Genomic DNA, 90,361 nt, shown 5'->3' with positions numbered 1-90,361 from the left:
TTGCTATCTGCTTCTTTCAGCCTGTACATCACTGCACACACCTTGCAGATTCGCTAGCTCTTCCCACTAGCGGGCGAGCTCGGGACTTTCACCCTTTAGATTGCACTCATGCCGAGCACACAAAAAAAGAGACGGATTTACTTGTCCGTCTCTCCCTAAAAGTAAAGATTGTGTTCTACCAAGAAATAAGTAGATTATTTCTCTTCAAGACGAGGTACCGTCAAGCTTCCTTCAGGCATGAGAATAACTTTACCGTTTCTGCCGATCTTTACTTCAGCAGCGGCGAGCGCCTCCTCGAAAGTATCAAAAGCGCCTTCAAATAACATTTCTCTAGCCATCTTGCGATCGAGACTAGATACGAGATAGAACTTGGCTTTTTTCATCAGACGCGTCACCGCAAAAGCTTTGTTCGCTCCGATTTGGAAGTTCTTCTCTAATTCTGCTCTGATAGCATCCGGAGAACCTAAACGCTTGCAGGTTTCTTCCAACACCTGAGAGCCGCTTCCTTCGACACATTCGGCAAACAGAATAACAGCCCCATCTTGCTTTACCGCGCAGACGGCATTATCCATTGTCTTCTGCATTTGATAGACGTTAATATCCTTCGGATAACCACCGCAGGAAGCAACCACGATATCAGCCAATTCTGGAATTTCGCAGCCGTAAACCTTATCAACAAATTTGCAAGCTTCCCGGTGGGCTTTAAATACATCTCCCGCAAATACTTTCAAGATTTGATGATGAGCATTGAGGACCGCGTTAAATAAGAAAAGAGAGCGTCCTTTAGCAAAAAGCTTTACACCTTCTACCTGATCCTCATAGCAGGGATTTCCATCCATCCGGCCGATAGCAGCTTCCGGCTGAAGCATAAAACTGTGATTGACTCTAACGGTTTCCATAGCTGCACAGCCCGGAAGAATAGCTTTTCTGCCGCCACCGTAACCGCTGAAGTAGTGGTGAACGATACTTCCTGTCAAAATAACGTGGTCAACATCGCAAATATGTTTGTTGATCCAGACAGGCGTACCACGGGAAGTGGTTCCAAAATATCTGAAGTCTTCTGTCTGGGTAGAGATGCTGTTATACATCCTTACTCTAGAAGCTACGTTTTCGCCTACGGCTCTAATCATTTCTTCATGAGTCATGGCTCGATGCGTACCAAGAGAGAAGAGAATATGCATATCCTCGTCTTTGACGCCAAGCTTGTTCATTTCATCAAGAAGAATAGGCATGAATTCAAATGAGTTTGCTACTCGGGTCAAATCATTGCAAATAAAAGCGACCTTTTGACCGGGCCGAACAATTTGATCGATAGAGGGAAGAGCAACCGGGTGATAAAGCACATCATGAATTGCAGCTTTCAGATCTTTGATAGGATCGAAAGGTTCAGTCCTTACCTCTTTAATAATTCTTTCTTCCTCTAAAGAGAAAGTTTTTTTGCCTTGTCCGTAGGCAAACTCAAACGTCTTCATTGATTTCTCCTGCATGCTTTCTGAAACGTTTCGTAAAATCTTGCAAAGCATGGCATAAAATCACAACTTTTACATTAATTGACAGGGTTAATACTTAATTAATTTTCCTTAAGCATTCAGTTTTCGAACAAAAGAGAACATGTTGGCAAAAAAGTTTTCTTAATTCCTACTCCCAGCTAGAGAAGTCACATTGTTTTTCAGGAGTTTTCTTTTTGTAAGACGAAGAATTTTCAAAGCAAAAACCTCTAAAATAATCATTTATCTAAATTTTAAGAAGGATTCTAAGAATGTCCGGACATTCCAAATGGGCCAATATTCAACATAGAAAAGGTCGTCAAGACGCAAAGCGTTCCAATATTTGGACAAAGTTAATTCGTGAAATTATTGTTGCCGCTCGTCTTGGCGGAGGAGATGCAGACAGCAATCCTCGCCTTAGACTCGCTCTTCTTAAAGCCAGAGGTGCCAACGTTCCGAAAGATACAGTTAACAACGCTATTCTTAAGGGAACCGGCAAATTAGAAGGTGTCAGCTACGAAGAAATTCGTTATGAGGGCTACGGTGTCGGCGGTGCAGCTCTAATTATTGACTGCACAACAGACAACAAAACCCGTACGGTTGCTGATGTCAGACACGTCCTCTCAAAGAACGGAGGAAATCTCGGTACAGATGGGAGCGTCTCCTTCATGTTCAAGCACTGCGGCTATTTCTTGTTTGCTCCCGGCTTGAGCGAAGACGAAGTTATGGAAGTTGCCTTGGAAGCCGGTGCTGACGATGTTATCACTGACGAAGAAGACGCCATTGAAGTCATCTGCTCTCCGCAGGCCTTTGAAGAAGTCAATGCTGCTTTTGAGGCTAAAGGTTGGAAACCCGAAGTTGCTGAAGTCACCTGGAAGAGCGACACAGAAACTGTTCTCTCCGGAGAACAGGGCGAAAAAATGCAGAAACTTTTGGATGCTCTCGAAGATCTCGATGACGTTCAGCAAGTTTTCACAACAGCTGTTATTGAATAATTTCTAAAATTACTTTATCTCAGGGTCAAAATGAATATTCTTGTTATTGGAAGCGGCGGCAGAGAGCATGCCCTTGCTTGGAGACTGGCTCAATCTAAAAACGTCTCTAAAGTTTATGTTGCACCCGGCAATGCCGGAACTGCCCTAGAGCCTAAACTCGAAAATCTTCCGATTCAAGATCTAGATGAGCTTGCCACCTTCACTGCTGACAACGGAATCGCGTTTACCGTTGTTGGACCAGAAGCTCCGCTCGCTAAGGGCGTGGTAGACCTCTTCAGAAGCAAAAGCTTGAAAATCTTCGGACCGACTCAAGCTGCAGCCCAGTTGGAATCCTCTAAAGACTTTGCCAAAGCTTTTATGAAAAGGCACAACATCCCGACAGCTGAATATCAAACCTTCTCTGATATTGAAAAAGCTCATCAGTATGTCAATAAAAAAGGTGCCCCTATTGTTATTAAGGCAGACGGTCTGGCCGCAGGCAAAGGAGTCATTGTTGCTTTAACTGACAAAGAAGCCCATGATGCTATTGACTTTATGCTCGGCGAAAACAAACTAGGCGATGCCGGTGCAAGAATAGTTATTGAGGAATTCTTAACTGGTGAAGAAGCAAGCTTCATCGTGATGGTTGACGGCGAACATGTCGTTCCAATGGCTTCCAGCCAAGACCACAAGAGACTTCTTGATGATGACAAAGGCCCGAATACCGGCGGTATGGGTGCTTATTCTCCTGCCCCTGTCGTCACTCAAGAAATCCATGACAAGACTATGGAAGAAATTATTCTCCCGACTGTCAGAGGAATGGCAAAAGACGGCATCCGCTACACAGGCTTCTTGTATGCCGGTCTGATGATTGACAAAGATAAAGAGGGAAAACCGACCGTAAAAACTTTGGAATTCAATTGCCGTTTCGGCGACCCTGAGACTCAGCCGATTATGTCCCGCCTCAAGAGCGATTTTGCAGAGCTCATCCAAGCCGGCATCGACGGCAAGCTTAATGAAGTTAAAGTTGAGTGGGATCCTAGATCTGCCCTAGGCGTGGTGTTGGCTGCAGAGGGCTATCCTACTTCTCCGCGTAAAGGGGATGTCATTGCAGGAATTCCTGAAGAAGACGACTCCACTAAGACCTTCCATGCCGGCACTAAATTAAATGGTAAGAAAGAAATCGTTACTTCCGGCGGACGTGTGCTTTGCTGTGTCGGCTTAGGCAGCACTTTGAAAGAAGCACGTGACAAAGCTTACTGTACGGCTGAAAAGATCCACTTTAACGGGTGTCAATTCCGAAAAGACATCGGCCACCGCGCTCTTTAAATGTATTGTAAAAACCGACTTTTTTCTCTTTTATGTGCAGCTGTCTTCTCTACCGGTGCAGCTGCGCAAACCGTTGTTCCGAAAGTTGTACCTCCGAACAACGATAAAACGCCTGCTCCTTTTTCTTATCCTGCCGATTTTGCCTCTCCGACTTTTGATCAAAAAGAGAATATCGGCAGTTATCTTCAGCTCGGGGTTTTTGACGTAATACTCGGTCAAACGCCTCTTTCTATTGCAATACATGTTTTGGGAGGAGAACTTCACTTTACGCAGGATAAGACGCCCTTCCTTTGCTATTCCGCCCCAGTTCCTGAGATTCAGCAGAAAGTAAAGACTAAGAAGAAGACAGAAGAGAAAGAGGAAGAGCCCGCCGAGCCATTTTTTCAAAATATTTGGCTGACTGTCGGCAGCAGAGGAGAAATCTCGGAGGCGAGACTGCAGAAGCTCAATGCCACAGCGCAAATGTGCCCACCTCTTCCTGAGGCCTACCGGGAAGTATCAATCAACGGCATATTCATCAATGAAACCGCTAGGCAATTAAAGAGCCTGGTACTTCCGGAAATGTCAGCTGAAAACGAAGAAAGCCAGTGGAAATATTGGTTCAGTCTTTTGCCCTCCGATCGCCCTGGGTACAATGAGGCAGGCTTATTCGGCATCAAACTCGACAATGATACGGTCGATCAGATCATCTCTGTCAGCATTCCTCTTAAGGCTCAATAGTTTCTATGAGAATCGGCATCTTCGGCGGAAGTTTCGACCCCGTTCACTCGGCCCACATTCAAATGGCCTTAGGAGCAAAATTGCAGCTGAATCTTGACGAACTTTTTTTAGTCCCTACCCGGCCCTGGCAAAAAACTGCCAGGGCTTCCGATGAAGATCGTCTCGAAATGCTAAAAATTGCGTGCGCTCCTTACAGCTCTCATCTAAAAATTGATACTCGGGAGCTCGTGCGCGCAGGGCAATCTTATTCCATTGATACAATTTTCTCTTTCAGAAAGCAATTCGGTCTGGATTGCAAATTATTTTTTGTAATGGGGGCCGATCAGTGGAGGAATTTGACTACCTGGGTACAGTGGCAAAGATTTCCAGAATTAACAAACTTAGCCGTTTTCAAGAGAAACGGGATAGCCTTTTCGGATCCGTATAAGGCTAAATACAAAGTCTTACCTGCAAGCGACTCTAAAAACTGCTCAGCGTTCGGGGGGATCTTCCTTCTGAATCTTCCGGAACAGGATGTCTCTTCTTCTGCGATTCGACAAATTCTGTTTCAAGAACCTTCTCGAAGCTCATCTATTGTTGGTCTCGATCCAAACGTCCATAACTATATTCTGGAACATAAACTTTACCTTCCCAGAGAAGGCTCTCATAAGGCATAACGTTTTTTGTTTGCAAAAATTAAAAAGGCCGCTCGAAAGCGGCCGATAGTTCTCAAAGCGACGGTCTTAGAAAATAATTGGATCGTAATAGCCCGCAAAGAGGATTGACGCTCTTAGCAAGAGTGCGCCGATAATACCAAGGACGGCACTGCAAGCTAAAATCTTGTGACTTCTGGTCAGCAAATTCAGCAAAAGAGGAATCACTGAACCAAAGATGATCACGCCAAACCAGAACATCGTAGACTGCGGTCCACTAATAAGACTTTCGGCACCGGCTCTTGCTCCGGTCAAAGCGGAACCTAAAGCAACATGGACGAAAGCAAAAATTGTAAACAGTTCGGCGATTTCAACCCAGAAGGCGGTTCTACGGCTCCAGCGGACAGTATCAGGATTAATCAGTTTGAAAATCATGAGCAATTCGATGCAACCAATGGAACTTGCCATTCCGGACATGATCCACAGCAACGGAATCAAAGCGGTATTCCAAAGAGAAATGCCTACAGCTTGAGTCAACAAGAAGCCTGAATAAATCGTGCAGCACACACCGAGCAATGCAAAGATGCCGTTAAACCAATCAGACTGTGCCATTGCCTGCCACTTCTCTCCTTTGAAGAAAATGCCAGCGCAAATAAAAGAATAAAAGACAGAAGCAATGCACAAGATTGACAGTAAGCAGATACCGATCAGCATCCACGACTGGAGATTGAGGGCCAAATCCATTAAGGAGCTAAATACTGCGATCGGTAAATTCAGCATGCGCCCCAGATGGCTGACGACCAAGAGAGTGCCGACGATGCCTGAAACAGTCAAAACATATACGAAGTTTTTTTGACGAATCCAGTAATTTAAGAAGAATCCCATGCCTGCTAAACCAACAAGCCAAAGGAATATTGCAATTGTCCAACCCCAGTGGGCGGCTTGAAGCTGAGGTGTAAGTGAGGTTAATTCAATCATTTTGACACCACTACGTAAAAGTTAGGCTTCGTGCCTTTGTTAGGCATAAGCAATTCTGTACGGCATGAAGCAATTTTTTGAGAAATTTCACTCTTTGGATCAAGAACATCTCCAAACAATCTAGCCTCAGCAGGACAGGCTTGAACACAGGCCGGCTGCTGACCGTCTTGAATCAGCTTCATGCAGCCTTCGCTAATGCATTTAACCGGCAGACCGCTGTCAGGATGAGACCACCTGGCATCGTACGGGCAGCTGGCAATGCAGTAATTACAGCCGACACATTTGCTTGGGTCGTTACGAACCAAGCCGTTTTCATCGTAATAATTGGCACCGAACGGACATGTTTTTACGCATGGAGCATTTTCACACTGCTGACACTGAACAAGAAGATTAACCGGACGGTTGGTTTCGGATCGATAAACTTTGATATTGGAAGCCGGCAGGTTTGTCCCCGGAATATTTCTATTCATCATTTCCGGAAAATTAGTCTGGGAGCAGGCCAAGATGCAGGCTCCGCAACTGATACATTGGGTTGCATCAAATAGATGTGCGAGTTGTTTTGTTTTTGCAGCCATTTCTAGCCTCTCACTTTATTGATTCGAACAGAGCAGTTATTAGCCACGTTTCCGAAGAAGGGCTGAGCGTATCCCGTGGCGAACCAATGGGAGTTAATTCCTTCTTTGACAAATTGATAGTTAGGATCGAGCAAGTTCTTTGTTCTCACGCCGCCGGAGAATCCGAATGCGAAGACGGCTCCCGGAATAACTTTTTTAGTCACAGTAACAGCAGCTCTTCCCTTTGCTTTGGTATCAATACCTTCGATCTCGACAATCTCATGATTCTTGATGCCTAACCTTGCAGCATCTTCCGGATTTATCCAGACAGTCCTGTCGCCTAAATATCGAGTGGGTTCCGTAAACATGTTCAAGCCGGAACAGGTTTGACAATTCTTACCAGACACCAAAACAAATTCGTTGCTGTTAGGTTTCGGGGCCGTGTAAGCCGGTGCCGGAACATATCCGGTAATAGGGGAAACGGCCTTTGAACAAGCTGGATTTGAAAGGCTCTTGAAAGAGTAGATTTCAGCTTTTCCGGAAGGTGTTCCGAAAGGCTTTTTATATGGATAGACGTCATAAACCTTAGGTTTGATAGTGGACCATCCTTTAGTAGCCATGTCTTCGCAAATTTGTTTACCCCAACCCGGGACAGCTTTCTCACAATCGGCAACAAGCTTGTCATATCCACGTTGTGCAAATGCATTGAAATACTGATTGAACTCTTCAGCTGTCTTGCATTCTTTATAGCCGACTCTTTCGGCTCTTTCCGGAAAAGCTCTGCGGAGGATTTCAAGAAGAATCCAAACGTCATGACGTGCATCGCAATCTTTAGGCGGTGTAAGCTGAGGATCTGACAAATAAATGGAGCCGTCTAATGCCCATTTAACACCGGATATATCTTTTCGTTCTAAAAAGTAAGTGGCAGGGAGAACATAGTCAGCATAGTCCACAATTTCTTGCGGAAGGACATCCTGAACAACACAAAGTTCAAGTTTCTTTAGATGATCAGCCAACTTCTGAGAGTTTGCTTCGCGGTGGAACATTGTTGTACCAACGAAGAATGCAGCTTTAACCGGATACGGCTTGCCTGTTGCAGCAGCCTCAAGTGCGACTTTAAAAGTCCCTGCAGCATCAGGATAAACAATTTTGTCTATACGCTTTTCCGGCGCCATCTTCCATGTTTCACCGTTCGGGCCTTTTCCTGCTGACACACTTGGAACCTTCAAGCCTGCACCTGCAGTCACAACCAAACCACCTTTAGCATCAATGTTTCCGTTGATAGCATTAGCAATAGAGATTAGCTGGTAAAGCTGTACGTCAGTCCCGTTTTTGGAACTGTACCAACCATCGTCAATTACACCTTTAAAATCGGCAAATTCTTTAGCGATTCTGCGGATTGTTCCGGCAGGAATTCCAGTGATTTCAGAAGTTTTTTCCGGTGTGTACTCGGCCATTTTCTCTTTTACAAGAACAAAGGCTGACTTCACGGGAATGCTAGTTCCGTCAGCTAATTTAACTGTTGAGCCAGCGTTGAGATCGGCTTTAAAAGCAGGGTCTTCATCGAATCCAACAACAATGCCTTTTTCATTTTTCTTGAGGCCACGGAACGAGATATTGCCTTTGGAATCCATTACGACATACATGGATTTGCTGCCATTAGAACAAATATCGCTCTGAGTTAAAGGCTGTCCGTCTTCTTTAATTAGATAAGCGCCGTTCGTATGCTTTTCAATGAAAGAAAGATCCGCAGTACCTTGTGTGATCATCTCGTTAATTAAGGAGGCCACGAAAGCCCCGTCCGTCCCCGGACGGATAGCGACCCAGTCGGCATCACCGTAAGCAATGTCGGGCATACGCGGATCAATTGAAACTACTTTAGCACCGTTTGCTCTTGCTTGATTTAAAGTATGAAGAGCCCCCATCGAAGCTCCCATAGAGCGTCCAATCAGGATTAAGTAACGCAAATTGGCATAATCCGGTTCCATCTTTCCAGCCCCGTCAAAACCTTTGCCGAAAACCAAATTGCGGCCTGCGATGCCTCCAGCGTTGCAGGAAGATTGATGTCCGATATTATTTGGAGAACCGAGAGGGAAAGTCAGCCACTTGCTGTAGCCGGAGAAGCTGTGGGAGGTAGAAACTACACTGCTTGCTCCGTTTTTCTGAACGATGTCTTTAAGTCTTGCAGCGATATCATTTAAAGCTTCATCCCAGGTAACTTCTTCAAATTGGCCAGCGCCTTTTTCTCCTACACGTTTTAATGGTTTACGTAAACGCAGAGGATGATTCCACACCCACATGGCCGCCGCGGAGCGACCGCAATATCCTTGCTGCGGGTGACCAGGATTGGGGAAGATACGAACAGAATGTTCAGAGAGCGGTTCACCATCTTTGCGCATAGCGAGCAAACCGCAGAAGGCGCCGCACATGGTGCAAGCTACAGGATGTTTTGTCCAACCTTCTTTTTCAAGTTTTTCAATTTTTTTGGCAAAAGCCCAATTATTGAGTGCAGGAGCCGCTGCCATAGAAGCGGCAACTGCGCCGCCTTTCATCAACGTCCTCCTTGAGACAGAGAGGTCGATAATTTGGTTACTCATAGTTAAAGTCCTACTTGGAATGGGGTATTACTACCGGGTAGGTAGTCCAAAAATACTAGGACTTTTACCATTTGAAATAAATTGGATATTTAGCTTACAACACTTATCTAATAAGGAAATCCCTTATAAATTAATTAAATTTAAACAAACCTCATATTATTTCTGAGCTCTTTATGAGATTTGCTTTTCCTTCGTAACCTAAGTCCTCAATTCGCACACTTTATGTTCCCGCAATTGAGTAGGGAGGTTTTTTCCCGTCCCTCTCACACCGCAATTTACTGGCGTGCCGTTCGGCACCAGGCGGTTCCTTAATCTAGTTGGAGTCACTGTCTCTACCATGAGCGACAGTTCTCCAGCCACACCCATCCTCCTTGATTTTCAAACCTCTTTCCCGTTAGGGAGGAATGTAGAACCCAAGAACCCGCTATTCTCCAATATACTTTGGAGCTGTATCCCCATTGATAAGCTTAGCCTTTAGCTATTCCAAACTTAACAAGGGCTCGTATTCTTGCTCTCGGAGTTTTCCAGATTTTCCAATACATTTGCCTAATCCGTCTTCTTATCTACTGCTCGAATTTCAATCTTTCATTCTTTGTCAGCCCGTATTTGAAGTAGTTAGCCCAGCCTGTGATAAATTTTCGGAGTTTACTTTTGCACTTCCCCAATCCTAGCGGACATCTCCTATCTAGTATTTCTCTGACTGTGTTCTTGAATTTCTTCCTGCTCTTCTTATAAACAGCAGTTTTCCATTCTTCTCCCCCACTATCCTTGTTTCGTCTTTTATAAAACGTGTACCCAAGGAATTTAACGTCTTGACTCAGATGACATATCTTGGTCTTGTCCTCGTTTACTTTCAAAAATAACTTCTGTTCGATAAACTTCTTATGACCTCAGCTGTCAAGTCAGAACAACTGATAGTTTGTAATAGCATCTTTCATTCATATTCTTATCCGACTTTTTTCAGCCGTACGAATGTTCGACAAACATGCTCATCAAAGTCTAAGCATTCAAAAATATATTGCTGCTCAAGTTTCCACTGAATTTATGTCTCTAATTAATGTAAGATGCCTTCAACCGACAAATTCTGACTTGACATTTTTAAAGGTTAATAACTCCCTTGCCGAAATTTATTTTCGGTAAAGAAACTTCTATTTTCTTGTACGAAGCTTACTTATACAGCAATTCTTTCCTTGTAGGACACGCAGATTGATTTGAATACACGTTACACACCGTTATAAATGAAGATAGTCTTCTTATTCGACATATTGGTTGAGCTCATATGCTCATGGTCATGATGAATACCATCTCTCATTCCTTTGTTTTTTCTAAGTCTTTGCTGACTTTCGTTCATATCAGGTTTTATGAAAGATTAAAGTTTGGTCCTTCACTCACACTCTTGAGCTACTATGGCCGTTGCTGACTTCTCTGCCTTCGCTGTTGCTACGACTTCTGTCGCGACAGAGACCTCCACGGGTAAGTACAACATCTTTTCTTCCATATATCTGCCATATTTACCACTCCGGTTTCCGTGTAGGTATTGGACTTTGCGTTCTTTTGCACGCTTATCTTCCGGATAGGCCTGTATGTGGTCTGTTCGTCAGACCAGAACTTTGCCGCCGGCTTCCTTCACCCGACAGGTCGCCCCTGCCGGCTTGTCTTAAGTTAGGTCTTAGCCCTACCAGCTCGACCACGGGACTTGCACCCGCTAGATATCGCACATGCCGTGCGCACAAGACAACGGCCGCCCAAAGGCGGCCGCGTCTTTAGTCTGAGCAAAGAATTAGAAAACGATTGGATCGTAGTAACCGGCGAAGAGAACCGAAGCTCTAAGGAAGAGTGCTCCCATAATGCCTAACACGGCACCGCAGGCTAAGACCTTGTGATTCTTAGTCACCAGATTCAAAAGCAATGGAGTTACACAACCACAGATAATCACACCGAACCAGAACATAGTTGACTGAGGTCCGCTGATAAGACTTTCTGCACCGACGCGTGCACCGGTCAAAACTGAACCTAGCGCAACGTGGAGGAAGGCAAAAATTGTGAAGAGTTCTGCAATTTCAACCCAGAGAGCGGTTCTGCGGCTCCAACCTACAGTGTTAGGATTGATAAGCTTGAAAACCATCAAAAGCTCAATACAACCGATAGCGCTGGCTAAGCCCGACATAATCCAAAGCAGTGGGATCAAAGCTGTATTCCAGAAAGGAATTCCGACAGCCTGAGTCAACAAAAATCCGGAATAGATTGTGCACAAGACACCAAGGGCTGCAAAAATAAAGTTAAACCAGCTTGACTTAGCCATCTTCTGCCACATTTCTCCTTTAAAGAGAATACCGGCGCAGATTAGTGAGTAAAAAACGGCCCCGATGCACAGCACTGACAGCAAAACAATACCGATGAGCATCCAGGACTGTGTATTAAACGAACCGGCTGACAGAGCACTGAAGAGGGCAATCGGCAAGTTCAGCATGCGTGCCAGATGGCTTGCCACCAACAGTGTGCCTAAGATTCCGGAAACTGTAAGAACGTAAACGAAGTTCTTCTGACGAATCCAGAAATTCAAGAAAAATCCCATGCCGGATAAGCCGACCAGCCAAAGGAACATGGCAATTGTCCAGCCCCAATTTGCGGTTTGAAGCTGAGGTGTAAGAGAAACTAATTCAGTCATTTGGACACCACTACGTAAAAGTTAGGCTTCGTACCTTTATTAGGCATAAGCATTTCTGTACGGCTAGAAGCAATTTTTTGAGAAATAGCGCTGTTCGGATCCATCGTGTCGCCGAAAAGTCTTGCTTCAGCAGGACAAGCCTGGACACATGCCGGCTGTTGTCCGTCTTTAATCAGCTTCAAACAACCTTCGCTGATGCATTTGACAGGCAGACCGGTATCCGGATGAGACCATCTGCAATCGTACGGGCAGCTGGCAATACAATAGTTACAGCCGACGCATTTGCTCGGGTCATTTCTTACCAAGCCGTTTTCATCGTAATAGTTAGCTCCAAACGGGCATGTGCTTACGCATGGAGCGTTTTCACATTGTTGGCACTGAACCAAAATATTGACCGGACGATTTTCTTCAGAACGATAAATCTTGATGTTTGAAGCAAGTAAATTTCTTCCCGGAATGCTTCTGCGAGCCATCTCGGGGAAGTTGGTCTGAGAACAGGCCACAATGCATGCACCGCAGCTGATGCATTGAGTGGCATCAAACAGGTGTGCTAGTTGTTTTGTCTTTGTCGCCATTTTTTAGCCTCTCACTTTATTAATTCGAACGGAACTGTTATTGGCTACGTTGCCAAACATCGGCTCCGCATAACCTGTTGCGTACCAGTGAGTGTTAATACCTTCTTTAACGAATTGATATTCCGGGTTAATCAAGTTCTTGGTACGGATACCGCCGGAGAACCCAAAGGCAAACACAGAACCAGGAATGACCTTGCGAGTCACTGTTACCGGCGCTGTCGCCTTAACCTTGGTATCCAAACCTTCAATTTCAACAATTTCTTGATCTTTGATGCCAAGTCGTGCTGCGTCGTCGATGTTCATCCAAACTGTTCTATCGCCCAAATAACGTGTAGGTTCAGTGAACATATTCAACCCGGAGCAGCTATTGCAGTTTTTACCTGAGACCAAAACAAACTCATTAGAGTTAGGCTTCGGTGCCGTATATGCCGGAGACGGTTTGTAGACAGGGAACGGAGTAAAAGATTTCAAAAATCCCGGATCAGAGAAAAGCTTAAAGGAATAGATCTCAAGTTTGCCGGACGGTGTTCCGAATGGCTTCTTGTACGGATAAATTCCATAAACCTTCTTCGTAATCGTAGACCAACCTTTTGTGGCGATATCTTCTTGGATTTGTGCTTTCCAACCCGGTTTTGCCTTATCGCAGTTATCAAGGAACTGGTCGAAACCACGCTGTGTAAAGGCATCAAAATACTTGTTAAACTCCTCGGCTGTCTTACACTCTTTATAACCTACACGCTCGGCTCTTTCCGGGAAGGCTCTGCGGAGGATTTCAAGAAGAATCCAGACATCGTGACGAGCTTCGCATCCCTTAGGAGGTTCGATCTGCGGATCAGACAGATAAATGGAACCGTTCAGAGCCCATTTAACGGTGCTCATTTCCTTTCTTTCCAAGAAATAAGTTGCCGGAAGAACATAATCGGCATAATCCACAATTTCTTGAGGAAGAACGTCCTGAACTACGCAAAGTTCAAGTTTTTTGAGGTTGTCTGCCAGCTCCTGGCTGTTAGCTTCTCTCTGGAACATTGTTGTTCCGACAAAGAAGGCAGCCTTGATAGGATACGGTTTTCCCGTTACAGCGGCCTCGAGAGCTACCTTGAAAGTCCCTTCTGCATCAGGGTAGATAATCTTATCGATTCTCTTTTCCGGAGCCATCTTCCAAGTTTCGCCGTTAGGCCCTTTACCTGCGGCAACGCTTGGGATCTTCAATGCGGCGCCGGCTGTAACTACCAAGCCGCCCTTGACATCGATGTTGCCGTTAAAAGCGTTGGCGATGCAGATTAATTGATAAAGCTGAACGTCCGTACCGTTTTTAGCGCTGTACCAACCGTCGTCAATAACGCCCTTGAAGTTAGCGAATTCTTTTGCGATAAGACGAATCTTAGCAGCAGGAATACCGGTAATTTCTTCTGTTTTTTCCGGAGTGAACTTTGCAAGTTCCTCTTTAATAAGAACAAATGCTGTTTTAACGGGGCACTCGGTACCGTCGGCCAACTTAACGGAAATGTTGGCGTTAAGGTCTGCTCTGAAAGAAGGATCTTCATCAAATCCAACAGCGACTCCTTTGTCGTCTTTCTTAACTCCGCGGAAAGCTAAATTACCTTTACCATCCGTCACTACATAAAGCGATTTGCTTCCGTTAGAAAGTAGATCTGCTTGGGTCAACGGGGCACCGTTTTCCTTGATGAGGTAAGCGCCGTTAGTGTGCTTTTCAATAAAGGCAAGATCGGCAGTACCTTGAGCAAGCATTTCGTTGATCAAGCCGGAAACAAGAGCAGTGTCCGTGGCCGGGCGGATCGGCACCCACTCGGCATCACCGTAAGCCATATCCGGCATTCTCGGATCAATAGAAACAACCTTGGCTCCTCTTGCACGAGCTTCGTTCAAGGTGTGAAGAGCGCCCATAGCGGCACCCATTGAACGGCCGATCAAGAGGATATAGCGCAGATTTGCATAATCCGGTTCTAACTTGCCTGCACCGTCATAACCTTTACCGAATACTAAATGACGGCCTGAAATGCCGGCGGCATTGCAGGAAGATTGATGGCCGATGTTATTTGGTGATCCAAGAGGAAAAGTAAGCCACTTAGCGAAACCTTGGAAGCTGTGAGAAGTCGAAACAACACTGCTCTCACCATTTTTTTGAACGATGTCTTTGAGTCGGGCAGCGATGTCGTTTAAAGCTTCTTCCCAGGTTACTTCTTTAAACTGACCCTCTCCTTTTTCACCAATGCGTTTTAAAGGCTTTCTTAAACGCAATGGATGGTTCCAAACCCACATAGCTGCTGCAGAACGTCCGCAGTAGCCACGCTGGGGATGTCCGGGGTTGGGGAAAATTCTGACCGTTTTTTCGGAAATAGGCTCGCCTTCTTTGCGCATAGCCAAGATTCCACAGTAGGCGCCGCACATAGTGCAGGCTACAGGATGTTTGGTCCAGCCTTCTTTTTCGAGTTTTTGGATCTGTTCGGCAAAAGCCCAATTATGGATCGCAGGTGCTGCTGCCACTGCAGCGGCCGCTGCACCGCCTTTCATCAACGTCCTCCTGGAAACAGAGAGGTCGACAATTTTGTTGCACATAATATTAGTCCTACTATCGTTTGGGGTATTGCTACAAGTGAGTAGTTTCCCTAATTTTACTCCTTTCACCATACCTAACAAATTGGATATTCAACCTAAACCGTTCATATATCGGATAATTGGATGAGAGATCTAATCCCCACAAATAGGTATATAAATTTGAATATGAGTGAGGTTTATTCCTATGGAATCTTCTTTCCAGGACAACGAATATCCCTTGCGCAGCAGGCTCTTACCCCAGATAGGTATATTTTCTTTAAATCTTTTCCTGCTCTTCCGACAATAAATTCAGCCCGTCGATATAAACTCAGCGACGGGCTTTTTGACTTATTCTTTCCAGTGAGAGAATCTTTAATTGTTTCAACAAACTGAGAAAAATTTTTAAATGTTACAACAACATAAGAGTTCGCAGATAGGTCACAACAATCGCAATCACCATAACGGGTATTGTTCTTCTAATGAGATCAAAAGGATTGAGTCCGCTTAAGCCGGCAACCGCGATAGTCACGCCTGCGATCGGGCTGGAAGAGCGAGCCATACCGCTGGTTAACTGCAAAGGCGACATCATGAACGCTGCATTGAGGCCTACCTTAGAGGCAATATCCGGAATCATCGGCGCAAAACTGAAGAAGGCAGCATTACCAGATCCCATCACGAAGGCGGATCCTACAACAATAAGGAACATCACGGTAAATACCGCATAACCTCCAGCCTGCATACCTGAGACGGAGTTAATAATTTCCGCAATACCGCCGGACTTTGTTAAACCAGCAGCAAAGACTTCGGCACACACAATCAGGAATACAGTCGAAGTGAACACCTTACCCATACCTTCAGCGAAGGTCTTCAAGGTACCGATAGATTCTTTCAAATTCTTCCTTCTTAATCCGTCACAGAACAAAGAGATGAACATTGAAACCAGCAAAGCTGTCACAACTTCCATTCTGATGCCTTTATAGACAAGCGGCGAAAAGACAAAGAGCAGAATAACCGGAATCAACGGGAAAAAGGCATACAACAAAGGTGCGTTAATCGCTTTGGAGTCTTCTTGGGTTAATTGCGGAACTTTAAAATCTTCTTTGGTCAAAATGCCTTTAGCTAAGTCACGCTTATCAAACCAACGTTGTATAAAGAAATGAGCGATCAGCATAGCAATCACAGCAGCCCAGCCCACAGACCATTGAACATTCAGGAAGAAATCCATGACGTGCATTTTGGTCAATTCAGCAGCCAAAAGGTTGTTACCGCCCGATGGACCGAAGCAGCAGCATCCGCCTGCAAGAATGGTCGCTGCGGCGGACTGACGCGAGATTCCGGCCATCACCATCACCGGATATAACGAGACCATCAAAAGCAGCGCCAAGCCAGCAGCTGAAGGAATGAAAACATTCAGAACTAAGCTGAGAGCAAAACCTAAAACCATAACGATGTACGGAGCTTTGATTATCTTCAGCGGCCTAACACTAAGTCTTACCAAAGCACCTGAAGCACCGATCTTATCCATGTAATAAGTAAAACCAGCAATAGCCATGATGTTCATGCCGAGACCGGCGGTTCTGGTCTGGAGCAGATTGGTAAAGATCTGATTAACGGCTCAGGACTAATAACGGCAACCACGGCCAAAGTAACAAGACCGACAAACAAAAGAGCACCGGGAGCGTAGTATTTTTTGAAAATCAGATACGCCACGGCAAGAATTGAAACGATAACAATGCCAATACTTAACATAAAGTTTTCCTTTCAGCTTGAGATTATCGAGGTTGTTTTTCTAATAAAGGTTCAGTTACACCGTTTACACCGACCAAGGTCAAGGCGGTTAAAAATGCAACCTGCGGACCTTGGAAGGCATCCTCCGCCTCCCACCATTCGCTCAATGAGTGGTTGTTAGCCTCTATGCCACCAGCTCCTAGAGTAGTTGCAGGAAGACCATAGAAAAGAGGCACGTTCTGGTCAGTTGCAGCTAAAGTATATTTTTCCAAAGGAATACTCAAGGATTGGAGAGTTCCGTAAGCGGCCTGAATGACGGAAGCGTCATCTTTATTTGCGCCGGCCGGTCTGTCTCCGATTTGTTTAATGATCAAGCGAACGGCGTTTTCGCCTTCAAGATTCCAACGATTATTTTCTTCGTCACAGGCTTCTTGAATGGCTTTGAGAACTCTTTTAACAAAAGCGTCCAAGGACGGCTGGTCTACGCTTCTGATATCAAGTTCGGCCTCTGCACGCGCTGCGATGGCATTGACGCTTGTACCGCCTTTAACAACACCGAAGTTGAAAGTGCATTTCGGTTCAGTCGGAACCTGGAGATCGTCTACTTTAGTAATGGCACGGGCCAAACCATGGATAGAGGAGCCGACAATACCGAACTTGTGAAGACTGTGAGCGCCTAAACTTTCAAAAATAATACGGTAACGTTTGCAACCCACGCTTCCTCTGAGAATTCTGTGAACGTTAGCTGAGTCAATGGCAAGCATTCCGTCATAATCGTTCTTGACTTTAAAGAGAGCTTTACATCCGCGTAAATCGCCGTTGCCTTCCTCTCCTAAAATTCCGACAAAAACAATATCGCCGACTGTCTTGATTCCTTGTTGAGTAATGGAACGAGCTACCTGAAGCAAAGAAACCAAGCCGGCAGCATCGTCAGAAATACCCGGTGCAAAATATTTGGTACCTTCTTAAGAGACTTTAATGGGCGTCCCTTCTTTGAATACGGTATCGATATGTGCCCCGATTACCAATGTCGGTCCGTTTCCGATTCCTTTAAGTCTGCCGATAACGTTGCCGATTTGATCTTGATGCACGTCAGGAATGCCTGCAGCAGCCAGAAGCTGAGCGAAAACCTTAGCTCTTTCTTCTTCGTGGAAAGGAGGAGCCGGAACTTCGGTCAGCTGAACCTGTTCGTTGATTCTTTGCTGATGTTGCTCTTCTGCCTGAGCAAGTCCTTTTTCTACCGCCGGACAAGCTCTAAGTTTTGCGATTAACTCTTGAGTTTCTTGAGTACAAATAGGTTGATGTTCTTGTGATATTTCATTTCCTCGGGCTGTATTTCTACGAATACATATTTGACGATTTGAGCAACCGAATTGATTATCTGAACTTAATTATTAATTAAATACCGTCTTTCTATTATGAGGTACAACCAGAAGTCACTTTAAAACAATTAAAAATCAACAAGATAGTGCGTAAGAATAAAGCTAATTTTCCAATTTAACTAGGGTAATTTCCGATGGAACACCTAGTCTCATGGAAAAACCGTTCCAGAGGCCGGTGCCTCTATTGACGTAGATTTGCCTGCCGTTTCTTTCATAAAGACCAAACACGAGACCATCATTGAAATAACCGACTAGCGGATACATAAAGAGAAGATGGCCGCCATGAGTATGACCTGACAATTGAAGCTCAAATCTTTCATTGCTTCGGTATGTAGTCTTAGGCTGATGAGCCATCAAAATTCGAACTGCCTCGGCCGGAGTGCCTTCAAATGTTCGCTGCAAATCAGGAGAAGGCATATTAAATCTCGAAGCTCCGAAGTCAGTCGTACCTCCGATGACTAAAGGAGCTCCATCTTTAACAAGCACGACAGAGTCATTTTCAAGCATATGGACTCCTAAACCTCGGAGAGCCTTCATCCAGTCTTGGTAACCGGAGTAGTACTCATGGTTGCCGGGGACGGCATAAGTTCCGTACGTCGATTTCAATTCTTTTAAAACTTCCAAGTCCGGCAATTCTCGACTGACTCTGCCGTCAACAAAATCCCCCGTAATTAAAACTAAATCCGGTTTTACAGCATTAACTTTTCGAACAATCTGGGCAAGCCAATCTCGGCTCTGGACAACTCCGATATGAAGATCGCTTAGTTGGACAACCTTCAAGCCTTTCCATTGAGCAGGAAGATTTTTAATAGTTATCGTCTGCTCTCGAACATCCGGGACTTTTATTGCCTGCCAACACCCGTAGAGTCCAGAGAACAAGGCGATGCCCATCAAAGTAAATAAAAAAGAATTTTTATTAAATGAGAATAGAATGGTTACGCCCCATTTCCTCAACAGGAACAATCCAATGGAAGCGATGTCTTTCAGAATAAGAAGAAAAACCAGCACCACCAAGGCGCCGTACGCTACTTCCATGACAAGCATCACTTCTTTCGAGACGGAAGGACTCAGCCAGGTACCGCCTCCGGATGTATAGATGGAATATTTTAAGCCGGCAAGTACGATGACTAAACCCAGAAGAATTTTCCATCCATAAGAAATCTTCAGAGGCAGCACTCCGCTGCAAACCGCATAAATAATTAGAAAGGCAGAAGGAACAATAAGGAACATGTAATTTCTATCCGCATGCTTTGTCAGAATCAAGAATATGAATATAACGATTTTCGTCTCAAAAAATCAAAATGTTTCAACTTAATAGTTTGAAACTGAATACAATAGAAATACTGATACTCAGGAAAAATTAATGGATATTAGAAAGCTTCAAAGAATTATTGTGAATGCTTTGGAAGACGTAAAAGCTAAGGACATCCAAGTATTCAACACCACAAAACAAACCGCATTATTTGACCGCGTCATCATTGCCAGTGCCAACTCCAACCGTCAGGCACGAGCATTGGGTCACCACGTTTTCTGTGAAGTCAAAGAGAACGGCGGGGAAGCCGTAGCTATTGAAGGTTTAGAAACCGGAGAATGGGTTTTAGTTGACTGCGGCAATGTCATCGTTCACATTCTTCAGCCGGCTCTCAGAGCTTATTACAACCTTGAAGAGCTTTGGGGTGCACATCCGGTTAAGCTGAAGATGCTCGAAAAGCAGTCTGAAGATTCAGAAGAAAAATGAAAGTCGTTGTCATCGCCATCGGACAGAAACTTCCTGACTGGGCCAACACCGCCTGCGAAGACTACCTTCGCCGATTTCCAAAAGATTGGAACGTAGAAGTCAAAGCCCTAAAAGCCGAAGACAGAAATACCAAAACAACGGAAAAAATCATGCAGGCCGAGGCAGAAAGAATTCGGTCCGCGATTCCCAAGAACTCCGTTTTGGTTATTCTCGACGAAAGGGGAGTCGATCTCACCAGCGTCAAACTGGCATCCAAACTCAATAGCTGGAACGACCAGGGGAGAACGGTAGTATTCGTGATCGGCGGAGCCGATGGTCTGGACAAACATTTAAAGGCCGAGGGAGAGCTGATGCTTCGTTTATCTTCGCTTACCCTTCCTCATGCGATGGTTCGCGTTTTGATATTGGAACAGATTTACCGTTCTTGGTCTCTGCTGCACAACCATCCTTATCACCGAGCTTAAAGTGCATAAACCTGCTCAACTCTATCTTGCGTCTAAATCACCGAGAAGAAGAGAACTTCTGACTCAGTGGGGATTGAATTTTGAGGTGCTACTGAATCCTTTTGACGACGTGAGCGAGGAACCTTTAGCCAATGAAGAGCCGATTGACTACGTTACCCGCGTCGCTGCAGAAAAAGCTCTCTCCGTCGACTCTTATATTCAAACCGCCGGAATGACTCGATTGCCCGTTCTCGCTTCCGACACAATCGTTGAACTGGACGGAGAAATCCTTCGAAAGCCGGCTGACAAAGTCGATGCTTTTAAAACTTTAAAGAAACTGAGCGGGAAAACTCACCGTGTCATTTCTTCTGTCGCCGTAATAGACAAAAACAGAAACTTCTTCAGGACACTTCTATCTCTCAAGTGCAATTCCGGGAGCTTTCTGCAGACGAAATCCAAGAATATATTGCCACGGAGGAACCGATGGACAAAGCCGGTGCCTACGCCATTCAAGGGGGAGCTGCTAAATTCGTCAAATCCTTCAACGGCAGTTATTCAGGAATTGTCGGCCTTCCGAAATTAGTCACTTTTTCTTTATTGCAAAATTGTGGCATTACACTTTTAGGTTAACTAGAATTCTTATTTAGCCTAAAAAGAATGCCTCAAGAACCCTCTTCCATAAAACAGCCAAATAACTGTTGGGACATCTTTTGGTCCTTCACGTGCATGGCCATGCAAGCCTTCGGAGGATCAACTGCAATTGCACAGCAATTTTTAGTCGACCAAAAGCAATGGCTGACGATGCCGCGATTTCTGGAAATGCTAACAGTGTCGCAAGTGCTTCCCGGTCCAAACATCATGATTCTTTCCGTCATGCTCGGAGACCGATATTTCGGATGGCGCGGTGCTTTAGCGGCATTCTTGGGCATGATTACCTTTCCTGCAACACTGATGCTGACCGTATTCGTCATTTACGAACAGTATGCCTCCAATCCGGTCGTCTCAGCTGCTCTGGCAGGAATGGCAGCCTCGGCTTCCGGTATGGTCATCGGTGCAGCCATTAAATTAGTACCGAACATCAAAAGCAACATCATCGGCAAACCCGTTTGGATTTTGCTTCTTGCCGTGACATTCATTTCAGTCGGACTGTTTAAGATGTCAATGATCAAGGTTTTGCCTCTCGTAGGGATTCCGGCCTTTTTCTGGGCCCTCTACCGCATCGTTCAAAAAGCCAACAAGGAGCTTAAAAAATGACTCCGGCTCTCTTCTTGTTGATGTTCGGCCACTTTTTTCTGATTTCTATTTTTGCTATCGGCGGCTTCATGGCAAGCTTGCCGGGCATGTATTCTTTCTTGGTAGAAAGCAGCGGGCTGCTCACACCGGAACAATTTGCTGCAACAGTGGCTTTCGGTCAATCTCTTCCCGGTCCGAACGTTCTAATTGCCGCTGTTTTAGGATGGGCCGCCGCAGGCCCCCTAGGATGTCTTGCGACCTTCGCAGGCACCTGCCTTCCCTTCACCTTGATTGCTCTTTATGCGGGCCGTTTTGTCCGCAATCATGCCGACAGCAAAAATATCAAAGCCTATAAAGCAGGTCTTGCTCCTGTGGCAATTGGTTTATTATTTGCTACGGGATATCTTCTACTTCAAGGCAATCTGGATAACTACAAACTTTTATTGTGGGCCGCGACCGTCACGATCATCGTGTGGAAGACCAAATTTCCGCTAATACTGCTAATTGCCGCCGGCGGTATCCTCGGTGTCTTAGGAATTTTTTAATTGAAAAAACAGGATTTAGATATGGCACGCTATGTTTTAACGATGCAGTCGCATGTAGCTTACGGTTTTGTGGGAAATACAGCTGCTGTTTTTCCGTTACAGCTCATGGGATTTACTCCGATCGTCGTTAATACGGTTCAATTCTCCAACCATACCGGCCATCCGACTTTCCGAGGAGCTGTTTTCAGCAAAGAACATCTGCTTGACGTCATTCAAGGACTCAGAGAAAGAGAACTGTTTCCTAAAATAGAAGGACTTCTAACCGGCTATTTAGGCGATGTGCAAACCGGAGAGATTATTTTAGATTTAGCCAAAGAAATTAAAACTGCTAATCCGAAAGCTCTTTGGTGCTGTGATCCGGTTCTCGGCGATACCGGCCCGGGCGTCTACGTAAGACCGGAAATTCAGGGGTTTATGAAAGATGAAATGCTTCAAGGCATTGCAGACATCACAACTCCGAATCAGTTCGAACTGGAATTGCTCAGCGGTAAAAAATTAACCAGCCGTGAAGATGCCGTGGCTACCGCAAGAAAGCTTTTCTGTTCTCACGGCTGCCGGACCGTTTTCGTGACCAGCCTTCGGACACCGGACGTTCCGGAAAATGAAATTGATACGCTGGCCGTCACTAAAGATGAAGCCTGGATTGTCAAGACACCATTTATCAAGATGGCCGGAGAACAAGAAGGAGCTGCCGGAACCATGACGGCTGTAGCAGGGCAAGGAGACGTTTTTACTTCGGTGGCTTTCGGTACTCTTTTGCTGACAAATAATTTAAAAGAAGCTCTGGAACATGCCGTATCCACGCTTTACATGCTGGTGAAACTTACCCCGAAAGGTTCTCTTGATTTGCCGCTTATTGAGGCACAAAAAGAAATAACAGCCCCAAGCATTCGGTTCGCGGCAGAAAAAATCAACGTCTAGTTCACCGGATCAAAACAGGCCTCAATTGAGGCCTGCTTTTCAGATAGATTTTGCTGATTATGGCTGTTGCTGGACCGGTTCAATCACATCTTTTTCAAGCTGCCATTTACCGTTGTCCTGTACGCCGAGTAATTCAACTTCAAAAATCAATGTTGCATTAGGAGGAATTACACCGCCGGCTCCTCTTTGGCCGTAAGCCCATTGTGCCGGAATAAAGAGGCGGCGAACTCCGCCGACTTTCATGCCTGCGACTCCGCGATCCCAACCTTGAATTACCATACCTGCGCCGAGCGGGAATTCGAATGGTTCGTTTCTGTCGAGGCTGGAGTCAAACTTAGTACCGTCTTCAAGCCATCCTGTGTAATGGACGCGAACTAAGTTGCCGGGTTTAGCTTCAGCACCGGTACCTACTTTCACATCAACAATCTTGAGGTCTTGGAGATCTTGTGTGTCAATACCAAACATCGGAAATTACTCCTCTAACTAGATGGTTACATTGTGAACTTTTACGATTACCCGTGGTGAGACGATCTCTCAGAATGAGAAACATTCGAAATTAGACTTTCAAAGGTAAAAAAGGAGAACATCATGTCCGTACGCTTTGATAATCTTGGACTTTCGGAAAACCTTCAGAAAACCGTCACTAAGAATGGATATTCCGACCCTACCCCGGTTCAGGCACAAGCCATTCCGATTATTCAACAAGGAAAAGATCTGCTCGCAGCAGCTCAAACAGGAACGGGGAAAACTGCAGCCTTCGTACTCCCTTTGCTCAATGAGATTGAAAAAGACCCGACGGATTATCAGCCGTGTTCTCCTCGAGTTTTGATTCTGACTCCGACCCGCGAATTAGCAGCTCAAGTTGCCGAAAACATTGAAATGCTCAAAGGCAACCTTCCGGTCAGAGTAGCCTTGGCCTACGGCGGCGTAGGCATCAATCCGCAAAAGAAGGCATTAGCCAAAGGAACGGATTTTCTGGTTGCCACTCCGGGACGTTTACTCGATCTCATTGGCCAAAGAATGGCCAAGCTTTCTTCAACCCATACTCTTGTCCTGGACGAAGCCGACAGAATGCTGGACATGGGTTTTCTTCCTGACCTGAAACGCATCATGAAGTTTTTACCGGAAGATCGCCAGACTCTGTTGTTTTCGGCAACCTTCTCTCCTGAAATTAAAAAACTCAGCCTTCAGTTCCTTAATAATCCGGAAAGTGTTGAAGTCTCCAGAAACAAAACTGCCGACCTTGTCCGTCAAACTTTCTATAAGGTGCCAAAGACGGCAAAAGCCGATGTCATCCGTGATTTGATTATCGATAATCAATGGAACCAAACGCTGATCTTTACCAGAACAAAATACGGCGCCGACAAACTGTGCAAGCAGCTCCTCAGAGACGGCTTTAAAGCAAAAGCCATTCACGGGGATAAAAGTCAGAACCATCGAAGCACTGCTTTAGAAGAATTCAAGAAAGGCGAACTACCGATCCTTGTGGCTACGGATGTCGCCGCAAGAGGGCTGGATATTGAAAAGCTACCTCAGGTCGTTAACTACGAACTTCCCGAACAGGCAGAGGATTACGTTCACCGCATCGGGAGAGTCGGAAGAGCCGGCCTTGAAGGAGAAGCCTATTCTTTAGTCGGCAGTGAAGAGCTCCCTCGTTTCAAAGCAATTGAAAAATTTTTAAAAACCTCACTAAAAGCTACTGAGTTTCCAGGCCTGAATTACGAGAACTACAAAGAGAGCTCAGGTTCTGGCTCTGAAGGAGCATCTCGGAAGAAAAGCAGTCCGCGGACCAGCAAATCAGCGCCAAGAAACGCCAAAAACCGAGACTCAGCCTCTAAAATGGACAAGAGCAAGAATAAAAGTCCTCGCGGTTCAAGAAGAAGAGCCTCGGGCAAAACCTCCGAAACGAGAAAACAGAATGAAACAACCAGAATTAAATGAAGTAAAACGCTCTGCAGGATTTTCGCTTGAAGACGTCAACATTGAGGGCTTCTCCCCGATGCCGACTCCGGCGGAAATCAAAACCACGGCGCCTTTAACTGAGGCTGCAGCAGCTAACGTGGCCAAAGGACGTACAGCTGTCAAGAATATTCTTGATGGTCAAGACGATCGCTTGATCGTTATCACAGGCCCATGTTCTATTCACGATCCTAAGGCTGCTTTAGATTACGCTGAAAGATTGCTTTCTATCTCGGACCATATTTCCGAGACCATTTTTCCCATCATGCGCGTTTATTTCGAAAAGCCAAGAACCGTTGCAGGTTGGAAAGGCTTTATCAACGATCCGCACATGGATAATTCCTTCAATATGGCTGAAGGAATGCTTGAGGCCCGCAAGCTTTTGCTTAAGATTAACGAGATGGGATTAGCAGTCGGAACCGAAGCGCTCGATCCTTTCAGTCCTCAGTATCTCGGTGAATTAATCAGCTGGTATGCGATCGGCGCCCGCACAACCGAAAGCCAGACTCATCGAGAAATGGCCAGCGGCTTGTCTGCTCCGGTCGGATTCAAGAACGGCACCGACGGGTTGCTCGCAACTTCTATCAACGCTATCAAAGCCAGCCTCCACAGCCACTACTTCCTCGGAATTTACGAAAACGGCCAAAGCTCCATTATCAAAACTAAAGGAAATGCTTACAGCCACTTAGTGCTGCGCGGAGGCGGCGGAAGACCGAACTTTGATACCGTCAGCATCATGCTTGCGGAAAAAGAGCTGGAAAAAGCCGGTTTGGAAAAACGCATAATTGTTGACTGCTCACACGGCAACAGCATGAAAAATCCGGCCCTTCAACCTTTTGTTCTGAAAGACTGCATCACCCAGATTGTGAACGGAAATACTTCAATTTGCGGTGTAATGCTTGAGAGCAACATTCATGAGGGCAATCAACCGATTCCGGAAGATCTTTCTCAACTTAAATACGGTGTTTCCGTTACAGATGCCTGCATCGACTGGGAAACAACGGAGCATGCTTTACGTCAAGCACACAGAAAATTATTGGACAAAAAATTAAATGATTAGAAGAATTCTGATACTGGCATCCTCTTTAGCCGTTCTGTTTTTAGCCGCATGTTCGACAACCGGCGACTCCTATCGTCAGGCGTTCATCCCGCATGTGGACCGAGCAGGCCTCGATCCTCTCATTGACTCTCCGGTAAGAACTCAAACGGAATGCAAGGGAGTGGAATTATTTTCAGCCGGAGAAAAGCTTGCGGGCTTTAAATTCGAATGTCCTGACCTTGACGTAGAAGCGACTCTCAATGAACTCAGAGATGCCGGATGGCGTATTGAAAAAATGAATATTGGAAAACAAGTAGTCGAATCCAATGAAAGCGGCACCCCGTTGAGCATTCAAATTAGAAAGGTATATTAATGGCGCTTCGAGCAGAAGATAAACTCACTCTTATTCGCACCTACATGGAAGAAAAAGGGCTTGATGCTCTGATTGTTCCTACAGCCGACCCGCATCTTTCCGAATATTTGGATAAGCATTATGCCTCTCGTGAATGGTTAACAGGATTCACAGGCTCAACCGGAGATGTAATCGTCGCTAAAAAAGAAGCAGCTCTTTTTACTGATTCAAGATATTGGATTCAGGCAGAAAGACAACTCGCAGATACGGGAATTTCTCTTATCAAAGCACAAGGGAGGTTGATATCAGAGGAAAATGCATGGCTGAGAGAAAACTTATCTTCCGGCTCTTCCGTCGGAGTACCTGCTGCCTTTATTAGTGCAGCAGATGCCGACATTTTAGAAAAAGAACTGCAGGAATCCGGCATCAAGTTAGTTCTTCTAGAAGAAGATCCGTTTGACGCTGTCTGGAAAGAAGACAGGCCGAAGGTCTCTTTCAGTCCGATTTTTGAACACAAAATTAGTCCCAGAAGTGTTAAAGACAAAATTGGGATATTAAAGCCTCTCGTTGAGAAAGAAGGTGCACAAAAGCTCTTGCTCACCAGTCTGGAAGACATTGCGTGGCTGACAAATCTGAGAGGCAATGATCTACCGGAAACTCCTGTTTTCTATTCATTCGGGATGTATGACGTAGAGAACGGTTTGACAATTTTTGTCAATGAAAAGAGCATCTCCGTCCCTCTGGCGCTCAACCTCGTTCTGAAGAACGTTAATTTTAGGCCGTATGAAGAGTTTTCTGATTATTTGAGCTCTTTGGATAAAGAAGAAAAAGTTCTTTATTCGCCATCCACAGCTAACGCTCTAATTGCAAAGAAACTTCAAAAATTTTCTTCTCCTATCAAGGGAGAAGATATTGTTGAACTTTTAAGAGCCAGAAAAACTCCCCAAGAGGTCAAGCTTATCGACGAGGCCATGCTGAAAGACGGCGTTGCACTAGCAAAATTTTTCTGCTGGCTTGATAAAAATAAAGACAGCGGAGAATTAACGGAAGAATCGTGCGCCGAAAAGCTTCTGGAATTCCGAAAAGAGCAGACAGGTTTTCTTTGTTCCAGCTTCAAAACTATTTGTGCCTTCGGACCAAATGCAGCTCTCCCGCATTACCAACCGAATCACGATAAGCCGGTAAAAATACAAGGAAGCGGATTTTTGTTGATTGATTCGGGGGCCCAGTATCCTGAGGGGACAACGGACATTACTCGAACAGTTCCGATAGGCGACCCTTCCGAACAGATGAAGGCTGATTACACGGCAGTCTTAAGAGGACATATCAACCTTGCCAAGTTAATCTTTCCGGAAAACATTTCATCACAAATCTTAGATACAGCTGCAAGGGCACCAATTTGGGAAGATTTAGCCGATTATGGGCATGGGACCGGCCACGGCGTTGGCTTCTTTTTGAATGTCCATGAAGGTCCTCAACGAATTAGCTATCCTCGCGTTTCAAACGGGGTTAATTCATTAGTAAGCTACAGAACCCAAATAAAAAAGGGCATGATTACCAGTAATGAGCCCGGTTTGTACCGTGAAGGAAAATGGGGAATTAGGATTGAAAACTTAACTGTCGCTATTCCTGCAGGAGATAGCGAGTTCGGAAGCTTCTTAGGTTTTCGGACTCTTAGTCTATGTCCGATTGATTTGACACTTGTTAACTCAAAATTGTTCCAAACCGATGAAATAAACTGGCTAAACGCTTACCATAGCGCCGTGTGGAAGAAACTTTCTCCACTACTTATTGATGATATTGAGACACAGGAGTGGTTAAAAGCCAAGACCTCCCCTGTGTGTTAGGAGGTTATATGGTTAGCAGAACGAAAGTCTGGCTTGAGTCCCGATGGAGGGGGACCCTTATTGCGGTCATTATTGGTGCAGCTGCACTTTATGTTTCCGAGAAGTATGGCGGCCCCGCCGTTTTGTTCGCTCTTCTGTTTGGAATGGCTTTTCATTTTCTTTCTGAAGAAAAGAGAACGTTAGGCGGCATCCATTTCTGCGCTACTACGGTTTTAAGAATCGGTGTGGCCCTGCTTGGTGCAAAAATTTCTGCAGAGCAACTTAGTCTTTTATCGCCCGCATTGCTTGTAGTTATTGTCGGAGGTGTTTTCTGTACCGTTATTTTCGGTGTAATAATCAACAAGTTCTTCAAGTGGCCTACTGCTGAGGCAGCATTGGCCGGTGCATCCACTGCAATTTGCGGTGCATCTGCCGCTATTGCTTTGGCTGCAACACTTAACAAGAGTCAGCTTCGCGAACAAGCATTGTTAGCAATCGTCGTTGTTGTTACCGCTTTGTCAACATTAGCGATGATTATTTATCCAAGCATTTGCTCCCTGCTTGGATACAATAATGTGGATGCCGGTATTTTCCTCGGCGGCACCATTCATGACGTCGCTCAGGTAGTCGGTGCCGGTGCCATGATTGGTCCGGATTGTTTGGAAATTGCCAGCATGACAAAGATGTTGAGAGTTGCGATGATTATCCCGATGCTCATCATCTTCATGTTTATTTTCGCCTCTAAGAAACACAGAGAAGCTGAAGAAGCAGCTAAGCCGTGGTACAAGAACATTCCTTCGTTCTTGATCTGGTTCATTGTTTTAGCCGGATTAAACGTCGGCGGCGCTATTCCAACCGAAGTTTCCAATGCAATGGGTGAAATCTCCAGATTGTTCATTTTGATTTCTATCGGCGCTCTTGGTCTTAAGACTTCTTTAGGTAAGTTAAAAGAAGTTGGTTGGACACCGATTATCCTTATGACACTAGACACATTCTTCTTATTGTTCTGGGTCATTATCGGTATCGCTATTATTAAATAATCCGGTTTTGCGCTGCGATGAATCCTCCTTCGGGAGGATTTTTTGTGCCTTGCAGTTATGTTCCGTCGGTCCTTTTCGTGGGTTCGAAAAATAGACAAAAGATTGAAGTTATAATAGCATTTTAGGATGATTAAACCTAACATATTAAATAAGTACTTTAAAGCTTATAAAACAAGGAACTTATTCGCAATTTTTTTCATCGGTTTTTCATCACAACAATTTAGGGCATCAGTATGAATCCTTCCTTACAGAATATGAATCTTGCTTTAGCTGTCATCGCTTTCAGAGCATTGGCCCGGCTAAATGAAATAGAATTTAAAAGCCTCAGCAGCAATCTCACGAACTTCTTCTCGGCCATTAAAGAAAAGCTTCCTGAGTACGAAGTTCAAATTTCTAAAGCTACTTTCTTGCTTGGCAAAATGCCTTTAAAGGAGCAAGAGAATATTTTGGAACTTGTTCATAGTGTGTCCGGCACTTCAGAATCATCATTTTCCCCAGCCAAAAGCGCCTGGAGTGTCTTGAAATACACATCTTTGTTCAACAAACTATTTTCCTATTTACAAAGACCTGTTGCCGACTCTATCTCGCTTTGTTTGTCACCGTTAAATCAGAAAGTTCCAGCGGAGCAAGAATTCCTTTGTTTCGGAGATATCGGACTGACTACCGCATTTGCCCTAGCTTTGAGAGGCAAACAAGTTGATTATGTGCCCTTCTCTGCTTCTTACCAACTATCCTCAGAATTTCTCGACTTAATCGTTAGTGCTGAAAACACAAAAGGAAAGATTAAGCGGAATATCGCCGCAAATCAAGAAGGTTCGGCATTTTCGACGAACGGGAAGGACTATGCCGGAGCATTTGTTTTTCCTAATCCAGATGCAGCCAGTTTCAATATTGAACCCTTTATGAAAGCTATTTCTGCCCCTCTGGTTTTTTTGATTCCTGCTCCGTTACTTTGGATGAGAACAACAGAGGACAGAAAACTTCGGAAAGACCTGATCGGAGGGAATAATCTAAAAGCGGTCATCATGCTTCCGCCGAATTCAGTGAGCGACTCGGGATGTGATTTCGCCCTCTTGGTCTTGAACACGCCGAGTACAGAAAACGAAGTTTGGTTCATTGATAAATCAAATCAGAAGACTTTTCTCACAAGAAAACGAACTTTGCACGATTCCTTAGAAAGTTTTGATCTGCTTGAGAGATCTCAAAATTCGGGTTCTGCAAGTCGAGAAGAACTAATTCAGAATGACTTTAATTTGAATCCTAAGCGTTATGCCTCAAAAAGCAACGATTTGTTTTCTAAGGTTAAGCCCGAAAATCTCATGCGTCTAAGCGAGATAGTTGAACTCATCAGAGCTCAAGAAATTCCCGCAGATGAAGATAATTGGACAATGACCGTAAAAGAAGTTCTGCCCAAAGATATCGATGAAATCGGTCTTATTGAAATGCCACAAAAAATCCTGCTTGTTGCCAAGAAAGGAGAAAAGAGAGCCCTGCAAGCCACCCTTGAAGAAGAAGACGTTATCCTTTGCATCAAGAGCGGAAACTGGAAATGCGGATTATGGACATATCCGGATAAGAGATGCACAGCTGGTTCCTGCTTTGTTATTTTCCGAGTAAAAAATGAATTTAAAAAGCTTTTACCTCCTTTCTACCTTATGCGACTTCTTCGGTCTTCAGCTCTTCAAGAAAGGTTCAATAGCTTGAGCATCGGCACTCGCGCCCCTCTTTTGAAAATGGAGGATCTTCGCCAGATAGCCTTCCCTTTACCAAGTGCAGATGAGATTACCCAGGAAAAGGAAAAATTTGAGCAGCAGGTAAAACTTCTTAAAGAGATTCGTCGGAAGACTAAAGAGATTCAAGAACTAAATATGGATATTTAATTTATTATCGGTGCGGCTGACTCCCGCACCTTTTTCTGCCCACAAATCTATCTCAGCTCATCGGCTTTCTTCAGTTAGCTTATAGAAAATATCAACTTCAGAAATCTACGATTTTCATTTTTCTGTTTGGGTAAATACCGAAAATTAATTATTTTTCCCGCTTGTTTTTCATAACCTGTCTGCACATCCTAAGTACCTGAGATATTATTGAATCTCGTTAATTTATTTTCAATTTGCAACCGCGGATCTCTAGAAGGAATGAGACTTTCAAATGCGTTATCCTTGGTAATCAAAACCTTCAATCCAAAAAAAAATCATGAATAAATTTTTCCGTTGTGGCATTTTTGGAGCAGTTCTCCTCTCTATGGTTTTGTGCGGGTGTCAAGAAGAGAAAAAAACAGCACCCAAAGCCAAACCTATTCCTGTTCATACTTTAGCTGCAGTACCATCAAATCAACCTTATTGGGTCGAGGTTTTTGGTCAAACCGAGGGCAATGAAGCCGTGTTGGTTTATCCTCAGGTAACCGGTCCTATCTTGGAAAGAGTCTATCGTGAAGGACAGGCCGTAAAAAAAGGAGAGCCCTTATTCATTATTGATCCGGCTCCCTTCGAAGCTGTTTATGAAAGTGCGGCAGCCGCTGCACAGCAAGCTCAGGCAAACTTAAAACAAGCCCAAAGAGAAGCAAAAAGATATACCGAACTTCACAAAGTCAAAGCCGTAAGCAGCAAAGAATACACAGACGCAGTTTCTTCTTATGAAGTAAGCAAGGCGAATTTACAAGCTGCTCTGGCAAAAGAAAAAGAAGCAAAAATCACGCTTGGATATACAACGGTCAAGGCTCCTGTTGACGGAGTTGCCGGTCGCTCTTTAGTTAATCCCGGAACTTTAGTGCAGGCTAATTCCACGCAGTTGACGGACATTACTCAAGAAGACGTTTTGAAGGCTAGATTCTCATTAAGCGACAGCCAACTTCATGGTTACGAAATCAATGAAAATTCGCCGGTTTTTGTTTTTAATGACAAATTGAAAGAACCCGTCGAAGGAAAAATCAACTTTACTTCAATTCAGGTTGATCCAAAAACCGGAACTCGTTCCTTAAGTGCAGAAATTCCTTCTGTCGGAGGATTGCTCCCCGGTCAATACGTCACAGTACGTCTTACTTTAGGCATGCAGAACGGCGTTTTCCTTATTCCACAGAAAGCTATTCGCCAGTTGTCTGACGGGACCTATTCCGTTTACCTGTTAAAAGACAATAAAGCCAGAGCAACTCCGATTACAGTCGGCAAATGGTCAGGAAAAGATTGGATTGTGACAGGCGGTCTTAAAGCCGGAGATGAAGTCATTATTGACAATATACAGAGACTCAAAGATAAATCTACCGTTGATAAGATTTCAGCCAACAACGCTCCCGGGAAGAAATAATTATGCTTTCACAATTTTGCATCCGTCGGCCAATTTTTGCCTCGGTAATGTCAATCATTATTGTGATTGCAGGGCTTTTGGCCGGCCGTTTCCTGCCTGTTGGACAATATCCGGAAATTACACCTCCGGTTGTATTTGTCTCGGCCACCTACGAAGGTGCGGACGCTGCTACATTAGCTAAAACCGTTGCTGCCCCGATTGAGGATCAACTTTCTGGCGTCGAAGGTCTTCTTTATTACGAAACTTCACTTCGCTCCAACGGCACTGTCCGCATTACCTGTACATTTGAAGTCGGAACAGATCCCAATGATGCGATGCTGGAGATTAATAACCGCGTCAGATCTGCGGAAAGACGGCTTCCCGAAACAGTCCGTCAAGGCGGCGTCAACGTTAGAAAGAGAAGTGAGGAAACCCTCATGATTGTGCCCTTCTACTCTCCCAACGGGGAGCTGAAGAACATTCAACTTGCTGACTTCGTCAATTTAAATGTTATTGATGATCTCAAGAGAGTGCCCGGAGTCGGAGACGTAGACGTTTTCGGCAACTCTCAAAGTGCGATGAGAATTTGGCTCGACCCGAAAAAAATGGGCCAGTTGGGCATTACTGCAATGGACGTCCATAATGCTATTGAGCAACAAAACATGCAGTATGCCGCGGGTAAAGTCGGCGCCGCACCTAACGAGGATGACCAACAGCTTGTTTACACCATTCGAACCAAAGGTCAGCTTCTAACACCGGAAGAGTTCGGCAACATCACTTTGGTTTCAAACGGTGCAGAAGGTATTCTGAGAATCAGAGACATTGCCAGAGTAGAAGTCGGCAACCGCAGTTATGAAGCCTACAACCGCCTGAATGACTATCCAAGCATCACCGTTGCCGTCTATCTTCAGCCCGGCGCTAACGCCCTGCAAACTGCTGAAGACGTTAAGGCAAAGCTTAAAGAACTTTCAGAAAGCTTTCCGGACAATATTGCTTATACCATTACCGATGACAACTCTCTCTTCGTGGAAGCGGCTCTGAGTGAAGTTCTTCAAACTTTATTTGAAGCAGCTTTACTCGTCCTTTTGGTCGTCTATATCTTCCTGCAGAGTTGGCGTGCCACAATCATTCCAATGCTTGCCGTGCCGGTTTCTTTAATCGGAACCTTAGCGGGTCTTTGGGCATTAGGTTTCAGTATCAATACGCTGACATTGTTTGCGATGACACTGGCTATCGGTATTGTTGTTGATGATGCCATTGTGGTGCTGGAAAACGTTGAACGTTTAATGGTCACGGAACATCTCAGCCCTCTGGAAGCCAGTAAGAAAGCGATGAAAGAAGTCGGCAGTGCTCTTGTCGCCATCGTTTTGGTCTTGAGTACGGTATTTACGCCGGTTGCTTTCTTAGGAGGCATTGCGGGTGAACTTTACAGACAATTCGCCGTAACAATCGGTGTCTCGGTTGTTTTATCCGGGTTCGTCGCTCTGACCCTTACTCCGGCCTTATGCGCCATTTTGCTCAAGCGTAAAGACAGGCCGTTGAAGATATTTGACTATTTCAACCAGGGATTTAATACCTTCAGAAATTTCTTTGTTTCGGAAGTTGCTTTTTTCCTTCGCAATAAATGGCTTGCTGCACTTTCTTTGCTTATTGCAATTTGGGGTTCTTGGGAGTTTCTACAGATTGTGCCGACTTCTTTTGTTCCAAAGGAAGACCAAGGAATGGCACGCCTTGCGATCCAGCTTCCTGAGGGAGCTTCCTTAAACCGTACCGGCGTCACGGTTGATGAAATTTCTAAAGATATCCGGAAAATTGAAGGAGTACATCAGGTCACGGTTCTGGTCGCCAATGACACTATTGCAAACGATACTAAATCGAATGCCGCTACATTTTTAGTCCAGCTGGAACCTTGGGAAGAAAGAAGCATTACTTCCAATGAAGTCATCAAGAAACTTCAAAATCTCATCAACAAGCGATCAGACTCAACCGGTCAAGCCGTTAATCCTGCCCCTATCCGAGGATTAGGACGAGCCGGTGGTTTGGATTTTTATATTCAGTCCAGAGAAAGCGACGATCCTTTGGCTCTTCAGCAAGTCTCTCAAGACTTCAGAGATGCTCTAGTTAAGGAAGATTCCGTCAGCAGTGCCCGCTCCATGGTATCGGCTGATGCCCCGCAGTTATTCCTGACAGTTGATGAAGCCAAGGCTCTGGCTATGAATATTCCGATTAAAGATGTCTATAACACTCTGGCTTACTTCATGGGCGGTAAATATGTTAATGACTTCACAAGAATCGGGAAGATCTACCGTGTCTATATCCAAGCTGATGCAAAGTTCAGAATGACTCCTGAAGCTCTCGGAGAACTCTACGTACGTTCTTCGACCGGACAAATGGTTCCTCTTTCGACACTAACAAAAGTAGAAAGAACCTCAGGACCGGAATCTCTGAAAAGAGTCAACGGGTTCTTAGCCGGCTCAATGAACGTGCAGTCCGAGCAAGGCTACAGTACCGGCGACCTCATTACCGCTGTGGAAGCGCACAGTGCCAACTTGCCAAGCGGCTATCATCTTGAGTGGGTCGGTCAAGCATTCCATGAAAAGCGCATCGGCAGCTCATCGGCCAGTGCTTTTGCCTTCGGCATGATCATAGTGTTCCTTATCTTGGCAGCACAGTTTGAACGGTGGTCGCTCCCGATTGCCGTCGTTATGGCTGTTCCCTATTCCATTCTCGGAGCTCTCATTGCCACTTACTTCAGAGGATTCAACAACGATATCTATTTCCAAATCGGATTGTTGGTATTGGTGGGTTTGACAGCAAAGAATGCAATTTTGATTGTTGAGTTTGCTTCACAACTGATGCATGAAGGCAAATCTGTCCGCGAGGCTGCTTTAGAAGCTGCCAAACTGCGTCTCAGACCAATCGTGATGACTTCCATGGCGTTTATTCTCGGCGTCATCCCTCTGGCAACCGCCACCGGAGCCGGGGCAGCTGCGAGACAATCCATGGGTACAGGCGTGCTTGGCGGAATGTTGGCAGCGACCTTCATCACCACGTTCTTTATTCCCGTGTTCTTTACTTGGTTTGTTTCCAAGAAACAAAAGAAAGTCCAAGAGAATTAGAGCAAAACACGCTGCAGAGGATAGATTCCAAAGCAGCGTTTTTTTCGGGACAGCGCTCTGTAACGAATTCTCTCCTTTTGTTGGAAACCGTAAAAACCTATGTCCCATAGCCCGAAAAAGGTCTTTGGTAACGTTATTTACACTCTCAAAATCTATCTTGAGCCTCAGGTTTTTACTTTTAAGGAGACCTGAATGCAATTACGTACATTTATTGCAACCGGTTTGCTCGGCCTTGGCTTTGTTCTCGGCAATGCGCAAGCTGAGGGAATCGAAACGGCAGCTTTCAACGGAAGCGGCCCAGTCGATAAGACAGTTCAAGATGTTGGCGTCCGAGGTGTTCCATTCGAACTCGTCGAGCTAGACGGCAACTTGATTGAAGCTGTCGGAGGCGAAGACTACATATTCCAAGATTCAACCGGTAAGATCATTGTTCACGTTCCGGAAGAATTGATGGTAGGACAAGTCATCTCCCAGAACACTCCGGTTAAAGTTCAAGGTGAAGTCCATCAAGATGTCGTCCAACCAAAGTCTGTGGACGTTTTTGATATTGAACCGCTTCAATAGAAAAATTGAAATGATCTAAATACTCCATGGGAGTTGGAAAGAGGAGCTTTCGGCTCCTCTTTTGGATCAATCAGATCTTATTTGATGTAATGGTTTTCCCACTTATCCATTGTTCCGTCAGCCTTGACCTTCTTCATCCAGTCATTGACTGCTTCTTCAAGTTTCGGATAGCCTTGTTTCATCAAAACGCCGAAATGATTTTCCGTAAACGGCTTATCAACTAAAGGAGCTGCCAGCTTAGGATTGTCTCTGACATAACGGCGAGCTTCCATCGTTTCGGTAATCATAACGTCAGCCTTGCCTTCACCGACTAAGCCCGGAATCTCAGCATTATGTTCATGCATTGTGAGCTGAGCTTTTGGAGTGGATTCTTTAGCAAACTTCTCGTTTGTTCCGCCCGGGTTGTACATCACTCTAACTTCCGGCTTGTTGACGTCTGCGAGAGATTTGAACTGGCCTTCTTTGCCTTTAGTAACAAGAATGGTTTTGCCAAATGTGAGATATCCGTCAGACATGGTCATCACTTTCTTGCGTGCATCGGTCACAGTAATCCCGCTGATGCCCACATCAAACTTATCGTCCATTGTGTCTTGCTGAAGAGTCTTCCACTTCGTCGGAACATACTCGAGCTTAACACCTAAATATTTGGCCAGAGATTCTGCCATTTCAGCATCGAACCCTTCATATTTACCGGTTTCTTTATTGAGGTAGCTCATTGGCTTGTAATCGCCGGTAGAACCAACTTTCAGAACTCCGCTTTCTTTAATCTGGGCTAAAGAACGAGCTGAAGCATCCATTGAAACGGTGGAGACAGCCATAGCCATTGCGGCCAAGGCCAACGGGAAGATAATTTTTTTCATGATGATTGAGGTAAAAAAGTTATATCTTTTAAATATATTGCGAAAAAATGCTCATTAGAAAAAAACGAAAAAAGGTTTTCCCTAACTCAACGCATCAATATCTGCTTTGTAATTCTCTAACCAGCCCATGCGATCCAGAACATTTTTAAATTCATCATCTAACGGTGCTTGGACAGCCAGCGAAGCTGCACCGGGAAGCTGGATTTTCAATAAGGCACAATGTAAAAGCATTCTGGATATTCCAAAATACTCATACAGTGCTCTATTGAGGTTTCCCTTGCCGTATGTCGCATCACCGATTACCGGATGAGCAAGCCATTTCAGATGACGACGAATCTGGTGCTGTCGTCCCGTTTCCAACCAGAGCCGGATAAGCGACAGTCTGGTTTTGTCATATTTTCCTAATGGAACCGGGACCTCTCCGAATGCAATCGTTTTAAAGTGACTGACAGTTGCCTGCGGTTCCGTTTTCTGTGTTCTTAAATACGGGTCAACCGGGGGACGGAGAGCATGATCAATAGTACCTTCTTGCGGTGCGAATCCTCTGGCTACCACGAAATAGAATTTTTCGATGCTGGCATTTGCATTAAAGAAGGCAACATCTTCCGGACTAAAGACAAAAATGATTGCTCCGGAGGTACCTCTGTCAAGCCTAGTTAAAGGCCAAACCTTTCGCCCGAGTTGATCTCGTACAGTCTGTAAAAGAAACTCTGTATCGCCGTTGGCAATTTCAGTTTTGTGCACGAGCATTTTCGGAGGCTTATTCACCACAGCAAATCTTTCGTTCTGATACAGAATCTCCACAGACATCTATCCGGCCTTTCCGTTATTTTTTAACGATATCGTTTAAGAAAATTGATCTTGTTATTTTCGCAAAACTTTCCTGATTAAAAGGCTTCTCACAAACTTTGCTCTTAACCTCTTCAATGATCGTCTTGTATTCTGCAAAAGAAGGAACCTTGTGACCTACCTCGATACCGTGTTCTTGCAAAAACCGCCGGCTCGGACCGTCCAGTGGGAAATACACATCTGGGCACACCCAATACATGCCAATCGTCAAATTGAACTTAATTCCATACTGAGTCGTAGTCAGACGATCAAACATTGAGCCGACATCTTGGCTGTTATCAAGCAACGCAAGAAAAAAATTCCAAAGATTTTGAATGTCCTCTGCAGTTTTTCCGTCCTTAAATGAAAAGAACATTGAGTTTTCATTGCTTAACGGAGGAATTCCATGAAAATTTTGAGGAATCGGTTCCTTTACCTCAAAGAACTCTTTGAAAGCCTCAGCTACTAAGGATTTCTTGGGATCAGAAATGTGTCGGTTCATAACGCCAAGGAAAGTGAACGGATCAATATCCCTAACCTTCACACCTTCCGGATTGTGCAAATAAGTTGTTTCTTCAGGAAGTTTTTCAAAAAGAAAAGCTAGCAAGGCTCTTCTGTCTGATGCATATTTCTTTAAACCATTGCAGAGCGCAGGATAAAAAGTAACCCAACTAAAATCTTCATTCATAACCAACTCCAAAAGTTCCAATCAGGCTACTACGCTGACTTCTCGATCCTTCGGATATCGGCAATTTTGGGAAAACTCAAACGTGAAAGTGTTTCGGGCCGTTAACCAACCGACAGAGGAACCTCGGCAAAAATAAAGCCTCCAAAGTCATTATCCAATGGAGGCTGAGATGAATTTCTGACAAACGAACTTATTTGAACAAGTCCCCTAATTTGTCGAAAAATCCTTTTTTCTCAGGTGCGTGATGGCTTCTCTTACTTTTATGGAGAGTTGCCTCAAAGTTCTTCAAAATTTCTTTTTGTTCATCAGTCAAGTTAACCGGAGTTTCAACGGCTGTATGAACGTAGAGGTCACCGAAATTGCTGGTACGCAAGCTCTTAATACCCTTTCCTCTCAGACGGAAAATCTTACCGGACTGAGTTCCTTCAGGAATCTTCAAGGTTAGCTTACCGTTCAATGTCGGAACTTCAAGTTCTCCGCCAAGAGCAGCCTGAGCAAAGCTCAACGGCATTTCAAGGTGCAAGTCGGCACCGTCTCTATCAAATATGTCGTGCTGTTTAACAGAAACTACAACATACAAGTCTCCGTTGGAGCCGCCGTTTTCACCGGGATACCCGCGGCCTGCAAGACGAATCTTCTGACCGTCGTCAATACCTGCAGGAATTTGAACCTGAATCTTCTTCCTTTCTTCCTTCCAACCTGTTCCATGACATTTCGGACACGGCTTATCGATGACGGTACCTTTTCCATGACAGGTAGGACAAGTTTGTTCAACTTGGAAGAAACCTGCGCCTACTCTTACGCTGCCTGCGCCATGACAAGTCGGACATTGTTTAGGTTTAGTACCCTTCTTAGCGCCGGTGCCGTCGCATTCTTCACATTTTGTCCAGGTAGGAACGAGAATTTCGGTTTCATAACCTTCGGCGGCTTGTTCCAGTGTGATTTCGATTTCATACTGTAAATCTTCACCGCGGCGCATGTTTCGGTTTCCGCCGCGAGATCTTGCCTGACCGCCGAAGAAGTCGGCAAAGATATCGTTAATGTTGTCAAAGCCCGCAGAAGAGAAGCCTCCGAATCCGCCTTCAAATCCGCCGAAGCCGCCTTGACCGCCTCCGAATGCGGAATGACCGTAGCGATCATATGCAGCACGTTTCTGGGGATCGCTCAAAACCTCGTAAGCTTCACCGACCTGTTTGAATTTTTCTTCAGCTGCTTTATCTCCGTGATTGCGATCCGGATGGTATTTCATCGCCAGACGGCGATAATTCTTTTTGATTTCTTCTTGGGTAGCGGTTCTTTCTACACCCAGAACTTCGTAATAATCGAGTTCAGCTTCTGCCATTGAATAATCTCTTTATACAAGCGAAATTTGAATAGTTTAGTGTAGTCAATAGGGCCGCTCCCTTGCAGGAGCGACCCTAATTTTTATTATCTAAATGATAACGCTATCGTGTTCAACTTTACTGATTAGACTTCTTTGAAATCAGCGTCAACTACGTCGTCATCTTTCTTCTGCTGCTGAGCACCGCTTTGTTGCTGCTGTGCACCAGGTTGAGCCTGCTGAGCGTTCAGTTTTTCACCAATCTTCTGAGCAGCAGTGTTCAAAGCCTCAGTACGTTTAACGATAAGGTCTTTGTCTTCACCTCTTGCGGCTTCTTCAAGTTCCTTGATAGCAGCTTCGCAAGCGGCTCTGTCAGTAGCTTCAACCTTTTCGCCAAGGTCAGCAAGAGTCTTCTGGACCTGGTGAATTGCAGCATCAGCGTTGTTACGTGCAGTTGCCAATTCAACACGACGGCGGTCTTCAGCCTTATTAGCTTCAGCATCGGCAACCATTCTTTCAACATCTTCTTCAGTCAAGCCGGAGCTTGCCTTAATAGTGATCTTGTTTTCCTTGCCGGTAGCTTTATCCTTAGCAGAGACGTGAAGAATACCGTTTGCGTCGATATCGAAGGTAACTTCAATCTGAGGCAAACCACGCGGAGCCGGAGCAATGCCTTCGAGGTTGAATTCACCAAGAAGCTTGTTATCTGCAGCCATTTCACGTTCGCCTTGGTAAACCTTAATAGTTACGGCAGGCTGGTTGTCTTCGGCTGTAGAGAATGTCTGGCTGTGCTTTGTAGGAATTGTTGTGTTGCGCTTGATCATCGGAGTCATAACACCGCCAAGTGTTTCGATACCGAGAGTAAGAGGTGTCACGTCTAACAACAATACGTCATTGCGGTCGCCGGAAAGAACAGCACCCTGAATTGCAGCACCGATAGCAACGGCTTCATCCGGGTTAACGTCTTTACGAGGATCCTTTTCGAAGAACTTCTTAACGGCTTCCTGAACAGCAGGCATACGTGTCTGACCACCAACCAAAATAACGTCGGAAATGTCTTGGACTGTTGCACCGGCATCCTTAAGAGCCTTCTTGCAAGGTTCAATAGTTCTTTGGATCAAATCTTCGACCAAGCTTTCGAGCTTAGAACGCGTAAGTTTGATGTTCAAATGTTTCGGACCTGTTGCATCAGCTGTGATGTAAGGAAGGTTGATTTCAGTTTCCTGACGGCTGGACAATTCAATCTTGGCCTTTTCAGCAGCGTCCTTCAAACGTTGGAGAGCCAAAATATCCTTGCTCAAGTCAATGCCTGTATCTTTCTTGAATTCGCCGATTACATAATCAACGATTCTCTGGTCAAAGTCTTCACCGCCGAGGAATGTATCGCCGTTGGTAGACAAAACTTCGAATTGTTTTTCACCGTCAACATCGGCCAAGTCAATAATGGAGATATCGAATGTACCGCCGCCGAGGTCATAAACAGCGATCTTGCGGTCGCCCTTGCCGCCTTTATCCATACCGAAAGCCAAAGCCGCAGCTGTCGGTTCGTTAATGATACGGCGAACATCCAAACCAGCGATCTTACCAGCGTCTTTTGTAGCTTGACGCTGAGAGTCATTGAAGTAAGCCGGAACTGTAATAACGGCTTCTGTAACCTTTTCACCGAGATAATCTTCGGCAGTTTGTTTCATCTTGCGAAGAATTTCAGCGGAAACCTGCTGCGGAGCCAAATCCTTATCGCCAAGAACCTGAACCCAAGCGTCACCGTTAGGAGCCTTAATAATCTTATAAGGCATCAAACTGATATCTTTTTGAACTTCTTTGTCGTCGTAGCGGCGGCCGATCAAACGTTTAATAGCAAACAATGTGTTTGCCGGATTTGTAACAGCTTGGCGTTTAGCAGGAGCGCCGACTAAAACTTCACCGTTTTCCAAATAAGCAACGATGGAAGGTGTTGTACGAGCGCCTTCGCTATTTTCGATAACACGGACCTTTTCACCTTCAACAACAGCAACAGCCGAGTTGGTTGTGCCAAGGTCAATACCAATAATTTTTGCCATTCTATTTTCCTCACATTGGGGCTTTCAACCCCGTTCTATTTTCAATATTGAGACGATTCTTAAAAAAACAAGTCCTTTATTGAGCGACCGCCACCATTGCGGGTCTTAGTACCCTATCGGCAATTTTCCAGCCTCTTTGGAACACCTGGGCAACGCAGCCCGGCTGGACTGCAGGATCTTTCACCATCGTTATTGCCTGCATGGTATTGGGATCAAATTTGAGACCAACAGGATTCTCTTCTTTCATCCCGTTATTTTCCAAGGCACTTTTCAGTTGCCGATAAGTCATTTCCAGACCTTCTTTCAAAGGTCCTTGTTCGTTAGCACAAGCTTCCAAGGCTTTTTCCATGCTATCGACAACCGGGAGCATAGCTTCTGCAAATTTTTCAATACTAAATTTGCGGGCTTTGGCTACGTCTTCTGCGGCACGGCGGCGGACGTTATCTGCCTCAGCAACGGCACGAACATATAAATCGTAATTCTCAGCTGCTTTGGCCTCAGCAGCTGCCAACTCTTTAGCGGGATCGAGTTCGGGGAGTTCCGGCACTTCGGGTACTTGGTCCTGCACTGCTTCTTCAGCGGCGCCTGGAGCTTCCTTTCCTTCCATGGTCTGTTTATTTTGATCGAATCTATTTTCTTGCATTCAACACTCCGTAAATTAAGGAGGCAAGACGAAAAATAAAGTATCTCGTCTCTATAAGGTTGCATATGGTGACAACGCCATATTTTTCAACCTTGCATGAATACACTTTAAACCACTTAGATGGAAACCCTTAAACGACCCACCCGAATTAAGCCATCCTTTGCTTTCGAGGATCTGCGTTTTGAAAACATTTGTTTCCAAACTAAAAAAACTCTTAGGAATCAAGAAGTAAAACTGCTATTTTGCTCTCTCTCCGAGAAGCATGAAAAAGACAGGGAAACCTGCGAAAAGTATCAATTCACAGATTTTTACTGTGTTTTGCTGAAGAAAAAATCTTTTTGCTCTGAACAGTCCGTCGGTGCGGTCCTTAAAAATATTCATCAGAAACCGGTTCATATTCAGCTTGGATTTGCCCACAGCGATACAGCCGGAGAAAGCCGTTAAGCCTCTTCTAATCTTCTTTCCTACACTGGCTCGTGAAGTCCAAAGACTTGTCGTAAGTTGTTGACTTGACATCCAACAGACCCAGCAAAGAAGAGTAAAGGTTATCGTGGCTTGCTTCTTTGTCTAAGACCTTTCTCCTGTCTTTAATACTTTTTATTTAGTCTGATCCGTTTTGAACCCCGATGGGTTCTTTATTTTTGCCTAAATTTATTTTCTAATAATATGTATTAACTGTAGTATAATTAGCTTAATGATAAATCTTGGGGGTCCTATGCGTTATAGGTTGGGGTTTAGTTCTAACAAAGACAGTTCTAGTGTTTATATCGAGTGTTCTATTCGAAAGCCAGGTGTCAAACATCCCGTTCGAGAAATCATTAAACGCTTTGGAAAGAAAAAAGACCTCTTAGCTAAAGACCCTGCGGCACTACAAAAGATCCAAGAAGAGGTTGACCGGATGAACCTCAACTGTGAGGGTAGGAAACTGCTTTCCACTCCCACTTCTCTTGAGTTACTTTCTAAAGATTTATCCGAGCTTCTTCAACGACAAACTTTGGATCCTAGTGCCGTTTTTTGTACTCGTAGTGCCGGCTATCTTATCTTGCGCCGCCTCTATGATGAACTTAAATTGGATGCTAAGTTCGATTACATTGCAACGAAAGGCTCTTTCAAGTATGACTTAGCAGAAATTGCCAAGGAACTAATTTTGCTCAGAATTCTTGCCCCGTCCTCCAAGAGACGTTCCTCAATCGAAGGACCCGAGCGTTATCTTGGCATGGAGTTTGATAATCTAAATCAAATCTACAAAGCTCTGGATGTACTCTGTGCGAATAAAAGCGACATCATCCGATACTGGAATCGTCAAATCAGCAAGCTGGTTCCCGACAGGGATACTTCGATTTGTCTTTATGACATAACTACATATGCCTTTGAGAGTACCGATCAAGATGCGCTAAGAGATTTTGGCTATTCCAAGGACAAGAAATTTAATGAAGTCCAAGTAGTTATGGGATTAGCTACGGACAAACAAGGCTTGCCCCTCGACTATGGTCTCTACAGAGGCAATCAGGCTGAGGGGGCTACTATGGTGCCCTTTGTTAGTGAACTAAAGAAGAAATTTAATGTTAAAAGCTTCACGGTAGTTGCCGATAGAGGTCTGAACAGCCAAGCTAATATCGACGCTCTGATAAAACTCGGAGATAACTACGTTCTAGCCTCCAAGATAAGAGGCGCAAGCAGCGATATACAAAGAGAAGTTCTCTCTGAGGAAGGCAGAGTTCCAATACAGAAAGTCTCCGAAGACGGGGAAATCTTAGACTTCGGCTGGTACAAAGAAATTCAATTGAACGGTCCTATCAGCTACGAGTCGCCGGAATACGTCTTTGAAGACGGTGACAAAGAGAAAGAAAAGCAACTTGAGAAAAACTTAAACCATACAAAAACGAAATCTGGGAAATACGTAAAAAGCCAATTAAAACGCAGACTCATCGTTACCTGGACCGAGGCCAGAGCCAGAAAAGACAGAAAAGACCGAGAAAGGTTAATCAAGAAAGCTCAGGAGCTAGTTGGAAAACCTTCTAAGATCAAGACCTCATTCAAAAGAGGAGGAAGAAGTTTTATTCTCTTAGATATGGATTTGGAGACTGCAAGAATAAATGAATCACTAATTGCAGCACAGGAGCAATTTGATGGAATTCATGTTATCGAAACATCATTGAGTTCACCTGCTTCAGAAGTGGTAAGAATCTATAAAAACTTATGGAGAATTGAAGATAGTTTCCGCCATTTAAAAAGTACTTTTGAGGCAAGACCAGTATATTTACGGCTGCCGGATCATGTGCGCGGACACTTCCTAATCTGCTTTTTAGCTTTATGCGTCCATCGTTATTTGGAATATAAACTTCGGGCAAATAATACTCCGGCCACGACCGATGGAATTATCAGAGGACTGAACCGAGCCACGATATCATTGATTAATCCAACCTCCGGGATTGAGTTTTACGGCACCGCTGGCTTTGACTCTACAGTACGAAACATTATGAATCTAGTTGGCTTGACGCCTCCAAATACTTACGAAGACCCAAGCGCTTTGAGGAAGAAAATGCGACTCTACACTTCTGTCAAAGATTTATTCTCTTCTACTACAATAAGTTTAGAAAATTAAGAAAAAGAGAAACTAGAGCTGACGGGGCCTCACAGGCCCTTTTTTAATTCGTAGGCATAAAAGACGGGTGGATTTGCCCACAGCGATACAGCCGGAGAAAGCCGTTAAGCCTCTTCTAATCTTCTTTCCTACACTGGCTCGTGAAGTCCAAAGACTTGTCGTAAGTTGTTGACTTGACATCCAACAGACCCAGCAAAGAAGAGTAAAGGTTATCGTGGCTTGCTTCTTTGTCTAAGACCTTTCTAAAGCAGGTTGTATCGAGTTTAAGTCTCTCTTCCAAGCTGTTCGAAAGCCAAAGGATCATTGGAACTTCCTTTTGGACGCTCGGTGCCATAAATTCAGGAGCACCATGCAGATAGAGATTATTTTCTCCCAGGTTTTCTCCATGGTCGCTCACATACAGAAGGCCGGTGTCCATTCCTTTCATTCCTTTAAGCCAATCAATTACGCCGGCCAAGAAGTGGTCCGTGTATAAAACCGAATTGTCATACGCATTAATAATGGACTGACGAGAACACTTTTGAAGCTGCTCATCCTCACAGACCGGCGTGTACTTTTCGAAAGTCTTAGGATAACGTTTGGAATAAGCGGGACCGTGATTTCCCAACTGATGCATAAAGATAACAGTATCCTCGCCCGGCTTTAATATTTTGCTGATATCTAATCCGGCAAGAAGAGCTTCATCAAAGCATCTTCCGCTTCGACAGAGTGAAGCTACGGATTTCTTATCAATCGGAAGTTCCGTGATCCCGTCACTGACGCCTTTGCTCCCAGATTGGTTATCTACCCAATAGACGTTCATTCCGGCTCTTTTGAGCACAGGAAGAAGACTTTCCTCCCGTAAAATCCTATCTCTGTCGTAATTTCGTCTTCCAACGCGGCTGAACATACACGGTAAAGAGATATCCGTACTGGTTCCGCAAGATATCGTCTTCTTAAAGGCATAAACATTTCTAGCCTTCAGTTCAGGTGTGGTTTGTCTCTCATATCCGGCCAAGCCCCAATTAGCCAACCGAACAGTTTCTCCTACAACAACTACAAAAAGCATCCCTTTTTTGCTATTATGAGTTTCGCCTAACGAAGGCTGAGGGTCAATAACTTCTCTTACACGGGGCGCTGAAGGTGAAGACTCTTTAACCAGAGCTTTGTAGGTAGAACTAAGCACGTTGGCAGGAGCTATGAGGTTACGCGTGACAGGTTCCGTACGAATAAGAGAGGATATTCCTTGAAAATTAGCATAGAGCATCATCAGTCCGACGATGAGAGCTAAGGATATCTGTCCAAGCCAATTTAACCACGACTGACGCTTAACCTTGATAAACAAGCAAGCAAACAATCCGGGCAAAGTCAGAAAGGTAATTTCTGCTACAGAAGAGAAAGAAATAAGTTCCGAAGCTTCTGCAGTATCGGTGGCAAAGGCATTATTCATCATCTCCGTATTGATGATGGTTCCAAACTCATAATTGAAGTAGAGAGCTCCGGAAGCGAGCAGAGAGAACAGAAGTATCCCAGCCTTCATGATCCATCGAAAATATAAAATTCTTACTCCGATAAACATAATGCACAGAAGAACAACAGCCAATGCAAAGATTAGCGTCAGATCTTGAAAGGAAAAATGCAAAGCTGAAAATACTTTAGAAAAAAACGGTAAGTTCAGAAAGAATGCCAAATAAACCGCAGCAGCTAACGCAAAAGATCCGGCACTTAAAACCACGGTGGGCTTTTTGATAAAAACTCGAGGCTGGAAAAATAAAAAATATAAAAATGCGCATATCGACCAGTCAAAAAACATGGTCGCTACGGTATGGGAAATAAAGTGAGCTCCCTGAGCTTGCCTGCCTATACCCAAAATCAAACCTAACACAACTACTCCTCCTAAGATCAAACCGCACGCAAGGCTTCTTCCGGCGGACCCAAGCGGAGACTTCGAGAATTTCAAACTGAGGAAGGCGAAAAATAGGGCAAACAATGCGAATCCGCTCGAAGCCTGTCCGGCTGGGAAACACCTGCCTGCCCCTTCGGGATTCCCTCCGAATATTTCTAACGACCACGGGCATGGAGAAGAAGATAGGGCCTTTGCTCCAACCACTGACAAGGCGCAAGTCACAATGGCGACAATGACGTAGGTGAACTGTTTGCGGTAAGGCTTCAGAGTTTTTCCAAGCGAGAGGTAGGAGCACAGGAGCAAGACCAATGAGCCGACACCGGCAATTACCGGAAAGATTTTTCCCCCTTTATGCAAAATAGTGCGGAACAACAAAACATTGGATTCCCCGTACCACTTTCCGGCGCCCTCGTAAAAAGGAAATGCAAAAAATTGGTCGATCGGACCAAATCTAAATAATGCGATAAAAATATAAATCCACGCCGGAACCAACAGCATCCAAACAATAGGATTACTCTCAGATGCTTCAGTTTTTTCAGAGATCCTTTGAGGATCTTTCACAAGCCTTGGTAAACTTTTCACGGATTATTCACTTTTGAAACTATCGTCATATCTAGTATGAACGGAGCCTCTGTTATGCTAAGTCATAGAAACGTGAAATAAGAGTGAAATCTATGCCCAGAATACTCATTGTGGAAGACAACGAAGACGTCAGAAAGAACATTGTCGAGTTTCTTGAACTTAAGAAATTTAAGACCGACAACACCGATGATGGCCTTAAGGCATTAGGTCTCACGTTAGTAAACTCTTATGATCTCATCCTCCTCGATGTCATGATTCCCGGTCTGGATGGAATTAGCGTATGTGAACAGCTGAAAAAACGAATGGATTCGACTCCCATCATTTTTTTAAGTGCCAAAGACACGGTAGAAGACAGAATTAACGGACTGACCGTGGGAGCCGATGACTACATCGTTAAGCCTTTTTCTCTTTCAGAACTTCTTCTCAGAATCAATGCCGTTCTCAGACGAACCAAAAAAGAACTTTCTCCATTCTTAACGATAGGCCCTTTGAAACTGAATGCCGAAACCAAACAGGTCTTCAGGGACGATAAAGAAATTCGCGTAAATCCAACAGGTTTTAAAATTCTTCAGTTTCTGATGTCTAAAAGTCCTAACATTGTCTCTAGAGAAGAACTCGAAAAAGAGATTTGGGGTTTCAACAGAGTCGCAAGCGATGCACTTCGTGCACAAATCCATCTGCTGCGGCAATTAGTGGACAAACCTTTTGAAAGAGAGCTGATACACACTCGTCAAGGATTTGGCTGGTCAATCAAAGCTGAAGAACAAGACGCCGGAGAAAATTAAATGAGGAAAGAATGGTCTTTAAAGAAGCTCATAGCTATAAGTATTAGCCTGACCATCATCTGCATTGCCTTGATTTACACGGGTTTAATCTACATGACGATTCACTCGGCCGAGAACCAACTCATGGGGTCGGCCATGAGCAGCACGCTCAACGGCATCATGACCTACGATATTTCTCAGGGCCAACATCCTCGTCTTGACCAGTTCTCCCGTCTCTATATCGAGGATGACCCGATCCGTCCGATTCCGGAAGCCTTCAAAGATCTCCCTTTAGGATATGTTGAAGTAGTTAAGGGCGAAGATCTGCACGTCTACTCCATGCTTTACAACGGTAAGCGAGTGGTTCTCACCCGCAATCAAGAACTCTTTGAATCGTGGGAAATTAAAGTATTCATCGGAATTCTGGTATTTTTTGCAGCGCTAGTCTGCTTCAGTTTCTTCTTTGCTCACTGGCTTTCCAAGAGACTGCTGAAGCCTTTGGATCGTTTAACTCTAAAAGCAGCGGAAGCAGATAAGGCACTTCAAAACGGTCAAATTTATTCAACTGATCTTTTTAAAGAAAAAAGTTGGTCTGACAACGAAATCAGCCGCCTGGCTAAGACGCTTAACGATTTGACCTCTAAGATCCGCAATCTTGCCGTCAAAGAAAAAATCTTTTCAGGCGAAGTCAGCCATGAAATCAGAACTCCTTTGACCGTCATCAATACAAGCTTAGAGTTGTTGGAAACAGACCCGGGCACCTCTCCTTCTCAAAGAAAATTCGTCAACAGAGCCCTCAAGGCTTCCCAAAGAATTAAAGAGCTGACGGAGGTCTTTCTGAATCTCTCACGCGGCACCCGCAACGAAGATACGCATCAGGTAACGGTCAGCGAGTTTTTCCAAGATCATCGTCAAGAATGGCAGACAAAGTTTGCCGCTAAAGGACTGGACTTTAATGTGAAGGTTCTTTCTAACTCGCAAGATACCTACAACGAAGTCTTAGTCGGTGCTACTTTTGACAATCTTCTCAACAACGCTTTGAAATTTACCGATAAAGGCGGAGTCACCATTTCCATTAATACCGACTCCGTCGTCATTGAAGATACAGGATGCGGCATCAAGGAAGAATATAGAGAAAAGATCTTCGACAGCGGATATCAAGCCAATCCGGATGACAAGTTAGGCGGATTCGGACTTGGCCTGGCAATTGCCAGGCGAGCCGCCGACTATTTAGGATGGACTATTAAGTTAAAAGACTCGGGAGAAGAAGGAAGTACGTTCGTTATATCCTTCAACAAGAAGTAGAACTTTCTCCGGCACACTCGGACTAGTAATAGGCCGGAATTAGGACTGCTCTTCCCAGCCGTTTAAATGTTTACCAAGAAAATCGCTGAATAAGTCAAGCCAGTAATCTTGGGCATTGAGGCACGGGATGTAATTAAATTCTTTACCGCCCGCGTCCAAGAAGGCTTTTCTTGCTTCTCCCTCGATTTCCTCATGAGTTTCCAAACAGTCGGTAATAAAGCTCGGACAAACAATATCAATACGTTCCGTTCCTTTTTTCGCAAGTTCTACCAGCGTTGGTTCAGTGTAAGGCTGCAGCCAAACATCTTTGCCGAATCGAGACTGATAAGTCCGAATCCACTGGTCAGACTTCAAATTCAATCTATTTGCGATTAAGTCGGATTCAACGACTGTCTGATCTTGGTAAGGATCGCCTTTATTCACATAGCTTTGAGGCATGCCGTGAAAGCTGAGGACAAGTTTGCCTTTTTCACCGAGAGGAGAATGTTTTTTCCAAAAATCTGAAATACTTTTAGCCAGAGCTTCAATGTAGGCATCTTCGTTGTGAAAGTCTCGAACCATACGGATTTCCGGCTGACTTCTCATGGTCTTAAGCACATCACACAGCGCATCCATCACGGAGCCGGTGGTCGTAGCCGAATATTGCGGATTCAGCGGAACCAACAGGATTTTTTGGAAGCCTTTCTCAAGATGAAGATTTCTAACCACATTAGCGATTGAGGGATCTCCGTATCTCATAGCATAAGTACAGAAGAGACCCGGGAATTTCTTACCGAGCCGCTGGCCCATTCCTCCGACGAGCTTTTCGGTTTCAACAACTAGAGGTGATCCCTCCGGCGTCCATATAGTCTCATATCGTTTGGCTGATTGCGGTGATCTAATCGGAAGAATGATGAGATTGAGGATGATTTTCCACAAAATCGGATTGACCTCAATAACACGCGGATCGCCCAGAAACTCTTTTAGGAATTGTTTGACCGCCTTCGGAGTAGATTCTTTGGGAGAGCCCAAGTTAACAAAAACTACAGCTGTACGGTCGTATGACATATTTTTCCTATTTAACTAGCTCGAAGCCTTTAATGAATCGGCATGCTTGCGGTGCATATAGCCAATCAAAACAGCGACAATCAAGGACATCCAAAACTTTCCGAGAACCTGGCCGGCAATAAACTGAACGGAACCAAAAGCCAAAGAAAGGAAAATTGCGCTGTCCACAATAGAACCGATTAACCCGCTCACCATGACTGCCCAAGCAGGCCAACGCTTACGCATTGGCGTGTAGACGATCAAGTCCGCTAACTCCGAGAAGAAAAACGCCATCACGGATGCAAACACAAGAGACGGCTCTGAAAAGAAAGCCGACAGTGCTGCTCCAATAAGAATTGCGTACAAAGACCACTTAACGCCGAGCTTGGATTGGAGACCGTCTCTTAAAACCAAGGCAATACCTGCCATCAAGACACCGCTCGGCGCCTCAATTCCAGGCCACACAGGAATCAAACAAGGACCGTCGGGAGTGCACACCGTGCCTACATTCATTACCACCCAATTCATGGCCGGAATGGTCAAAATAAAAAGGACGAAGTAAAGCAGTCCTACCTGATAATTTTTATCTGCTCGCAATGGCATCTACGATCTCCTAACCGGAATCACAAACCGGGGAAGTTAATTAGTGAAAAGAGGTACAAAATTCCCAGGTGCGTTTCGGCAGATAGCCGAGGCTTCCCGGGAACGGTCCTAATGGATAGCCGCAATGGCCGCCATCTTGCGTATATTCTAAAGTGACTTGCTTGGAAACTTCGCTTTCCATTGGTAAAGATTTTTTTCCGACGATAGGATCATTGAGTGCATTCATTGCTAAGACCGGAACACGAATACCTTTAAGCACACGGCTTGAGGAACATTTTGTCCAGTAATCATCGGCATTCTTATAACCAAACATCGGTGCCGTAACGAAGTCATCAAAATCATGAAGATTCTTTATTGACTTAATTTTCTCCGGGTCCAAAGTTCCCGGGAAAGCTAATGCTTTCTTCAGGGCTTTGTCTTTCATGGTATTGATAAAATTCATGTCGTAAACTCTGCTGAATCCTTTGGAAATGACTTTGCTGCTTTCCATTAAATCCATCGGACAACAAACGGCTACCGCCGCATCGACATATTTTGCCGCCTCTTCTCCGAGAGTCCCAAGCCAAAACAGCAGATTGTTTGCCCCTAATGAAACTCCCATCGAGTAGATTTTTGATAAGGGAAACATGGAGCGGACTTTCTTAAATATCCAAGAAAGTTCCGGGACATCAGCTGCACAGTAAGCTCTTAGCTTTTTGTTATCGATTCCGCCACACCCTCTGTAATGAATTACGAGGCCACGGATTCCATTTTCTGCACAAAAAGCCATCAATGCCTCTGCATAATGACTTTTAGAAGAGCCCTCCAAACCGTGGAAGTGAACCATCACAGGACTGTCAGAGCTGAGTTTATTCGTTTCACACCAATCCACCGCTATTATGTCGTCGTCAGGCGTCGCCCAGATTTCTCGGCGATATTGGACTTTAGGTCTAGGGAACAACTCAGCAGGCACAATTGTCTGTAGATTTCCACCGGGTAACCACGCCGGAGAAACGTAACCTGAGTCACTAACTGGCATTTTTAAACTGTTTAACTTAAGAAGAACGTGAAATTTTACCGCTCAAGCACCTGATTTCTTCGCCTTTGTTTGCAAAAACAGGTACAACCTCAAGAGCAGAGGCTAAAAATAGATATCTTGTACTTCCTCCTCGACCTAATTAAGGATGATTTTCCAGTCTGGCGAGCACCATGGACGCTCTATACTTTGCCGAATGTCTTTCTAACAACTCATGAATAGATTTTTGTCTTTTCGAAAAACATTACATCTTCTTAATTCTTTGTTTTGATTGACTTATTTTAAAAATAAACACTTTTCAATCCTTTTTTGGATCAAAAAATTACATTTTCAATCCAAAAAAAGAAAGTGCCGAAAGTTAACCAACGATCGGCACGTTTTTCAATTAAAGATTATTTAATGTCGGAAGGGAACACGTAGTTCCAAGTCTCTTTGACTAAAGCAATCTCTTGCTCGAACTCTTCTCTCTCAACTCGTACAGGAATCGAGTCGGGTGCATTTAATCTGAACTCATGTTGAAACTTCCTATATCTCCGATAGGCATCGCCAATTTCCAAACCTCTACCTTCTGGGAGAAGTCCGGCTTCTTCCATCATGCTGAGAAGTTTGATGTTCCCGAAGTTATTCATCAGTTCCGGATGTTCACTTGCATGGGCTAAAACAAGGTACTGGACCATGAATTCAATATCTACCATCCCACCTTGATCATGTTTAACGTCAAACAGAGAGGTCGTATTCGGGTGCCCATCCCGCATGCGCTGACGCATCTTCAACACTTCTTCGGCTGTTTCTTTCGGATCTCTTGGCTTGGCCAAAATTTCTTTTCTAAATTGTTCGAATTCTCGACCGATATCCACATCACCGGCAGAAAAACGTCCGCGCGTTAACGCTTGATGCTCCCAGAGCCAAGCACCGGTACCGTCCTCGTTTCTCTCATATTTTTTATAAGCATCCAGAGAGGAAACCAACATTCCTGATTCTCCATTAGGGCGCAAGCGCATATCGATATCAAACAGCACTCCGGAACTAGTTGTCACCGTCAACCAATTCATCAGACGGCGAGCGAAGCGGATATAAATTTTTTCTGCATCAGGGTGATCATCGTCGTATAGGAAAATCAAATCCAAATCGCTGGCATAACCGAGTTCTTTTCCGCCTAATTTTCCGTAGGCCACAATACCGAATTTCGGAATTTCTCGGAAAATTCCCGGGACCGTTTTCCAAGCTTCTTCGATGGCAATTTCTAAGGTTGAATCTGCAAGTGCCGAGAGATGATCTGCCAATCTTTCGACAGAGAAACGTCCTTCTAAGTCTGCAATAAGCAGTCTGAATAGACGGGCGTGATGGCACTCGCGCAGAAGGTTCATGCGGGTCTCCTGATCATTCTCGTCAACCTGCGCCAGTCGATCTCTCGTGCGATCCATGTAACCTGTTGTATCCACCGGCGTGTAGTCATCAACATAGGTGATGCGTTCGTCCAAAAGCTCATCTAACAAAATAGGATGTCGAATCAGATAGTCAGTCGCCCATTTACTGGCTCCAAGCACTTTGCCTACCTTCAACATGGCTTGTGGGTACTGAGACAACAAAGAAACATAGGTTGAGCGGCCGGCGATAGCACCGAACAAATTAAAAAAGCGCTCAATCAGCTCCTCTTTAGAAATCTTGTTTTTATTCGGAGCAATAAAATTATCAATATTGCTGATGACCTTCTTAGCGAGCTTTATTAAACGTTCCTTTGCACTCGGGTTAATCATCCGGAAGGTGCGTAGCCTTGTCAGCCCGAGCAAGGCAGAAGCGACCTCATCCGGTTTAAAGAAACCCTTCATCTGCAGAAGTTCAACCAATGCAGGGCGTGAAGCCTCATCGCCTCTTTCCCAGCCTATAGGCCAAGGATCGGCAGTTTCATCTGACTTTGTCTGGAAGATAGCATCAAAAGAATCGGCCACAAAGTTGTTCGCCTCTTTAAGCTGTTCTTCTAAAACTTCCGGAGTAAAACCCATCATCGCCGCTATTTTGGCTTTTTGTTCGGAATTGTCCGGCAGCAGCTGCGTCTGCTGGTCATCCACATATTGGATTGCATGTTCTAGGTTACGCAGAAAAACATAAGCCTGTTTCAACTGCTCCACTTTAGCAGGCTCCATCAGCCCCTCTTTTGCAATAACGTCTAGAGCTTTGAGGGTTGAACGTTCTCTGATCTTAGGATTTCTTCCTCCACGAATTACTTGGAAAGTCTGGACAATGAACTCGATTTCTCGAATTCCGCCTCGGCCTAATTTGACATTCGTGCCGTTCTTTAAACCCGTAAGCGCTTTCTGCTTAGTTGCCGCTCTGATTTTGGCGTGGAGATCGGTTAAAGCGCTAATCGCACCGAAATCTAAATATTTTCTGTATACAAAAGGACGAACAATGTCCTTAAGAGTCTTCGCTTGGTTCTCAAATTGTTCTTGAGACGTAAAAACCGGAGCGCTGACAATACGACCTTTCGACCAAGCAAAACGCTCCCAGTCACGTCCCTGAGTCATAAGATACTCTTCCAACATTTCGGAAGAACCGACGATCGGGCCGGAATCTCCGTTAGGACGAAGCCGCATATCTACTCTGAATACAAAACCGTCGTAAGTAATATCGGAAATAGCCAGAATAATTTTCTTCGATAAACGCTCGTAAAACTCTCGGTTGGTTAAAATCTTTCTCTGCTTTGGAAAGCGCTCAGTCGGCTTGCATTCCCCGTCTTCATCGTAAAAAAAGATAAGGTCAATATCGCTTGAAACGTTTAACTCTCGGCCTCCGAGCTTACCCATTCCCACAACCAGTAAATCTTGCGGCACCCCAAGAGAAGAGTGTGGAACTCCGAAGCGTTCGGCAAGTTCAACGGCATGAACAGATACTGTCTTTTGAATAACGGCCTCAGCAAAATCCGACATGACCTGCACAACTTCTGCAAATTCAATACTTCCCGTGATGTCTCTCAGAATCAGGCCCATCATGATTCTTCTGCGAAGCTTTCTCATCACGGTGCCCAAGCTTTCTGCATCTTGAGCTTTATCAAGTTCTTCTCGAATTCTATCTGCCGTCCATCTATCCTCCTGCAGCTGCTGCAGGAATCGGTTTCTTTCTTCTCCCTCCTCTCTAAACATAGCATTCAGAGAGTTTCTAAAGTAGGACGAGTATTCCCCAACATTACTTGCGGGGATATTCTTGGCGGGAACTGCGGGCTCCCAAAGAGCAGATTGAGGCATTCTGGTATTCGCTAAATGAGACAAACTAACTTCTAATGGTACATTTTTTACTTAGAATTTGTTTAATTTCCAGAACGTTCCACAGGCAAGGAGCCCGAGCAAATCATGGGCAAAAATGAAAATTCAGATCCGGTATCACAGGATCTAACTAATTCAGAAAGAAAAGGATTTTTCAGAACCCTTTTGTCTTTCTTCGGTTGGACGATAGTAATTCTTTACTTCTTAGCCCTCGGAGCCCTTCTTGCTTTTCGGCTTTATGCCATCCCTTATTTGGAAAAATCCAAACCTTTAATTGAAGAAAAAGTCACGGAACTTATAGGAATGCCGTTTTCTATCGGCAGCCTCAAAGGCGGCTGGGATTTCATTACACCAATTATCACTTTAGAGAATATCCAGCTGGGAGAAATCTCTCCTCTCAAAATTAAGCAAGCTGTTTTAGTACCTTCTTATCTTTCAATTGCCAAGCTGAGTCCGATTTTTAGAACGATTTCCATTACCGAACCGGAAATCTCAATTGAAAGGACCGGCAATCTGCAATTTAATATCCTTGGCAAAACCATCGAGTTAGACGGAATTAAATCCTCCGGAAATTCCTCCTCTTTTGACTTAGATGAGCTAGATCCTCTTTTTCAGCAAGGAGCTATTTCCATCAACTCCGGACACATCAATTACACGGATAAGACAAAAGAGCAAAGTCTGAAGATAGAGGACATCACATTTGTCATGGATAATTCGCTCCTGACTAAAAAGGCTGCTCTCAAGTTCATTCCTCCCAAAGAGATTGCATCTCCTGTAACACTTAAAGCGGAATTTGAACTTCCTTCTCTGGTAAGCCAAGGCGTTGCAGACTGGAATGAACAGCTTTTCCTTTCTGTTTCTGAAATCAACTTCGGAGAATTAGCCAAGTGGGCGCCTGATTTCAATATCTCCTACAAAGGCATAGGCAGCGGAGACCTTTGGCTCGCCTTAGACAAATGGAAGCCTTCTTCAGCTACCTTCATCGGTGCACTCTCCGATGTTAATCTCGTCTTTGACAAGAAACTTCCTCCTTTAACTTTGAACTTCTTCAAAGGCAAGCTCTCCGGAGAAATAAAAGACCATTACTACAAGGTTTCAACAGACCGTGTGGAATTCGAAATGGCTTCGGGAGTAAAGGCTCCGTCGTTCACAGCTTCTCTAGCTCTAACAACTAATGCAGAGAATACAATCACCGGCGGACAGATTACAGCTGACAGATTGGACATCCAAGGCTTTGCTGCAGCGTTTCCATCTTTGCCTATTCCGGAAGAATTTAAAAAATTTATTATTGACAGAAAGCTAGCTGGAAAGTTGAAAAACGTGGTTGTCGATTGGAGCGGTGATTCCGCAATGCCCTCCAAGTACAAGGCAAATGTTAACTTTGAGAATTTATCCAGCCTAAGCTATGTTGCCCCGAAGGATAAGGAGTCTCTTTGGATTCCGGGTATTAAAAATCTTTCCGGTTCGATACAAGCTGAAAACGGCACAGGTCACCTGACTCTGAACAGCACCAATACGGATATTGCGCTGCCCGGGCTCTTTGCCGTCGCCAGCTTCCACTTTGATGAGCTGGCCGCTAAAGGCAGTTGGGACATCAATGACAAAATCCAATTCAAGATTGACAACCTAGCTTTAGAAAATAAGGACTTAGCTTTCCAAGGGAGCGGAGATTACGATTCAACAAAAGGCGAGTACGGCTTTCTTAATGCTAACGGCACGTTAAGTCGAGGCTCCGTTGCCTCGGTTTGGCGTTATGTTCCTCTTATTGCCGGAAAAGAAACGGTTGAATGGCTGCGTTACGGTCTTCTCGGCGGAAATATTACCAATGCCGTCTTGGAGTTCACCGGCCCTCTCCACGAATTTCCATATAAAGATTCCACTCTCCATAAATTCGCGGTCACCGGCAACTTCAAAGACGGCGTCATCGACTTTTATCCTATTAAATTTGACAAGCCGTCTGCCAAGAATGTGCCCGGAGCCATTTGGCCTACCGTCACGGGTGTGGACGGAACGATATTCTTCCACGGTGACGGCTTGAGAGCGGATGTTACGGAAGGAACCTATCAAAAAGTTAAGTTAAATAAAGCTATCGTAGAGATTCCGTCTTACGAAGCCGAAACCGTTCTTTTAACTGTTGATGCATCGGCAAACGGCCCTCTGCCCTCTTATCTTAACTATGTCAACACCTCTCCGATCAAAGGTTATACGGCAGATATATTCGGAAAAGCCAAAGCAACGGGCGACGGTGCTTTAACGCTTGAACTTACCGTCCCCCTCAGCGGCCCCGGCGATGTTCGTGTCAACGGCTCATTCGGAGTAAACGGCGCGGCCATTAACTTTAATCAATACCAAATTCCCGATCTGACGGATGTCTCAGGTAAGGTTTTCTTCTCAGAAAAAGGTGCCAGTGCTCAAGACCTCATTGCAAAGACGTGGGGAGAAACGGTTACCGTTGGTCTGAACACCAATGACAAAGGTGTCTTCGAAGTAAATGCTTCCGGCATCATTCCGGCGCAAGCATTAAAGCAAGTTATTCCTGTTGAGTCCTTAGCTGCGTTATCAACAAAATATCTGAGCGGACTTGCTCCTTTTGCGCTGAAAGGAGAAATTACATCCAATAAGGTCAACATCCATGTTGACAGCTCTCTGAACGGTTTAGCCGTAAAACTGCCCGCGCCGTTCAATAAACCGGCCAATAAAAAAGAGCCGCTTGCTTTTGACCTAACTACTTCAAAGGACACCTCTAACATTGCCCTAACCCTAGGGACGCTTCTAGACACAAAGATTCTTTTGAAGAATGATGCTTTAGCAGCCGCCGTCATCTCAAACAGCAAGGCTCCGGCTCTGCCTAAAGAAGGTCTCACGATTGACTTTAGTGCGCCTGAGGTTTCCGTTGCGCAATGGTCCGAAGTTCTTTCTTCTTTATCCAAGCAAGATAAGAAAGACGAGAAGAAGGGAGAACAGGCTAATGTAGTCACCATTCCGACTCTTAACTCTATTCGCTTAAATGTAGGCAAGCTTCTTATCGACAACTTTAATCAAGAGAATTTCCATTTGGTAGGTAACCAAACCGCTACCGGATGGCAAGCTCATCTTGAATCGAAGGAACTGTCCGGCGATTTAGATTGGCATAAAGCCCGTAACGGAAAAGAAGCTGAACTTCAAGCTTATCTCTCTAAGCTTTATATTCCTGCTTCTGCCGGCGACTTTGCAGAGGAAACCAAACCGGTTGAAGTGGCCGGAGGCTGGCCTGCAATTAATGCCGTTGTCCAGCAATTCGCTTACGGAAATAAAAACCTAGGAAAAATTGAGATAAAAGCCAGAAACACTATCTCCCGCCAAGGACATTTGTGGCAAATTCAAAAACTCAACGTCATCAATAACGATGCCACTTTGTACTCATCCGGAAGCTGGCTGAAAGGATTTAACGGTCAGAACACAACAACGCTGCTGTTAGATACCAAGATCAGCAATTTAGGACAGCTTCTGGAACGCCTGGGAGTAGGCAGAGTAATCCGCCGCGGAAACGGTTCGATCAAAGGCGAGCTGTCTTGGGAAGGCTCTCCAATCGGCTACAACGCGAACACCTTCGACGGCAAGCTTAATATCGATTTAAAGAGAGGAGAAATCCTGAAGATTGAACCCGGCGCTGCTAAACTGCTTACTCTGCTGTCGCTGCAATCCTTAACTCGTTACTTAAGACTGGATTTTAGAGATTTCTACTCTAAGGGCTTTAACTTCGACTCGATTATTGGTTCCACCAATATGAATAACGGCCTGATGCGTTTAAACGACTTGACCATGGTCGGAAGCGGTGCGACGGTTGTAATGAAAGGCGACATTAATGTCCGCAATGAAACAGAAAATCTGCATATTCTGGTTTTGCCGGATATCAATGCAACCGGAGCTTCCATTGCCTTAGCAATTGCAAATCCAATTGCAGGCATCGGCAGTTTCTTGGCTCAGTTGATTTTCAAAGATCCTTTGAGTAAGCTTTTTTCTTTTGAGTATTCTGTGACCGGCACGTGGTCTGATCCGGTTGTTAAGAAATTGGAAAAACACGATCCATTCTAGTTGAGAGATTTTCTGAAGATGCTGAAAATTGCCACCTGCCAAATGACTTCCGGAATTGACTTAAGCAAGAATCTGGAAGAGGCTGAAAGTTTTATTCGAAAAGCAGCCATGGAAGGCTGCAACTTGGTCTGTCTGCCGGAAACTTTTGCATTGATGCCCAGAGGACGGCAGGACGTATTAGTTTTTGCTGAGAACTACGGCGAGGGGCCTATCCAAGCCCGCATTTCCTCTTTGGCAAAGAATCTCGGACTCTGGATTATTGCCGGCTCAATTGCTTTGTTCTCCGACAAAAAAGATCACGTCACCAACACTTGTTTGGTTTATGACCCGTATGGGGCCGTCGCTTGCCGCTACGACAAGATTCACTTATTTTCCTACCACACGGAAGAAGAACGATACGATGAAGGCTCCCTTTACACACCGGGTCACGAAGCCAAAAGCTTCATTCTTCCTTTAGACAACGGAACAGACATCAAAATCGGTCTGGCTATTTGCTATGACTTACGCTTTCCGGGTCTTTTCCGCCATTTAGGCAGTCCCGATCTCATCGTCATTCCTTCGGCCTTTACTGAAACTACGGGCCGAGCACACTGGGAGACTTTAGTCAGAGCCCGCGCCATCGAAAACCTCTGCTATGTCTGTGCACCGGCACAAGCCGGATCTAATCCGGACGGAAGAAGTTTCTGGGGCCACTCAATGGCAGTCGACTGCTGGGGTAAAATTTTAGGAGAGATGGGGCAAGACGATAACGGTGTTTTCATCACCGAGCTTGATCCGAGATTTATCGCACAAGTAAGAAACAACTTACCTGCATTAAATAACCGCGTCTTTTATGACTAACAAGAATACTGAAACTGCAATTTCTGTTTTACTTACTCCTCATGGAGTCACTATTGAAGATTTAGAGTCCGCTTTTGCCGAACTCTCGGGAAAACATATTGATTTCGCCGACTTTTATTTTCAACGAACCGTTTCCGAAGGTTATGTTTTAGAAGAAGGCATTATCAAAAACGGTTCATTTAATACAGACATGGGTGTCGGCGTTCGTGCCGTCAGCGGAGAAAAAAGCGCGCTCGCCTATTCCGATGAAATCTCTAAAGATGCGTTAATCGAAGCCGTCAGAACCGTTCGTGCTATCGGAAACTTTTCTGATGATAAAACCGTTGTCAAATTAGAAAAAAGGAGAATTCCTGAAGCTCTTTATCAGCCGGTTAATCCGATTGAGCTCAAAGAAACGAAAGACAAGATTGAAATCATTAAAAAGCTCGACAAGCTTGCTAGAAAGCTTAGCCCTCACATCATTCAAGTGATGTGCACTATTTCATCCGTTTATGAAGTGATTTTGATTGCGAAACGCGACGGCGCACTTGCCGGCGACATTCGTCCGCTTGTCAGAGCTAATCTGAGCGTTGTCGTCCAGAAAGACGGGAAGACTGAAAGAGGCAATGCAGGAGGCGGCGGGCGCTTCTCGCTTGATTACTTCACAGACGAAAAACTTGCCTCCTATGCAGAAGAAGCCGTTTCTTCCGCTCTTCGAAACTTGGAAGCCATTCCTGTTCCCGCAGGCGTGTTTCCCGTCGTTCTCGGCCCCGGTTGGCCGGGAGTCCTCCTCCACGAGGCCGTAGGTCACGGACTAGAGGGAGACTTCAACCGCAAAGGTACCAGCGTTTTTGCCGACAAGATTGGCCAGAAAGTAGCTGCCGAGGGCGTTACTATTGTCGACAACGGAACCGTTAAAGACAGAAGAGGTTCTTTAACAATTGACGATGAAGGTAATCCCACTCAATGCACCGTTTTGATTGAGAACGGCATTCTAAAAGGTTATATGCAAGACGAGCTCAATGCCTCGCTAATGGGGCAGAAAACGACAGGCAACTGCCGCCGTGAGAGCTTCGCAACTCTTCCCATTCCCCGCATGACCAACACCTACATGCTCAGCGGAGATAAAGAGCCAGAAGAAATTATTTCTTCCGTGGATTACGGCATTTATGCCAAGAATTTCGGCGGAGGCCAAGTAGATATCACCAGCGGAAAGTTTGCTTTTTCGATGAGTGAAGCTTGGCTGATTGAAAAGGGCAAAATAACACAGCCTGTGAAAGGCGCCACATTAATCGGCAACGGTCACGAAGCTCTGTTAAAGATCAAACTTATCGGAAACGACTCTTGTCTTGACGGCGGCGTAGGCATATGCGGCAAAGACGGCCAAAGCGTTCCGGTCGGTGTCGGCATGCCAACCCTTCGCATTGACGGGCTCACGGTCGGCGGTACCAATTAAATTCAAATCGAGCCGCTTAATGCGGCTTGATTTCTTTCTTCGCTTCAAAAATTCTAATCCTCGATTGCACGGCGCTTGGAAAAGTCAAACCTTGACAAGGCAATCAAGAAGAATGCTCCTCTAAAGCACAGTTCAGTGGCCATAGCAACCCAAACGCCAATCAAACCAAACTCAGAGGCCAATAAATAGGCCAGCGGAATACGAATAAACCACATGCTGCCTAAGTTTGCCAAACTTGGAAACAATGTGTACCCGGCACTGACAAAAATACTGCAGCAAACAATAGCGGCCGCAAACATCGGTTCGGCAAAAGCCTCTATTCGTAGAACAGTTGTTCCTAAACTGATAATCGATTCATCGGGTGTCATGAAGCCGATCATCCACGGTGCCGTGATGTACATCAGGATACCCATCGCTGACATCATTACCATCACCATGAGAACATTGATTTTGGCGAATCTTCTTGCTATTGCCGGTCGTTTTGCACCGATGCTTTGACCAACAATAGTTGAAGCAGCATCTGCGACACCAAAACCAGGCATATAGCACAGACTTTCAGAGATGATCGCGAAAGAGTGAGCCGCTAAGGCAATAGGACCTAACGGCGCCACAATCATGGTAGTGACAATCTGGGCACCGCTCATGGCTATTCTTTCAAGGGCGATTGGCGAACCGATTCTGAAGGTTCTTCTCATGCAAAAGATTTCAGGAATAAAAGAGCCTTTCCGTCCAATCAAAGAGAGTTTTTCGGACTTGACAAGCAAGAACCACAACATCAAGCCAGCACTTACCAATTCTGCCAAGATAGTTCCCAGCGCCGCTCCGGCAACTCCCAGATTTGCTCCGGGCACAGTTAGTTTGAAACCAAGAATGTTGTAATCCGATGTGGGGAAAATAAGAAGCAAGTTGAAGAAGGCATCCAAAAAGCACATTCCGATATTAATAATGCTCGGAAGTTTGACATTGCCCGTACTGCGCAACATGCTGGAGGCCATAAAGCCCAAAAGAGCGGCAGGTGTTCCAAGACAAAAAATCAGAAAATATACTCTCGCATCTTCGTAAAGCTCCGGGGGGCCTCCAAGCCAATTGGGCAAATATGGAGATACCACTAAACCAATAAGAGCAATAAGGATACTGACGAGAAAACCGACGACCAGGCCTTGCCTCAGAACAGAACGCGCTTCTTCATCTTGTTTGGCTCCGATGCGCTGAGCAACTTGAACGGAAAAGCCTACTGTGACCGATGTAATTAAGCCCCATATGAGCCACAGAGAGGAAGATACCAGACCGATGGATGCGGCAGGATTTGCACCCAGATGACCAACCATTGCAGCATCAATGTATTGGACCATCACGAAAAAGATCTGCGCAAAAATAGCAGGCAAACTTAACCGCCAAACCAGATCAATCTGATTCCATATTGTTAATTCCGAACCATCTCTTATTAAAGAAAACAGATACTCGGTCTTTTTACTTTTAGCGGCCATAAGGGCATTGTAGAAACTTTAATTTTTTATTCAAAGTTTCGGCTTGTTAAAGCACATTTCATCATGCTCAGTTTGCCATTCTTTCTGCATAGCGACGGCAACCTCTAGGCAATGATGAGAAAATCAAAGAGGGGCCGCTACCTCCCCTAAAACGTCTATTTCAAACTCCAAATACCTTTTTCAGTTCCGTCACAACCTCTACGTCTGCGGGCAACCAATCGACTGTGTCCAACTCTCTTTTGTCCAGCCATTTTGCCGCTTCGTGTTCAGTGAGAACGATTTCTCCTGAAACAATCCTAGAAAGGAAGCAGTGCATTGTTAAATGAAAATTCGGATAGTCGTACTCAACTGTTGTAATAAGTTTTTCTGGCTCAATCTCAACTTCCAGCTCCTCACGAATTTCTCTAACGATAGCGGCTTCCGGAGACTCACCCTTTTCCATTTTTCCGCCGGGGAACTCCCAGCCGTCTTTAAAGTCTCCATACCCACGTTGTGTCGCCAAAATTTTATGATCTTTGTGGATAATGGCTGCCACTACTTCTATTGTTTTCACTCTATTCCCCGCATAAATAATCGTATATATCGTTACGAACTGGTGTATCTAAAACATACTGAATTTCAAAGGCGTTTTCCATCTTAGAAGGATCTGCTCCACTTGGGACCTTTACTGGTTCAGGCACTCCCTCCGCCTTCATCTCCCCCAAGAAATAAAAACTTTTTGCTTCGCTGTCATTTTTGTTTTTTCTAACAAACAAATAGATCTTATTCTCTTCATTTTCAGGAGATTGTTTATAAATCCGTTTTGCGTCATCTGAATCAACTGAGCGTTTTGTCTTTGAAAGGGCAATAAGGTTCTTCTCCGACTCGAATCTGTCTTCATAAGCAATGGCGTCCTCAGCCTTGTGATAGTTGACAAAAACAGGCAAGGTCTTGGTTGTCTCATCGTACTTATACCCTCCAATATTTTGAGCCGGAGGATTCTTAGGCCAGTTCAGTAGACGGCACACATCTTCATAAGAATATTTCTCGTACAAACATAAGGAGGTGTCCTTGTATCTTTTACTAAACCTGTCCTCGTAACGTTGAGTCATGAAGTCTAATAAATCCTCCAAACAGTCTCTAAACCCAAGTCCGTTATTTTCTAGTTCTTCCTTTAGTTGATTCGATGCTCGGAAATCACCCGACTCTGTGCGCGTTACAAAAACAACGTCTCCGGCTCCTTTCTTTTCTATTTCATTTCTGAAAAAATTAGCAGATAGGTTATTGAAAACACTGTTTAAAAGAAGAGGAGAAGGCTTGATCTTTAATTCGTTTTGAAGAATACATTCGAAATCTTCTTTGAGTGCTCCGCTTGGATTTTGCAACGCCAGTCTTAATAGAATGCATTCCTCAATACGTTTGGCTGCGCCTAGTTTTGATGAGAGATATCGGATCATACTTTCAGCTCGCGGGGTTAGCTGAACTTGATAGGACTCCTCATTTTCCTTCAAAAACCCATAGTAAGACCGATATTTAGGATTCATAAAAAACTTTACGGGATCAATTCCATTGTGATCTCTGTACTCGGTCAGTCGTGGAATTCGTCCCAATTTATTTTTCAGAATTCGATACGACTCTTTCAGCAAAGCAGCATCGTTGGTTCTTGCAGTGTCAATTGAATCTAATATGCGTTGCTTTACTACTGCCTGAAATTCTATCGTTGAGGCTCCGGGTATGGTTCGAGTTCCTAGCCCTACTACTTTTCGCATGACATCTTTATCATAAGAATTGTCTCCGGAGAGGGCTACAGGGATTAAGTAATTGTTTTGATAGTTAGCAATAAAATCGAGAACCACTAAAAACTCCTTATCCTCGGCTTTTCTAAGGCCCCTGCCCAACTGTTGAACGAAAATAATAGGACTTTCTGTTGGTCTCAAAAAAATAACTTGATTGATTTCTGGGACATCAATACCTTCATTAAAGATATCTACAGAAAAAATATAATCTAGTCTCCCCTCTCCTTCTCCATGGGATAGTTTTTCGACGCTTTCCAGTCTTTTCTCCATTAAATCTTTTCCAGAGAGAGCTACCGTCTTGAACCCTTTCTTATTAAATTTCTCAGAAAAAGCAGCACATTCCTCAATAGTCCTGCAAAAAACAAGTCCTTTAACCCGATCTCCTGCATGTCCATAAACTTCGGCTTGTTTAATAACGTGATCCACTCTCTGGTCAAATTCAACACAACTAAAATCTTTCAATTTATCGAGCTTCAGCGAGTCAATTTCTAAATCTGCAATGCCGTAATATCGGAAAGGAACCAACAGATCTTCCTCCAAGGCACCTTGCAGTCGGATTTCATAAGCAATGTTATTATCGAAAATCTTATAGATATCCTTTCCGTCCGGCCTGTCAGGGCTTGCAGTCATTCCAAGCCAGAAATCTGGCTGTAAATGAGCCATTATTTTGGAATAACTATCAGCGCCTGCTCGATGAACCTCATCGATAACAACTAAATCGAAATTCTTCGGATTAATTTCCTTCAACACTTCGGCTTTGGATAGGGTCTGCATAGTTCCGAAAACTAAATCTTTGTCTATTTCAAAGGAATGACCTGAGACCAACCCATACGATAGATTCTTTGTTCCAATTACTCGCTCGAAACTTTTCTTTGCTTGAATTGCAATCTGCTCTCGGTGAACTATGAACAGTATTTTTTTAGGAGCTTTCCGTACTTTCGGGCTGGCCTTCTCATTTTTAGTGTTCAAGTTCATTAAGTGCCTAACAGCTAAAGCTGCAGCATAAGTTTTTCCAGTCCCGGTAGCTGAAATCAACAATGCCTTAGTTTGGCCCGACAAATAAAGGTCAGTAACATTCTTAATAAAAACTTTTTGCATGGAGTTTGGTTCAATTCGAACCCCGTCCACAGGAGTTTCGGGGAGTTCCGTCCTCTTCTTTTGTTTTCTAGCCCTCTCTGCCGCTCCCCACTCTATTTCATAAGCATCTATCACTTGGTCTAGAGGAAAACTATTCGGATGCTCCCATAGATACTCGAATTCCGTTTTAATTTTTCTGGGAAGCTGACCAGTTTTATGAGATACGAGCCTGACATTCCACTCAAAATTTGTGGTTAATGCGTTCTGGGTAAGATTTGAGCTCCCAATAATGAAACGACATTCATCTCCGCGAGTGAACATAAAGCCTTTGGTATGAAAGCCTGCAGAATTTTCGCAACGATAAAGTTTTATTTGAAGCTCTGGAAAGTTTTTTTCAATGTCTCGAAGTGCACGCGGATCCGTAAAAAGATTGTAGTCGGTAGTCAATAACCTTCCTTTTACTTTCTTCCCGGGACTCTCCCCGTATACATCTTCCGTTAACGTTTTTTTTAACAGGCTCAAACCACCTTGAGTTATAAAGGCTACACTCATATCAAAAGAATCACAGTCTTTTAGCTCGTCCAATAGCTCTGGCAATACTTTTATGTATTCACCTTTCTCTCCAACTGAGTTACAAAGCAAATCTGCACGCAAATGAGGATCTGAGTCGGATACATTAGCGTCAATAAACGAGGTTAGTAAACTTCTTTCTAAAGATTTCTGAATGTCTGTTATGGACCGCATATTGAAAAGAGACCTGTTAGATCTTTTTAGGTTTGTTCTTGATTTCTCTTATAACTGAGAGAGGGCGCAGCTTGGATCTTATCAACCTCTCCCGCCACAAAACAACTCTTGGATATATAACGCAAAATGACTTAGAGGACTTAGTTGAGATTGAAGTTTCTGAAAGGCAAGCATCCTTGTAGAAAAGCCCTTAATTTAAATTCTCAAAATCGTACCTATTCATTTCTAACTGAACTTGTAGAAGCTAGAAGTCTTTCTCTCAAGAAAGTCTGCACTGTCGGTTTTACTAGGCCTACAGCTGTTCCAACACCAAGTGCACTGATTAAGGTTCCTTCGCGCACGCCTTGTAATTCCGCAAAGAAATAGAAAGATAGTCCGACACTAACGGCAACAAACAGCCAGTCAGCTGAAACCTTTACCTTTGCATAAGTAGACCTAAAACGTTGAGCCAGAGCAAGCATAAAGCCATCGGGCGCTGTCACCGAAACATTTGCCGTAAATTGAAAACACAACCCAATGGCCAAAATACAAATCCCTAGGCAAAGCGCCAAAATACGTTCGTAATATGCCGTCAAAGAAAAAGATGAATAGCAGAAGAGCGCCGCATCACAAAGCACGCCAAAGAATACGGCCGTCGGGAATTGCCATAAAGCTTTCAACTTAAAATCCGACTTCAAAATTACTTTCTGTAAAGCCAACAAAATAATTTGCTCTGCGGCAACACAGGTCCCAAAAGTAAACGGTAAATAAAGAGAAACTACGTAAGGTACCGACATGACCGGGCTGACGCCCAATTCACTTTTGACAATGAGTCCCACGCCAAAAGCTGCAATAGAAAGTCCTAATAAAAACACGACAAGTCTTTTTTGTGTATGCGCGTCCAGCACGGAGCTCCCCCTTGTATTGCCATGTGAAATTTGTTTGCCGACTAGAAAGATTTTTGGTGAGGCTTCCAAATTCACTGTTATTAAGGAGCTATGCGATTACATTGCTCCGCATATCAAGCAAAATCTTTCCTTGCTGCCCCAATTTCCCTATCAAAACAAGAACAGTTATCACGAAAGGAACAAGACAATGTGTTTGGGACGGCGATCCGGGACCTTCTATCTTTTCTATTTGGCTGAAAATATGCTAGGTACTCAGGACGCCTAAGTCAATGAGAGAGAATCCTGAGTATCTTTCTCATTCACTTAATTCTTGTCGTAAAAGACCAAGCTTTCTTAATGCCGATAGCCTTGAGAATTAACCAATTTCTGTACCCTTTTCGTATCCGCCTGCCCCCATTCCGCAAAAATCTTCCGCAGCCAAATACAGCCTTCGTCCTGATGCGCCCTCTCACCCCAAATTAAAGAATTCCAAATATTGGGTTCCGCAATTTCCGACGGCAATGGTAAGAACTCCAGATCATTGGCCTTGACCGCAATTTCTGCTGCTCTATATCCGCAGATGGAAATTAAATCGGTCTTCTCAAGAGCCTCCCAAACGACATTAAATCGAGTCGTGGTTAGTCGCGTTCTTTCTCTAAATTTTTCGAAGGGAAATATACTTTGATCCGGACCGGCCCAATGATTATGGCGCCCCGTAGAAATACTGGCGCGGTCATACATCTGAAGGTCGTATGTCTTTAATGGACGGCCGAGTTTTGATAAAGGGTGCCCTTTCCGAAAAAGGACGACTCGCTCAATTGGGTACAAATCCAAATAATGAATATCCGGCGGAAGGCCAACCCGGGTCAAAATAGCAAAATCCACATTTCCTGACAGAACTTGTTCGAACTCATTGTCATGGTGAGCTAGATGAATACTTGCGAATGGTGCCTGTTGCAGAAAAGTCGGAACAATTCCTCCGATAATTCTTGAAACCTCGGCCATCATGGAGCTAATTCGAAAACATCTTCGACATTTCTCCGGCGAGAACCCTTCCGGATTAAGACCTTGCATCCTTTCTAATATATCTTGAATAACGGGCTTGATTTTGAAAAAGTATTCCGTTGCCACTAATCCGTCTTTGACATTGAGGAAACATGAATCTCCTAAAATTTCTCGGATCCTCTTAAGCGTACGCGATGCCGTTGAAGGAGAAAGATTCATTGTCTCTCCGGCCTTTGTTATGCCGCCTGCCCGCTCAAGGGCCATTAAAAATTGAAGATCGCCAAGCGTCAGTTGTTCTAAGTTTTTCACGCCCATAAAAATCGCCTTTTGAGGTTAAAAAGGACTTGATTGCATTATTTACATAGATATCTTTGCAATATTTACATACTCATTTTACCACCTGTTATTTTTACAATGTCACTCAGAGGTTAGGAAAAAACCCAATCATTCCAAGGAGTTAACTATGTTAAGAAGACATTTCGTTTCTGTTGCTATTGCTTCCGCTTTTGCAACTACATTTTCACTTCCTGCTTTCGCTACACAATATTTAGAAACTGACCTGGTTATCGTCGGTGGCGGTCTCGCTGGTTTAGCAGCTGCTCAGCATGCCGTTGACGTAGGCGTCAAACCAATCGTTCTTGAAAAAGAACCGGCTCTTGGCGGCGCAGGTAACTTCCCTGAAGGTTCTTTAGGTGTCGGCACTCGCTATCAAAAAGAACACGGCATCAAGACAACTGTTGACCAAGTTTTAACAGCCGCTTTGCAATTCCACCACTACAGAGCTGACCCGCATGTCCTCCGCGTTTTGATCGAAGAATCCGGTAAAACAATTGACTGGGTCATGGACAAAGGCGCTGAAATGCGCGGTATCCGTACCATGTACTCTCCTGAAGAATCTTTGATGACATGGCACTTATTCAAAGGCGGCGCAGCAGGAATCGTTCAGCGCTTCGCTAAGGAAGTCAGAGCAAAAGGCGGCACAATCCTGACAGAAACTCCTGTTAAGAAACTTCTTGTTGAAAACGGCAAAGTAGTGGGCGTTGAAGCTGTTGACGCCGAAGGCGATAAAGTTATCGTCAAGGCTAAGAAAGTTATCCTCGCAACAGGCGGCTTCGAATCCAACAAAGAAATGTTGGCTAAGTACGTTAACGATTCTTCCGCTCTCGGTATGTTTGAACCGGTATGGTACAGAGGCCCGGTTACCGACGGTAAGAATGGCGACGGCCGTACAGGCGACGGTATCCAGATGGCTCAGATGGTTGGTGCAGGTGTAAAAGGCATGCACGCCATTGCCGGTAACGCTCCGTACCTTCCTGACCTTCCTCCGATTAACCAGTTCATGGGTGCTGACGAACTCAAACAAGGTCGCTGCGCACTTGCTCAGCCATGGCTTTGGGTCGACCAGCACGGTAACCGCTTCTTCAATGAATCCCGCGGCTCTGTATTCGTAGACGTATATAACGCCATGACAACGGCTGGCGGCGTGATGTACAACATTATCGACCAAGAAAAATACGACCAATTAGTCAACAAGGGAGCCCTCCTTCCGTTCAACGCTATCGTTTTGGCTGGCGTTCCTCTGAAAGCTCTTCCAAAGACTTATGAAATCGGTCAGCAAAGAGGCTGGGCCTTCAAGGGCGACACCATTGAAGATTTGGCAACAAAGATCGGCGTTCCTCCGCAGAATCTCCGCGCCACAATGGAAAAAGTTAACCAATACGCTAAGGCAGGTAAAGACCCGGAATTCGGACGTCTGCCTGAACATTTAGCAACCTTCAACATGGAAAAAGGTCCTTACTACGCTCTGAAAGGTATCCGTGCTTTCTTCTTGACCCTCGGCGGCGTCACCGTTACTCCGAAGTTCGAAGCTACTAACCCGCAAGGCGACGTGATTGCTAACCTTTACGTAGTCGGCCAGGATTTCGGCGGTCTGTATGACTCTTCTTATGACTTGAAGTGCGAAGGTTCTGCTTCTTCCTTCGCAATGACCAGCGGTCGCGTAGGTGCAGCCAACGCCATCCAAGCCATCAAAGAAGGTAAGTAACCTTAATCAATAATAGGAACCGGCTCGGAAAGGGCCGGTAATGAGAATCCCCATGAAATATCTGCCTTTTCTCATAGCTGGCCTTTTTTGCATGAGCTCCGCTGTATTGGCTGCTCCTTCACAATTCAAGCATCAAGCAAGAAATGTTAATTGCGAAGCTTGCCACAACACAGCCGCTCCGGTTTCAGCCGCTAAATCTAAAAGCTGCATGAAGTGCCACGATTACGAAGCTGTCGCAGCTAAGACAGCAAAGATGAATCCGAATCCTCATGATTCACATGCCGGACAGCTCAGATGCACTTTGTGTCACAAAGAACATTCTGATAGCGTCGTCTACTGCAGAGAATGCCATAAGAACAAAGACGATCAAAGATTCAATTTCAAGACTCCTTGAGACTCTTGCATAGTTGACCAGAGGTTGGGCCGAGCGATTTGCTCGGCTTTTTTTATAATGCCTGACTTAGGATTGGTTCAAAATAATCTCTGAAAGACTGTTCTGCACTCCCTTCTCGGTCCTAACTCCCTTTTGTCATAATTCGGTTGATTAAATGAAACAATAATGTATGCATCTTGTCCAATTTAGAATGATTAATTCCAATCTATCTTGGACAAAGTATCAACCAAGATCTGACGGCAATCTTTAAAAAAACGATTCCTAAGAAGGTCTTTCCGGTAAGAGAGCTCAACCGGATCTAAAACATTCTTGAATGGCATTTCACAATAAGTTAGCTCGGGAAACTTTTGTGTGAGGATACGAGCGAAAAAGAGAGGAACTAAAGCCACGTATTTTGTGCCCAGAATATAACGTTCTAAGCCAGAATAATGAGAAGTCATGGCCACCAGCCGTCGATTCTTTTCTTTTCTACGAATAATTTCATCAGAAACTCCCTCCCCGCCTCCATAGTGCACACTTATGTGAGGCCTTAAAAGATATTCTTGTAAAGAGAGCTTCGACTCTTTCCTTCCTTCTTCTTTGCAGTACAAACAAACATCAGCATGAAATCCAAACCCCTCTCTTGCGACCAGATTACTATGTGTTCCACCCCCTGTGAGACAAAAATCAGCTTCTCTTTGTAATAATTTTCTTTCCGCTCCAAGCGTATTTGTTTGATGAAAAATCACTTGAACCTCTGGCATTTTTTCTGAGAAAGATCCCACGATTGCAGGTCCAACAAAGTATTCAAAGTCATCGGAGCAAGCAATTATCACTTTTTTAAAGGCTGGTTCATTTGACCTGGAAAAGAGTAAGTAGCATCCTTCGACCGCTTGTTTAACCTCAGGAAAAATGCCGAGTGCCTTTGCCGTTGGTTCTAGCTGATGTTCTTTTGACACGAATAAAGGATCCTTGAAAAGCTCTCGCAAACCTTGAAGCTTTCGGCTAATTGTCGGTTGTGACATCCCGAGAATTTTTCCCGCCTTAGTCAAACTCTTAGTGTTGTATATCTCGCAGAAGACTTTGAGAAGATTCAGATCCATGTCCATAGATTCCTTTTCCATCAAGCTTTTCTTCATTATGCCTCCGCGGAATCAAATCAGAACTGAGCATTTTCACCAACATCTTATACCAAGCCTATTTCATAAAAACTGGATAATTCTGGCTAGCCTTCGTTTGTTTCTCGCAGTTCTCCTTCCCCAGAGGAATATGCTGCCATCCATCGAGTTAAATATTTGTGTACCCATGGTCTGGCAATCCCTACTGCTGTTCCAACGCTCAAGGCACTAATTAGAGTTCCTTCACGAACTCCATGAAGCTCTTTAAAAAACATAAAAGAAATGCCCACACTCACAGCAACAAATAGCCAATCAACTGATACTTTTACCCTGGAATATGAAGATTTAAAACGGTGTGCTAATGCCAACATAAAGCCGTCAGGTGCTGCGACAGATATATTGGCAATAAATTGGAAACTTAATCCCACCGCCAAAATGCAAATCCCCAGACAAAGAGAAAAAAAACGTTGGTAATACTCTGAGAAAGAAATCGAAGAGTAGAGAGACAAAGCAACATCGCAAAACACACCAAAAAGGATTGCCGTTGGTAATTGCAGCAATGCCCTCATTTCAAAATCAGATTTCAAAATTATCTTTTGAAGTACCAACAAGATTATTTGCTCAGCGGCCACACAGCTGCCAAAGGTAAAAGGAATATAAAGAGAAATTACATAAGGAACAGACATGACAGGACTAATTCCTAGTTCACTGAGTATGTAAGCAATTTTGTGTCTTGTCCGATTTAACAATTTTCCTTTGTTTGGAGAGTAGTTAAACTTCTAAGCAAGGGATTGGAGAATCAAAGATGGCAAGAAGGGTAAAGCAACCTCTCAGTGAGGCCGACGCTTTTTTAACGAAGTACATTGATCAAACCTTAGCTAACACTGGCAAAATCGGCTGGAGCTCAGAAGAAGTAACCGGCATGGTTCAAGAGGTAATGAAACGGTTTCTTGAAAGATGCCTGGAAAGCGAAATGGATTTTCATCTCAAAAACGGAGAAATTGTTCCTGTCTCAAAAGAAGCAAAGGATGAACCTGAGCCGGTCAATAAGAGAAATGGGACAAGCAGTAAGACGGTCATCACCGACAATGCCCAAGTTCGTATAGAAGTTCCTCGAGACAGACTAAGCAGTTTTGAACCGATCTCCGTTCCCAAATACGAAAGACACTTAAAAGGGTTGGATGACAAAATCATCAGCATGTACGCAAGGGGTATGAGCAATCGTGAGATCTCTGCCCATATGAAGGAAATTTACGGAGTTGGAGTAAGTGCAGAATTCATAAGCAGAGTGACCGACGAGGTGTTAGAGGACGTGCGTGCATGGAGGAGTCGGCCTCTGCAAGACTTTTATCCGGTGGTCTTTTTTGATGCTCTGAGAGTAAAAGTAAAAAACGGCAATACCATTACGCCCAAAGCCCTGTATCTTGCCTTGGCCGTTAGAGCCGACGGCTCCCGTGAAGTTCTCGGGATGTGGCTGTCAGACAATGAAGGGGCCGCATACTGGACAAGCGTATTCAATGAAATCAAAGCTCGCGGCTGCAATGACATTTTGATAGCAGTAACAGATGGTCTTAAAGGAATGACAAAGGCCATAGAAACCGTATACCCAAAGACGATACATCAGACTTGTATTGTGCATTTGCTGAGAAATTCAACGGCTTTTGTCTCCTATAAGGACTTGAAAGGAGTGCTGAGTCAACTCAAGGGAATATATGGGGCAGCTGATGCGGAGGAGGCAAGAAACAGACTTGAAGATTTTGCCGAATCTACGCTTGGTAAACGCTACAGTGTCATCAAGGGGATGTGGCTGAATCAATGGGAACAAGTTATTCCCTTGTTTAACTTTCCTCCGGAAATTAGAAAGCTGATCTATACAACCAACAGTATTGAAGCGTTGAATCGTTCGATTAGGAAGGTAATCAAAACCAGAACAATGTTCCCGAGGGATGATTCAGTTTACAAACTGGTATTTTTAGCAATAAAGAATGCCACCAAAGACTGGAACAAATCAGTATTTAGATGGCGTCAGGCAATGCTCCAGTTCGTTGTGATGTTTGGAGATCGCTTCAAACAAGGATAAAATGGATGGGATGGGCGAAGCCCTCGGGAAGGCAGTTCGCTTGTTCCACTACGTTCCACAAGCGAACTGCCTTCCCGGGAAAACAAACTACATTATGAAATTGGGACAGACACAAAATTTCGGACACTCCCAGTTCACTTTTAACAATAAAGCCTACTCCTAATGCCGCAATCATCAGGCCTAAAAAAAATACAACCACTCTTCTTTGAACTTCTCGGCTAAACATCTATTTCTCCTTTGCTTTCTTTAGAGCTTCTAGACTTCAAACTGTCAACTTTGTAACTCATACGGTTTGGGGCCCGGTACAGGGCTTTCTGTTGATTCGGCGCCCCCAAGCATTACCCATCACAAGAAACGAACATGTTCCTTCTGTATTTCAGGGGTCTAAAGCAAACGAAGGGTAAGGAGTTTAAGTAGTCTCCTCGGGAGCTATTAACACCTGGGTAATAAGAACGTCGGTATATATGAATCACACTCTGATTGAAAAACCTTCTTCTAATAGGTTTATTTTTTTCCTTTCATGTCGCTAATAATGGATCGAAGAAATAAAAAGTTTTGAATATCTGTTATTCAAAAGCGTTACCTTCGATAATTAAAAATGACTCCTAGCAATCGAGAACAAACCTCATACTCAAACTAAAAGGAGTTAAAAATGCACGAACTCAAACTGTCCTTAGTCGCAGCTTCCTTCTCATTATTATTCTCTGCAAACACATTTGCTACTCAAATTATCAATACCGACCTAGTTATTGTCGGAGGTGGTTTAAGTGGAATTTCAGCTGCAGCCCGTGCAGTTGAACTTGGGAAACAACCAGTAGTCTTAGAAAAAACAGCAATTTTAGGGGGCGCGGGCAACTTCCCTGAGGGATCCCTCGGTTTAGGAACAAAATATCAAAAAGAACATGGTATTACTTGGGACATCCAAAAGAATATTGATCGTTTTCTAGACTTCAATCACTACCGCACAAATCCAGCAGTTATTCGGCAGCTCATAAGCCGCTCTGGAGAGACCATCGATTGGGTCGTAGATAAAGGTGTAGAAATCCGAGGAATCAGAACTCTTTGGCCTCAAGGAGAGTCCTATAACTGCTGGCATCTCTTCAAAGGAGGAGCCTCAGCTGTGGTAGCTAAGTTAAGTACTCAGGTTAAGAACAAAGGAGGCCAAATTTTGATGAATACTCCAGCTCAAAAATTGATCACCAAAGATGGTCAAGTTGTTGGAGTTGAAGCTACCAATAGCAAAACAGGTGAAAAAGTCATTGTTAACGCAAAGAAAGTTATTCTTGCTACGGGTGGCTTCGCTGCAAATAAAGGCATGATTGAAAAGTATGTCACAGACTCTTCCGATCTCTCTGTCTCTGAGCCGATCCGTTTGAGAAGTGCAATTGGGGACGGACGCACTGGAGATGGAATTAACATGGCGATAAGAGTAGGAGCATCTACTGCGGATATGGAAAACGTTGTTGGCAATGCCCCTTATCTTCCGCATGAACCTCTGATTAACCAATTCAATGGTGACACCTATCTAAAACATGGCCGTTGCGCCTTAGCTCAGCCTTGGCTCTGGGTCAATAGAGACGGAGAGAGATTCTATAACGAATCCCGGGGTTCTTTGTTCACGGATGTATATGCCGCCATGACCCAAGCAGGAGGCTTGATGTACTCCATTCTCGACCAAAAGAAATTTGATCGTTTGGTTAATGATGGTGCTGTCATTCCTTTTAATGCAATCGTTCCTGTTGGCACAAAACTCACTGAATTGCCGAAAACTTTTGAAGAAGGTATGAAACATGGCTGGGCATTCAAAGCCAATACCCTTGAGGATTTAGCTTTACAAATTGGCGTTCCGGCAGAAAACCTGAAAAAGACGATGGTTCAACTTAATGAGTATGCAGCTCAGAAAAAAGACCCTGAGTTTGGAAGGAATCCGGCTCACTTGGAAGCTTTTGATTTGAACAAGGGACCGTATTATGCACTTAAAGGCATCAGAACTTACTTCTTAACTTTAGGCGGTGTCCAAATCAATAAAAATTTCCAAGCAAAAAATGCACAGGGAGACACCATTCCGAATCTTTATGTAGTCGGTGCCGACATGGGCGGCCTATTTGATAGTACTGATGACCTTAAGGTCGAAGGAGCAACTTCTTCGTTCGCACTTACATCTGGGAGAATTGCAGCTGAAAATGCTATCAATTCCTTGAAATAAAATAATGCTGCAACATTTTTTTAGATAACAAACAAATTTCAAAAAGTTACGCCTCGGGAAGATGAGATTCCCGAGGTCCCATTTTATTCAGACGTATTAACTTCACTGCCTCTTCCGATCTTTTTTCCCTACTTCCTCGGTGAGTTGATTATCTAAAACATTTCTCCTCTTTTGATTTCTTATTCTTCGTAGGAAGGATCCTGCTAACTAAATATTCTCAAGTCTTACCTGAATAGTCGGCCCAAAAGACCAGTCCCCAGTTCACAAGAAATTTTTGCCGAGCGATTTGCTCGGCCGTTTTTCACATATATAACTTAAGCCTTCTTTGTCTGAGTGCTCGGATCGATATCCGGAACAAAAAGCTGGTAAAGTGCTGCGACAATCGTGACAGCGGACACAATCCAGAAGCCGGTTTGGAACTCTCCTAAATGATGCCCTAAAAAACCGAAAGCCATCGGAACGAAAATAGCACCTACAAAGGAGAAGAAATCCACGCCGCCTGTAGCCTCAGCAACTTTTCCTTCCGGAGCTGCTTTGGCAACTTGTGCAAAAAATACGCCGCTCCATCCTAAGGAATTAATTCCCAGTATGAAGGAAATGGCTAATACAAGCCACTCAGCCCAGCCGGAAGTAACAAAGCTCAAAAGAATAGTGAGTGCTCCCATCAAAATGCCGCAATAGGCCAGAGCTTTCCGGGAGGAATGAAGCTTGTTGGCGGCTTGCCCCCAGAACAGTCTTCCCACAATAGCACCGAAGTTGCTCACGGCTAAAGCAATACCTCCGAAAACCAATGAGAACTTCATATCTGACAGAAACACCACCATGTAGGCTAAAACCGACATCTGCAAGCCTTTGTAGATGATGCTGAGTACGGATAAACGCAGAAGCAAAGGAGTCTTGAGAACTAACTTCATACTATCGGCTAAATGAGATAGAGTTATCGGCTCATCTTTGAACTGATAGTTGGCATCCTGACTCTTGCGAATCGCTATGCTCCAAATAACGGTTACGGCGCACAATGCAGCGACAAAAGACAGCCCAACTCTCCAACCGTACCGAACGGTTAAAAATGGAATTACTAAGCCCGATAAAGCCATCCCTACCGGACCTGCGCATTGCTTGATGGAAAAGACGGTGTTGTACTGACCTTTTTCCAACTGACGGCTCAGCATGGTGTTGATGGCCGGCATTAAAGGACCTTTAGCCAGACCTAAAACAAAAGCGGAAAAGATGACGCAGACTTCCCATGGAACCATACACAGAAGCAGGGAAATAATGGCAACTGCCAATGCAATCATACAAATATGGGCGGGGCCGTAGCGCCGGATGAAGTTTCCTCCGGTTAACGACGAAATGCACGCACCTACATACAAAAAGCCGATATATAAGCCGGCAAAGGTGCTGTTTGCATTAAGAGACTTTGCAATCTCCGGTGCAATACTTGCCACTGCGGTACCCATCAAAGACGAAACCAGTTGGATCCCCATAGCAGCTAAAAAAGCCTGAATTCCAAGTCTTGTTAGCCCAAGCATGTTTCCTCCGTATCATGAAAACCACTATAAATGTGCTAACGGTCGTGCCCCTCGATCTTTTAATCAATTCAGGCAGAAAAAAACTCTTCGAGATTTCTCGGGCGAAGAGTTTTTTCTAAAAATACAACTAATTAATTGAAGAATAGTAAAAGTGCATGGTAATAAACAGGGGCTGCAAAGAACAGCATTTCAAGTCTGTCCAAAGTTCCTCTGGTAAGGAGCATTGTGTTATCCAAACGCTTTGCGCCAAGTGAACGCTTAACGGAGGACATCACCAAGCCTCCCAAGGTACCCGACACGATAATCAGTAAAGACATCAGAGGGGCTTGCCAAGCTCTGAAAGGAGTCATCCAGAAAAGAGCAGACCCAATCGCTAATGCACCGATACTGCCGAGAATAATGCCTTTGTAAGTCTTATTTGGATTACTAAAACTCGGTCTTCCTCCGAAAATTGCTGAAGCCAGAATCTGGAACAGATCAGCAAAATATAAAACCATTAAAAAGTAAAGAAGAACAAACAATCCGCTCGAGTGATAGCGCTGTAAGTCAATTGAAGCGATAGCAGGAGCATGGCTGACGCAGAAAATACAGAGCATGATGCCCCATTGAACTTTGGCTACGCGCTCTAAGAATCGATCTGTATCTTTACTCAATACCATCACTACCGGCAGAGCTAAGAATAGATAAACCGGAATAAAGAGCGTAAAGAGGTTGTAGTAGTTCAGCCAGACCAAGATATACTGAACCGGAATGGCAACATAGAACGCTAGGATAAGAATCGAATGATCGTGCCGCCGTGTTGGTGTCAGGGCGATAAACTCGCGCAAGGAAAAGAAAGAGGCAATGGCAAAAATAAAGACCAGAGCGCCTTGGCCGAGATAGACGGCAACGGCAAAAACAAAAATCAATCCCCAAGCGGCACGAATGCGAGAGTTGATAATTCGGTTTCTGTTAATGGCTAAATCCGTCGTGGACTTGGAAGAGAGCCACTGACCGATAAAAGTACCAATCGCTGTCAAAACCACTAAAACAGCTAAAATCGTGAAATAGGCTTCACTCGTTGAAAAACCCCATCTCATTTCATTCATCTTTTATAGCTCCCTTGCGAGTTTGATGATGGAGGCTCTGGCCTTTTCTAAAAATTCTTCTTTTCCTTCGTCAGGCGAATGCGGAAGCGGTGCCCCGAAACGCACGGAACACATTGTCGGAACCGGAAGAAGTGCACCTTTCGGCATCGAACGATGGAGGTTCTCGAGATAAATCGGAATCAACTCAACTTCCGGAAATTCTGTCATGAGTCTCCATAAGCCGCTCTTAAAAGGTCCGGGGAGAGCTTGAGGCGTACGGGTTCCTTCGGGGAAAATAATCAGAGAACTACCCTCGCGCAGCGCTTGCCTCATTGGATCCATCGGATCGGAATTTTCCGTCCTTTTTCTATCGACCAAAACCACATTCAGTTCGTCGACCGCAATTCTTTTGCGGATGCCGGACTGCCAGTAATCTTTTGCGGCTACCGGTCTTGTCTTGGTTCTAAGTTCTTTAGGAAGAGCGGACCAAATAACAATAGTATCCAAATGACTGGTGTGATTAGCAAAGTAAATCCTCTGCTTTCTTTCAGGTGCGCATCCTACCCACTGAGGATAGGCGCCAACCAATAGTTTGGTCATCCAAACCATTGGAGTCATGAATTGAAATAGATGCTTCAAGATTAAACTTCCTAAAACTCAGTTGTAAGTCGAATTATGCCTTTTTCTGCACGGAAATTGACTAAAAATGATTCAATACCATTATGAATCTTCAATTTTTTGGTGAACATTTGAACTATAGGTAGTTATTCGGATGTACTCAGTCCTATTAGGACTTTCCTTAAAGTCCTGACTCAACTTCAAATAGTTCTGTGTTTTTTGAAATTCGTAGTTATTTTGAGATAAATTACTCTTACACGTTATGGTGAGATAAATAATGTTTGCAGCTTCTTTCAATTTTTATTTCTTTTATTTTCCGGCCTCGGCGGGAGAATAGACTGCAACCTCCATAAGCACAAAATTCACAACCGCCGGCAAAAAACCGGCGGTTTAATTTTTTTGGATTTCAATTTTATAAAACATGAGGCAATCAATGAGCTACGCAACCGATGACCTTCGAATCAAAGAAATTAGAGAATTAACTCCGCCTTCCCATTTAATCCGCGAGTTCCCTTGTGAACAACTTGCATCTGAAACCGTTCATCACGTACGTCTGAATGCCCACAAGATTATTTATGGAGAAGATGATCGTCTTCTTTTAATCGTCGGCCCCTGCTCCATTCACGATCCTAAGGCTGCTCTTGAATATGCAGAAAGGCTGATAGAACTCAAAAAGAAATACGCCAATGATCTCGAAATCATCATGCGTGTGTACTTCGAAAAACCTCGCACCAGCCTCGGTTGGAAAGGCTTAATCAATGATCCCGGTTTGGATCACAGTTTTAGAATTAACCAGGGACTGAGAATCGCCCGCGAACTTCTCCTCAATATCAATGAACTTGGAATTCCTGCCGGTACCGAGTATCTCGATATGATCACGCCGCAATACATCGCTGACCTCATCTCCTGGGGAGCTATCGGCGCCAGAACTACTGAAAGCCAAGTCCACCGTGAATTAGCCAGCGGCCTGTCTTGTCCTGTAGGATTCAAGAACGGGACGGACGGCAACGTAAAAATTGCCATTGATGCCGTCAAAGCCGCCGAACATGAACACGTGTTCTTATCGGTTACCAAAGGCGGTCACTCTGCTATCGTCGTCACCGGCGGAAACGAAGATGCACACGTGATTTTGCGCGGCGGCAAAGCCCCGAATTACGGTGAAGCGAGCGTGGATGAGTGCTGCAAAAAACTTGAAGAAGCCGGTATGCCGGCAGCCGTCATGATCGACGCCAGCCATTCAAACAGCGAGAAAAAATACAAAAAGCAATTGGATGTTATTGAAAACATCTGCGGACAGTTAGAAAAAGGAAGCCGTAAAATCATGGGAGTCATGATTGAATCCAATCTCGTAGAAGGTAATCAGCCCTTAGAAGGCAATCCTAACCTTACCTATGGGCAATCGATTACTGACGGATGTATTGGTTGGGAAGATACTGTCAAGGCAATTGACAAACTTGCTAAGGCAGTAAGAGCACGACGCGATTGGCTTAGATAACACCAAGGATAAGAGGCGGTAAAACCGCCTCCTCCTTATTGAAAAATCCTGTCCTATTTTTTCATAGGAGCTTCAATATCCTTCATGTAATCGACCGGGTACTTGCGTGCAAGAAAGCTGTCCGCCTTACCCAAGAGTTCCTTAAGAAGCTCTTTGTTCTCGTATGGAGAAAACAGAGAGCGGACTGCCAAACCGGCATACAGAGCGTTCAGTAGTTCTAAGCGGACTTTATGCTCTTCGTCATTCGGATCGACGTGATAGTACTCATAAAGAAGCTCTCTGAACTTCTTCTGATGCTTCCGGAAATGTTCCATGAGCTTAGTATCTCGGGTCGCTTCCGTAATTAAAGTCAGCATCAGAGCAGCTCTCTCCGGTTTTAAGAGATTGTCCAAACACTTATCTTTATCAACCGATCGTTCTTCGAACATGCTGTTTTTAAGCGTATCGAAGATCTCTTGATTCATTCTCTCCTGCACGGCCATAGCCAAATCAGCTTTGTTTTTATAAAAGTTATAAATGTGCGGAGGACTGACCTCAGCTTTCTTCGCAATATCGCTCATACTGGCCGCATGAAAGCAAATCTCTTGAGCGGCTTCCAGCAGTCGGTGCCGCTTGATTTCCATTCGGCGCGGATAACGGTGAGTTGTCATTCGACCTTCTCCGTGACGACAGTCCCATGAGTGGAAGCTAAAGTCTGAGAAACCGCGGGTTCGACAGAGGCTAACTTTATGCTTCCGCCTCCGAGTACTTTGTACAAAGTCACATTAGAAGAGAGACGGTTCTGCTCGGCCACAATGTAGTTAGTTTGAGCTGCTACCATCTGTCTTTGACTCTCTAAGACTGTCAGGAAGCCGTCCAGGCCGTTCTTATAACGGTTGTAAGACAAGTTATAGGCCCTCTGAGTGGCATCGACTAAGGCACGCAGAGCGGAACATTGACGAGTCATTGTTCCTTCAGCAGCCAAAGTATTAGCGACTTCGGCAAAGGCGCTCTGAATAGTTTTTTCATACTGAGCCACCTTAGCTTTCTGCTCGGCTTCGGCTTGTCTTAATTGAGAAATATTGGCTCCGCCGGTAAAGATTGGAAGAGTAATACCCGGAGCAAAACTCCATAAGCCTGATCCTCCGCTGAACAAATCATTCAGATGCTGAGAACCTGTGCCGACTCCGGCTGTCAAAGTAATGCGCGGGAAGAAATTAGCTCTGGCAGCGCCAATGTTGGCATTCGCGGCTTTTAAGCTGTTTTCTGCAGCACGGATATCCGGTCTGTTAAGCAGAACCTCACTGGATAAGCCTTTCGGAGCAATGGCACCGTAAGTGCTCGGGTCCTCCAACTTTTCCGGTTCAAGAGATTCGGGAACTTTGGTTCCTACAAGCAATTCAAGATTATTTCTAGCCTGAGCCAAAGATCTTTGATACTGAACAACTGCAGCGCGAGCTGTTTCGACCGTGGTTCTTGCCTGTTCTACATCAAGCAGAGAACGGGCTCCGAGGCGATAGCTGTCGGAAATGAGCTTGAAGCTGTTCTGTTGGCTCTTAAGCGTAATTTCCTGGAGGCGAAGCAGTTCTTTTTGTGCTCCGACATTAATCCAAGCATTAGCCACTTCTGCAATCAAGGAATTTTGAGTGCCGTATTGTGCTTCTTCCGTTGCCAAATAGTTCTGCAAAGCCGCTTCCGTCAGGCTTCTGACACGGCCGAACAAATCAATTTCCCAAGAAGTTGAAGCAAGGGTTGCTTGGTACGTGTGAGAAGTATAACCATGGCCTGTCGGCGCCATGGTGTCCGGAGTGTGAGAACCGGTTGGACTGAAGTCAGCGCCTGCATTCGGCATCAGACTCGCACGCTGAATGCCGTACGCAGCCCTGGCTTTCTCAACGTTGAGAATAGCAATACGCAGATCTCTATTGTTTGTCAGCGCCGTGTTAATAACCTCTCTAAGCTTTGCATTCGTAAAGAAGGTATCCCATGTAGGCAGCGGAGCAGTGCTGAAGGCTAAATCTTCATAGGCTGCCCCTTGTGGAAAAGTAGGAGCTACCGGAGATTCCGGTCTTTCGTAGACCGGTGCCATCGTGCATCCGGTCGCGATCAACACGGAAATTACTAATGGGGTTAACTTTAAAAAATTCATCTTCTATTCTCCTCTGAATGGGAGGCCTGAGTTGAGAGTTTCTGAGCAGGAGCGCTATGTTTCTTTTTCTTGTCACCAAAGATCTTAACAATAAGAACGTAGAACATCGGAACAAAGAAGATACACAGGAAAGTACCTGTAATCATACCGCCTAGCACGCCCACACCAATAGCATTCTGTGCACCGGAACCAGCGCCGGTAGCTTTAGCCAAAGGAAGAACACCCAACCCGAAGGCAAGAGAGGTCATCAAAATCGGACGAATTCTTAAACGGACGGCTTCACTAGCAGCATGCAGAATATCTTCGCCCTGCTCGTGCAATGCTTTAGCAAATTCCACAATAAGAATGGCATTTTTACTGACAAGACCGATCGTTGTTAAAAGACCGACCTTGAAGTAAATGTCATTATGCATGCCAAACGCACCGGTAAGCCCCAAAGCACCGATAACGCCGAGAGGGACAACCATAATCACGGCAACCGGAATTGACCAGCTTTCATAAAGAGCGGCCAAGCACAAGAACACGATCAGAACGGACAAAGCATAAAGAGCTCCTGTCTGAGTATCAGCCGCCTTCTCTTGATAAGAAATACCGTTCCATGCAATACCGTAACCGTATGGGAGAGTCTGGACAATTCTTTCAATTTCCTCCATAGCCTGACCGGTTGTATAACCCGGAGCCGGAGAACCTTGTATATTGACGGCACCTAAACCATTAAAACGTTCCAAGCGCGGAGAACCATATTTCCAGCTAGTACTGACAAAAGAAGCGAACGGCACCATTTCGCCCTTGTTATTTTTAACGTACCAGCGGTTAATGTCTTCAGGAAGTTGACGGAAAGGCGCATCACCTTGCACATAAACTTTCTTAATTCTGCCCTTATCGTAGAAATCATTAACATAGGAAGAACCCCATGCAGTGGACAAAGCATCATTAATAGCCTCAACGGAAACGCCGAGGGCCGCGGCTTTCTTAAAGTCAATGTCAACTTTGAGCTGAGGCATATCTTCTTGGCCGTTTGGCCGGACGTTATAGAGGACCGGACTTTGACGAGCAGCCGCCAAGAGCTGGTTCCTTGCTTCAGTCAGCTTTTCATGTCCGGCGCCGGCCAAATCCTGCAGGAATACGTCAAAACCATCAGCCATACCAAGTTCGGGTACCGCTGGGAGAGCAAAGCCGAATACCATGGCGTCTTTCCAGCTCATGAGTACTCTGTTGGCTCTCATCGCAATGTTTTGCGCCTTTTGATCAAGATTCGGTCTTTCTTTCCAATCTTTGAGCTTCACAAAGGCCATAGCGGTGTTTTGACCCGTACCGGACAAACTGAAACCTGTAACGGCCATTACGCTCTCTACGTTGTCCTTTTCAGTTTTCATGAAATATTCCTGCATTCTTTGAATCACAGGAAGCGTAGTCTCTTGGGTCGCTCCGGCTGGCAGTGTTACCTGAACCATCAGGGAGCCTTGGTCTTCATCCGGCATGAAAGCGGTCGGAACCTTGGTAAAGCCGAATACCATCACCGCAATCAAAAGACCGTAGATAACCATGAATCTAGCCCATCTCGGAGTCATGTAATCAACAGCTTTGGTTGCGCCGTCGGCACCTTTGTTGAACATTCTGTTAAACCAGCCGAAAAAGCCTCGTTTGGCTTTTTCTTTATGAACCGGTTTAAGAATGGTTGCGCACAATGCCGGAGTCAAAGTTAAAGCAACTAAGACGGATAAGCCCATAGCTGCCACAATAGTGACGGAGAACTGACGATAAATCACGCCTGTTGAACCCCCGAAGAACGCCATCGGAATAAAAACGGCGGAAAGTACCATAGCGATACCGACCAAAGCGCCGGTAATCTGTCCCATAGACTTCTCGGTTGCATCATGCGGCGAAAGTTTTTCTTCGTGCATCACGCGTTCTACGTTTTCAACCACCACAATCGCATCGTCAACGAGCAAGCCGATAGCTAAAACCATGGCGAACATGGTCAGCATGTTGATGGAATAACCGAGAACACCGAGAACGCCGAATGTACCCAAAACCACAACCGGCACTGCAATTGTCGGAATCAAAGTGGCGCGTAAGTTCTGGAGGAAGAGATACATCACCAGTACCACCAAAACAATAGCTTCCATCAATGTCTGAACTACGCCCTGAATGGAAATCTTAACGAATGGCGTTGTATCGAAAGGAATGACGTACTCATAGTCTTCCGGGAAGTACTGTGAGAGTTCATCCATCTTCTTGTTGACTAAATCTGAAGTCAGCAAGGCGTTGGAACCGGAAGCAAGTTTAATAGCCATGGCCGCGGCGGGTTTGCCGTTATAGAAACCCGTAGCCATATAGTTTTCCGGTCCCTTCTCTATTCTTGCTACGTCCTTTAGGTATACCTGAGCACCGGAATCAGTGGTCTTTAGGAAAATTCCTTCGAAATCCTGAATAGTTTCAAGCAAAGAGCTGGAAGTAATCGTCGCATTGAGCTCGGTACCTTTAACAGCAGGCAAACCGCCGACTTGACCGGAAGAAACCTGAACGTTCTGTGCCTGAATAGCAGCCTTAACTTCGGCTGGAGTCAATCCATACTGGTGAAGTTTTTCAGGATTCAGCCAAATACGCATCGCAAAAGCAGAACCGAAGATCTGAACTTCTCCGACGCCCTCAACACGGCTAAGAGGTTCCTGAACATTAGAAACCAGGTAGTCACCGAGTTCTGCCTCATTGATTTTGCCGGATTTAGAAGTCAGAGCAACCACTTTCAAAAAGCTGGCAGTTGTCTTCATAACCGTCACGCCGAGTCTTTGAACAACCTCAGGGAGAGAAGATTGAGCTTGGGATAAACGGTTTTGAACCTGAACTTGAGCCATATCCGGATCTGTGCCGGCTTCAAATGTCAGAGTAATGGAGATGCGTCCGCTGGATTCACTGGTCGAACTCATGTAAAGATAACCGTCTAAGCCGGTCATCTTCTGTTCAATAATCTGAACAACGGTATCTTCAATTGTCTTAGCAGACGCACCCGGATAAGTGGCAGAGATATTAACCTGCGGAGGAGCAATCTGCGGATACTGAGAAATTGGAAGATTAAGAATGGACAAGGCGCCTGCAAGCATGATCACAATAGCGATCACCCAAGCAAAAATAGGCCTATTAATAAAAAACTTTGCCATCAGAACCCTCTGCTTTTACTTTGAAGAAGCGGTTTTTTGAGAGAGCGGAGGAACAACATCAACCGGTACCCCCGGACGGATTCTTTGGAATCCTTCGATAATGACTTTGTCGCCCGGTTTTAATCCGCTCTCGACAACCCAATTAGAACCTGCAGTCTCAGTTGTATCAATAACCTTTTGTGCAACGACGCCGTTCTCAACAACTAAAACGTAAGGCGCACCATCTGTTCTGCGCAGGACAGCTCTCTGAGGAACCAGAATTGCATTTTCGCGTACACCCTGTGGCAGCTCTGCTCTTACAAACATTCCGGGAAGAAGCAATCCGTCCGGGTTCGGAAATTCTGCTCTTAATGTCAATGTTCCCGTTCCTTGATCCACGGAAACTTCAGACAATGTCAAAGAGCCCGGGAGACTGTACTTAGTACCGTCTTCGAGAATGAGCTGAATAGGAATTTCGCCCTTAGTAGCCTTAATTTTTCCTTCGGCCAGTTCCTTCTTAAGTTTTAATAAGTCTCCGCTGGCCTGATTAACGTCAACATAGATTGGGTCCAATGTCTGAACAACTACCATGTTATTGGCCTGATAGCCGGAAAGCAAAGCTCCCGGAGTCACTAAAGAACGGCCGGCCTTTCCGTCAATCGGAGAACGAATTGTTGTGTGATCTAGGTTAATTTGAGCTGTTTTCAGCTGAGCTTTAGCTGCCTGAACGGCGGCTTGAGCTTGTCTTACTGCAGCTTGCGCATCATCGTTTTGCTGTTTACTAACAGCTTCTGTCTTAACGAGCTGAGCATAACGCTTAGCAGTCAGCTGACTTTGATATAAGACAGATTCTGCTCTGGCAAGCTCAGCCTTAGCACTTGCAACTTGTGCCTCATAAACCGTCGGATCGATTTGGTAAAGCGGTTGTCCTTCTTTGACCTCTGCACCTTCATCAAAGAGGCGTTTCTGAAGAATTCCGCCGACCTGGGGTCTTACCTCTGCCACCATATAAGGTGCGGTACGGCCCTGCAAGGTTGTGATCATAACCTGTGAGGTCGGTTCAATATCAATCACAGAAACTTGCGGCTTGCGTGTCTGTCCTTCGGAAGCCGGTCCTGGAGCTTTGTCAGAACATGCACTCAAAGAAATCAGTGCCAAAATTGCAATAAGAGCCTTTGTTTTTGTTAACTGCTTAAGAAAAAGCATTTCGCCCTCAGTCTAACTATCAAGAATAGGTGTGAGTTTACAATTTTCTGAATGAACATTCATTCAGAAACAGAACGCTTATTTTAAGTATTTCTACCTAGCTAATTACATATCTTGCGTTGACATGCGACTAAACGGGAACTTTCCCGATAATAGTACTAACTAGATGATAATTAACGAATAAAAGACATGTTACCCCACCGTAAAAGTGGAGAATTTGTTTTTAAACTAAATAATTTTTGAAACACTTTTTACACCTTTCCTCTCTTCACCTCTTACGCTCTGAGCTTTGAGAATCCGAGAAGAAAGAGTGAAACGGATAAAAAGGAAAGAGCCTCTACTAAAGGCATAAAGAAAGTAGGTTTTGTGATTTTTATACGAGGACACTAACCTGTTAAATGCTTGGAACAAGCTCAGAAAAAGAAAAAGCGAGAATAACCGCCCAAAGCAAAAGGGAGCCAATGCTCCCTTTTGCTTTGGTTCGCAACAAGTGCAGACCATATTTGAATCGTAACTGTAAGTTCCGATGCGTTGAAATTAACGCTTGGAGAACTGTTTACGACGACGTGCTTTACGCAAACCGACTTTCTTACGTTCGACTTCGCGGGCGTCACGTGTGACGAGACCTGCCTGAGACAAGACAGACTTCAATGCTTCATCATAATCGATGAGAGCGCGTGTGATGCCGTGGCGGATAGCGCCGGCCTGGCCGGATTCACCGCCGCCGTGAACGTTGACTTTAATGTCGAATGTTTCAACATTGTTGGTCAAAACTAACGGCTGACGAATGACCATACGGCCTGTTTCGCGAGGAATATATTCATCAAGCGGACGGCCGTTGATCATGATAAGGCCAGTACCACGCTTCATAAAAACGCGGGCTACGGAGCTTTTACGGCGTCCTGTACCATAGTTGTAAATACCAATCATCTTTAGATCTCGAGCTGTTTAGGTTGCTGGGCGGAATGTGGATGTTCGTTGCCTTCATAAACGAAGAGCTTCTTGAACATTGCATATCCGAGTGGTCCTTTTGGAAGCATGCCTTTAACAGCGATTTCCAAAGCACGGCCTGGATGCTTTTCTTGCATCTTACGGAAAGTTGTTTCGTAGATGCCGCCTGGGTATCCAGAGTGACGGAAATATTTCTTATCTTCAGGTTTGTTGCCTGTCATTACCAACTTGTCAGCATTGATAACGACGATGTAGTCGCCTGTATCAACGTGCGGGGTATAAATGGGCTTGTTTTTGCCACGGAGTCTGAGAGCGATTTCGGCGGCAAGGCGACCTACAACCATATTAGTTGCATCCACAACATACCATTCACGCTTCACTTCAAGCGGCTTAGCCGAGAAGGTTTTCATTACGTTTCACCTATAAGCAGGATGACTATTCATCCATATTAATTCATTACAATCAACGAGTTAATCTCATTGATCACTTTAAGTACAACGGAACGAGCGATGACGAAAGGACAACGCTCCAACAGAGAGACCGCAGATTATATCTTAAAAATCAAGAGGTTTTCAACTTCTTGATTTGCAAAAATTAATTTCTCTCAACGGATCCTTTGCTGTTTCTGCAAAGCCCGCTTTCGCATACCGCCTGGAGAAAACCGGAAAAAAGCGCCACAATCCTTAACTTGAATGATCAGCTTGGAGAATGTGATGAGAAAAATTATATGGACTGTAGCTTCAGCCTTTATCTTATCTGGAGCAGCAAATGCCCTTGAAACCGACGTAGCTCCGAAAGTAACGGATATTCAAAACCACCAACCCTCTACTGCCTTATACGTTGGAAACTCCTACAGCTTCTACAATTGCGGCGTGCATGGTTACGTCCGAGGTTTTGCAAAAGAAAGCAAGACTCCTTGGAAAGCCCGTCTGCAAACAATTTCTTCTGGGAAACTCTCTTTCCATAACCTTCAGGAGTACCTGACACCTCATGAAGGAGATCCCTACGTAAAAGAAAGTAAAGACGGCAAAACACCTCCGATGTTTGATGTTGTCCTGCTTCAGGCCCTTTCTACCGAACCAATCAATCCGAAACTTGCACCGAACTTTAAGAAATACTTGAAGCAGCACATCGAAACCATCCGCGAACACGGATCCACACCGATTGTAGTAATGACGTGGGCACGTCAGGATAAACCGGAACAAACGCGTCATTTAGCTAATGCCACTATTGAAGCAGCCAATGCGAGCGACGCCATCGTATTGCCGGTCGGTCTTGCCTTCGCGGAAAGTTTGAAGAAAAGACCTGACTTAATTCTTCATCAAAAAGATAAAAGCCACCCGACCGCTGCTGGTTCATACCTCTACGGCGCCATGATTTACGGATTGCTCTTTAAGAAGTCTCCGGAAGGTTT

Annotated in this window: 73 protein-coding genes and 2 pseudogenes (1 of these 75 running past the window's edge); 31 read left to right on the top strand and 44 right to left on the bottom strand. The window is 44.7% G+C overall.

Annotated features, from left to right (window positions below):
- Nucleotides 1-194: 194 nt before the first annotated feature.
- Nucleotides 195-1,472, bottom strand: a complete 1,278-nt coding sequence (locus ADH67_RS10055) for a nickel-dependent lactate racemase family protein (protein ID WP_066593876.1) — start codon at nucleotides 1,470-1,472, stop codon at nucleotides 195-197.
- A gap of 287 nt (nucleotides 1,473-1,759) precedes the next feature.
- On the opposite strand from ADH67_RS10055, the gene ADH67_RS10050 reads away from it, so the two are divergent.
- Genes ADH67_RS10050 through nadD form a run of 4 tightly spaced genes read left to right on the top strand, consistent with a single transcriptional unit; the run spans nucleotide 1,760 to nucleotide 5,166 of the window.
- Nucleotides 1,760-2,482: a YebC/PmpR family DNA-binding transcriptional regulator gene (locus tag ADH67_RS10050; protein WP_066593878.1), complete on the top strand. Its 723-nt coding sequence runs from the start codon at nucleotides 1,760-1,762 to the stop codon at nucleotides 2,480-2,482.
- Between the two features lie 30 nt (nucleotides 2,483-2,512).
- Entirely contained in the window at nucleotides 2,513-3,790 is a 1,278-nt protein-coding gene (gene purD / locus ADH67_RS10045; RefSeq protein ID WP_066593881.1) for a phosphoribosylamine--glycine ligase, read from the top strand.
- A complete protein-coding gene (locus ADH67_RS10040) occupies nucleotides 3,791-4,510 on the top strand; it encodes a hypothetical protein (protein ID WP_066593882.1) in 720 nt (239 codons plus the stop codon).
- Between the two features lie 5 nt (nucleotides 4,511-4,515).
- On the top strand, nucleotides 4,516-5,166 hold the full coding sequence (gene nadD, locus ADH67_RS10035; protein WP_066593883.1) for a nicotinate (nicotinamide) nucleotide adenylyltransferase: 651 nt from the start codon (nucleotides 4,516-4,518) through the stop codon (nucleotides 5,164-5,166).
- Between the two features lie 66 nt (nucleotides 5,167-5,232).
- On the opposite strand, the gene nrfD (ADH67_RS10030) is transcribed toward nadD, so the two are convergent.
- From nrfD (ADH67_RS10030) to ADH67_RS09985, 13 genes and pseudogenes are all read right to left on the bottom strand, one after another.
- A complete protein-coding gene (gene nrfD, locus ADH67_RS10030) occupies nucleotides 5,233-6,120 on the bottom strand; it encodes an NrfD/PsrC family molybdoenzyme membrane anchor subunit (protein ID WP_066593884.1) in 888 nt (295 codons plus the stop codon).
- Entirely contained in the window at nucleotides 6,117-6,695 is a 579-nt protein-coding gene (locus tag ADH67_RS10025) for a 4Fe-4S dicluster domain-containing protein (RefSeq protein WP_066593885.1), read from the bottom strand. The genes nrfD (ADH67_RS10030) and ADH67_RS10025 overlap by 4 nt, the downstream gene beginning before the upstream one ends.
- Before the next feature lie 2 nt (nucleotides 6,696-6,697).
- Nucleotides 6,698-9,271 (bottom strand): molybdopterin-containing oxidoreductase family protein, encoded by a 2,574-nt coding sequence (locus ADH67_RS10020; RefSeq protein ID WP_066593887.1) that lies wholly within the window; start codon nucleotides 9,269-9,271, stop codon nucleotides 6,698-6,700.
- Between the two features lie 563 nt (nucleotides 9,272-9,834).
- Nucleotides 9,835-10,128 (bottom strand): group II intron maturase-specific domain-containing protein, encoded by a 294-nt coding sequence (locus ADH67_RS13815; RefSeq protein WP_066593888.1) that lies wholly within the window; start codon nucleotides 10,126-10,128, stop codon nucleotides 9,835-9,837.
- A 365-nt stretch (nucleotides 10,129-10,493) separates the two neighbouring features.
- Entirely contained in the window at nucleotides 10,494-10,622 is a 129-nt protein-coding gene (locus ADH67_RS13675) for a hypothetical protein (protein ID WP_255202382.1), read from the bottom strand.
- A 429-nt stretch (nucleotides 10,623-11,051) separates the two neighbouring features.
- Nucleotides 11,052-11,939: an NrfD/PsrC family molybdoenzyme membrane anchor subunit gene (nrfD, locus tag ADH67_RS10010; RefSeq protein ID WP_066593890.1), complete on the bottom strand. Its 888-nt coding sequence runs from the start codon at nucleotides 11,937-11,939 to the stop codon at nucleotides 11,052-11,054.
- Nucleotides 11,936-12,514, bottom strand: coding sequence for a 4Fe-4S dicluster domain-containing protein (locus tag ADH67_RS10005; protein ID WP_066593891.1), 579 nt, complete (start codon nucleotides 12,512-12,514; stop codon nucleotides 11,936-11,938). The genes nrfD (ADH67_RS10010) and ADH67_RS10005 overlap by 4 nt, the downstream gene beginning before the upstream one ends.
- Nucleotides 12,515-12,517: 3 nt before the next feature.
- Nucleotides 12,518-15,091, bottom strand: a complete 2,574-nt coding sequence (locus tag ADH67_RS10000; RefSeq protein ID WP_066593892.1) for a molybdopterin-containing oxidoreductase family protein — start codon at nucleotides 15,089-15,091, stop codon at nucleotides 12,518-12,520.
- A 388-nt stretch (nucleotides 15,092-15,479) separates the two neighbouring features.
- Entirely contained in the window at nucleotides 15,480-16,631 is a 1,152-nt protein-coding gene (gene dcuC, locus ADH67_RS09995; RefSeq protein WP_236578547.1) for a C4-dicarboxylate transporter DcuC, read from the bottom strand.
- On the bottom strand, nucleotides 16,628-16,819 hold the full coding sequence (locus ADH67_RS13530; RefSeq protein WP_236578549.1) for a hypothetical protein: 192 nt from the start codon (nucleotides 16,817-16,819) through the stop codon (nucleotides 16,628-16,630). The genes dcuC and ADH67_RS13530 overlap by 4 nt, the downstream gene beginning before the upstream one ends.
- Nucleotides 16,820-16,842: 23 nt before the next feature.
- Nucleotides 16,843-17,742: pseudogene (locus ADH67_RS09990) on the bottom strand (M20/M25/M40 family metallo-hydrolase); the annotation flags it as partial.
- A 21-nt stretch (nucleotides 17,743-17,763) separates the two neighbouring features.
- Nucleotides 17,764-17,889 (bottom strand): hypothetical protein, encoded by a 126-nt coding sequence (locus ADH67_RS13670; RefSeq protein ID WP_255202381.1) that lies wholly within the window; start codon nucleotides 17,887-17,889, stop codon nucleotides 17,764-17,766.
- A 393-nt stretch (nucleotides 17,890-18,282) separates the two neighbouring features.
- Entirely contained in the window at nucleotides 18,283-19,410 is a 1,128-nt protein-coding gene (locus ADH67_RS09985; RefSeq protein WP_066593893.1) for a metallophosphoesterase, read from the bottom strand.
- A 133-nt stretch (nucleotides 19,411-19,543) separates the two neighbouring features.
- On the opposite strand from ADH67_RS09985, the gene rsfS reads away from it, so the two are divergent.
- The 6 genes and pseudogenes from rsfS (at nucleotide 19,544) to pdxY (ending at nucleotide 23,060) form a co-directional block, all read left to right on the top strand.
- A complete protein-coding gene (rsfS, locus tag ADH67_RS09980; RefSeq protein WP_066593895.1) occupies nucleotides 19,544-19,918 on the top strand; it encodes a ribosome silencing factor in 375 nt (124 codons plus the stop codon).
- Nucleotides 19,915-20,382 carry a 23S rRNA (pseudouridine(1915)-N(3))-methyltransferase RlmH gene (gene rlmH / locus ADH67_RS09975; RefSeq protein ID WP_066593897.1) on the top strand — a complete coding sequence of 156 codons (468 nt, stop codon included), beginning with the start codon at nucleotides 19,915-19,917 and terminating at the stop codon, nucleotides 20,380-20,382. The genes rsfS and rlmH overlap by 4 nt, the downstream gene beginning before the upstream one ends.
- Nucleotide 20,383: 1 nt before the next feature.
- Nucleotides 20,384-20,991, top strand: a pseudogene (locus ADH67_RS13810) (Maf family protein).
- Between the two features lie 27 nt (nucleotides 20,992-21,018).
- Entirely contained in the window at nucleotides 21,019-21,615 is a 597-nt protein-coding gene (locus ADH67_RS09965) for a chromate transporter (RefSeq protein ID WP_066593898.1), read from the top strand.
- Entirely contained in the window at nucleotides 21,612-22,139 is a 528-nt protein-coding gene (locus ADH67_RS09960) for a chromate transporter (protein ID WP_066593900.1), read from the top strand. Before ADH67_RS09965 ends, ADH67_RS09960 begins: the two co-directional genes overlap by 4 nt.
- 21 nt (nucleotides 22,140-22,160) lie before the next feature.
- Entirely contained in the window at nucleotides 22,161-23,060 is a 900-nt protein-coding gene (gene pdxY, locus ADH67_RS09955) for a pyridoxal kinase (protein WP_066595863.1), read from the top strand.
- A gap of 57 nt (nucleotides 23,061-23,117) precedes the next feature.
- On the opposite strand, the gene ADH67_RS09950 is transcribed toward pdxY, so the two are convergent.
- Nucleotides 23,118-23,525, bottom strand: a complete 408-nt coding sequence (locus tag ADH67_RS09950) for an FKBP-type peptidyl-prolyl cis-trans isomerase (protein ID WP_066593902.1) — start codon at nucleotides 23,523-23,525, stop codon at nucleotides 23,118-23,120.
- 123 nt (nucleotides 23,526-23,648) lie between these two features.
- Between ADH67_RS09950 and ADH67_RS09945 the strand changes: the two genes are divergently transcribed.
- The 9 genes from ADH67_RS09945 to ADH67_RS09905 all read left to right on the top strand — a co-directional run bounded on the left by ADH67_RS09945 (nucleotide 23,649) and on the right by ADH67_RS09905 (nucleotide 36,241).
- A complete protein-coding gene (locus ADH67_RS09945; protein ID WP_066593904.1) occupies nucleotides 23,649-25,001 on the top strand; it encodes a DEAD/DEAH box helicase in 1,353 nt (450 codons plus the stop codon).
- Nucleotides 24,979-26,079: a 3-deoxy-7-phosphoheptulonate synthase gene (locus ADH67_RS09940; protein WP_066593906.1), complete on the top strand. Its 1,101-nt coding sequence runs from the start codon at nucleotides 24,979-24,981 to the stop codon at nucleotides 26,077-26,079. The genes ADH67_RS09945 and ADH67_RS09940 overlap by 23 nt, the downstream gene beginning before the upstream one ends.
- Entirely contained in the window at nucleotides 26,072-26,431 is a 360-nt protein-coding gene (locus ADH67_RS09935) for a hypothetical protein (RefSeq protein WP_066593912.1), read from the top strand. The genes ADH67_RS09940 and ADH67_RS09935 overlap by 8 nt, the downstream gene beginning before the upstream one ends.
- A complete protein-coding gene (locus ADH67_RS09930; RefSeq protein WP_066593914.1) occupies nucleotides 26,431-28,257 on the top strand; it encodes an aminopeptidase P family protein in 1,827 nt (608 codons plus the stop codon). Before ADH67_RS09935 ends, ADH67_RS09930 begins: the two co-directional genes overlap by 1 nt.
- An 8-nt stretch (nucleotides 28,258-28,265) precedes the next feature.
- Complete coding sequence (locus tag ADH67_RS09925) at nucleotides 28,266-29,276, top strand: YeiH family protein (protein WP_066593915.1); 1,011 nt, start codon at nucleotides 28,266-28,268, stop codon at nucleotides 29,274-29,276.
- 233 nt (nucleotides 29,277-29,509) lie between these two features.
- Complete coding sequence (locus ADH67_RS09920; protein WP_066593917.1) at nucleotides 29,510-31,156, top strand: type I restriction-modification system subunit M/S; 1,647 nt, start codon at nucleotides 29,510-29,512, stop codon at nucleotides 31,154-31,156.
- Between the two features lie 316 nt (nucleotides 31,157-31,472).
- Complete coding sequence (locus tag ADH67_RS09915; RefSeq protein WP_066593918.1) at nucleotides 31,473-32,579, top strand: efflux RND transporter periplasmic adaptor subunit; 1,107 nt, start codon at nucleotides 31,473-31,475, stop codon at nucleotides 32,577-32,579.
- 2 nt (nucleotides 32,580-32,581) lie between these two features.
- Nucleotides 32,582-35,677: an efflux RND transporter permease subunit gene (locus ADH67_RS09910; protein WP_066593919.1), complete on the top strand. Its 3,096-nt coding sequence runs from the start codon at nucleotides 32,582-32,584 to the stop codon at nucleotides 35,675-35,677.
- A gap of 192 nt (nucleotides 35,678-35,869) precedes the next feature.
- Nucleotides 35,870-36,241, top strand: a complete 372-nt coding sequence (locus ADH67_RS09905) for a NirD/YgiW/YdeI family stress tolerance protein (protein ID WP_066593924.1) — start codon at nucleotides 35,870-35,872, stop codon at nucleotides 36,239-36,241.
- 77 nt (nucleotides 36,242-36,318) lie between these two features.
- On the opposite strand, the gene ADH67_RS09900 is transcribed toward ADH67_RS09905, so the two are convergent.
- The 7 genes from ADH67_RS09900 to ADH67_RS13200 all read right to left on the bottom strand — a co-directional run bounded on the left by ADH67_RS09900 (nucleotide 36,319) and on the right by ADH67_RS13200 (nucleotide 43,157).
- Nucleotides 36,319-37,101: a transporter substrate-binding domain-containing protein gene (locus ADH67_RS09900; RefSeq protein WP_066593925.1), complete on the bottom strand. Its 783-nt coding sequence runs from the start codon at nucleotides 37,099-37,101 to the stop codon at nucleotides 36,319-36,321.
- 81 nt (nucleotides 37,102-37,182) lie between these two features.
- On the bottom strand, nucleotides 37,183-37,911 hold the full coding sequence (locus tag ADH67_RS09895) for a pseudouridine synthase (protein ID WP_066593927.1): 729 nt from the start codon (nucleotides 37,909-37,911) through the stop codon (nucleotides 37,183-37,185).
- A gap of 16 nt (nucleotides 37,912-37,927) precedes the next feature.
- The gene (locus ADH67_RS09890; RefSeq protein WP_066593929.1) at nucleotides 37,928-38,617 is read right to left on the bottom strand and encodes an AAA family ATPase; all 690 of its coding nucleotides are present in this window, start codon (nucleotides 38,615-38,617) and stop codon (nucleotides 37,928-37,930) included.
- A gap of 190 nt (nucleotides 38,618-38,807) precedes the next feature.
- A complete protein-coding gene (gene dnaJ / locus ADH67_RS09885; protein WP_066593931.1) occupies nucleotides 38,808-39,959 on the bottom strand; it encodes a molecular chaperone DnaJ in 1,152 nt (383 codons plus the stop codon).
- A 125-nt stretch (nucleotides 39,960-40,084) separates the two neighbouring features.
- Nucleotides 40,085-41,998 (bottom strand): molecular chaperone DnaK, encoded by a 1,914-nt coding sequence (dnaK, locus tag ADH67_RS09880; RefSeq protein WP_066593933.1) that lies wholly within the window; start codon nucleotides 41,996-41,998, stop codon nucleotides 40,085-40,087.
- 76 nt (nucleotides 41,999-42,074) lie between these two features.
- On the bottom strand, nucleotides 42,075-42,641 hold the full coding sequence (gene grpE, locus ADH67_RS09875; RefSeq protein WP_066593935.1) for a nucleotide exchange factor GrpE: 567 nt from the start codon (nucleotides 42,639-42,641) through the stop codon (nucleotides 42,075-42,077).
- A gap of 237 nt (nucleotides 42,642-42,878) precedes the next feature.
- Nucleotides 42,879-43,157 carry a hypothetical protein gene (locus tag ADH67_RS13200; protein WP_143597742.1) on the bottom strand — a complete coding sequence of 93 codons (279 nt, stop codon included), beginning with the start codon at nucleotides 43,155-43,157 and terminating at the stop codon, nucleotides 42,879-42,881.
- Nucleotides 43,158-43,356: 199 nt separating this feature from the next.
- Between ADH67_RS13200 and ADH67_RS09865 the strand changes: the two genes are divergently transcribed.
- Entirely contained in the window at nucleotides 43,357-45,246 is a 1,890-nt protein-coding gene (locus ADH67_RS09865; RefSeq protein WP_066591418.1) for an IS1634 family transposase, read from the top strand.
- A 115-nt stretch (nucleotides 45,247-45,361) separates the two neighbouring features.
- Here the strand turns inward: ADH67_RS09865 and ADH67_RS09860 are convergent, their stop codons facing one another.
- Nucleotides 45,362-47,713, bottom strand: a complete 2,352-nt coding sequence (locus tag ADH67_RS09860) for a phosphoethanolamine--lipid A transferase (RefSeq protein ID WP_143597741.1) — start codon at nucleotides 47,711-47,713, stop codon at nucleotides 45,362-45,364.
- A 92-nt stretch (nucleotides 47,714-47,805) separates the two neighbouring features.
- Between ADH67_RS09860 and ADH67_RS09855 the strand changes: the two genes are divergently transcribed.
- Nucleotides 47,806-48,498, top strand: coding sequence for a response regulator transcription factor (locus ADH67_RS09855; protein ID WP_066593939.1), 693 nt, complete (start codon nucleotides 47,806-47,808; stop codon nucleotides 48,496-48,498).
- The gene (locus ADH67_RS09850) at nucleotides 48,499-49,782 is read left to right on the top strand and encodes a HAMP domain-containing sensor histidine kinase (protein WP_066593941.1); all 1,284 of its coding nucleotides are present in this window, start codon (nucleotides 48,499-48,501) and stop codon (nucleotides 49,780-49,782) included.
- A 39-nt stretch (nucleotides 49,783-49,821) separates the two neighbouring features.
- Here ADH67_RS09850 and hemH read toward each other — a convergent pair whose 3' ends face one another.
- The 4 genes from hemH to glnE all read right to left on the bottom strand — a co-directional run bounded on the left by hemH (nucleotide 49,822) and on the right by glnE (nucleotide 55,668).
- A complete protein-coding gene (hemH, locus tag ADH67_RS09845) occupies nucleotides 49,822-50,829 on the bottom strand; it encodes a ferrochelatase (protein ID WP_066593942.1) in 1,008 nt (335 codons plus the stop codon).
- 15 nt (nucleotides 50,830-50,844) lie between these two features.
- Complete coding sequence (locus tag ADH67_RS09840; protein WP_066593943.1) at nucleotides 50,845-51,411, bottom strand: VUT family protein; 567 nt, start codon at nucleotides 51,409-51,411, stop codon at nucleotides 50,845-50,847.
- Nucleotides 51,412-51,451: 40 nt separating this feature from the next.
- Nucleotides 51,452-52,429: a YheT family hydrolase gene (locus ADH67_RS09835; RefSeq protein WP_066593944.1), complete on the bottom strand. Its 978-nt coding sequence runs from the start codon at nucleotides 52,427-52,429 to the stop codon at nucleotides 51,452-51,454.
- A gap of 389 nt (nucleotides 52,430-52,818) precedes the next feature.
- Nucleotides 52,819-55,668: a bifunctional [glutamate--ammonia ligase]-adenylyl-L-tyrosine phosphorylase/[glutamate--ammonia-ligase] adenylyltransferase gene (gene glnE / locus ADH67_RS09830; protein ID WP_066593945.1), complete on the bottom strand. Its 2,850-nt coding sequence runs from the start codon at nucleotides 55,666-55,668 to the stop codon at nucleotides 52,819-52,821.
- 105 nt (nucleotides 55,669-55,773) lie between these two features.
- On the opposite strand from glnE, the gene ADH67_RS09825 reads away from it, so the two are divergent.
- Genes ADH67_RS09825 through tldD form a run of 3 tightly spaced genes read left to right on the top strand, consistent with a single transcriptional unit; the run spans nucleotide 55,774 to nucleotide 62,035 of the window.
- The gene (locus tag ADH67_RS09825; protein WP_066593947.1) at nucleotides 55,774-59,760 is read left to right on the top strand and encodes a YhdP family protein; all 3,987 of its coding nucleotides are present in this window, start codon (nucleotides 55,774-55,776) and stop codon (nucleotides 59,758-59,760) included.
- Between the two features lie 18 nt (nucleotides 59,761-59,778).
- Nucleotides 59,779-60,600 carry a carbon-nitrogen hydrolase family protein gene (locus ADH67_RS09820; RefSeq protein ID WP_066595876.1) on the top strand — a complete coding sequence of 274 codons (822 nt, stop codon included), beginning with the start codon at nucleotides 59,779-59,781 and terminating at the stop codon, nucleotides 60,598-60,600.
- Nucleotides 60,593-62,035 carry a metalloprotease TldD gene (gene tldD / locus ADH67_RS09815; RefSeq protein WP_066593949.1) on the top strand — a complete coding sequence of 481 codons (1,443 nt, stop codon included), beginning with the start codon at nucleotides 60,593-60,595 and terminating at the stop codon, nucleotides 62,033-62,035. Before ADH67_RS09820 ends, tldD begins: the two co-directional genes overlap by 8 nt.
- Nucleotides 62,036-62,088: 53 nt before the next feature.
- On the opposite strand, the gene ADH67_RS09810 is transcribed toward tldD, so the two are convergent.
- The 5 genes from ADH67_RS09810 to ADH67_RS09785 form a co-directional block, all read right to left on the bottom strand.
- Complete coding sequence (locus ADH67_RS09810; protein ID WP_236578552.1) at nucleotides 62,089-63,420, bottom strand: MATE family efflux transporter; 1,332 nt, start codon at nucleotides 63,418-63,420, stop codon at nucleotides 62,089-62,091.
- A 262-nt stretch (nucleotides 63,421-63,682) separates the two neighbouring features.
- Nucleotides 63,683-64,075 carry a (deoxy)nucleoside triphosphate pyrophosphohydrolase gene (locus ADH67_RS09805; RefSeq protein ID WP_066593952.1) on the bottom strand — a complete coding sequence of 131 codons (393 nt, stop codon included), beginning with the start codon at nucleotides 64,073-64,075 and terminating at the stop codon, nucleotides 63,683-63,685.
- Nucleotide 64,076: 1 nt separating this feature from the next.
- Nucleotides 64,077-67,028, bottom strand: coding sequence for a DEAD/DEAH box helicase (locus ADH67_RS09800; protein ID WP_158212639.1), 2,952 nt, complete (start codon nucleotides 67,026-67,028; stop codon nucleotides 64,077-64,079).
- A gap of 305 nt (nucleotides 67,029-67,333) precedes the next feature.
- Complete coding sequence (locus tag ADH67_RS09795) at nucleotides 67,334-68,074, bottom strand: YczE/YyaS/YitT family protein (RefSeq protein ID WP_143597740.1); 741 nt, start codon at nucleotides 68,072-68,074, stop codon at nucleotides 67,334-67,336.
- A gap of 264 nt (nucleotides 68,075-68,338) precedes the next feature.
- Nucleotides 68,339-69,304 (bottom strand): LysR family transcriptional regulator, encoded by a 966-nt coding sequence (locus tag ADH67_RS09785; protein WP_084081513.1) that lies wholly within the window; start codon nucleotides 69,302-69,304, stop codon nucleotides 68,339-68,341.
- Nucleotides 69,305-69,452: 148 nt separating this feature from the next.
- On the opposite strand from ADH67_RS09785, the gene ADH67_RS09780 reads away from it, so the two are divergent.
- Nucleotides 69,453-71,033, top strand: a complete 1,581-nt coding sequence (locus tag ADH67_RS09780) for an FAD-dependent oxidoreductase (protein WP_066593955.1) — start codon at nucleotides 69,453-69,455, stop codon at nucleotides 71,031-71,033.
- Between the two features lie 91 nt (nucleotides 71,034-71,124).
- Nucleotides 71,125-71,427, top strand: coding sequence for a cytochrome c3 family protein (locus ADH67_RS09775; RefSeq protein WP_236578553.1), 303 nt, complete (start codon nucleotides 71,125-71,127; stop codon nucleotides 71,425-71,427).
- Nucleotides 71,428-71,621: 194 nt separating this feature from the next.
- Here ADH67_RS09775 and ADH67_RS09770 read toward each other — a convergent pair whose 3' ends face one another.
- Nucleotides 71,622-72,545, bottom strand: coding sequence for a LysR family transcriptional regulator (locus tag ADH67_RS09770; RefSeq protein WP_066593961.1), 924 nt, complete (start codon nucleotides 72,543-72,545; stop codon nucleotides 71,622-71,624).
- 86 nt (nucleotides 72,546-72,631) lie between these two features.
- Nucleotides 72,632-73,273 carry a YczE/YyaS/YitT family protein gene (locus ADH67_RS09765; protein WP_255202364.1) on the bottom strand — a complete coding sequence of 214 codons (642 nt, stop codon included), beginning with the start codon at nucleotides 73,271-73,273 and terminating at the stop codon, nucleotides 72,632-72,634.
- A 56-nt stretch (nucleotides 73,274-73,329) separates the two neighbouring features.
- On the opposite strand from ADH67_RS09765, the gene ADH67_RS09760 reads away from it, so the two are divergent.
- Nucleotides 73,330-74,604 carry an IS256 family transposase gene (locus tag ADH67_RS09760; protein WP_066593963.1) on the top strand — a complete coding sequence of 425 codons (1,275 nt, stop codon included), beginning with the start codon at nucleotides 73,330-73,332 and terminating at the stop codon, nucleotides 74,602-74,604.
- Here the strand turns inward: ADH67_RS09760 and ADH67_RS13840 are convergent.
- Entirely contained in the window at nucleotides 74,591-74,830 is a 240-nt protein-coding gene (locus ADH67_RS13840; protein ID WP_066593969.1) for a DUF6198 family protein, read from the bottom strand. The genes ADH67_RS09760 and ADH67_RS13840 overlap by 14 nt on opposite strands.
- Nucleotides 74,831-75,256: 426 nt before the next feature.
- Here ADH67_RS13840 and ADH67_RS09750 point away from each other — a divergent pair, with 426 nt between their 5' ends.
- On the top strand, nucleotides 75,257-76,810 hold the full coding sequence (locus ADH67_RS09750; RefSeq protein WP_066593970.1) for an FAD-dependent oxidoreductase: 1,554 nt from the start codon (nucleotides 75,257-75,259) through the stop codon (nucleotides 76,808-76,810).
- A gap of 314 nt (nucleotides 76,811-77,124) precedes the next feature.
- Here the strand turns inward: ADH67_RS09750 and ADH67_RS09745 are convergent, their stop codons facing one another.
- From ADH67_RS09745 to ADH67_RS09735, 3 genes are all read right to left on the bottom strand, one after another.
- On the bottom strand, nucleotides 77,125-78,342 hold the full coding sequence (locus ADH67_RS09745; protein ID WP_066593971.1) for an MFS transporter: 1,218 nt from the start codon (nucleotides 78,340-78,342) through the stop codon (nucleotides 77,125-77,127).
- 131 nt (nucleotides 78,343-78,473) lie between these two features.
- Complete coding sequence (locus ADH67_RS09740; protein WP_236578555.1) at nucleotides 78,474-79,430, bottom strand: phosphatidate cytidylyltransferase; 957 nt, start codon at nucleotides 79,428-79,430, stop codon at nucleotides 78,474-78,476.
- Nucleotides 79,431-79,433: 3 nt separating this feature from the next.
- Nucleotides 79,434-80,048 (bottom strand): lysophospholipid acyltransferase family protein, encoded by a 615-nt coding sequence (locus ADH67_RS09735; RefSeq protein WP_201415726.1) that lies wholly within the window; start codon nucleotides 80,046-80,048, stop codon nucleotides 79,434-79,436.
- A 412-nt stretch (nucleotides 80,049-80,460) separates the two neighbouring features.
- Between ADH67_RS09735 and aroG the strand changes: the two genes are divergently transcribed.
- A complete protein-coding gene (gene aroG / locus ADH67_RS09730; RefSeq protein WP_066593975.1) occupies nucleotides 80,461-81,522 on the top strand; it encodes a 3-deoxy-7-phosphoheptulonate synthase AroG in 1,062 nt (353 codons plus the stop codon).
- A 53-nt stretch (nucleotides 81,523-81,575) separates the two neighbouring features.
- On the opposite strand, the gene ADH67_RS09725 is transcribed toward aroG, so the two are convergent.
- The 6 genes from ADH67_RS09725 to rplM all read right to left on the bottom strand — a co-directional run bounded on the left by ADH67_RS09725 (nucleotide 81,576) and on the right by rplM (nucleotide 89,357).
- Nucleotides 81,576-82,172, bottom strand: coding sequence for a TetR/AcrR family transcriptional regulator (locus tag ADH67_RS09725; RefSeq protein ID WP_066593977.1), 597 nt, complete (start codon nucleotides 82,170-82,172; stop codon nucleotides 81,576-81,578).
- On the bottom strand, nucleotides 82,169-83,650 hold the full coding sequence (locus ADH67_RS09720; protein ID WP_066593978.1) for an efflux transporter outer membrane subunit: 1,482 nt from the start codon (nucleotides 83,648-83,650) through the stop codon (nucleotides 82,169-82,171). The genes ADH67_RS09725 and ADH67_RS09720 overlap by 4 nt, the downstream gene beginning before the upstream one ends.
- A complete protein-coding gene (locus ADH67_RS09715) occupies nucleotides 83,647-86,811 on the bottom strand; it encodes an efflux RND transporter permease subunit (RefSeq protein ID WP_066593979.1) in 3,165 nt (1,054 codons plus the stop codon). Before ADH67_RS09715 ends, ADH67_RS09720 begins: the two co-directional genes overlap by 4 nt.
- Nucleotides 86,812-86,826: 15 nt before the next feature.
- Nucleotides 86,827-87,996: an efflux RND transporter periplasmic adaptor subunit gene (locus ADH67_RS09710; protein WP_066593980.1), complete on the bottom strand. Its 1,170-nt coding sequence runs from the start codon at nucleotides 87,994-87,996 to the stop codon at nucleotides 86,827-86,829.
- Between the two features lie 537 nt (nucleotides 87,997-88,533).
- Nucleotides 88,534-88,926: a 30S ribosomal protein S9 gene (rpsI, locus tag ADH67_RS09700; protein ID WP_066593982.1), complete on the bottom strand. Its 393-nt coding sequence runs from the start codon at nucleotides 88,924-88,926 to the stop codon at nucleotides 88,534-88,536.
- Between the two features lie 2 nt (nucleotides 88,927-88,928).
- Complete coding sequence (rplM, locus tag ADH67_RS09695) at nucleotides 88,929-89,357, bottom strand: 50S ribosomal protein L13 (protein ID WP_066593984.1); 429 nt, start codon at nucleotides 89,355-89,357, stop codon at nucleotides 88,929-88,931.
- Between the two features lie 303 nt (nucleotides 89,358-89,660).
- Here rplM and ADH67_RS09690 point away from each other — a divergent pair, with 303 nt between their 5' ends.
- On the top strand, nucleotides 89,661-90,361 hold the 5' portion of the coding sequence (locus tag ADH67_RS09690) for an SGNH/GDSL hydrolase family protein (protein WP_066593985.1). Its footprint extends 106 nt past the window's final position; the window shows 701 of its 807 coding nt (coding positions 1-701); its start codon is at nucleotides 89,661-89,663; its stop codon lies off the right edge, out of view.

It is taken from the genome of Turicimonas muris, from assembly GCF_002221595.1.
Lineage (GTDB): Bacteria > Pseudomonadota > Gammaproteobacteria > Burkholderiales > Burkholderiaceae_F > Turicimonas > Turicimonas muris.
Note: the sequence above shows the minus strand (reverse complement) of the source record. Positions and strands in the feature narration are given on the sequence as shown.

Excerpts from the sequence above, each read along its gene's own strand:
- ADH67_RS10020 (WP_066593887.1), bottom strand. The coding sequence starts at position 9,271 with ATGAGTAACCAAATTATCGACCTCTCTGTCTCAAGGAGGACGTTGATG.
- hemH (WP_066593942.1), bottom strand. The coding sequence starts at position 50,829 with ATGTCATACGACCGTACAGCTGTAGTTTTTGTTAACTTGGGCTCTCCC.
- ADH67_RS09940 (WP_066593906.1), top strand. The coding sequence starts at position 24,979 with ATGAAACAACCAGAATTAAATGAAGTAAAACGCTCTGCAGGATTTTCG.
- ADH67_RS09945 (WP_066593904.1), top strand. The coding sequence starts at position 23,649 with ATGTCCGTACGCTTTGATAATCTTGGACTTTCGGAAAACCTTCAGAAA.
- ADH67_RS09770 (WP_066593961.1), bottom strand. The coding sequence starts at position 72,545 with ATGAAGAAAAGCTTGATGGAAAAGGAATCTATGGACATGGATCTGAAT.
- ADH67_RS09740 (WP_236578555.1), bottom strand. The coding sequence starts at position 79,430 with ATGAATGAAATGAGATGGGGTTTTTCAACGAGTGAAGCCTATTTCACG.
- nadD (WP_066593883.1), top strand. The coding sequence starts at position 4,516 with ATGAGAATCGGCATCTTCGGCGGAAGTTTCGACCCCGTTCACTCGGCC.
- ADH67_RS09760 (WP_066593963.1), top strand. The coding sequence starts at position 73,330 with ATGGCAAGAAGGGTAAAGCAACCTCTCAGTGAGGCCGACGCTTTTTTA.
- ADH67_RS13675 (WP_255202382.1), bottom strand. The coding sequence starts at position 10,622 with ATGAACGAAAGTCAGCAAAGACTTAGAAAAAACAAAGGAATGAGAGAT.
- ADH67_RS10000 (WP_066593892.1), bottom strand. The coding sequence starts at position 15,091 with ATGTGCAACAAAATTGTCGACCTCTCTGTTTCCAGGAGGACGTTGATG.
- ADH67_RS13530 (WP_236578549.1), bottom strand. The coding sequence starts at position 16,819 with ATGTTAAGTATTGGCATTGTTATCGTTTCAATTCTTGCCGTGGCGTAT.
- ADH67_RS09960 (WP_066593900.1), top strand. The coding sequence starts at position 21,612 with ATGACTCCGGCTCTCTTCTTGTTGATGTTCGGCCACTTTTTTCTGATT.
- purD (WP_066593881.1), top strand. The coding sequence starts at position 2,513 with ATGAATATTCTTGTTATTGGAAGCGGCGGCAGAGAGCATGCCCTTGCT.
- ADH67_RS09780 (WP_066593955.1), top strand. The coding sequence starts at position 69,453 with ATGTTAAGAAGACATTTCGTTTCTGTTGCTATTGCTTCCGCTTTTGCA.
- ADH67_RS09825 (WP_066593947.1), top strand. The coding sequence starts at position 55,774 with ATGGGCAAAAATGAAAATTCAGATCCGGTATCACAGGATCTAACTAAT.
- ADH67_RS09775 (WP_236578553.1), top strand. The coding sequence starts at position 71,125 with ATGAGCTCCGCTGTATTGGCTGCTCCTTCACAATTCAAGCATCAAGCA.
- grpE (WP_066593935.1), bottom strand. The coding sequence starts at position 42,641 with ATGCAAGAAAATAGATTCGATCAAAATAAACAGACCATGGAAGGAAAG.
- dcuC (WP_236578547.1), bottom strand. The coding sequence starts at position 16,631 with ATGAACATCATGGCTATTGCTGGTTTTACTTATTACATGGATAAGATC.
- ADH67_RS09835 (WP_066593944.1), bottom strand. The coding sequence starts at position 52,429 with ATGCCAGTTAGTGACTCAGGTTACGTTTCTCCGGCGTGGTTACCCGGT.
- ADH67_RS09895 (WP_066593927.1), bottom strand. The coding sequence starts at position 37,911 with ATGTCTGTGGAGATTCTGTATCAGAACGAAAGATTTGCTGTGGTGAAT.
- ADH67_RS09710 (WP_066593980.1), bottom strand. The coding sequence starts at position 87,996 with ATGCTTTTTCTTAAGCAGTTAACAAAAACAAAGGCTCTTATTGCAATT.
- nrfD (WP_066593884.1), bottom strand. The coding sequence starts at position 6,120 with ATGATTGAATTAACCTCACTTACACCTCAGCTTCAAGCCGCCCACTGG.
- ADH67_RS09785 (WP_084081513.1), bottom strand. The coding sequence starts at position 69,304 with ATGGGCGTGAAAAACTTAGAACAACTGACGCTTGGCGATCTTCAATTT.
- glnE (WP_066593945.1), bottom strand. The coding sequence starts at position 55,668 with ATGCCTCAATCTGCTCTTTGGGAGCCCGCAGTTCCCGCCAAGAATATC.
- dnaJ (WP_066593931.1), bottom strand. The coding sequence starts at position 39,959 with ATGGCAGAAGCTGAACTCGATTATTACGAAGTTCTGGGTGTAGAAAGA.
- ADH67_RS09910 (WP_066593919.1), top strand. The coding sequence starts at position 32,582 with ATGCTTTCACAATTTTGCATCCGTCGGCCAATTTTTGCCTCGGTAATG.
- nrfD (WP_066593890.1), bottom strand. The coding sequence starts at position 11,939 with ATGACTGAATTAGTTTCTCTTACACCTCAGCTTCAAACCGCAAATTGG.
- rplM (WP_066593984.1), bottom strand. The coding sequence starts at position 89,357 with ATGAAAACCTTCTCGGCTAAGCCGCTTGAAGTGAAGCGTGAATGGTAT.
- rpsI (WP_066593982.1), bottom strand. The coding sequence starts at position 88,926 with ATGATTGGTATTTACAACTATGGTACAGGACGCCGTAAAAGCTCCGTA.
- ADH67_RS09930 (WP_066593914.1), top strand. The coding sequence starts at position 26,431 with ATGGCGCTTCGAGCAGAAGATAAACTCACTCTTATTCGCACCTACATG.
- ADH67_RS09850 (WP_066593941.1), top strand. The coding sequence starts at position 48,499 with ATGAGGAAAGAATGGTCTTTAAAGAAGCTCATAGCTATAAGTATTAGC.
- ADH67_RS13840 (WP_066593969.1), bottom strand. The coding sequence starts at position 74,830 with ATGTTTAGCCGAGAAGTTCAAAGAAGAGTGGTTGTATTTTTTTTAGGC.
- ADH67_RS13200 (WP_143597742.1), bottom strand. The coding sequence starts at position 43,157 with ATGTCAAGTCAACAACTTACGACAAGTCTTTGGACTTCACGAGCCAGT.
- ADH67_RS09905 (WP_066593924.1), top strand. The coding sequence starts at position 35,870 with ATGCAATTACGTACATTTATTGCAACCGGTTTGCTCGGCCTTGGCTTT.
- ADH67_RS10055 (WP_066593876.1), bottom strand. The coding sequence starts at position 1,472 with ATGAAGACGTTTGAGTTTGCCTACGGACAAGGCAAAAAAACTTTCTCT.
- ADH67_RS10025 (WP_066593885.1), bottom strand. The coding sequence starts at position 6,695 with ATGGCTGCAAAAACAAAACAACTCGCACATCTATTTGATGCAACCCAA.
- ADH67_RS09820 (WP_066595876.1), top strand. The coding sequence starts at position 59,779 with ATGCTGAAAATTGCCACCTGCCAAATGACTTCCGGAATTGACTTAAGC.
- ADH67_RS09890 (WP_066593929.1), bottom strand. The coding sequence starts at position 38,617 with ATGAATGAAGATTTTAGTTGGGTTACTTTTTATCCTGCGCTCTGCAAT.
- aroG (WP_066593975.1), top strand. The coding sequence starts at position 80,461 with ATGAGCTACGCAACCGATGACCTTCGAATCAAAGAAATTAGAGAATTA.
- ADH67_RS09965 (WP_066593898.1), top strand. The coding sequence starts at position 21,019 with ATGCCTCAAGAACCCTCTTCCATAAAACAGCCAAATAACTGTTGGGAC.
- ADH67_RS09900 (WP_066593925.1), bottom strand. The coding sequence starts at position 37,101 with ATGAAAAAAATTATCTTCCCGTTGGCCTTGGCCGCAATGGCTATGGCT.
- ADH67_RS09745 (WP_066593971.1), bottom strand. The coding sequence starts at position 78,342 with ATGCTTGGGCTAACAAGACTTGGAATTCAGGCTTTTTTAGCTGCTATG.
- ADH67_RS09925 (WP_066593915.1), top strand. The coding sequence starts at position 28,266 with ATGGTTAGCAGAACGAAAGTCTGGCTTGAGTCCCGATGGAGGGGGACC.
- tldD (WP_066593949.1), top strand. The coding sequence starts at position 60,593 with ATGACTAACAAGAATACTGAAACTGCAATTTCTGTTTTACTTACTCCT.
- ADH67_RS09715 (WP_066593979.1), bottom strand. The coding sequence starts at position 86,811 with ATGGCAAAGTTTTTTATTAATAGGCCTATTTTTGCTTGGGTGATCGCT.
- ADH67_RS09935 (WP_066593912.1), top strand. The coding sequence starts at position 26,072 with ATGATTAGAAGAATTCTGATACTGGCATCCTCTTTAGCCGTTCTGTTT.
- ADH67_RS09855 (WP_066593939.1), top strand. The coding sequence starts at position 47,806 with ATGCCCAGAATACTCATTGTGGAAGACAACGAAGACGTCAGAAAGAAC.
- pdxY (WP_066595863.1), top strand. The coding sequence starts at position 22,161 with ATGGCACGCTATGTTTTAACGATGCAGTCGCATGTAGCTTACGGTTTT.
- ADH67_RS09865 (WP_066591418.1), top strand. The coding sequence starts at position 43,357 with ATGCGTTATAGGTTGGGGTTTAGTTCTAACAAAGACAGTTCTAGTGTT.
- ADH67_RS10050 (WP_066593878.1), top strand. The coding sequence starts at position 1,760 with ATGTCCGGACATTCCAAATGGGCCAATATTCAACATAGAAAAGGTCGT.
- rsfS (WP_066593895.1), top strand. The coding sequence starts at position 19,544 with ATGGATATTAGAAAGCTTCAAAGAATTATTGTGAATGCTTTGGAAGAC.
- ADH67_RS09840 (WP_066593943.1), bottom strand. The coding sequence starts at position 51,411 with ATGCCATTGCGAGCAGATAAAAATTATCAGGTAGGACTGCTTTACTTC.
- ADH67_RS09725 (WP_066593977.1), bottom strand. The coding sequence starts at position 82,172 with ATGACAACTCACCGTTATCCGCGCCGAATGGAAATCAAGCGGCACCGA.
- ADH67_RS09915 (WP_066593918.1), top strand. The coding sequence starts at position 31,473 with ATGAATAAATTTTTCCGTTGTGGCATTTTTGGAGCAGTTCTCCTCTCT.
- ADH67_RS09985 (WP_066593893.1), bottom strand. The coding sequence starts at position 19,410 with ATGTTCCTTATTGTTCCTTCTGCCTTTCTAATTATTTATGCGGTTTGC.
- ADH67_RS10005 (WP_066593891.1), bottom strand. The coding sequence starts at position 12,514 with ATGGCGACAAAGACAAAACAACTAGCACACCTGTTTGATGCCACTCAA.
- ADH67_RS09750 (WP_066593970.1), top strand. The coding sequence starts at position 75,257 with ATGCACGAACTCAAACTGTCCTTAGTCGCAGCTTCCTTCTCATTATTA.
- rlmH (WP_066593897.1), top strand. The coding sequence starts at position 19,915 with ATGAAAGTCGTTGTCATCGCCATCGGACAGAAACTTCCTGACTGGGCC.
- ADH67_RS09720 (WP_066593978.1), bottom strand. The coding sequence starts at position 83,650 with ATGAATTTTTTAAAGTTAACCCCATTAGTAATTTCCGTGTTGATCGCG.
- dnaK (WP_066593933.1), bottom strand. The coding sequence starts at position 41,998 with ATGGCAAAAATTATTGGTATTGACCTTGGCACAACCAACTCGGCTGTT.
- ADH67_RS09920 (WP_066593917.1), top strand. The coding sequence starts at position 29,510 with ATGAATCCTTCCTTACAGAATATGAATCTTGCTTTAGCTGTCATCGCT.
- ADH67_RS10040 (WP_066593882.1), top strand. The coding sequence starts at position 3,791 with ATGTATTGTAAAAACCGACTTTTTTCTCTTTTATGTGCAGCTGTCTTC.
- ADH67_RS09950 (WP_066593902.1), bottom strand. The coding sequence starts at position 23,525 with ATGTTTGGTATTGACACACAAGATCTCCAAGACCTCAAGATTGTTGAT.